The organism is Paenibacillus sp. 01T443, assembly GCF_056398325.1.
Genome location: NZ_JBFTPE010000011.1, coordinates 57,672 through 173,014 on the forward strand (window position 1 = coordinate 57,672; position 115,343 = coordinate 173,014).

The window sequence follows — 115,343 nt, forward strand, 5'->3', positions numbered from 1 at the left end:
TGTTTTTTCTTATCCATCGATTTATCCGATACGGTATTCGTTACCTCGCGGATGACCGACAACAAATCCTTGATCCCGAAACGGCGATCCAATCGGCGCCACAGCATATCCTCCTGCTCGCGCGAGAAAACGCCCATCTCCTTCATTTCCCGCATCAGATGCAGCACGAAGAAATGCAGAAGCGGCTTGACACGGTTAAGCGATGGCTCATTCATACGCTGCAAAAGCACCGTAATGCCTTGAAGTTCGATATCTACGCCAATCGAGTCACCGCGCTTAACCGCACCGATAATTTTCTCGGCGGTATCCCAAAACGCCTGATCCGCTTGCGATGATTTCTGCTGTTCAGACGGATATACCGCAATAATGTCATGAACAGGCGTTAGCTGCATGCCCTGCTGAACAAGCTTATAAGCCTGGGACAAATCAGCAACCGCTGCAAACTCCCGAAATATCCCTGCAAACAAGGATAGCTTGACATGGCTCTTTATGGCTGTCAGCAGCATTTCTGCCCATTCCTTAATCTTCGCAAAATCATAGGCTGCTGTTTTTTCTGTTTCGATCAGCACGCACCATTCCCCGTCACGGATCTGAATGACCGCATGATGCAGCCCATTTTGCTGCAGCCTCTCTCGCAGCACGTTGCAGACGGCAAAATTCCACAGCTTCCGCTCTTTATCCGACCAATCCCGCCAGTCCTTCGTTTTCTCGGAGCTTACATCGAGATCAAGCACGATTAAGACGAACTGCTGCTGCTTCAGCTGCTGTTCGTCTCCGGTCAGCAGGAAGTGGTCTGCCGTAACGTCGGTATAATCCATTATGATGTCATATAAAATTTTCTCGCTCGCCAAATCGATCATGCGGCCCAGCTTCTGCTTCTCTTCCTGCAGCTGTTTCTGCTTGCTCCGCTGACTGGACATGATTCTCGCAATGACGCCGGTCAGCTCATCATACGGAATCGGTTTCAATACGTAATCATTGACGCCGAATTGAATAGCCGTTCGCGTATAAGCAAAATCCTGATAGCCTGACAGCATAATGATATCGCATGGCATCGCCTTATCACGGATATGACGCACCAATTCCAAGCCGTCCATCACCGGCATCCGAATATCGCATAGTAATAAATCAAAGGCTTGCTGTTCCATAAGCTCCAGCGCTTCCACCCCGTTTTTGGCCGTGCCGCCAACGGTAAGCCCAAGCATTTCCCAGGGAATAACTTTTTCTAAGTTTCTCGTTATATGTGCCTCATCGTCAACTAAGAGCACTCTACCCGTCATGGCTGATCACCTCTGCTCTTCGGAATTACACAACGAATAACGGTACCGCTGCCCTCTTGACTACAAATCCATAAACCAAAAGCCGGACCGTAGTGAATACGTAAGCGATCTGCAACATTTCGCAGTCCAAGTCCCCTTCTTTCTCCAATCTCCGCCGCATTTGTCAGCTTACTGGAAGGGTCAGAGCCCGCAGCCAGCTTATTTAGCACACTCGCGCTCATGCCTAGTCCGTTATCACGAACCATAATAACGATTTGATACGGCTCCGTTATGACCTCTATTTCTATTTTCCCTTGCCCGTCTTCATAGCCGTCAAACCCGTGTTGAATGCTGTTTTCTACGAGCGGTTGAAGCGTAAGCTTCAATATCGTATAATCCAAAGCCTCTGCCGGAACATTCAGCTCATATGAGAATAGCTCCTCAAAACGATACTTTTGAATTTCCAAATAGCTTCGCACATGTTCAATTTCTTGATTAATTCTTATTTCTTCGGTATGGTGCATGCTTGTGCGGAGCAGAATGCTTAACCTGCGTACCATAAGCATGATTTTTGCGCCTTCGTTTTGTGCGGCAAGCGCATTAATCGACTCCAGCGTATTAAATAGAAAATGAGGCTTGATTTGAGCCTGCATCAGCATCATTTCCGCATGCTGCTTGCGGGCCTGCTCTCTTCTCACCTCGCTCAGGAGGTTGCCGATCCTCTCGACCATGCTGTTGAAGCTGTTGGCGAGTAATACCGTTTCATCCTTGCCTTGGGCGGTGACGCGAATATCGAGCAGCCCCTGCTCGACCAATCTCATTTTGCGAACAACCTTAATGATCGATTTGGCTACCCGATTGACAAAAAAGACGTTAAACAGCACCGCAGACAACAAACCAAGCACGGTAATCATGCCGATCCATTGCACAAACCTTACATTTTCATTCGTGAGTGAGTTCCATGGCTTTACCGATACGAGAATCCATTCGTTCCGGTCCAATTGATAGGAGGAGACTAAGCTGTCTACCCCCTCAAACTCCACTCTGGAGCTGTTATAATTATTCGTTTGCTGCGGCAGCGAGTCCGTCTGTTCATTAATGTTGTGTCCGTCAAACTGGCTTTTGCTGTCCAGCATGATGAGACCCGTTTTATTCACGATCAAATATCTGGTTTCAGCAGCATCCGCCTGCGGGTTTTGGAAAGCCTTGAGCATGGCAGAAATCTCTTCCGTTTTGTACTGCGTAATCATGACGCCAAGATCGTTGAACGTCTCGATATCCTTAACCACTCGCATTTGTGTGAATAGCGGCGGCTCAACGCCCGTAAGCTCCCGCTGCTCATAAGGACCGATCCAGAGCGGCCGTCCCCCAAGCTCCAGCACTTCCTTATAGGTGGAATGAGCCTTCAGCATGTCGAACGAAATCGGCTTGAACGTCGTCGGATCATTGCGGTACGATCGAAACATCGTGCCATCCTTCGCGTACAGCACAACGAAGCTTACCGCGGGATGCTGAAACAATATCCGCTTCATTTCTTTTTCAGCCTGGTTGATCGCAATCAGAGTACTGGCATCGTTTGATGTATAAGTGCTGTATTTAAGCGTATCCTGGACCTCTGAGCTCGTCAGGTTGCCGTCAGAAAGCTGATCCAGCTCACGGAAGAAATAACGGATGTTCCCGCCTACCGCCCTGAGGGAAATTTCCGTTTGCTCGCTATATTTTTTCTCGAGCAGCGTCTCTGAATTAATAAAGGAGAATATGCCGAGGCCGATCATCGGGATGACGATCAGGAATATAAAAGCAAGCATCAATTTCGGTCTCAGGTTCATCTAGCAGGCTCCTTCTTTCTTTACCCCTTTACGCTTCCAGCCGTCATGCCTTCAATAATTTGGCGCTGCAAGAAAACATACACGGCAAGAACCGGAATAATGCTTATAATTACAGCAGCCGAAAGCGATGCAAAGTTCGTGCGGTAACCGTCATTAAAGGTTGCCATACCCGTTGGGAGCGTTTTGAGAGATTCAGACGTTATAAAAAGCTGGGATAAAATATATTCGTTCCAATTAGAAATAAAATTCAAAATAAACACAGTAACAAGCGCCGGCAAAGAGATCGGAATAATGACCTTGAAAAACAGTCCCGCAGCGCCAAGCCCGTCCACGATGCCCGCTTCCTCCAGCTCATTCGGTATCGAGAGCATAAAGGCATAAATAATAAAGACGGTTATAGGCAGCGCATATGTGCAGTATACCAAAATTAATGACCAATGCGTATTGTACAATGGTTCTCCGAATACTTTAATGCCTTGCACTAAGCGATACAAAGGAATAAACAGCGCTCCCGGAGGGACGATTAAGCCGAGAAGTATAAATTGATAGATTGCTTTATTCGTTTTCTTGTATTTCATCCGGGCAATCGCAAACGAGGTCATGGCGGCGAACAGCAGCGTAAGAACACATGCACCAATCGTTACAATTCCGCTATTCAGAGCGTATTTTCCGATATTCGCGGTTTGCCAAGCAGCAACATAGTTATCGAAATTGAAGCTTTTTGGCAGAGCCCATGTATTCATTGTAATTTCGCGATTCGTTTTGAATGATGACATGAACAGCCACAGCAAAGGGAAAAGCAATACGATGACATAACCAAATAAAAAGGTATGCATCCACCATTGAGAATTACGGGAACGTTCCATCAGTATTGCACCTCCTCGCTTTTCGTGATGCGTTGCAAAATACCGGTCAGCACTAAAATAATAATGAACATCGCGACCCCGATCGCGCTGCCGTAACCAAGCTCCAGCGAACGGAAGCCTACCTTAAGCATATAAGTGGACATAACCTCCGTGGATTGAAACGGACCGCCGTTTGTCATAATCTGCACGATATCAAGCACCTTCATCGTTCCCGAAACCGTGAGAAGCAGCATCACGAACAGGATCGGCCTAACGAGCGGCAAAGTAATGGACCATGTCTCCTGCCAGCCATTTACGCCGTCCAGCTTTGAGGCTTCGACAATCTCTTTCGGAATGTTTAGTATCGCTGCCAAACAAAGGACAATGAAGAAGCCGATATTTTGCCAGGCGTTTGCAATCAGAATCGAAAGCATGGCAAGCTTTGGATCTGACAACCACTCACGTGCCCAGTCTTCTGGCGCAACGAGGCGGATAAACTGGTTGATCAAGCCCGAATCATAGTTGTACAGCACCCCGAACAAAATCGCTACCGTTGCTGTCGATATAACAACCGGCACGAATACGGCCGATTTGTAAAAGTCACGCATCCGTCTAACTTTGCTGATAATAATCGAAATCAGGAAGACGAGAGGAATGTTCACGATTAAGGAAAACGCCATAAAGTAAAAATTATTTACAAGTGCTTTTCTAAAAACCTCATCCTGCCAAAGTCTCGTAAAGTTATCGAAACCGATAAACACCTTCTCGGTAATGCCGTCCCAACGAAAGAAGCCGTAGAAAAAGGAAACGATGACGGGGTATACGAAAAATAAAGCGTATAAAGCAAGCGTCGGAATAATGAACGCCACGTAAGTAATCGGATTTTTGAGTGCTCTGTTCATAATGTCCTCCTTTTATCCTGGCGTGAAAAAAGGGTGTCCTCCTGGAAGGAAGGACACCCTCTCGCCCATCAGGATCGATTGTAATGTCTCGCAATTACTTCGCTGCGTTAGCTTTATCTTGCGACGCTTGAATTTTTTCCGCTACTTTTTCAGGTGTGCTTACTTTACCGATAAGCTCTTGGATACCAACGTTTACATCAGCGCCAACTGCTGGTTGAACGATTGCATCATACGCTTTCCAAGAGGAAGATGCATTCGCCATTACCGTCAAAATTTCAGTAGTAAGCGGGTCTACGCCGGAAAGGTCGCTAAGCTTCATGGAAGGTAGCAATTTGTCTTCAACCAACGTACGTTTTTGAACCTCTTCCGTGAAGAAGTTAGCGATAAATTTCTTAGCTGCTGCTACTTGATCTTCATTTAGGTTTGCAGAGAAACCAAAGCCGTTCGAGTACGAAGCATTGATTGAAGTTTGGTCGCCTGCTCCGCCATCGATGGACGGGAATGCGAAGTATCCGATTTGACCTTTCAGATCGCCAGCTTCGTCGCCGGAAAAGCGGTTAGCATCCCAAGTTCCTGTAAATACCATTGCTGCTTTACCCGATAGCAATTGTGCACCTTGGTCAGCATAAGCAAGACCTAGAGCGCCTTTTGTGAAATAATCTTTGTTAACAAGCTCTGCATAAGAAGCAAAACCTTTTACGAAGTTTTCATCTGTCCATTTCGCTTCGCCGGATACGACTTTGCTGAATGCATCGATACCTACGTTGCGTTCCATAACCGTATTCCACAACATGCCGTTAACCCAGCCGTCTTTGGCTGCCAAACCGAACGGCGTGTAGCCCGCTGCTTTGATTTTTTCAGATACGTCAAGCAGCTGCGCCCATGTCGTAGGAATTTCCAAGCCCAGCTCGGAGAAAATTTTCTTATTGTAGAAAATCGCTTCGCTATAGCCGCCGAAAGGAAGCCCGTATACTTTGCCGTCTATTGTGAACTCATCCAAGCTTGCGAACTTGTCTTTAAGGCCAAGCTCGTCAATAATGGGAGTCAAGTCCAGCATGCGGTTTGCTTTTACATAAAGATTGAGATCCGCACCGCCGAATACTTCAAAAATATCAGGAGGATTGCCGGCTGCCATTTCAGCTTTCAGCTTTTGATCGCGGTTAACGATTTCATCAATGCCTTCAAGCTTGAAGGTTAGGCCTTTGTTTTCTTCCTGGGTTTTTGCAACGACATCTTCAAGAATTTTCAAACGAGTTTTACTCGTTTCTTTAATTTGAGTATGGCGGAGAGACAAGGTTACATCCTTAGCTTCTGCAGGCGGTTCAGTTGCTTCGGCAGGAGTATTAGTGCTGTTGTTTGTGCCTGTGTTTTTGTTCGTTTCCGCGTTGCCGTTAGAGCCGCATGCGGATACAACGAGCATAATAGATACTAACATTGTGGCAAGAAGTGTAGATCTCTTTTTCATTGGGAAGACCTCCTCGTTTATGGTGTTGCTTGTTTGCCTCGCACCTTTATTATAGTCGGCCCTGCTCCTAAGTAAGGAGGTCCAAAAAACGACGAGTTAGGGATACAATTCTCTTTTTTTTGAAAAGAGGGATAAAATTAAATAGCCCGCCGGGTTATTATTCCCGACAGGCTATGTTCATTTACATTGCGTATTAATAACGCAAATCCTTTGTTATTCCCCTGATGACCTCGTAAAACCGCTGCCACTCTGGATTCGCTCCTTCATCCTTGCGGTTTTCACCCAGGCTTTCCTCTACAGCAGGTGAAGTTTGCTCTGCATGAAGCATTTTTTTGCTTTCAAGCTGCAATTTTTCCTGCTTCGCTCGCAAGCTGCCATCTGACATTTATACCCCTCATCCCTTCAACCAGCCTTTTCGCAATGCAAAAAGCTCCCTCAGATCCTCGGTAGACATTTCCGTAATCCATTGATCCGACTGGCCGACTACTTGATCATTGAGCGACTGCTTCCGCTCGATCATCTCGTCAATCTTCTCCTCGAGCGTGCCAAGCGTGATGAACTTGTGCACATGTACCTTCTTCGTCTGCCCGATTCGAAATGCCCGGTCAGTCGCTTGGTTTTCCACTGCCGGATTCCACCAGCGGTCGAAATGAAACACATGGTTCGCTGCCGTCAGGTTAAGACCGGTTCCGCCCGCTTTAAGCGAAAGCACAAACGCGCAGCAAGGCTCTTCGACATTCTGGAACTGTTCAATCATTTGATCCCGCTTCGCCTTCGGTACGCCTCCGTGCAAATAAGGCACAGGCAGGCCTAGCTTCTCCTCAAGCAATTGCTTCAGCTGATGTCCCATATCAATATACTGAGTAAAGATGAGACAGCGTTCGCCTTCTGCAGCTATTTCCTCGCACATTTCTAGCAAGCGGGCTACTTTATTGGAACGTTCGACTTCCCATAATGCCGTTTTATCTTCATTTCCAAGCAGAGACGGATGGTCGCATAATTGCTTTAGCTTCGTTAACGCGGCAAGAATAAGTCCCCTGCGCTGCATCGGACCCAGCTTATCGAGACTTTCAAGAAGGTCAGCAACAAAATTCTCATACATCACGCCTTGCTCTGCAGTTAAAGTCATATAGGTTTTCGTCTCATTCTTATCCGGAAGCGAAAGCTGGATGGAAGGATCCTTCTTGATTCGGCGGAGCATAAACGGCTTCACCCAGCGCTGTAACCCTGCAATCATTTTCTCATCGCGGGTTTTCTCGATCGGCGTAACAACTTCCTTCCGGAATTCGTTAATGTTGCCTAAGTACCCTGGGTTTATAAAATCATAGATCGACCACAGCTCCGTCAGCCTATTCTCCATCGGCGTTCCTGTCAGCGCAATGCGATGCTCCGCAGGCAGGCGCCTTATCGCGGTCGATTGCTTCGTATACACGTTTTTGATGTTTTGCGCTTCGTCAAGGCACAGTGCATCCCAATCGACTAAGCATAAATCCTCTTCGTCCAGCTGGGCGAGTGAATAGGACGTAATCACCAAATCGGCGCCTGCGACCGAATCACGGAATTGCTCTCCCTTTTCCCGCTTATTCCCGTAATGCAGCATAACGCGCAGCGACGGCGCAAACCGTTCAAGCTCCTTCTCCCAGTTTCCGATGACCGACGTTGGGCAAATGAGCAATGAAGGGCCGCTTTGCTGCAGCTTATGCTCCTTGATATAAACGAGGTACGCCATAAATTGAATGGTTTTGCCTAGTCCCATATCATCAGCAAGCACCCCGCCAAGCCCGAATTTCCTTAGAAACAAAAGCCATGATACGCCTTCCTGCTGATAAGGGCGAAGCTCGCCCAAAAACGTAGACGGAATTTCGGCAGACGGAATTTGCGAAATTTGCTGCAGCTGCGTAAGCCATGACGTTAAATGCTCATTCAGCTCGACCTCTGCTTCTAGTTCCGAGTCCAGCTCACCGCTGTCATCCAGCGGAATGCCTCCTCTTAGATGCATCTCCAGCACGTCGCGGAAAGATAGTCCTTTTCGCTTGCCCATCCGCTTCAGCCATTGCTTGATTTGCGTGACATCCTGCGGGTCCAAGTGAACCCATTCTCCGCCAATATGGAAGAGGCGCCGGTTCTGCTCGGCAAGTTGAAGAAATTCGGCCTCCGATAAATTGACATCCCCGAGCGCAAGCTTCCAATCGAATTGAACGATTTGGTCCAGCCCAAACATCGGCTGCGCCGCCGAGCCTACGGACGACTTCATTTTCGCCTTCAATCGAAGCTTGCGCGTACGAACCGCTTCCCACCAGCTAGGCAGCAGCACAGGACAACCGGCCTCCAGGAGTCGAACGCTGGCATGCTCCAAAAAATTCCACGCTTCGTTATCCGTCAGCTTATCGCGAAGCCTGACTTCTTCCGAAGCTTCCTTTAGCTCCGGCAGCGCCGTTGTCCATTTCAGATGTTCTTTAGCAAGCTTCCCGTCTAGCAGCGGCAGCCACTCTTCCGGAATCGACCGTTCATCCTCCGTATCTGCCTCCCAGCTTTCCTCCCGCATATCTGGGCGGATCGGAAGCCATGGTCCTCCATCACGATCCTGCAGCGCAGGACGAAGCCGCCAAACCGATGACTCTGCAGGCTCAACAAGCTGAAGCGCGATCCGGAATGGAAGAACGTCCTTCCGAAGTCCGATGGCGATGAACCAGTCTTCCTCGTCTGCTGACTTTCTTCTGAGCACAGCCTCACCGGACGCGGAACCAATATCTCTCCACGCCCCTGCAGCCTGGTCGTTTTCCGTTATCATTTGTTCAATGGCACCGCTAATCCAATATTCGATACCCTTATCGCCGTTACGATGCGCTGCTGCTACACTACTTTCCCATTGGAGTCCAAAAGCCATCTCCTGCTCAGGGATTGCCATTCGCCAGCAGCGCTGGTCATCGCTCCAGCGCTCCCAATCAGGCTCAAACCAGCCGGAAAGGAGCGCCGTTCTTACTTGCTCAGCCAGCTGCATAATAACGGATAACCGATCCGTCCACTCTAATTGAAGCAATCGCACGGGCTGCGGGGAGGATAAATAATCGATGGCTAGCATCGGCGGGATCCTCAGCAGCTTTCGTTCGCCAACGCTAATTTCTTCGACATCCGCTCCGTACCAGGATGCTTTATGCCAGGCGAACAATAAGGGACGCAGCTTTCCGTCCGCGGCATCCTTCCGATCGACTGCGCTTAATAAAACGGAGGTTCCGCCTTCGTCTTCGTTCCAAAATCCGTCTATCGTCAACTTGCGCGCGCCAATGTATGTTCTCATGTAACAATTTTCCCTTTCCACAGCTCTTCCTGAAACGCTCTGAGGCGCTGATGCTTACGCACGAGTCCGTCTATATATTGATCCCATCTACTCGGATCCTTGTCTGCTTTATATAACCGCTCCAACTTTTTCAGCTGCTTTACAGCCACCCGGTAGCCTTGACGGTTTCGTGTCTGAATCGATGCTTCGACCGACTGGTGATACATAGGCATTAATGCGCGTGGCGCAAGCTTAGCAATTTCCCGCAGCGCATGGGCGCCGACATCCTCCGGACGAGCACCTACGAGCATTTGCAAATCTGCCCACTCGTCATAACGCTTCTGATCGAGCCAATGATCAGATAATTCTGAATAGGAATGAGGCAGCAACTGCGTCATGTAATCGGTCCAAGTCGGTATTTCTGGACGATCAAGATCCGCTCTGCGGCATAATGTCACAAACGGTCCGACCGATCGGCCATTCTTCACCTTATTCACCCGTTCAAACAAGAAGCTCATCCATAGCTCCACAAGCTCCCATTTCCCTTCTTCCATTCGCTGTGCCGCGCAAGGATACATTACCTTTTGCGCGCGCTCAAAGGTCGCCAAGGAAAAATGCTCGATTGCCTGTATATCCTGCTTATCCAAGAAATACATTATGCCGATTGCGGTGTGCAAAAAAGCCTGATTGACGCTTTCCGCTTCTTCGCTGTTCGCCTGCCGGACCATTGCAGCCAGCTCGCCTTCAAACCAACCCCGGTTTTCCGCAAGCTTCTCGCAAAATGCCAAGTACATGTACTCCCAATCGAAGAGCTGTCGCTCCGTGCTCGAAGCCCATAGCTTTACTCGCGCTATTAATGCATCCGCCCAAGCTTCTTCCCGTGGCTCCATCGCTGCGGGAGTTAATTCGGACACGAGCGTATATAAATGCTCAACCCATGGCTCAGCCATTCGGATGAACGACATTTCGTGATAATATCTGCTAAACGAATCTACCGTATTAATAGCACGCTCCGCTTGCTCAAGAACAAAGATAATAGCCGTTGACCAATGCAAACGCTGCATAGGCTTCTCCCAATCCTTGGACAATCCCTTTAGCGAGGACAATAACGGCTGGAGCGCATGGAGAGAATGCCGGCATTTCCGCCATACTTCGCCATGCGTCGCTTCCATCCACTCCATCCACTCTGCCGCTGATCCGGATTCACTAGGATCGCGGGGGGGAGCCGGTAATTCGGCTGCTTGCGGCGTTTCCGGCTCAAGCGGCTTATTCTTAAGCAGCGTGCTGGCAGACGACAGTCCCAACAAGCGAAAATAAGAACGTTCCGCCAGTGTATGTCCGCCCTCCTGCTGGCTGCAATATTGAAAATAAACCGCGGCCATATGCTTGCAAAATCCTGTATAGGAACAGGTACACGAGCTGTACCGCAAATTACCGGCATCAAGGATAACGGCGTATAGATCCGATCCTTGGACAACGCCATAAAGATGATCCTGACTGCCTTCATTAGCACTGTTTACTTTGCCTTCCATGTAGTATTGCCAGCCCCGCTTCATGATCGTCGTCTCGACATGGACGTTAAGCTGTTGTTCAATCAGCGCGTGCAGCTTTTCATTGAGGTGCATAACAGACATTCACCCGCTTCCTTTCCGTTCACTTGCATTCTTACTATTATACCAAGCGGATAAGGCTGGTGCCATCATTTGGAGGTAAAAGCTCGATATCCATTGAAATGCCATTTAGCGCGCGCAAAAAAACGCCTTACCGAATGAATAACATCATCCGGTAAGGCGCAAAAGCTTTTATAATGGCATTTTAACGATAAAGGTCAATTTACCTGCAGGCTCCGCGGTGACATACACATCGCCTTTGTACTGTTTGGCAATCGATTTCACGATCGAGAGCCCTAAACCTTGATGATCCTGCTGCTTGGTCGAATAGCCGGACTCAAATATCGGCATCGCTACGGCTTCCTCCGCATTTTCACAAGTATTCGTAACTGTAAATTCCAATAAATCGCTAGTCTGCTTACCCACCAGCGTCACATGGCGCCGATCCTCGGCATATTTCATAACCTCATCAAAGGCATTATCGATCAGGTTGCCGAGCATACGATTAACATCCAGTGTCTTAATGCCCATCTCTTGCATGTTGAGCCCTGTAAAGGAACAGCTGAATTGAATCTTATGGATCTCTGCCTGCGAAATCTTCGAGCGGACCAATGCTGCTATTGCCGGATTACCGATATTAATAATATCGTTCATCAACCGGATATCGCCGGTCAGCTCTTTCGTATAAGCAACAAGCTCCTGCGATTTATTCAGCTCCGCCAAGGAGTGAATGGTCTGCACATGATTCAAGAAGTCATGCCTTTGCGCTCTAATCGACTGGAACATTTGATTAATTTCGTCCACATAGGTTTCTTGCGTTACGCGCACGACCTTGTCGCGCGACTGTCTGTAATAGCGCATAGCCACGACCGCAACGAGCAAGCTGAAACCCGTGACGATTAAAATAATGATTCCTAAATTCAGAAACTGCGAATCCAGCTTTTCTTGAATGACATGATAGTCGGAGGTTAGCATCAGCACATAGCTTTTCATCGGCTGACCGTCCCGATCCGTGATATTGATGCCTTTTTCATTGACGAAGATCGGGATATACATTTTGTAAATTTCTTGACCGTTAATATTTTCGCGGAGTGTGACGGTTTTTTTGGAAAAATAGGCTTCACGCACCAGCTCCGTATCCTTCGCCGACTTTATCGTGTAGGAGCCGTAAAAGATAGGCTCTTGCACTTTATGTCCTTGAACATGGCCCTCGGTATTGATCGTCTCTTTCCCGTCTGGGAAAGTTTCCGGATTAATGAAGGCAATCTCTTTCAGTGAATCGCTGCTTTGCACGGAATTTTCGATCATGCGGTGAACACCCGTCGCAATCTCGTATTGCTCCTGGCGCTCGTAATTCACATAAGGGTCAATCATATAATTTGTCGCGCCGTCATAGTAATAGCCCCATTTGTTAATTTGGTCTACATTCGTAGACGATACCTCGAACGGTCCGCTCCAGAAGTTAGGCAGCGACTGGCCAAGCCAATCCACTGATGCATTTTTGTTGTCGAACAACTGATTGAACACCTCGTACCAAGGCTTCCATGTCTTCGTGCTCTTGTTCACCTGATTAGGGTTCGATGATTTGTACAGCACAATGTCGTCGGGCAGTTTCTTGAGAAGGGTTATGTGGCTGAGTCCCAGCTTATCCCGCAGCTCTATTAATTGCTCGGTCGTTACATTCTCGACATCGGGATCTAGTGCATATTGTATAGCAATGGAGGCGGCTCGCAGCTCCCGTCCGATTTGATTTTGGAACTGCTCAGATCCTTCGCGAGATTGCTCTAATGAAATCTGCAGCCGATTGGCGGCATTCAGCAGCTCTTCATCAAAGGAATCTTCTAGTGTTTTTTTCGTGAGGAAGTAATAGGCCGTGTTATTMAATAAAACCAAAACGACGATAACACCGATAGCCGCCATCCAAATGTTGCGTTGCATCTCATGCATCTTGCCCTTCTGTCTATTATAGCTTTCATTATGGAACATCCGGATCTAAACGACAATACAGAAAACACTAACAAAAGATTACAAATCAGTGTAATCAGAGCAAGTGAAGCTCTTCATCTAACCCATCAGTTTCTTAAAAAATAACCGCACCGCCCACTTGCGCTCCTGCCGTTTCTTATAGCGCGGAAGCATACGGAAAATACGCAGCCCTTCTTCGGCCCACCGCCGCGCTTCTTGTGCGTTGCCAAGCTTCTTATAGATTGCCGCTTGTTGATCGTATGCTTCACAGGACGAAGAGTTTATCTCTTGGAAGGCCTGCAAATACGCCAGCGCTTGATCTGCCTGGCCCTTTGCGAAATGAGCCGCAAGGCGTAAATAAGGAGCACCATATTTCACGCGCGGATTAAGCTCTAACGCACGAAGAGTGCTTGCTACGCCTTTTTCCTCATCTCCGCTGTTCAAATGACTGATCCCCAAATCATCCCAATATTCAGCAGAATCCTCAAGCATTTGCTGCATAGGTACAAGCCAGCGAAGAGCTTCGCTGTATTTTTTCCGTTCGATTAACAGACGGGCCAGTTCATGCTTGGACGATACATCATTCGGCGAAAGATTTATATGCTGTCTCAGTTTTCTTATTCTCGACATTCTTTTAAACGGTTTGAATACACTCGGCGTTAACCCCACAAAACGCCGATCCAGTACATAAAGCAGGATAAGCATAATAAGAATTGCAATAAAAGGATTTCCGATCAACCAAAACAAAAATACGAAAAGACTAAATTTTAACATCTTATCCTCCTGGAATATTAGTGCACAACGATACTATTCGTAAATAGATATGCGATTTATTGTACAAATATGGTTCTATTATACCATAATTCTAACGATTTTTTATCAAAACTAGCAATTCGTTACTATATCTATTATATGAATAACAAAAATCATACTGAGGCAAACTACGCGCTGGAAATAAAAATTTACATAAAATTTGGAGGCTTCAGCATCATGTCATCAAATGAAACGGATAATCAGACACTCACTGATCGACAAGGTCACCCCATCTCGGACAATCAAAACATCCGGACAATCGGCAACCGCGGTCCTTCGACCCTGGAGAATTATCATTTTATCGAGAAAATCTCTCATTTTGATCGTGAACGTGTTCCTGAGCGCGTTGTTCACGGCCGCGGCGCGGGAGCCCACGGCTACTTTGAAGCCTACGGCAAGCTGGGTGATGAACCGATCGCGAAATATACAAGAGCCAAGCTCTTTCAGGAGCCTGGTAAGCAAACACCCGTTTTCGTGCGCTTCTCGAGCGTTATCCATGGCGGGCATTCGCCGGAGACGCTGCGCGATCCGCGCGGCTTTGCTACAAAGTTTTACACGGAGGACGGCAATTGGGATTTGGTAGGCAATAATTTAAAAATCTTTTTTATCCGCGATGCTATGAAATTCCCTGATATGGTGCATGCGTTCAAGCCTGACCCCGTTACGAATGTACAGAGCATGGAGCGCTTCTTTGATTTCGTCTCCCAAACGCCTGAGGCTACTCATATGATTACGTTTCTGTTCTCTCCCTGGGGAATTCCCGCAAATTACAGACAAATGCAAGGTTCCGGCGTCAATACATATAAATGGGTCAATGCCGAAGGAAAAGGGATACTCGTCAAATACCATTGGGAGCCGCTGCAAGGCATAAAAAACCTGAAGCAGCAGGAAGCGGAGCAAATTCAAGGAAAAAACTTCAATCACGCTACCCAGGATCTATATGAAGCGATTGAACGCGGAGACTATCCGGCATGGGAGCTTCAGGTGCAGTGGATGAGCGATGATCGGCATGATGAGCTCGATTTCGACCCGCTGGACGATACAAAGCTGTGGGACACCGAACTGTTTCCGATGCTTCCGGTGGGAAAAATGATTTTGAACAAAAATCCAGAAAACTACTTCGCAGAGGTGGAGCAAGCGGCGTTTGGCACCGGCGTGTTAGTCGATGGACTTGATTTCTCCGACGATAAAATGCTGCAAGGACGCACCTTCTCCTACTCGGACACGCAGCGTCACCGCGTGGGTACGAACTATCTTCAACTGCCGATCAATGCGCCAAAAAAGAAAGTTGCCACCAATCAACGCGACGGTCAAATGGCTTTTTATATTGATATTGCGCCTGGTCAAAATCCCCATATCAATTATGAACCTTCCACAATGGGCGGGTTGAAGGAAGCCGAACGTTCGGGCGAGCCGCATGAACCCTCCTACTCAGCCAAGCTGATTAAGGAACCGATAGATCGCCAGAACAACTTTAAGCAGGCTGGTGAAACCTATCGGAAGTTTGAGCAATGGGAGCGTGATGAGCTCATCGAAAATTTAGTCGGGGCACTTAGCACCTGCAGCACTGTCATCCGCGACCAAATGATTCGGCATTTCACGGAAGCTGACCGTGATTACGGCAAGCGTGTAGCAGATGGTTTGGTCCTTGCTGATCAGCGGACGAAGGATCCTGACCATGTAGGCACGAATCCTGCTAACGAAGGCATGGAGCTTGCTAGCGAGCTTGGCCAGTCTACCGACGGATATTAAAAATCGGGAGTGTGTAATTTTTCAAGTGAATATCCCCTTGACGAAAGCGCTTTAAATTAATATGATGTTAATATTCATTTGGATGATTTAATTGGTCATTTAAATGATTCCAACGATCACTCATATTACAGGCGTGTTACTCATTGTTTGAGGYATGAGCCAAGAAAAGATTACCTTCTAATTTACATTAGAACGGCGGTCTCTTCTTGGCTCTTTTTTTTGCCAAATGGGTATCTTAGTGACAAAGGAGGGATTTCAAGTATGGCTCGCGCATTTCGGGTAGAACGCGCCATCGGCAACAATGTTTTATTGACGGTCGATTTGCAAACCGAGAGAGAATACGTCATTTTGGGCAAAGGTCTAGGGTTCTCGTTCAAAGCGGGTCAAACCATCGAAAGTACGGACACCCGAATCGAGAAACGTTTCCGGTTAGACGATACCGAGCAGATGAAGCAATACCATTCATACCTAGAAGAAATTGATCCTGCCATCATTGAAATGACAGAACGGATTGCCGATTATATCAAGCAAAAAACAGGTGCCGAAGTTACTCCGAAGTTTTATTTTGCATTGCCGAGCCACATCCAATTCGCTGTTTACCGGCTCCGTAACGGCATGGATATTGTAAATCCCTTACTAAATGAGACGAAAAAGAACTTTCCTATGGAGTATGGGATTGCCGCGCGTTTGGCTGAATGGATCAAGGGGCATTTCGAGGTTGAGATCCCGGAGGATGAAATCGGATTTTTATCTTTCCATGTGTACTCCGGCATTCACAATGTGCCAGTAGGGCAACTTATTAAACAAGCAGACTAACAACAGTAGGAGGACATCATGATGCTATCCAAACTTTTCGGAAAATCAAAACAAAAAACGATCGAAATTACAGCTCCCTTGTCAGGAAAGGTCGTTCCTTTAAGCGCTGTTCCGGACGAGGCTTTTGCTGGCAAGCATATGGGTGACGGACTTGCAATCGAACCGGTTGAAGGCAAAGTTACGGCTCCGTTTGACGGAACGGTAGCCCATCTCATCCATACTAATCACGCCATTATTATTGAGCATGCTTCAGGTTTGCAGCTGCTCATTCATATCGGCATTAATACGGTAGCGATGAACGGTGACGGCTTTACCGCTCATGTCGGCTCAGGTGACAGCTTTAAAGCAGGCGATACACTCATTTCGTTCGACATCGCCAAAATTACTGCCGCCGGCTATCCGACAATAACGCCAATTGTTGTAGCAAATGAGGATGATGTGAAGCAGCTTGAGCATATCATCACGAGCGGAGACGTAACCGCAGGAAATGAAATCATACTTAAAGCTGAGATGAACGGCTAAGGCCGCATCCATTACTTTTGATAAGAAGAGAGGACGATTAATTATGCTGGCCTTCCTGCAAAAAATAGGTAAAGCATTAATGCTTCCGGTTGCCGCGCTTCCCGCCGCTTCCATCCTGCTTCGTTTTGGGAATATCGATTATGTGAAGGACTTCCATATGGGAAGCGCAGGCGAGTTTATTAACCAGTACATCGCGCCATTTCTTGCTGCTGGCGGATCTGCTATTTTCGATCATTTGCCGCTTATCTTTGCGGTCGGCGTTGCCATTGGCCTTGCAGGCGATGCGGTCGCTGCACTTGCTGCCGTCATTGCATACCAAGTGCTCGTTACGGTTCAATTGAAAGTGCCTCTAGTCTTCACCGGGATCGTCGGCAAGGACGTCGTCCTTAACATGGGTGTGCTAGGCGGTATTATCGCGGGTCTTATCTCCGCTTACTTATATAAACGGTTCCATAAAATAAAACTGCCGGATTGGCTAGGGTTCTTCAGCGGCAAACGGTTTGTACCGATAATTACCTCTTTGATTATGGTGATTGTCGCTCTTTTGCTGGGCCTTGTTTGGGGACCCGTACAGGCTGCTTTGGATACATTCGGACGCTGGGTCGTCGGCTTTGGCGGCATCGGTTCCTTCGTTTTCCTCACGGCAAACCGATTGCTTATCCCTACCGGCTTGCATCATGTTATCAATTCCATCGCTTGGTTCCAGATCGGCGATTATACGGATGCAGCCGGTAAGGTCGTCCATGGCGATTTGACACGTTTCTTCGCCGGCGACAAAACGGCAGGCATGTTCATGACCGGATTTTTCCCGATAATGATGTTCGCTTTGCCAGCTGGGGCACTTGCGATTATCCATACGGCCCGTAAGGAAAAGAGAAAGTTGGTTGCCTCTATCTTTATCGGAACTGCTTTTGCTTCATTCCTGACCGGTATTACCGAGCCGCTTGAATTTGCTTTTATGTTCGCGGCGCCGTTTTTGTTTGTCATTCACGCATTGCTAACCGGCCTATCCGGTTTGATCCTTTACCAAATGGACGTTAAGCACGGATTCGGATTCTCAGCAGGCTTTATTGATTATGCAGTCAACTATCAGCTCGCTACAAATCCGCTGCTTATCATACCCGTGGGGCTTGCGTTTGCAGTCGTGTACTATTTCTTGTTCCGCTTTATGATCTTAAAATTCAACATCAAGACACCTGGCCGCGAGGACGATGTTGTCGATGATGAAAGCTCTGATACCGTTAAATCGGATGGAAAAACCGGAAGCAAAGCAGAAAACGTCCTGCAGGCACTCGGCGGTTCATCTAATATCGTAGGTTTGGACGCTTGTATCACACGGCTTCGTTTAGTCGTCAAGGATGAAGCGATCGTCAACGACACTAAGCTTAAGGGTATGGGCGCTGCCGGTATTATCCGTTTAGGCAAAGGCGCCGTTCAGGTAATCTTCGGAACACAGTCCGAGCAGCTAAAAGACGAAATCAAAAAAATACTGTAAACAAACAGAAAATAGGAGTGGAAATCCGATGCAAAACAACTTTGTGATACAAAACCCATTCGGCATACACGCTAGACCTGCCCGTAAAATCGTTGAAGCTGCAAAAGCTTTCCCCGGAGCCGTTACGCTTGAGAAAGAAGGCAAAAGCTTTAACGCCAAAAGCCTCGTTCACGTTATTTCAGCTGGGGCAAAGCTTGGTGACAGCATTACCGTCAGCGCTGAAGGCGAACAAGCCGATGAAGTCGTTGCAGCTATTGGGGAGATCCTTGTTTCGGTAGAACAGCATACGGAAAAGGGGCAATAAATGATGCTGCTTCAAGGAATTGCCGCTTCGCCCGGCTATGTGATCGGAGTGGCAAAGGTATTAACGGCGAAGACTGCTCCTATCGAGAAAATTCAGCTTGCGAACGAGCAATTGGATAACGAAATCAACCGCTTTGATGCTGCGATAGCCGCGACCCGCCTTGAGCTCGAGGCGATCCATGCCCAACTGCTGGAGCAGAAAAAAGAGCATGAGTCTGAGATTTTCGAAGCGCATCTCATGCTGCTGGAGGATGAGGAGCTCATCGATCGTTCCAAGGAGCTCGTTCAATCGGAGCAGGTGAATGTCGAGTTCGCTTTCCACACCGTCTCCGAGGAAATCGCAGAGATGATCGGCGGGCTCGATGATCCTTATCTCAAGGAGCGCGCAGCCGACATTCGCGATGTGAGCAGACGCGTTTTAAATAAGCTGCTGGGCATTTCTGACGAAGCTCTAAACGATGATTCAGGTCCAATCATCCTGTTTGCAGAAGATTTGACGCCATCGGATACCGCGCAGCTGGATCCTGCAAAGGTGATTGGTTTTGTTACGCAAGCCGGTGGACGCACCTCTCATTCTGCCATTATTGCCCGATCCATAGGCATTCCCGCGGTAGTCGGCATTGGCAGTAACATGGAAAATGCTGTGAAAAACGGCCAGTACGTTATTATTGACGGAACGGACGGGAAAATTTATATCAACCCGGATGAAGCTATGGTTGCCCGGTATTCACAGTTACAACAGCAGCAGCTTGAAATTCGGAAATTGCATCAAACCTATTTGAATCAGCCCTCCATTAGCAGCGACGGCGTACAGGTTGAGCTGGTTGCAAATATCGGACTCGTAAAAGATGCGGAGCTTGCAGCTTCTGCGGGGGCGGAGGGCATCGGATTATTTCGCACTGAATTTCTTTATATGGATGCGGACCAGCTTCCCTCCGAGGACGTGCAATTCGAGGCTTACCGCAAAGCCGCGGAGGCGTTCGGGGACAATTCTCCTATCGTTATTCGAACGATTGATATTGGCGGAGATAAAGAAATCCCTTACCTTAAGCTTCCGAAGGAGGACAACCCCTTCCTTGGCTACCGCGCAATCCGTATTTGCCTGGATCGGCCGGAAATGTTTAAGACGCAGCTTCGCGCGATTTTGCGAGCCAGCGCCTTTGGTAATTTGAAAATCATGTTTCCGATGATTGCGACGCTTGGTGAGTGGCGTCAAGCTAAGGCGATGCTCGAGGAAACGAAGCAAGAGCTAAGCGCGGCTGGGATTGCCTATAATCCCCGTATTGAAACCGGCATTATGATTGAGATTCCTGCAGCCGCGCTGCTTGCCGATAAATTCGCGAAGGAAGTAGATTTTTTCAGCATCGGAACGAATGATTTAGTACAGTACACGCTTGCTGCCGACCGCATGAATCCGAAGCTCGGTTATTTGAATGACCCGCTCCACCCTGCTGTCTTACTGCTTATTGAGCGTGTGATAACTGCTGCTCATGCCAATGGCAAATGGGCGGGCATGTGCGGGGAAATGGCTGGACAGAAGCATGCCCTCCCCATTCTTCTTGGTCTAGGGCTCGATGAATTCAGCATGAGCGCGAGCGCAGTTCTTCCGGCGCGCGCCTTGCTGGCCAAGCTGTCGCAGCAGGATATGAAGCAGGTCGCGCAGGCCGTACTCGAGCTAAGCTCGGCAGAAGAAGTTCGCGTGTATATAGAGGAGCATGTTCCTGCAATAAAGTAACATGTTTAAAAGCCCGGATCAGGATCCGGGCTTTTTTGATATGTCTGCGGGTAATTTCAATTTATTTTCCAGAACAAAAAAATGATTAAACATACCCAAAACACGGATCTTGTTATTTTCGTCATAAGAAATGTTTGTTTCTGCTGTCATGTAGATCGGCAGATGACGGATGTACTCCGACGAAATAACATTATCCGAGAGCCCATGCTCATTTTTTAGATAGTCATGATAATCCATTGCGCTTGGCGTCGAGAACTTTGTGACAAGCAGAAACAACGCGATAACGATAAATATGTACCTTTTCTTTTGGATATCAACCGACCCCTTAATACTTGCGTGTCGCGATAAAATTTGGGCCCCTTCTTTGCTCGCTGTAAACGAGTCCTTCCAGCGCAATTGGTTTATCTGTACTCTCAGTCTAATGATCCACTCTCGTAATATGAATAGCATAACTCATCTGGTATAATCCCCTCTTACTAACCGTTATATTCAAAACCATTTATAACATGAAGTCGGGCTGCCTATGGTTAGGCAGCCCGACTCTTTCTTTGAATATCATCTCGCAAAAAAACAGGTGTCAGATCACAATTTGCATCAGGAGCTTGCCATCCTCATAACGGTAGACCATATCTCCCTTATATTTCTCAACGGTTCTCTTCACGATCGAGAGCCCGTTCCCATGTACCCCCTGACCATCATGCTTGGTCGTGAAGCCGGTTTGAAAGAACTCGCCAAGTTCAAGATCCGTAATCACTGCCGGATTCAAAACAGCAAATTGGTAGCTGCCATTAATCGCTTTGCAGCTTACATGAATGTCTCGTGGATGCTCACCTTCATAAGTTTCTACAGCCTCAATCGCGTTATCCAACAGATTCGAGAAGAGCTTAACCAAATCCATCGATGCCAGCCGGTCAAACTCATTGTAATCCGTGTCGAAGCTGATCCTAATATTTTTAGAATGTGCCAGCTCCCATTTACTCTTAAAGAGTACCAGAAGCATCGGATTTTTGACGCTCAAGGATAAATGCAGCGTTTTGGATTCCTCTGTCAGCTGCTTCAAATAATCATGCGCTTGATCGTGCTTTCCGATGTCCATTAATCCATTCAGCACCTGAAAATGATTCATCAAATCATGCCGGCTTGATTTGATCGTGTCTACTACCTTTCCCAGCTCCGAGATATACATCTTCTCTGATTCCTGTAAATCCCGGTTAAGACGAGCCCTGTACCATTTGTTCAAGAAAAGGACCACGGCTACCAATACGAGTGCAAATAAGATATCCATTCCAAAAATAAACATATTGTTTCGGATGACCTGATGGCTGATGATCTCTATTTCCTCGGTAGAAATATCTATCCCTAGAACACCCAGTACGTCCCCGTTATCGTCAAAAATCGGAACTCCTACGGATAGATACGACCCTGCAAGATCATCTTGAATAATAGCAGTAGAGTATTTAGATCCTTGCTTAGCAAGACGCACCTGGTCAGCAGGAACTGTGCACGGGAAACCAATTGGCATATCCTTTACCGTCGGTGGCAATGCGGAAACCATCACCTTTGACACATCAGTGTCATCGAGAAGCAAAATATACACAAAGAGGGCATTGATTCGTTTATGATATTCCTCCAAGTACAACTTTAGCTTCTTACGGTTCTCATCATCCGTTTTCGTGTGGAGAAACTGCTTATAGGTCTCTTTATCAAGCCCCTCTGCGATATCTTCAGCTATTTCCGTATATTGCTTCGCTAACGTAATCTCAGCAGATTTGCTCGTGGAATGATATGAAAAATATAATTTAATTCCTGTCAGTAAACTCAATACCGTTATAGATAAAATGGTAAAACAAATCATTCTTTTCTTAGTGGATAATTGTATTTTCATCTTTTAAATTTTCTCTTTTCCTCATAGTGTTGAAAGTTAATTATCGGATCAATTGTTTAATATAATGAGATAATAAACGAAAAAATCAGACAGCATATCGATATGCCGCCTGAATATAATACTACAACAGATTTGTTATTTAACAAGCTAAATAAGCAAACCTTTTTCTATCATTCTTCTGTATGTCTATTAATTCCACTATAATCAACAAGGGAATTAATGGAAATATGCTCTTCTGAATTATTATCGATTGCCTTCATACTGAGGCAGTCGATTTTTTTATGCTTGCGTATAATAAATTGAAAACGTCTACGAAAACAAAAATAAGACAGCATATCGCTATGCTGTCCGATCATATTGCTATGTTAGATTTGTAATTCACCAAGCTTGATTAGCTCGACAACCGCTTGTGAACGACCTTTGACGTTCAGCTTTTGCATGACATTCATGATGTGTTTTCAAGCACGCAATTAAAGTTGCCCTAAAACACTGTATACTTTCACAATGCCTTCATTATCTATTTCTATTTTCTCAATTAGCTTAAGCAAATGAATCCGCGTCTCTTCCACTTCATTGGTTGTATCCATTTGAGACAAATGGATTAATGATTGCTTCATATCAATAATAAATTGTTCTTTATTCTTGTGGTCATCTGATTTCTTACTTAGTTTCTTCATCTTCCTCTCAGCATCAGCGATTTCATTCTCATAATGACTTTTTTCATAATCATACTGGCCATTTTCAATTTCACCAGCCATATTCGCACGCCTGATCTCAAACAGGAACCTCCGGTTGTCTGAGATTTGCTTTTCCAATTTCTTTATATCCTTTTCAAAATCTTTAATGACAAATTCGGCTTCCTCTAGTGCTCCATCGGGTATGGTGCTTAATTCCATCTTTCTATTCAATCTAATAATAACTTGTTCAATTATCCCGTCCCTGGTCTCTTCATAAGGTATCCACGTTGAATTGGAACAGCCTTTAACTCCTTGTCTCCTACGTTTGCTGCACATTAAATATCTGTATCGTTTCGTTTCATCAGATTTGCTCAGCTTTTTTTCACTGCTCATTGTGACCATGGCCGTACCACATTCTTTACAGAAAACCATTTTGGCAAATACATTGACGAAAGCTTTTCTCCCCCCGCGTTTTCCGCCTCCACGAAGATCCCGCATTTGTTGAGCTTTTTCATACAGCTCCGGAGATATAATTGCTTCATGAGTTTGAAACTCTGTTCTCTCCCATAATGTATTATCGCGCTGAACGAGCTTTTTGCGTCTATTCTGCATGTCATTCAAGTCCTCATAAACCTTCTGAGTCTCCAGCTTGCAGAACGTTAAGTAACCAGTATAATTTTCATTCTGTAAAATGCGTTGTACTGATGAAAGACCCCATATTCCACCTTTGGGGCTCGGAAGCTCAAGAACGTCATTCAGATAATTAGTGACTGATTTTTCGCCCATGTTTTTATTGGCATACAGATCAAATATTTCACGAACAACCTTCGCTTCCTCAGGAACAACCTCCAGCGTTTTTCGTCTATCGACATTTACTTTCTTATAACCGTAGGGAGCTATGCTACCTGTAAAATTACCTTTTTTTGCGGATTGCCGAATTCCGCGTTTAACTGAAGTACTGGTTGTTTCAGATTGCTTCTGGTTCACAGAGGATATTATTGTGAAAATCATTTCATTATCTTCTTTAGCTGAATCGTACATGTCTTCAATTGATACCAATCGGATACCTAATGCATTAACCAGAATTCTTTTAAGCGAGATCGCATCAAGGGTGTCGCGACTGAACCGGGAGAGAGAGGCAAAATAAATTGTATTAAACTCTCCATTCTTGGCGTCAGACACCATCTGCTGCACATCTTCACGATCGGTTATGTTTGTAGCAGTTCCTCTATCGAGATATACCTTATGAATTACCACACCTTCACCAGCTGCGTTCTCACGAATCAAACCCTCTTGATGCTCAGGGCTGTCCTTTTGTGATTCTTTAAGAGTAGAGACGCGGACATATGCCCGCGCCTCTTCTTTAGCATTTTTATTTTTCAGCATAAGTACACGTCACTCCTTAGCATGGTTACGCAAAAACTCTTTAACGCCTATTTTAATGCTTGCGCCATGCTTTGCCAACACAGAACTGATGTTTGGTTCTATTGCATTTATGATTGCCTCTAATGGATMACCTGCTACGGGAACGAATATTATCTGTACTTTTGTTTTTTTCTTACTTCCCTTTTCCATCAGCATCACCTAGTTTATGTTATGAGATAAGGCATGGCCTTTTTCCATACTTTTCGACACAATTAAAGTCTCCTAGAAAAAAGTCCCTTGCCATCCTCGACTTACTTTTTCGTGAGCTCTCTTTATATAAGTTGCAACACTGCCCTCTGACAGGTTAAGCATCCGGGCGATCTGTTGTTGGGGAATACAATGACCGTGAGCCATGACGTAACACTCTCGCTCCTGTGGACTAAGGATCTCAAGCACTTCCCGCAACGCCCTCTTCTCATCCTCGGTCAATGAGCTGCCGCTTCTGCTATTGCTCGGGTTAGCATAATTGGCCATAATCATTGGATCTAGAAGGACTGTGTTTTGATAAACGCTGCGCCGCTCAATACCGCGCTTGGCGCCAGGCTGCTTGCCGGTGTGCAGCCACTCGATCGCGAAGTTAACGTCCGACAACATGCCCTCGATCAAACCGATCTCTGCGAACGCCTCGTTTAAATCGATTTTTAATTCCTGGTATAATGGCCGATGTTTCCTTTTGGATAATTCATCAAAAGGTATCTTACCTTGATGCTCAATTATCGTCTCGAGCTGCCGTCGCCTATCTGAGAGCTTTTTATGTGTAGTACGGTATGCTCGCTTTAAATCCATAAGATCAACCATAAACCCGCGCTCGTCCAGCTCTGGAAAAAACTCTTTCTTCTCCGTGCCCACCTCGCTCACCCCTTATTGTGGAGAGTGCCCCAGCCGGTAAGCCGGGGCTTTATGTTTAATTAATTAGTGCGTCTAGAAGTAATAAAACGCCTGCCCAAAATATCGCAACGAATACCGCGGTCAATCCCCAAAACCGTCTAAACGACCAATACCGGATATTCTTCATTCGAGATTGTCCTCTTCTTGATCATCTCCCACACCTGCCATCGGATCATTTTCAATAACTGACTCTTGTTCAGAAAACTCTTTATTTGTCTCAGCTATAGGTTTAACTGTAGGTTGAGATTGTTTGATGACTTTATCGACTGCTTTCACATTACCTTGTCTCCACTCGTCCCACTTAGCAGCCAATGGCGCAATACGACGACTGTACTCTTCTAAAATCTCAGCCAATTTACCGCTTGATAATTCAAGCTCGGAAGCAATACGGAGATAGCTTTCTCCTTCGCTGTTCCGTTTAAGGATTTCAGGGAATTCATATTCCAAGTCCTCATAGGTTTGCGCCAGACCCGCGATGATAAATTCATTAACGACTGAACGAGATATTTCGAGATCTTCCTCAACGATCTGCGGCTTAGGCACCGGTATACCAAGATCCATTTCTGCTTGAGAACCTTCTGGTTTGTATTCTGTAACCACTCCTGAATCATCCACTTTATAGCTGACGATACTTTCGTTTGTTTCGGCATTCTTACGGATGCGGTAACTTATCACCTGAGCATCTAAACCTATCACAACATCTTGATCAATCATTTCAGCGATTGCATCAAGTTCACCCGCGCTCATGCGAACTGAAGTCTCAAAAACAAATACCTTCTTACCACCTTTTCTCAAATCAACCTTTAGTAATTTAGCCTTAATGTTTGCGAACATATATATATCTCTCCTCGAAATAATATTTGGAATAATTTCAGCGTTATTTCCTGCCTATGCCCAACTGCAGTAGCGCGTGGTTTACTTCGAGCTTCGTTAACCCTAGCTTGCTTGCCAGCTCCCGCCTTGCAAGATGTTTGTGTTTCTGTAAAAACTGACGCTGATCTTCAGACGGTCGGAAAGTTTTAAGGTGATTCGCAATCTTGTCAGGTTCTTCCGCAGCAGCCTTCAATTCGCGGTCTGTAACAACGACAAACTCCACGTCTGTCCTTGAATAGCGATATTGTCGAGTGACACCCTCTTTATTGATCAAGCCTTTATCAACCAGCCATTGCAGCGATCCAACCAGATATCCGTTTTCAACTTCCAATCGGCTTATAATTTCACCGTATTTGACGCCTTCACCGAATGGTATTACTTTGATGATCGACTCTAGTCTTTCGCTAATCGCAATCATGTCTTGATCGCCCCCTATCTTTGCCATTTACAAACGTATGTTCTATTTCAAGGCAGCAGTTGGCCGCCAGATCGCCGGAAACGTCTGTTTTCGTAGTTAGAATCAATACCATTAACTAGGTATTGATTTAAAATATTAGAAGCACAATAAGATGTCTTGCCAAACAAAACCAAAGGAGTGTTGTATATGCGCGAAGGCTTGTTTCCCACCGTTCTTGGAGCTGTAGTTTCTGCTTCTGGTGCTACATTGCTAAAAAGCAAGTATAAACTTGTTGGTACCGGTGTCCTTGGCTTTGGGCTCGCCCATGTTATTCTTGGAGCGATCGATTTAGTTGAACATCGATAAGTTTGGTTAGATAAACGGGGAGGTTTTTCTTGCCTCCCTCCATGCATTTCAGTTTTCATATACATCCCTTGCAAGTACTCCTTAATGACAGTTGGAATTGGTCATTTGCCTCCTCGTTAAACACACAATCACTTAATAACACCAGTACATAACTTAAAGTGTACTCAAAACGTAGGAGGTGCATGATTGATGTCTGGATTTGTTGGTGGTGCTAATAATAATATTGGTTTTATTCTGGTACTGTTCATTTTGTTGGTGATTATAGCGTGTAGTTGTGGTATTGGAAGCTTCGGCTGTGGTAAAGGCTACTAAATAAACGTTACAACCTCATGCCTCCATGGATGCAAATTATAAGCAATTCCTCCAAATAGCTCCTCCCAAAAGGCCCATTCTATGGGTCTTTTGCGTTCTAATAAACCTCCCATGTTCTTCCGTATTCAAACGAAACAATGGATACAGGAACATGGATTGCCATTATCGTAGCTGTTGCTGTGGCGCTTGGTATTTTTAGCAGAAAAAAGAAGAAATAATCCAATATTCATTGAGATACTTAATAGTCGTTCTCTTAATTCGTTGAAGCTCTTGCTTTGGTTTGATCTTGTTTTTAAGGATCGCGCCATCGTTTATCACACCTCGATAATTAAAATGAAAAAATATCTGCTCTATTAACTTCTTCCGAGAAATCAATTTCCAAAAGCGGAACCAACCGTTCACCAATTGCTCTTATCACATTGACCGTCACCGCATTCCCAGCCTGCTTGTACCGTTGTGAATCCGAAATCCCCGCTGCTCTCACTGTCTCATGTGCTTCGTCCGAGAATCCTTGCAGACGCCAGCATTCGAGTGGTGTTAGTTTGCGGATGCGGTAGAGTGGATCGGGAGTAAGGACTGGTCGAACTTCCTCCGCAATATAATCGCAGTTGTGTTTGCAATCGAGTGATGATTTTCCGCTAGTTCGTATAGTTCGATTGATGTCATCGGGTCCAGGAATCCAATCTGGCTTTTCTACGAGCATCGGAACTTTATCGACGCGGGCAGCTTGTAAGGTTCCGGTAATATCCTCTGTAACTCCGTATTGACCGGCGAATTGTCTCTGTAAGACCATTGTTCTCTGTCCATGGTTGTCCATTCCCTTGACGTAGTTGGCGTCAATTGTGTTGGCTATTCCTTCGGAGTTTACGCGGATGTTCCCACGATCATTGACGCAAGGCTCCACTATCTTAGTAACCACGTTTCCGTGCTGGTTCAGACATGTCGGAGCATTCCCGTCCGTCCCATATACTGCACCCGTTTGTCCGCTGTCTGACGGCAAATGTCCAACCTTTTCGATGATCGGTTCCGCAATCTTCGCTTCTCTGCCGCCGCCGCTTACCGCAATTATTGTTGGCGCAATGCCATCAACGCTGTATACTCGATTCATTTGATCGTTGCAATAGTGTTCGAGTGATCCCGCGACGATCGTACTAGGTTCGACTACCCTCGGTTCATTTCCATGCATCTCTCTTCGTAACGTTGGTGATACTTGCAACGGAGTGAGCAGCTTAGTCGTTCGCCCTTGATCGTCAATGAGGAATTGTTCTGTTATTCCCTCATGTGTCCCGTTAAGCTGCGCAATAAGCTTCGCTGTCTTTTCCTCCGATAGATAATATCGCTCGTCCACATTCAACTCTAAAATATCCCGCAGTCGATTCATCACCGTGTCATTCGTCGGCCAATCAAAGTTAAAGGTCCGAATGCCGAGGTCTTGCGCACGCCGCTTCGCCTTCGCTTCCACTCCATTGCCACTAACGTTCCAGTCCGCATGCTCCGCATCACGATTACAAACAATGAATATCCGTTCACGATTCTGCGGTACTCCGTAATGCTTCGAATTGAGAACGTGGAAGTCGATCGCATAGCCAATGTCGTTAAGCACGACGCACATCGTTTCGAATGTGTTGCCGCCATCGTGCGACAGAAGCCCTTTAACGTTCTCGAGCAACATCAGACGCGGTTGCTTTGCGCTGGCAATACGCGCAATCTCGAAGAACAAAGTACCGCGAGCTTCCTCAAATCCTTTGCGCTGCCCTGCGACACTAAACGCTTGGCATGGGAAGCCGCCTACTAAAACGTCATGGTCTGGAACGTCGTGCGCTTCAATCTTCGTTATGTCACCTTGCAATTCCAAAGCTCCGTTATATAAAGCCTTGTATGCTTTGACTGCATGGGGATCAATCTCGGAAGAAAAGACGCATTCGCCACCCAACTCGTCCAGTGCTTGACGGAATCCGCCAACGCCCGAGAATAATTCAATAAATGTAAACTGTTTCAATCTCCCACCTCTTTCCGTCTATTCGGCTTCCAAGTCATGAAATCTCGATCCCGCGGTTTTGCTGCAGCCTGACGCTCGTGCTCCTCCGCCGACATACTCCGAACAGTAACATCGCTATTAGCTGTGCGATCGATCTCAAGCTTGCGCTGCGGCAGTGGTTGTAAGCGGCGACTCATCGCTTGGACCCCGGGTGCTTATTCGGCTTTCCACTTCGCCGCTTCTCTCGGCGCTTCAGCTTGTTTTCTGCGTCCGTCCTATCTGATATGCTGGCAAGCGGATCATGGTATTGGATAATGACCAGCTGCGCCCGCGTTGCATTACTCATATCCACAAAAGCACCCCCTTATTTAGAACATATGTTCGGTTTTTAGGCAGCAGTTAGCCCTTCACCGAGCGATTGCGCGGTTATTCCGTTTTTGCCAGTATTGCTTGTATAACTTCCTGCTGATAAGGCAGAAGATCGACCAACGGCTTATATTCGCGGAGTTGGTGAAGTTGCCACGCAGCTCGAGCAATAATATAAGCATCAATCACGTTATCGCTTTTGTGGGTGTAATTGAAATGCTCGGACACAGCTGCTTTCACCGCTTCTTTCTTCTCTTTGTCCTTCAGTCGGACTTTGCTGCCAACCTCGCCTTTCCAACCGGTCACGCCGACATACTTCTTCGTATGCAACGGGTTGATTTCGTTATAACTGAGCCCTCTTCTACAGATCATCCCACGCAGGCCGCCATGAATCATTCCGGTCGTGATCCCTTTCTGAGTTCCCGCCGCCGCCTGCTCTATCATGATTTCGTCGCTAGGTTGAAGTAGCTTGTACAAATGATTCTCCAAATCTACCAGCTGTGGGATCGTAATGCCGCCCTTCTCTGACTTACCTTCGCCTTTCAACTCCACTTCGACCAGCACCTCACCGCGCTCATCGAGAGCAACAAATCCCGTCTTAGTCGCCGGATCGATTCCCACAAAGCGCATCCGCTCCAACCTCCCTCTTACCTGTTATCTGCAAACTCCTAGGCCTGCCGCCAGCTGCATTACGTTTGATATAACCTTTCTTCTCTAGCCGTTCCAAATGGCCGTGAACGGTCGAACTGGATGCAAGTCCTACTCCCTCGCCAATTTCGCGTACTGAAGGCGGGTATCCGTTTTTACTTATGAAAGCATTAATGAAATCGAATGTATCGGATTGACGCTTGTTCAGTGGAGTGAGCCCTCTTGCCAGCTGCTGTTGATCAGCCTGCATCTTATCAATCAGATCCCGTTGCACCTGCAACCCACGCTGCATGAGCGATATGTTCATGGCTGTTCCAGTATCAAGGCACTCAGCGACTTGCTGCAGCACTTCATCGTCGGTCATTGTGTCGTAAATCATTTCTCTTTACACTCCTCTGAACTATCCCTTGGTTGAGATAAATGGCCGGCAGCAGGATCACTTCAGCGATCACCTCGCCGCTCGAATCTCTGTAGATTTCGCTAGGTGCCTCTTGATAGTGAGGGTCGAGATTAGCGAGCAGTTGATATCGCCTTCTTATTGCTGCTTTACTCATACCATTTCCTCATGATCATCAACCGTCGTTTGTCGATCAAGGTTAACCATCTTGCCATAGTTTTTCATGAACGCCAGCTCTACCGTCCCGGTCGGGCCGTTCCGCTGTTTTGCGATTATTACCTCGATGATGTTCTTCTTTTCTGATTGCTTGTCATAGTAATCATCCCGATAAAGGAATCCTACGATATCTGCATCTTGCTCAATCGATCCTGATTCCCTGAGATCAGACATCATCGGTCTTTTATCCTGTCGCTGTTCTACACCACGGCTGAGCTGCGAAAGCGCGATAATTGGCACCTCCAACTCCCTGGCAATCTCCTTAAGCGTCCGAGATATTTCCGAAACCTCTTGCTGCCTGTTATCTCCGCCACGACCATTCCCACGGATAAGCTGAAGGTAGTCGATTAAGATCATACCAAGGCCTTTCTCTTTCTTGAGCTCCCGGCATTTCGTGCGGATCTCGCCTACCGTGATGCCTGGCGTATCATCGATCATAATGTTTGCTTCTGCAAGAATTCCGATAGCTCGGGTCATCTTTTCCCAATCGTCTGTTTCGAAATATCCTGTCTTAAGCTTTTCACCGTCAATGTTTCCTTCAGCCGAAATCATCCTTTGTACAAGCTGAGCTGCCGACATTTCAAGGCTAAAGATTGCAACAGTCTCTTTGGCTCTCACTCCAACATGCTGGGCGATGTTAAGAGCGAATGCCGTTTTACCGACGGAAGGGCGGGCAGCAATGATAATAAGGTCACTTCTTTGGAATCCAGCAGTCATCTTGTCCAGGTCTGTCAATCCGCTCGGCAGTCCAGTTATTCCTCGTTTGGTATGACGATTGTTATATTTATCCTCAGTCTGATCGAATACCTGATAGAGCGCGTCCTTGATCGCGACAAATGCTTTAGCTGGCTTGTTCTCTGCAGTTAGCTTTGATATACGCTTCTCAGCCAATGCGACGAACCCGGCTACATTCTGCTCCAACCTTGCATGTTTCTCAAGCTCCTTAGCTATGAGCAGCGATTCCCTCCTCAAGGCCATGTCTATGACGATGTTAGCATAGTAGGTAATGTTTGATGCAGTAGGTACTGAACTGGTCAGTCGCGCAAGATACGAAACGCCCCCAGTTGATTCGAGTTTATCGTCATCTTGCAGAGCAGCACTTACGGTTACAATGTCGATCGGTGCTTTCGTTTCATAGACATCGCACATGGCCTTGTAGATCGTCCGATGTGTTTTGTCATAAAACTTTCGATTGGTAATACGATCCTTCACCTTTTCGAAAGCTTCAGTGCTAAGTAGGATCGAACCGATAATAGCTTGTTCGGCTTCAAGGTTGTAGGGCTCTGCGTCTGGCAATCCTAGATAGCTGCCCTCATAGTCAACAGGAGCTTCATTTGGATAGCTCATGTTCGATCACCCCATATCTTCTTGCGTGTATTCTCCCAATACCCTTCTGGCGCGGGTGCATCACTGCGGATCCAATGCTCCAGGAGGGCGAACTGTTGGCTTGCTTCCAGCCGCAATGATTCATTATTTATTACCGGCTGTAGATCGTATCTTGTGATATTCGCGATTTTTGGAAAGAAATCGTTTGTATCGATATGAAAATCTAAATTAGCTAAGCCCCATTCAAAAGGAACGTTTTTAAGCCTTTCAATCCACACCGCAACCGTTTCTTCTTCTAACTCAAGTTGATTCGGGTAAGCTGCCGATGCTTTGAACAGAAGAAATTCTGCTTGCTCCGGTAACATTGGCGTTCGCCCTCCCCCGCTGCAGGAGCTCTTTGTTTTTACTAAGCTTTGTTTGTTTTTGAGGAACTAGATCAATTGCGACCTTGGGGTAAAAGGTATAAGGGTCCCTATCCGGTAGGAACTTTTCGAAATGTCCCTTCTCTAGAAAATCTAGCAATCCCCATCTAGTATTAAGTTTGTAATTCGGATTATTTAAAATGGCATCATAAGTGCTGATGGACTGAATCATTTCCTCCTCAGAATAGTGATTCAGCTTGTACTTGATTTGCAGATTGATCTGTGGGGTTAAGACCCTATGCTTTACCAAATCTTTGCTCATCCAATGGTCAAAAATACAAGATATAAGATCTTTTAAGTTCTTTTCTTTCTTTACATTCTTATTATTGTTTCGCTTCTGTTTCGTCTCTGTTCCAAGTTGTGTTCCAAGTTCCATATTCCGATACCCTCCAAACCCTTGATATTGCTCATAATTTAGCACTGTAAACACTGTTCCAAGTTCATGTTCTTTCGTGCATATCCTCTGCAACCTAACTAACCGATGAATCATGCGATTTATTGTAGCTGTAGAGTACATTTTTACCTGTCTATTTTCGATATATTTCAGGTCTTCCTGCAGCTTTCGAGTTGATCGGAGCCACTCACCGCGCTGGAGGATGAGGTCGTCAGCGACCTTAACACCCTCCTCCGCAAATACCGCTTTTCCGTAGATTAAAAAGAACAATCTAAATTCAACGATGTTTTGCCAGATCGGATTTTCGAATAGCTCCCTGCTTGTTTGAAAAGCACCGCCTGCCATTCCACCTCACCCGTTCAATTAATTTCAGCTTGCTGCAGCATCATTTCATAAACTGCAACGGAAAGTTCACGCTGTCGGCCATTCCAGCCCTCAATCAACTTCTTAACAGCAAGCCGGTTATGATGGTCCCGGTCAATTGGCTGCTTCGGCTCCTCGATCCTGTAGCCATTTACAAGCGCGGAAGCGATTAATTCAGGGTTATCAATTGAAAACTCTCCTAGCCTTCTACGATGATCGCAATGTGAAAGTCTATAAGTCGTTAAAGAGAGTCGAATTATTTCACCGTTATTGATACCAAGGGATTTTAAAAAACCAATTGCTCCTGCCACCTCTTTCGGCAATAAGGCCTTTTTAGGTTCGTTCACTTCTTTTAGCTTCATTGCAAGCTGTCCGCAATTTTCTATAAGGCGAACAATGTTTAGCTCTGCTTCGCCATGTTTCCGAACCGCTTCTTCCTCGTCCTCTTTGGCTATTTTCAACTCAAGATCGAGTGCATCGATATGATTTAATAGCGAGTCAACTACAGGTCCGTTAACATATCCAACACGATTCTGCTGAATCCTAATGGAATCCAATTGAAATTTCAGAAGCTTTTGCATTTAAACCACCGCCTTTTTTTCATATTGCAATTTCACCTCGACCAGTTCGGCATGCTGCGGCGCCCAAGGTGGCGGGCCGAATTTCTTTAGATAACCAAGTTTGTTCAGCCATTCATCAATCGGTTGCTCCGCATGCATTGCTTTCAATACAGCAAGCGTACCCTCTACGTCCGCCAACGCGCGGTGAGCTCCGTTGAGTTCAATGCCATATTTGCCACACATGTCTGTGAGCTTATGAGGAAATGTTGTTCGGTCCCGAGCAATCGTCAGCGTATCAAGGAAGGGATTTGCGAATGTTTTGCTGGCGATCCGGAACATAGCATGGTGTAGGAACTGAAGATCAAACGCTGCATTATGAGCGACAAGCAAGCTGCTAGGACCCATGATGTGACGCAAGCATAGGAATGCTGTCTTTTCCTCCATGCCTCCGACCAGGTCAGCGTCCGTGATTCCCGTCAGCTCTGTAATCTTTGGTTCCAGAACGCCGTCGTATTTTACGAATGTGCTGAAAACAGAAACGGTAATTCCGTTCACGACCCGGATCGCAGCCATTTCGATGACGCGTTCTTTAACCGGATCCAATCCGCTCGTTTCGAAATCAAAAACTGTTATATCATCCGTGACATCAGGCAATTTGGTTCACTCCTTATCTGCCGGCGACATATACAGGCCGTCCGGTCAGTTCTTGTATTTCTCGCTTGAATAACGCTTCATCGCTGTTTGTGTCGCTTAAATGGATAAGACATATTTCCTGAACAGAGTTCATATCGTTGGAACGAATGAATTCCTTCATGTTCTCCAGGCTAAAATGTGAACGGATAAGGCGAGACTTCATCGCCGTCGGCACGCGCCCGGCAATGATGTTCTCGTCCAGAATGTCCAAGCTATAATTGCATTCGATGAGTAGATGAGTGAGGCCGCTGAATTTGTACTTTATATAGAAGGTATCTGTGGCGAATAGTAGCTTGTCTCCATTCCGATTAGCAAGCAGGAAGCCTAGCGGCTCGGCTACGTCATGCTGAACATCGAAAGGTAAAATGGTCCATGATCCGATATTGAATTGCATATGTGCCTCAACGATATTAATGCGGTGCCCGATCAGTCCGGCGGCGCCCGCCGTCCCAGCAGAACAATATATTTCGATCCCGGCTTTCATTACATCCTTTGCACCTTTAACGTGGTCACCATGTTCATGCGTGATAAGACAGCCGGCTAGCTCGCTTGTTCGGTAATTCATAGCGCGCTGTATGTTCTTGAATTGAAGCCCCGCCTCCAGCAGCAAGGCGGTTTCTCCATCCGTAATGTGATAAGCGTTCCCGGCGCTGCTGGAGCCGAGTGGGGTTATATTAATCATTAGAAGTTAGGTCCGCCACTGGTTGCGGGAGTTGTACTGTTAGTATTTGGTGATTCGGATTCAGCATTTGATGAGGGTTCCTCTGAAATGATCTCGGTACCTGCAACAGGATTACCGACCATCTCGTCATCATCATCAATAGGCACGGTTCTAGCTACGAATTCTACGTCGATTGGCTGGCTATTAGCCTGTTCAGAGATTTCATGTCGCGCGGCGGAGTAACCTTCATCAGTAGCTTCACTGTGGACCATTTCCACAAATGCATTTCCGAAGTCTTTAGGGATTTTTTTCACCACGTTGTTTCTCATTTTTCGAATAAGCATCGATTCACGGCTGTGAAACTCTGACCATGCCGGACTAATCCATTGTTGAAGCTCGTTATCGTCCAGGGCTTCCAATCCGAGTTCTGCTGCCTTCTTAAGCACTTCCGTTTTCTTAGCAGCAATTTTTTTCTTCTGATCGGCTGAAGCATCGTATCGACTCGCACAAATCCCGAAAGTTTCGTTCATTAAGCCATTGTTGATGTGAGCGAATAAGTTTTTCGCAACATCTTCACGTTCAGAAATGTAGTATTCAATAATGTCGTTATCTCGAATGATCGGGTAGACTACGCGGATAACATCACCTTTACCTTTGGGCGTCCATTTCGGTGGAGTCATTTCAAGCCCATTGAAAGACGGATATTCGAAATCATCACAGGATCGGACCAACCAGTATTGTCGAACCTCTTTCACGTTCCGACCGAAGCGAGAAAGGATAGCATCGTTTCCATCCCCCTCGACCCCCATTTCGATTACCTTTTTATAAACATCACGGCTGCCTTCTTTCTTTCCAGTCTTCACGTTCCGGACAGTAAAGTACACTTCACGCGGGCTGGCAGCCGCATTGAGCTTTAATGAGGCAATCTGCAGCAAAATGGTCGTTACGTTGCTTTTGTCTAACTGATCGTCCGCGAATGTAAGCTGCTTCGCATCTAGTGCGGAATTAATGGCCGAGAGAGCATTCATAACGCATTGCTTAGCATACTGGTCCATGTTAAGGCCATTGCCCACCAGTTGGCTTTCAATCATCGGGAGAAAAGTGTCATTCACTTTGGTTAATGCTGTGGAATATACCTGTTTGTTCATAATTCTAAATCCTCCATATTTTCATATTCGAATTTGACTTTCTTACCCTTGTGCTCGATCAGGAAACTTTTCAACAAGTAAGCAAAATCTGAGGGCCCGAGCAGATCACGCTCAAGTATTGCGTCCTCCGGGCATTCACTCAGGGGAGCTGCACTCATTGCATGCTGACCATCTATTACAAGGACTTCCTTCCGGAAGCCCTCCCAGCCGGTGCCAGTCAAGACTTTTACAATAACGGTATCACTCATGCGAGAACCTCATTGTCCACGATAATCGGGTTATCCGCTCCGTTAACCGCTGGTTGCGCTACGGTTGGCGTCTCCACTCGCAATTGTGCATTTTTTTTCTTCCATGCCTCTTTGGCTTCAAAATAAGCTGAGTCCCCATCGTATTGAGATATGAGATGTTTCTGCACTTCCAACGGTAAGTTGTCAAAAGCAGGTGGAACGATCAGTCGGATCTGCTGACCTGTCGTTTTCACTGGCTCAGTGACTGCTTCCGCGTTATCGATAAAAATCGGTGCCGAAATTTTGTAGTGCTGGGAAAGCGTCTCTATAATTTCAAGCCCTGAATTAAACTGGGCTGCGCGGTTAAGGCCGCCATTATAAGGAACCAAGTTAGGACCGTAAAGCGTTTCGCATGTATCAGTGACCGCTCCGTTGACCTGAGTTTCAAACAGCTTAAAGCGGACATTACGAAACATCGCATTAATCTTAGACTCGAGGAGATTGGCCTTTGTACGGGTAAACTCTTCGGTTAGGAACAGCTGCCGCTCGAGCTCCTCATACTGCTTTGCAAGAAGCTTCTCTTCTTCCTTAAGTGTTGCAATTCGATTACGCCCGTTCTCGGTAGCAGCGAAAGCGCCGCGCTCACGCTCAAGCTTCTCCGCTTCGTTACGTATGTTTGAGAGCTCAAGGCGAGCAGTTTCAAGAGCCCCGATGCTGGCCGAACGAAGGCTGACAATTTCACGATCGATAGAAGCGATCTCTTGCATCTTGGTAATGTAAGTCGGATCCGCATCTACGTCCTGAATGCCTGCTTCCAGAGTCTCGAGAGCGTTCTTTGCCGCAGCGAGCTCATTTGTAGCAGTCGTCATTTCGTTATTCAGCTGGCTAATCCTGACGTTAAACTTCTCGTTTTCTGCAGCCAGGCGCTCCATTTCTTCTCTTGCCGATACACCTGATTTACCGATAGATTCCAGCTGCTCAGATTTTGATTTATTGAATGACTCCAATGCTTTTAGGTGCGCTGCATCAACTTTCTCGGATGGTAGTGCCTGTCCGCATGATGGGCAATCATCGCTGCCAGTATGTTCAAATTGCTTCCCATTCACATCGTTCCAACGTGCCCGCAGTCGGTCCCGCTCGGCGTTCTTTTCAGAGATGATCTGTGAATTCGTGGATACTTGACGGGTTAACTTATTGAGTTCTGATTCAATATCAGCCTGACGGCTTTGGACCTTGGATACCGCCTGCCGCTGTACGTTCACTTTATCAAGCGAGCCGGATTGGATGCTGTTCTTTAATAGAAGCAACTCACCCGCAACCTCGCGTTTACGATTTTCTTTGACTTCGATCTCTCCGCCTGACTGAATGCGACTGAGCTCTTCTTCCTTGCTTGCGATGCGGCCGCGAATAGCCTCAAGCTGAGCGACTACCGTTTTCTCATCCGCTCCGTTGATTGCTGGCATAGTCTGCTGTATCTCTGAAATGCGTACCGGAATCTCTTTAATTCGATCGTTGATACGCTTCTGATCGCCTTTGATCTTATCGCGGTGCCGGTCAAGCGATCGTCCCTCCATAACCTCCAGCAGCGCCGATAGATCAGGATTGCTGGCAATAACGTCCGCGTCAGAGAGATCACCACAAACGTCCAGCAACAGCTTCCGCCGTTCGTTCTTGTCATACTGCTCATTAAAGTAGGTAGGATTGGTCAGAAGCTTGAAGGTCTTTTCATCAATGAAGGAAGCAATCTCCGCCTCGTATTCATTTTTCTTGAGCGGAGCTCCATCTATAAAATACTCCGTAGAATGTCCGGTAAACTCCGATGTTGTTGTTCCGCGTTTCTTAGTCCACTTCTCCGAAAAGACCTTCCGTAGCGTCCGGCGCTGGCCGTTAACGATTAAAACACCTTCGACTTCATGCTCGAGTTGATGAATGACCTGACCGCTTGCATCGAGCGTCTTGATCCACTTCTCCGGCTGTGCTTTGTCGCGGCTGTCCTTGTCGAACAAGAGATATGAGAAACCATCGAACAAAGTGGTTTTTCCTGCAGCGTTGTCGCCGTACACGTCAAGGTCCTTGCCGTCAGCCTCAAGCTTGTAGTTGACCAGCCCTTTGAAATAACTGAATGCTAATGAAATAAGTACGATTAGATCCAACTTGTCCTACCCCCTCGCTCCGGAATATTTCGAAGGCTTGACGATATGCTCAACACGTATCGGGCTCTCACCGTTAAAAAATCTTTTGAGCTTGGTGATTGGGGAAACAGCCTTCGCGATCATCTTGCGATACCTGCGGTTACACAGAACGCCATAATCCTTGATAATGGCTTCCGATACCGCCGACACGCCAAGTACCGACTTACCTGGAATGTATGGCTGCTTGTCCGATTTCTCCGGTTTAAAACGACGGTTGGCTTTCATTTGAGCCCATTGCTTGGCTGCGCCGGCTTGCTTTGCTGCATTGAAGAAAGATTGCTTAGTATTATGATTCATGAATGATTCCTCCGATAAATGTTTTTTTATTAAGCCGTAACGTCTTCCAGTAAATCAGCTTTGTATTCAAGCTCTTCGCCGCATACACAAGCTTTGAATCGGTTGTAATCTTCTTCTGAGGCGATCTTATTGATCTTCATTGCGGATCCGCATTTGCATTCCCATAAGAACCATTTATCTTTACCGCTCACGATTCCACCCCTTATAATTCTGCTAGTTCTTGCTCCAGCAAAGATATTTCTTCAACGATAAGTTGTTGAAGAGAAGCAGCGATTTTATCAATTAGACGGGGATGATTGTACTGGCCTCGGTTAGCCGATAGTAAGAATAGATTTGAATTGTTTCGATCAACAATTTGCATCGAACAAGTCGCTCCAACTTTCTCAGATTGCTTGAGCAGTGATTCAATCTTGTCAACGATCAGACGAGCTTTGTTTGCTCGTTCCTCCATGTATTCCAAAGTCTTGCGATCCATTTAAGGTCCTCCTTATTTGGCGACTGCAGTTGCACATGCGCCGCAGATTAACTTGCCTTGATGAGTTTTCAAAGCGTCCAAATCTCCGCAAAAGATGCAGCCCGGTTCATATTTCTTGAGCAAGATGTGCTCGCCATCAACAAAGATTTCAAGAGGATCTTTTTCACCAATTCCCAAGCCGCGACGCAATTCCATTGGAATGACGATCCTTCCCAGCTCGTCCACTTTCCTAACAACACCTGTTGCCTTCCTCATTTTCGATGACCTCCTAATAGAATTTGTGTTACACTATCAGTGAATTGTTACGAACGGACCTGACGCGGCTCCTACCCCGCTGTTAGGTCTCTTTCATTAAAATGGCAAGTCGTCGGGCACTTCGCAATTGAATGATTCATCTTCATCGACTACGATCGTTTTCCAACCCACTACGACGGGCATGTACTCAACATGAACAATTGCTTCCCCATCTTCACCCAAGATGTGATATTCACTACCGTGACGACTAACATATTTCTCGATGCGATTTACGACTTGGCTGTTTATTTCCTCACCTACCGTGAAGGTATGCTGCAGGTTTTGGCCCACTGTGATCGATTGGATAATCGTTTCTTTTGGCATTGATTTCACCCCCTCTCAGGCTTCAAAGTCGCTCAAAATCCCGTTTTTGGCAAAAAAATAATAGGGTTAGCTGATATTAGCTATTCACCCGGCCATGGTCTATGCTGCCATCCAACATCAGCGACCGTCACCATTTTCCTTTTCGCCAACTCACGTTTTAACCACTCATCAAACGGAGTTTGAAGAATATGAGGTTGGTTGTGTTTGACATAATCTGAATGATAGAAGAATGAAAGGCGTTCTATAAGTTCACTATCTCCGCCTGCCTCAGCTTCATTGATGATCCGATCGTTCATAGCATGAATCGTTTCTTGCGCCTTGCAATCAGCTACCATGCGAGCTGCTTCATGCCCCTTCATTAGGCTGGTTACAAATACAGGTCCAGCGGTCAGTCCCCGATTTTTAAGCATTTGAGCAAATTGCATATTGTATATCTCCTTCCTTTGACTAATCATTGTATTAACTAAGTGACCTGCAACAATAAGAAAACAATCAAGATATTTTAAGGTGTTTCTAATTAATGTATAAAAGAACATATGTTCCGTTGCGTTAATAATATGGACGCACTATAATGATGCTAATGTGCATTATATGCACACTATAGACACAGTTAATTAGCCCGCAAGGTCGTTGAATAAATCATCAACTGTTGTTCCGAGATAAGAAGCAATTTTGAATGCAAAATGCAATTCTGGATTGGAACGCCCATTCTCAATACTACGAATAAAACTTTCACTAACATGAAGTTCAAGCGATAAACCGCGCTGAGATTTGCCCATCGCTTCGCGGAGTTCTTTAAAGCGTAGCCGCTTTTGAATGATGCGGGGGTCAGACTTACGTTTTCCCATTTGTTCACCCCTTTCGCATAAAAGTGATAACTATTGACTATAATTACAGTGGCGTGCATTTACTGCACATGCAAATAATAGCATGTGCAAATTATGCACGTCAACATATATTTTCCGAGGTGACGATATGAACGAAAAAAGGAATAATGTTGTCGGTGAACGTATCAGAGAAATGCGTAATGGACTAGGATATACACAAGTACAATTAGGCGAAAAAATCGGAGTAGACAGATCAAGTATTGCAAACTACGAAACAGGTAAAGCATCCCCCCCCATGGATATTGCGCTTAAAATGGCTGATGTGTTTAACTGCACAACAGATTATTTAATTGGCAGGATAGAATATAATAATTTTATTGATGATAAAGCTCATACAGATTATAACGTTACCAAAAACTCACTAGTTCCTAAGTCAGCTCCAACTATTGAGATGGTACAAATCCCTATTTACGGTGATATACGTGCCGGATACGATTCATTAGCTGAGCAGCGTATTATCGGCTATGAAGTAGTATCAAAAGACACTGTTAAAGACGGGGAATACTTTTACTTAATTGTAAAAGGAGATTCCATGATTGAAGAGGGCATTCATGAAGGTATGCGTGTGCTTGTTAAAAGCCAAAGTCATTGCGAACATGGAAAGATTGGTGTAGTAATAGTCAATGGTGATGAGGGGACTTTGAAAAGAGTTTATTACGAAGGTGATACAGTCGTTTTACAGGCAGCTAACAGGGACATCCCTCCTCGCATCCTTCCGATCTATGATGTCCGAATTCAAGGACAAGTGAAGAAAGTGGAGTTTGACGTGTGAAAGCGAAATTATCCGTTTACTTTGATTACTTAGAAGCTGAACTAGTTCCTATTTGGATGATTATTAAATTCAAGCTCGGCGGTATAGATTGGAACCAGGAGTGTTTATATATACCTGTTCATTTGCCTTTTCATCGTTATTTGGCAGAAGACTTTGATGATCAAATCATAAGCTTATCTATTGCTCAAACTGAACTTGTCGTAAGTGCGGAACGGACACAACATTTTGGTATCCACTTACCGACAGTAAAGAAGAAAACAAATAAACTGAGAGGCGAAAAGTATGCCCCTCAGTTCCTTTTGTCTGATATTCAACAGTTTGTAATTCAGATCTGTGATATTGAAGAAGTATTACAAATGAACATCAATGATATAATTAATTGGAGATAGAAATGTAGAATTTAATATCATTAATTAAATTGTTAAATATTATAATCGGAGATGTCTTCTGGATTTTCTCCTTTTTTATTTTTTGAATCATTAAGCTCTCTACGTATGAATAATGCTTCTTTACTTACATTCTTCGGAAGTTTACTTCTTCCAAGTTTTATAACAATTACATTTAAAATCACTACTGACAATAACTCTATAACTATAATTTCAATAGCGTGGCCTTCAAATATTCTAAATAAAACATCGAATATAATGTATAACCAAACAAAACTTACTACCATACTTAACAATTGATTTATTTTTGATACTGAAAATGGATATTCTTCTAACAGATTCAAAAACTTTTTGGTAGAAGGATTCAATACTGTCTTATATAAAGGGCCCATTATATCATCTTCTAGATGATCAACATGACTTTCCCAGTTTTTCTGCCAAAACTTACTTCCTCGATTAACTAAATACCAAAAATAAGAAAATATAAAACCTAATATGCTAACTAAAAGAATATCTTTATCCTTAGCCGTCACCCTAGATATGAGCAAAAAATATCCAGCAAAAATTGCAGCGATAAATGCAAAAAAATACGTTGCTCTTTTCCAATATAAATCAATTTCAAATTTTCTTATGTCTAGTGCATTTTTAAGTGCTTCTGACTGTTTAGCAAAAGTTTCTCCAGATTGACCATCATTAGGTACATCTTGAAAACCGCTTAAATACTGATCGTGATTCATAATAGTTGTTGTGCTATTTTTTTTCTCTTCAGTTGACTTATCATTTGAGTACAAAATAAATTTTTTGAATAATCTTGTTAGTAAGAATTTTTCATTACTATTTAGTAATTTGTAAATCAAGGATCTAGTGATCTTATGATCCTTGTTTTCATTAGTTACACTAACATAATTCTTATCAATATTATCAAAACCTCTTACCATTATATAAATAGCTGCTAAAACTGAAAAAACTATAAAGCTTTTATCCTGAACAAAGAAAATACTAAGTAAAGTATATAATCCAACATTAACTTCTAAAGCCCCATATATCCCTACTGTTACATTTGTTTTTCTAAGAGAGAAGAACTCTAGACTTACATAGAAAACTAATAATATGCCAATAAAAAGTAAGCTCACCCTCAAATAAAACGGTTCTACTAATTCCAAGTTATTAAAAAGGAAAATAGGCAGTACAACAGAACCAAAGAAAACAATAAGTATAAAAATTGCAAGTATAATTTGTATCAGTTTATTTTTCAATATTGTTCCACCTTCTTTATTATTGTCCTTACTGCTTTCATTATCCTAAAAATCTAAATTAGGAATAATTGCCCATATGAAGTATAATTCATAATTTTCTAAATTAATAGATCTAAAAAGCAGCAATCATTTCAAACTAGTGCCTCACTCGAGATATATACGATTTAATAAAGTAACGAATGACTTTTAGCGTGGATCAATCACTTTTGGACGAATCGATTGATTTTTTTTACCATCTCTCCTACACTCCCTTGAAACATTCTAAAAGACCTGTTCCCGATATTGTACTTTCCTGCTCCAACAATCCAAACATTAGGAAACATTTTCTTAGCTAAGATCTGCCAGTTCGCATTCTCCCACTCCCCACCCTCATACCTATTCAACTTTTCATTCATCTGTTTCTCCGTATAAACACTCCGTTGAATCTCTATATACCATGGCGCACCCTTCCATATCACAAAGGCGTCCGGCTCCGGCAGCCCTTTTCCGCCGAGCTTTGGATCCACTTCAAACGTTCGTGGATGCTCGATCCTTCTCAGTTGTTTATAGAAATCCATTAGCTAAGAAATGTTTTTTTAAGTATTAAAAATTAAAAGAGGGTACCCTTAAAGCCCATGGCTTTTGGGACACCCCTTGAAGAAAGTTAATTAATTGAGCTTAAATTAGATTTGTGCAATAAATTTTCGCTGTTTAACTTACTATAATATTCGTCCGTATATATTTTCAATTGGTCTTCGAGCGCCCTTATTTGTATCTGAGCACTTCTAGCTGTTTGGAGATCAGTGATTTCCTTTTCTTTTGCATTAAGTTTTCCTTGCAGTTCTTTTCTTTGGCTTTCAGCTTCACGAGAATTATCCATCGAAAGAACTGCTATTTTGTTATTCAATGTCTGTGCCTCATTTTGTAATGAAGTTAATTTATTTGTATATTCATAATCACTCAAATATCCCACAGGACTCTCTCTTCTAATCTGAGTAATTTTTTCATTAATAATGTCTTTTACTTTTTTGTAGTCCGCTTCTATTTTTTGGACAGCTAAGTTGTGCCTTTCTGATTCCGCTTTAATTTTCACGTATGTGTCATTAGTATTGCTGGTTGATGTAGGTTTTACGGTTGCAATTGGCGTTGGTGTTGGAGTTAAAGTCGGCTGCGGAGTTGGTGTAGCTTCAATTATATTAGTTGCCGCAATTGTCACCGTTCCATTATTAAATCCTACATTAAGACCTAAAGATTCTGCTATTGAACGCAAAGGAAGGTACGTTGAGCCATTTACAATAATAGGGCTATTGCTAAATTTCTGAACTTCGCCATTAACGACTATCTTATAGTCTACCACCCTTACATTTAACTCACTTGCAGCATAACCTACGGAACTAAAAAATATTGCACCACACAAAAAAGCTGTTACTAATTTAAATTTCTGCTTCATTTTCCACAATCCCCCAAAATATAATTTCATTCATTTTATCATTATTAAAAATATAGTTCTATAGTATCAGAAAAAATATTTCATCAATAAAAGAGAAACAAAATAAAGCTGATCTTTTTTATCTGGGTCCCGGCAACTTCGTTATAAAACGACTATAACCATCCTTATTCTTAATCAGGTTCAGCGAATGATATCTAGGTAGCTTTAATAAATCTTCCTCTGTATACGGGTACAGTTCACTTTTTAACTCTTCGTAGTTCTTTTTATCGCAGCCGGATATGAGCATGTAGGATGCATTCGCTGAGCGCAGCTCATCTCGAATATGTTTGATTTGATTTAGATAATGCGCCGAGATGATCGGTTTAAGACCAAACTTAGCGTATTGGCTCAGTTTATCCCTCATAAACTGCTCTGTATGTTTGACCTGATAAAGCTCATCAACAACGAGATTAACCTTGACGAATTTACTCCGATCTCCTGCCAAACGTTTAGATCGCATCTGCAAGGTGAGCCATATCTTTGTGCTCCAATAAGTGGTGTATACGTCACGCTCTGAATCAGTCGAGAACATATCGGACGGCATCCGGATGCAAATCAATTGATTTTTTTGCATTTCCTTTACGAGATCAACATTCCCCGAGATTCCCTTATCAAGCATCTTCTCCATATATGCGTTCTGCTCTAGCTGATTCAGACGGTCAATGATACCGACGACATATGTTTCTTTCGTCCCGATCACATTGCCTACCTTATCGCAATCATCGAGCTCCCCCAACCATCGGATATATTTTTTCAGGTTCTCTTTCTGTGCCGTCGGTACTGTTTGTATCAGACGCGCGCGTGTCTCATGGTCCTGCAAGCAGTAAAACATATCCCGAATGCTGCCGCCGCTGATAAACGTCACCAAGGCGGCACTGACTAGATAACGTTGCATTTTAGCTGACAACTTCGTTTCCTCCGCATTAATGGAGTTTACCAGCGTCAGCAGCTGCGTCGTCTGCTTTTTCGCATTATCATAGGCTTCGAACGGATCTGGACTTTTACCAACTTCGTTGTACCCCAAACCCTGTAGCCTGCGAAAGTCGTTGCACTCAATAACAAGAGTCTTATCTGGAGGGATTGCCGCTGCCACTTCTCTGCTCAACTCACACTGTCCGACAAAATCAAAAATAATTGCACATTCTCCAGCCGAAATCGCATCCCGGCACATATTTCCGATYAGCGTTGATTTACCCGCCCGCGTCGGTCCAATTAAGACGTAGGTAAGATTTTGATATTCTCGATCGGTTGACGCATATGCTCGCTGCGCGTTTCCTCGGTACACATTTTCACCAATGCACATGACTCCAGTTTTCAAATCATCAGGAACCTCCGTCTCCTGTGTCTCGACTCGATCAATAAAGTTGTAACGCTCCAATACATCGCGGCCGGCCAGAGCAATGAAATTCTGAGCTTCCAGCTCCCCGATCATATTGCGGTCCGCCCGAATATCCCGATCTGTAAAGTGGAGTTGGCTGCGGTATGGCTTATAAATTAAGCGGTTATCTTCCGTGATCGTATCGAAAGATTGAGCCAATCCGCGGGCAGCGTTTCGTTGCCTTAGTGCATCCGGACTTTCGGCTATGACAACGATTTGTGTATCAATAATTGTGCTGGCCGATTTTTTCGATGTGCTTTCACTAATTTTTCGAGAACCATTCAAACGTTCAATTATGCTCTCAATGACATTGCTATCGCTCATACCTTTCTTCTCTCCGCCAAGGACTTCAGCTACTTCACGGAAAACAAGATCGAGAAATGACAGAGCATATTTAAAAGCGTAGCTGGCGCCGAACTTATTGCGCTCAACAGGAAGCCGGCGGTTCACCTTTGTGATTGTGGCTTTATATATATGCCGCCAGCTGATTTGGCTAACTGGAATAAAGTTGTAAAAGATCCCGAGCCGATCTCCCTCTTCCAGCAGCTCGACAGTGTTCAAGTTACTATTCAGCAATTCATTACTCCTGCGGTCCGTAGCGACGCTCAGCGCATCTTCCTTTTCATAGGTAAGTTGATACTTTGCCGCATGCGCTCCGAACTGCGGCAGCTCCACAACTTCCTCGATCGTTACCGCTCCCCAAACATCCGACATCTTTTCACGCATATAGCTAAGGTGCTGCCTGGGTACGATGAAATAGAATTCTACTTTCTTCTGCTCCATATAAACGAAATAGGCAATCTTGCCAGGCAGTGTATAACGGTACTTTGTGCCGAGAACGAAATCCCGGCCAAATGCCTTAATTAATCGGTGCTCTTCTATTTTCATATTTGTAATCGCCGCTTTGTAAAGCGCGGCAATTGCCCGGGCGATCTTATATGATCCTTGATTGCGGACTGAGTTGTTTGGCTTGATCCGCAAATAAACATATTCAGGACGAACGACTTGAAGGAATTTGCCAAACAACATGGTTTTCATGATGATCCTCCCAACAATAACCTAATGAGTGCGCATGCCCCGAATGTCAGCCCCGACCAGCGGTATCCATCTTTCAAACCCATCGCACCAAGGATGATTAATGTTGCGCAGCCTATCAGCCCTATGGCATAGCTCAGTTCAAACAAAACTTCTCCGGCATCCACTAAGAAGGCTTGGATGTGCTCCTGAATATTTGATTTAACATGTTCTTTCAATGATCCGTCGATTGCTTTCTCAGCTATCCATGTAGCCGGCCCTTTGACTTTGAAAATTCCAGGTCCTGCAATTTCCCCTGAATAGTGTTGTACTGCATCAACCAGTGAAGAAGGATCGGTAAAATGTCCGTCTTTGATTAACCCAAAATGGAGGTGCGGACCTGAGCTGTGGCCGGTGCTTCCGCTTAGACCCAACAGTTCGCCAGCATCAACATGATCCCCGCGATGAACAATTACTTGATCTAAATGACCATATACATGAATGCCCCCGTCCTCACTCAGTATGAAAACCCCATTACCAAGATTCTCCGATCCGTAATTAACCACGCGCTCAACAGTGCCTTCCGCTATGCTGTGCAATTCTGTACCACGCGGCATCGCCAAGTCTATGCCATGATGTACGCGGCCGTTACGGATTTCTTCCAAAACTCCGTACTCTGATGTGACGCGGAATTTCATTGGCACTGAAATCACGTCCCTTCCATTCCATCAAAGAGTATTTCTACCTGACCAAATGCCCAAGGTAATCCAAGAAGGATAATGTACACAAGGAGATATGATAAAAATGATTTTCGAGCCTGAATAAAATCACCTTGAACTGTTGAATTGATTGTGTCGAAGCCGCCTTTAATAATGATCACCCATTTACCGACGCTGATCAGCTTTTTATAAATCTTGCGCGCTCCTTCATCGATGCCGGCTGTTGACGGATCGACGGCATCCGCAGCATGCGCAATCATATCGAATCCCCCTGCGAACAAAACGACTAATGTAGCGGCTCCTATCTGATATGCAATCTTATTCCGCTCTATGTGTTCGACAATAACCTTAGCTCCGGATTTAAGACGGTCAATTAACGAGAGCCGAATCGTCTCAATACATACGGATGGAGCCACTACCTCAAGCATGCCTATCGGCGTTAATCGAAATGTCATCGTGCTCACCGTGAAAAACCTCCTGTGTACTAGCATTTTTTTCGCTCGCCCTGCATATGCTGAGGGTAAACCGCCCGCAGCGCCTTAGTCTATCTGCACCCTAGGCGGTTTTCGTTTTTTTAACGCAATATCTCAAAAGCATTGATGACGTCACCCGCCCCGAAATCAATAGGTAAGCCGGCAATGAAGTAAAGTACACCAGGTAAGCAAACGATAACGAGAGCCCCAACGATAAAATAAACCGCTTGTTTAATAACCTCGAAATATTACTTCTCTCTTTCTCAAAGATTTTCAGTCCTTTCAGCTAAATTTCGACCGTTAATTATTACTTTCATTGTAATCCTCCATTTCTGAAATTAAATAAACCCATCTATGTTAAAATCATCTATAATAGGCACGGATGCCATGGTAGGCATTTGAACAGCTCCAGCCATTCCATGCTCAACATCCCGCTGTACAAGCCGCTTAATATAACCTGACCGGTTTGGGTGGCTTTTCACACGTTCGAATAGTTGCTTCTGGAAAGGATCGAGTACATTAAAACAAACCTGTATAATTGCAATATCCTTAGCCATATAACTTCCTCGCAATCATATAAAATGCACGGACGTTCGCAGTTACCGGCTCAGCACTGATTAACTGAGCTGTACTGAAATACTCCCGAACCGATTCGATTACTGCGCCCGCACCACCACCGCAAAGATAAACCGCATCCTCCTTCTTCCATCCACCAGCAAACGCCTTGAGTGAAATTTGACGAGCAAAAGCATCTGGATCCTTTGAACGAATCGTTTCCATTCCATTACTTAGTGTAAAGCTGCCTTTATCATTAAATCTCCGATCGATCAGCGTACCGAAGTTCACCGTTCCGCTTCCTATATCGATAACGCGTACCATCCCAGCTCCGGGAGCCAGTATGCCCGCTGTGACTCCTTCTGCAGCCACTTCGCAGCGAGTAATTAACAAATTCTTAGTTCGGCCATTCACTGTAACCTCATGCCTGCCAATTACCATTTCTTTGATGAGTTCTTTTTCCTCCTTGGTATGCGTCTTGATCGGCTGACCAACCACGATTTTATGCTCGATACCATCAGTGAATTGGTGCAATGCAATTAAGATCCGGAGAAGTGCATCAGGATGCGCCTTGCTATCCCCCTTACGGCTTTCTGCGCACTCACTCTCATAAATAGCTAGTGTTCCAGCAAAACCGCGCTGCCCTCTATACTCCCATTCAAAATCGTGTTCACCTTGCTGTTCATTTAGATTCCGATCCCGCCAGTCATAACCGATAACCGAAGGGAAACGGTGAAGCTTTTGCCCATCGTAAATCTTCGTTGTGTCTCCACCCGCATCAATTGCCACTATAGTCATGTTGTCGAATCACCCCTTCTATAACCGGTTATGGAAGTAGACTGGCGCCGAAGTCTGTCGTTCTGTATCTGGTTATGGAAGTATTCTATGGGCGCAGCTCGGTCATGTTTCCTAACTCTTTTATATGGGCTTGTATCATTTTTAATAGATTTGTCCAAACTTAAGAGAGCTAGGAATAACGGACGAGGTGATTAGATATGTTTGGATTAGGTAAGGAAAGAAGTAAATTCGGGAGATTTGTTGATAAGCATGGAATATCACATGGAGAATTGGTGAAGAAAAGTGGTGTAAGCAAAGACACAGTCACTAAAGCATGCAATGACGATGAGTGTGCATTAAGGGAAATAAGTAAGAAGGCGTTGGTTGCAGCAGTGAATAATCAGACCGGACAGACGAAAAGCATTAAGGATTTTTGGGGGTGATTGATGAAACAAATAGGCAACGGAGGAAGTATATAGTAAGATGATAGGAAAATCGTGGAAAAGGGGAATTACCTTGGAAGCCAATAAAAAGAAGCCGTTATATAGGAAATGGTGGTTTATATCCATTTCAGCAATCTTCGTTCTATGCGTCTATTCATATCTTGCGATGAGCCCGGAAGAGCGAGCAACATTAGGTACGGAAGATGAAGCAAAGGTTGCTCAAAAAGAAGCCGATATACAAGCTGAACAGGATAAGGTGCAAGCTGCTGAAGCAGAAGCCGCGAAACCCGAGAACGTAGCTCGAGTTGCTCTCCATAAACATTTTGGTAAAACAAACGACTTTGACGAAACCAAGGATAGTATCGCTAAGCTTCAAGACGATGGAACAGGCTCTTTATATATTGAGGTATTCGCGAATGACGCTGTGTTTTCTGAGAAATCAGCAAAAAGGTTGATATGGAAAGATGTCACAGGAGTATTAGAGGATATGAAAGACAATGCAAATATTAAAACCATCAAGTTCGGGATCGTGACACCATTAAGCGATGATCTTGGTAACTCGAAAGTTTACGTTGTTATGAAATTGACATTCAGTCCAGAATTGCGGAGTAAAATTAATTGGGACGGTTTCGATTACTTGAAGATCCCTGACATAGCAGAAGATTATTGGGAACATCCAACTTTCAAAAATTAAAAACTAAAAAGAAGCCCTCGACCAAAAGGTCAAGGGCTTTTTTTCGGTATATATTCCCGTCGATTGCGAAATCCTACAATAAATGAGGTGGGAAAAATGACCATTATGACACTGCCGGCAATCCCTATGGCCCCGGTCACTTCGCCGGATATCCCAACTGGACCTGATTGGGGATACCAAATAAAATGGGACGGCGTACGCACGCTGGTTAGGCTTGACGGTAAAGGTGGCGTGGAGATATTTTCGAAGCGTGTTGAGCCTCGGAACGATAGGTTTCCCGAAATAGTCGAGTTGCTAAGCCCTCTTCGGATAGGAGCTTGTGTACTGGATGGCGAGATCGCATACTTTGACGGCAGCCGGCCAAACTTTCAACGAGTCCTTGTTGGTGTGAACCGCAAGAAGTATGATGACAATCTTATATTTGTCGCATTCGATATGCTATACGATAATGGTCAGGATATCCGTCCTCTCCCTTTCAAAGAGCGATACGGACGGCTTGCTGCAAAGTTTCCAGAAAAGCTGCCACGCGTATTTGTTACTGACTTGGTATTCGATGGCCCTGCGCTTTGGGATTGGGTAAACACTCGGGAGTGGGAAGGAGTTATTTCGAAGAAGCTGGATAGCCCCTACGTGGAAGCTAAAAAGCATAGGTATTGGTTCAAGAAGCGTAAAGAGGTTCGGATCGTTGCGGAAGTGGTCGGAATTAAGCTTAAGGCCGGATATGTTTCAAGCCTTGTTCTAAGATACGAAGATCGCTATATCGGCCATGTGTCGGGTATTGATGCAGAATCTAAGAAGGTGCTACAGCAATTCATGAAGCAGCATCCAGGCGAATGTCCATTTACCAGCAAAAAAAAATGGATTGATGTCGTTTGGCTTGCCGTACCTTTTCCGTGCCGGGTGACGGCTCTGGAGTTTTCAGATGGCGGCATACTGCGGCAGCCTAAACTGATTGGTTTTGGAGAAAAATAATGTTGGAGGTATGATTCATGTGCGGCCGATATACCATTACATCTGAGCTAGATGAGATAATTAACACTTTCTCCGTTGAGGAAACGAACTACGATTACTCCAAACGTTATAATGTAGCCCCAGCACAATTAGTGCCAGGAATAATCAACCGCGACGGTAAACGTGTGTTAGAAGGATTTAAATGGGGGCTTATTCCTTTTTGGAGTAAAGATCCGAAGATTGCCTACAAAATGATAAATGCGCGTGCTGAAGGTATAGAAAAGAAGCCAGCATTCCGTAGTTTAATAAAACGAAATAGAATTCTGATCCCCAGCAATGGATTTTACGAATGGCGTCAGCAAGATGACGGAAAGCAGCCTTATCGGTTCCAATTGAAATCAAAAGGTGTATTTGCTTTCGCTGGCCTTTATGATACTTGGGAGGATCCGAACGGTGAAATCATTCAAAGCTGTACAATAATAACAACAACCCCTAATGAGCTGGTCTCGGATGTTCATAATCGAATGCCTGTAATATTAACCGCGACGGATGCTTGGATGAATCCGGATACCGAAGATGTCTTGAGTTTACTTACAACCTACTCTGCAGATCAAATGATTAAATATCCCGTCTCTAAGGATGTAGGCAACGTAAAAAATTCTAAAGCTTCATTGATTGAGGAAGTCACTTTGAACTCCAAATAAAACTTCTAATGGATTAAAATCATCCCATCGACCGAACATGCCAGTGGTCTTTTATTAAAAAATACCGACCGCACATAGTTAAGTCCTTCCTTACAGTAATCCAAGTTAATTTAATCTGAGACGACCTGAGACACACTTCCGTATAATGGATGATATATAAGAAGGTTCATTCTGCGGCAATTGCCAAACGCGTGGGTCATTCCAACATAAAGATGCTCGAGATTTATATATTTGCATCAGTGGATCATGCTACCGCTGCCGCTTTTGATGATATTAAAAACTGAATATAACCGTTCCTAAAAAATATAGTATTAGACATATTAGAAAAAGCAAGAACCAGTCAGAACACTCAAATAGTGTTAAACTGGTTCTCTTTTTTTCACTACTACATATTAACTCGTGAAAACTGTGGATAATGTCGGTAGAATCTTATGTAACTATCAATTTGCTTTTTAGATTTATTTTCATTTTTATCATAAAAAAATACGAGTTCGTTTTGAATTCTTCTAGAATCAGAGTTAGGTAGAAGTGAATCTATGAATACTCTTTCTTTATGAGTTAGCGTAGGCATTGCTATTTCGATAGGCTCTATTTTATCGCCAATGTAATATTCCCACTGACTTAGACCGCTATCTGCTAAGAAGCCTTCTAAGTTTGCTTTGTTTATTACAATACCAGTAAATGTAATCATTTGATGAATCGTGTCTGTATAGTAAAATGAAGTAATAGGATGGAAGTGCTTATCTATTACAGGAGCTAATGCGGATCCATAGGCAAGTTTTATCGCTTCAAATATAATTCTGCTTAGTGGTTTGTTTGTCATCATATCGGCAGTTATATCCATCTCTTCATCAGGAAAGTTTTCATTGAGACGATCACTTAAAACTTCCAGTCGTGTTTCATACAGTTCTTTTTTGTTATTAGTCATATTTTCATGAAATAAACTATTTGCGTTTGCATTCAAGGTAATCTTTATTACATCATATTCGGTAGATTTTAGAAGTAATTGTTGAAATTCTCTTAATTGTTGTCCTATTTGACTCGGTTCTGTATAATCCAACCAAAAAATCGAGTTTTCCCCTTGTTCARAATCTGTAATGAACTGTCCACTTGTAGTTTTAATTAAATCAATACAACCTACAGGTCTGTTAAACTCCTGTCTTAAGTGGACATCATTGTCGTATTCGATACATGTTAAATTATTCATAGAAAATAATGAATGCATAATCTTGAAATCTTCCATATGAGGAGCTCCAAAACCTATATAGCGGTAATCATTTAATTTTTTTGTCACATTAAATTTCATTAAGAATTCCATGAAAATTGATCTATCTATAAATTTATTTGCCCTAAGATGATAGGGTACAGATCCTCCACTCATTCCTCAATACCCCTTAACATTTGTTCAAAACATTCATTACCAACTTGAGAGGCCGATTTATCTGGACGTTTAAAGAGAAAATTAGAAAGAGTATGGACCTCTGAAATATCCCGACTGAAGTTAATTTGAACTTTAGTACTAGTTACTATTGGTTTTGGCAAAATAGGTTTAAATATTTTTTCTGTTTGCTCTGGTTTATTTACTACTACATTCCATTTGTTTTCAGGAATCGCAGCTTTTACATGATCGATACTAAGGGAGACTACATTCTGCCTTTTTTCTTTCTCCTCATTTCTGAATTTTTTCCAAGTATTAGTATAATCAGTAAATATTTTTATTCCAATCCTCATTTGATTTTTTACATTTAAGTATAATGGGGATGAATGTTCAATACCTCTTTTAGTAGTAGTAAGGGGGAGTTTCTCTGGCGAATTTGATCTAAAGATAACTATTCCATTAATTCCATTGAACTGACCATGAAAATTAGGAACACCGGCTTCTCCCCAACCAGTTAGCATTGTCTTATCTCTGTATAGTACAACTCTATCGTTGCAAACAATTGTGATTCCAGATTCATCTTTAGATTGTTTTGATATTAGATCCTGTTCAATTTCTTCCTCCGATGGCAATTCTCTACTGAAACCAATTTCCAGTAAAACATGTACATCACTAAAAGTTGCTTCGTAAATATAGGGAGCAATGCCCGATTTCTCGTCTATTAACAATGTAAGTGGTACTGGTTCAATAATTTTACCATTTACTTTAATTTGGAATCCTTTAGAAATAATATAGCTGAAATTTTGAGCTACAGATTTTCTGAAATTACTAATAAATGATTTATCTGAAAACCAATCTCGAATCGAATCATAAAGCTCTGTAACCTCGATAGTAGTACCGACCTTATGCTCTGTATTCGAAATTAAAGTAATGGGTATTTTCCACAGTTTATCATTTGATATCCACTCACTATCAATATGTACTTCAAATGCTTCTCTATCCGTATGTGATGTAACTATTGAATTTCTACCCATTTTAAAAAGTGCTCTCTTCATTCCAATTCCGTACATGCCTACAGTAGGTAAATTCTTGTCATCTGTGGCATCCTCACTTCTACCCATCATAAAAGCATATGTTTGTGCTACTTGTAAGGGGATACCACCACAGTTATCCTTTATAGAAAAGCCATCACTGTTCATTTCTATGTCGGCATAAAAACCTTGATATGGTTTCTTTTCTGATATCGGAACACCACCACGCCATTTGGTACGGATAATTCCGTCTACGCAGTTGTCGAGTAGATCAAGGATAGCATCCGGTAGTTCAATGTCTCTAGTAAGCATCTTTACAAAAAAGGTCTTCGCAGGAAACGCATCCGCGAAAAACTCTGATTGATTAAAACCCTCCATATTTGCACCTCATCGAGTTATATTTTCATAGATCTTTTTCATTACATGTTCTGCAACAATGGGTGATACACTATTACCAATTTGCCTAAAACTATGCCATTTAGTTTTGTGAAATTGAAACCAATCTGGAAACCCTTGTAGCCTAGCTGCCTCACGAGGTGTGATTACCCTGTGCTCTGTAGGATGAATTGGCCTTACGGCTTGGTAAGAGCCTTTATCGCTCCCTGTACCAGCTCTTAAAGTAGGACAATATCCGTCTAATCTTAATCTTGGAAATCGTGATATTGTTTCAACACTTCCCTGCTCAACTTTACTAAAACGTAAAACCACTTCATCTTTATGTTTAGTTCCGATCATTCCATTAATTTCAGAATTAATGAGCAGTTTTTCGATTGCCAGACTATCACCCACATTTAGCGGTATATTCTTTGATAGGGCATCAATATAAGTTCCTTCAATCCCTTTTTTGATTTGAACCCATCCATTGACTACATTATCCACGGCTTCAGGCAATCCAAAAAGAGCGTCTTGAACTTTATTTTCAATACACTTTTGTGATGAAAATATTGGATATGATGACATTTGTGAAGATTTTTTTTTATTAAAACCGATAAAAAATACTCTTTTCCTCGATGTAGGCGCACCTACATCTTTTGCATTAATAATCACATGAGGAAGCAGATCAAAATTTTTCTCAACTAATGTGAAGGCTTTATTTCTAACTTCGTCATACTTTTTGTCTAATAAACCTGGTACATTTTCAGCAACAAAAAAATCTGGTTGTAATTCATTAACTAATCTAAAATAATGTAAAAATAACGAGTTTCTGGGATCGTTAACGTCCTGTTTCCCCATAGAACTAAACCCTTGGCATGGAGGTCCGCCAATTACGCCAGTCAACTCACCTTTGGAAAGTTTGAAAGCTTGGTTTAAATCCTCGCCCTTTAATGATGAAATATCATATTGTAAATGTTGTGTATTGGGGAAATTAATCTTATGTGAATTTATCGCAATAGAATCTAACTCGACAGCACCAGCTATAGAAAATCCCGCTTTCGCAGCACCTAAGCTCATGCCACCAACCCCAGCAAATAGATCAATGACTTTCAAATTCTATACCACCTTATCTATTGAAGCAAAATAACATTAGGTCGTTCGCTTGTTTTTTGTAGAAACTGCATAAATCTCCTTAAAAAACATTTAAGGAATATATAAATCAAAACAATCAAATAGCTACGTAAATCGACAACATCCAACAAGAATTCCTTTCGAGCATTATCTAAACAAAAATTATTCGCTATTACATGCTATATTCCTGCTCATTTCGGCTCTATAATGAAAATAATGTTTATTATATAAAAAATGATTAATACTGATATTTCTTTTTACATCTTTATTATAGACATTGGTAATAACCTTATCAAAAACCATCTTTAACTACGATCACACTTATACAAAAATTTCTCCATGTAGAAGATACACCTTACATTATACACAATATGATTTAGGTAAATCAGTTGTTTTTTCTTTGGCAAACTTTTTTCTTCAACTAATTACCTTTCCCAAGTTCCATATTTAAACCATCCGGCTCACACATGTTAGAGATTAATACGCACCTTTGGGGTCAATTAGCAATGTCAATGGGCTTTGTTTTTTATTTTCTTGAGATTGCAATTGTGTTCATCCAAGTCAATTCCGAAATGGTGAGCTGCTTCGTCTTTGCCTTATCCAGCCACGACTGATCCGAAATAACCTTCTCCTTCAGAAGCCTCTCAACACAATCCTCAAGCGTAATCCACTGATAATTTGTAAGATTCAATTTGTCGTCCTCCTCAAGTACATCATATTGGGTCAATTCATTTGAACGGATCAGTGCGATCAGCTTCCCTGCATAAGCCGAATCTGTAGCGTATCCGCAGTCATATAGCATGGCAGCTTGTTGCTTTGGAGTCTTAGCCGCCCGCACCCGGTAGTAACGTGGCAGCAGAAACAGTAAGTCCTGGTCTTTATAAAAATCGTACAGGCTATCGTAGACACGGAAGTTTGCAGTCGTATTAACCTTATGCCCGCCGTACTCTTCCCAAGTCCCTTTATTAATGCTGCGACCTTTCCAGAATCCGTTTGGCTTGCCGCTTCCGACCTTAATTCCGCCGAGATTGTACCAAGGATGAATAACACAACCTGTCTCTAAGATGTTTTGAGCAAGTCGAACGGATGGCAGCAGAGAAGACCCCTCCCCGCGAACACGCTGCACGATTGGCGCAAGCTTAGCAATAAAATCGGCCCTATCAAGCTTGGTCATCTTCCTCAGCCCTCTCCTTGGCCTGCTTAACGATCTGATGTCCGAATACAGCAAATGCCCCAGCAAGAACGCCCTGAATAACCGCCTCAGGGCCCCAACCAATCAGCCACACTGTAAGTCCCAAAGCAGCAGCAGTGACCATATAAACTATGCTCCAGTTCGGTACGCGAGGCGTTTGCTTTAATACATAGCCAAATACCCAACATGCGGCAACAACGATTAATAATTTCGGATCAATTAATTGATAAATAGCGTTCCATTCCATAAAAGAATCATCCTCTCAAATTTAGTTTTGTTTATCTGACCGGTCAAGCCGGTGATGCGCCTGCTTTGCAGACTCCTCAACCCTTGTAACGCGCTCTGCCAATGCATCGAAGCGTTGTCCTTGTACACGCTGCTCGAGTCGCATATCATCAACTCCACGCTTTATATAATCGACATCCGTTTTTAATGCAGCATCACTGCCGGCATCGTTCCGAGTACTTTGTCGAACCATTCGATTTTGACCGATCCACCCGAGGATAATCGCACTAATTATTCCGGCAGATGACAACAGCATCATGATTGATGATTTATCCATGTATTCCTCCTACTCCCGCTCACGTGTCATTGTAATTTTCTTTTGAACGTTATCCCATTGAACAGCCCATCCAGTTAGCTCCGCAACGTCCCGCAGTCCGATCATGTTTCTGCCTGCTAAAAGCTTAGGTGCGGTATAAAGCATGTGCGCTTCGCCGTTCACTGTAGCTATCGCTTTACCGGACCACATTTCAATAACATCACACTTCAGCTCAATTGGGAGCTCGGGCAACCTCAGTACGCCATGGCCTGTCTTTTGATCATAGCCGGCAGCTTCAATGTCCTGAGCATTTGCTATGACGAATTTATAGGTTTCGGAGAACGTGGGCTTCCTCTTGTTATCCTCAATGAATTTCTGCTTCCACAAGGCAATCAAGCCAACAACCCACGGAGCTGCAAAGCTCGTTCCTGTAATACCCATCCAGCCATCGGAAAAACCAGCAGACTGAATGCGAAGGCCATCCGAAAAGCCCATGACATCCAAATCATCGCCGCTGCGGTCCCAGGACGAATATGCTTTACGGTACGGACCGACAACTCCCTCCCACTCTCCCCACTGCACCGAGCCAACGCTTAACCAGGTTTTCTTTCGGCTGAACCCCGTAAGGCTGTCGGTCGCATTCAATCCGTCATTTCCTGCGCAGCAAACAAAAAAGACACCCGCGTCGAGTGCCTTCTGTTCCAATGCATTAAATTCGTCTGTACTGTAATTTCCGGTACCAGAGTAGTTGAAAACATCGATTCCGTTATCAATGCAGTATTGCAAGCTTTCCAGCCAGTTATCGCTCATTAGATGAATTTCGGCAGCTTCGGGAGCGATCAACGATACATCGATAACGCATTGTTGATGAGTATCTAAATTTTCAGAGAATCGAATCCCGAACGGGTCCAGGACGCGCCCACCATAACGCGCCCAATTTTTGCTTGAAACGCCTGCCACCTCTTGGATGGCTATCTTTATACCATGGCCTTTGTAACCGGCAGCGTGCCACTTATCAATGTGACAATAAGCGAGCTCATTTTCGTTCACTATATACACCTCCTATATGATTTTCCCCAGCACGACGCCGCCATGACCGACAACAGCCACAATAACCCGATCGTTTGCTGTTGGCGTATATGATGAAATGTAGGGATATAACCGCGTCCCCGCGACCGTCTCCCCATCGAAAAGAACCGCAGGTCTGCCGCTTGTATAATTCGCCGGTATCTTCCCGAGCAGTAAAGATGCTACAGCTTCGCCTTTATTGATAATTCGCAAAAAGTCCTCTGGCATCATATAAGGACCACTCTCCTTATTTTGTGCTTCATCTTCGATCCTGGACGCAGTTCGAACTCCCATGAAACCTCGCTATACTTCGCGTTCAGACCTAAAGACGAATATTGTAGCGTATAAACATCGCTATCACTATGCATCGGCATGATGGCTGTATCGAAGTCAACCGTTTCATAAACCTGGGATGCTTCGAAAGCTATCCTTTGCGCCAGCGCGTCGATCGTTGATTGATCGGCAGCTTCTTGTTGCTCGCGGTAATCCACAATCGTTCGACCGCGGCTGATAGTACTTGTCAAGCTCGAGCTATTGTTGTTTGTATAGCTGCCGATTAGTGGAGCCCTGTCTGGTTCGGATACGACAAGCACCCATTTATTAGCCACACCGAAGAGATCAAGCGCATGCTCGGCATCCGGAAATATTACGCTCTCTTCATTATCCGCATAAACATATTCACTCGCTCGATCGGCCGGCGACACATAAGGTTGAGCGACCGCAGCTCCATCCTCTGAAAAGAAAAGGGAGCGAAAATTTATCGCTCCAAGCAAATCGTTTATAATTTGCAGCTTCGTCTTTCCAGGATTCCAATCCCGCGCTGCCGGTAACGTTTTGGTCGTACTCGTCAGGTTTGCATCCAGAATACCGGCGCCGGTCAATAAGCTTCTAACCGCAGTAATATAATTCGTTCCGGACGATACCGTATAACGATCCACGACCTTATCATCAACAAGCAACTGCAACAGGTCATACGCTTCAATTTCACGCGTTATCGACCCAACATCGTTCACCTTCCGCGGTGGCGTTGACAAGAGGAACACACCCAGCGGCCACTCGGCCCAGCCGCCGTCAGGCATCCGCAAACGAGCATAAGGCTTGATGTGATCGCTTAAGTAGTTAATGCCGCCATCATCAACCAGTGTGAAACGAGCGGTCCGTTTGATTTGAGCCAGCGCGTTATTTGCGACCGAAGCCTTTAACACGTTCCCTAGTAACCGCTTGACCCGATTTTGATTATCCAACAGCTCATAACGAAAATCCATCGTCCGATTAACGGCATGCAATGCTTTTTTTACGGCATCCGCATCAAAGCCGTTTCTGTCTAATCGCATCATTCCAACATCTCACCTCCTATATTGGTCGAGATACTTTTTTTACTCTCGTATTTTTTCTTCTGTAGAGGAGAAATATTGATCATTATCAAATCAAATGGACTTTTTAAAGCAAAAGGTATTACTCAAAGATTGCTGGCACTGTTAACAGGAATCAGGCACCCAACAATCAGCGAAATGAGATTGAACAAACCAAGTCGTTTCTTGTTGTAAACTTGGACAAAATTTGCAACGATTTGTAAAGCACCATTTCAGAAACTGCCGAATATAAGAAAGAGCCAACGGAGTAATCCGAAGGCTCTTTTTATTCGACTTCATTTTCAGTGCTGGTTCCTTTTCTCAATATCTTTATGTCGTTCCAGAAAACCGAGCGTACTTAATAATACCAATTCGAATTGTTTTTCAGTTCCACAGTACAAATACAAAGATGTGATCGCTTCGTCACTAAGGCGAAAATTAACCATATTACCCAATGTCTTTTTATGGTCTTCTCCGATTGTGGCATCATTTATAAAGTTCAGTGTATAGAACACCGTCTTAAAATATCTATCCAATAACGAATGATGTTCGCGTGTTTCATAAATCCTATTAAAGTTTTGAAGAGGAGTATTTCCCAAATTATTTAGAGTAACTTTAACTACAAGCCATCTAAAATACTTTTCTCCTCTGCCAATTTCTTGATAGTGGTATTCTGATAATTCTTCATTCAAATCGTCTAAGTATTTAACTAGCTGCATTACAGTACCTTCAACCCTTTGCAAATTGAGCAGCTTTCGTTGTTCGTCATGAATATTACCTTGCCGCTCGCTCTCCAGTCTACCAAGTGTTATTTCTTCTTTCTGCTCTTCAAGTAACTTTCTTTGAATGCTTATGTCTTCACGTTGCAGTAAAATTGTAATAATTAACCCTGCGAAGGCAAGCCCAGAAAATAAGGCATTAATTGCACCAAACATATCGCCAAATGTCCCCGCTTGATCTGGTACATCCCACAGAGAAATCATTAACCACGACAGCCCCCATAGGGCAACAACACTGACACCAGCCAAAACAATATGCTTCTTTTTTATCATAAATCCACCATCCCCTTTTTATAAAGAGAAATTCGCCAAATATATCAATATTCCTTTTGTTTCCATTGTCCGTCTGCGACGTTATTCGTTATTTGCTGATTATGCTCCTCTAGTTCTTCATTCAGAGCATTGAGATTGTTTTCAATATTAGGCAATGCTTCACGCAACGTCTGTGCTCCAGTTAAATCCTCTAGGTTAGCTACCAGTTAAACCTCCTCGGTATAATCCAGTTGAATTATTTTAAGTTTAGTCGAGTAACCATAACGTTCGTCCGTTTCAGGTAAATCGGTTATAACACCGAAAACCTTTCTCCCACGTCCATCGCGGTAACAGATTGTTGATCGGCTTCTGGCTAGATTGCGGAGTACTTCAATACTTCCATCGTTCCGCATCAAATCGAGATCAACCGAAACGCTCCCCTCTTCTCCAATACCGAATTCAGCGACCGGCATAGCTCGACCGGCAAACTTCATCAGCTCGAGCTCCGGCTTCCAGGATGCTGACCGCCCTCTCCCATCAAGCGCAAACTTTCGGATTGTGCCGGCAGGATTGCCTAAATCATGCAACCATACACCGCTATCAAGGGTTATACCAAAGCTAGTTATGCTGCTTTGGCTGAAGGATCCATCGCTCGCCAGGGTACGCACGAAATAATTGTAAACGACGCCGGAAGCAACGGTATAATCCGCATACGAACCTCCTAAGAGCAGATTCGTTGCAATGCGAATAAAGTTTATATCGCCTTGCGCTCTACGGTGTATTTCGTTATACGCCACAGCTGGCTGTCCTCCGGTTGGTGCAGGGTTAGTAATATTTAGTTGAACATAACCTCGACAAGCAGTTTTTGAAAGGGAAGACACCGCAGGCGGCGTATAGCTTGTTGAGAATGAACGCGATTTCTGCAGGCTCTGAATGTTCTTCGCATCCCAAACCGTTACTTTTATTTTGTAATTGGAATTATTCGCAAGTGGAAAATCAATCGAACGGCTTCTTGCCACAACGCTCGAAACAACGCCGCTAGTCCATAGGACCTCGTCTCCGACGTTTGTCAGCCAAACTTGATAAGCAGACTGCCCTTCGCCTTCCGCGTCCGTAACGGTCCATTGAGCCGTTAGCGCAGCGGAAATAATAACTGTTTCATCGGTAGCTGGAGTTGTAATCGTAGCAACCGGCGTCGCGCTCGTATAAAACGAAGCATACTGGCTCCAAGGACCGGCTTCATTAGATACATCCCATGTCCGCACGCGCCATTGATATTGCTGCCCATTGACTAGATAGTTAGCAGACAGCGTTCGGCTTGATGTATAAGAAGTTATTTTGCCGGTATCGGTAACAGCGCTATTCGATACCCGCAAAAATTCGATTTGATAGGCCGTTTGTACATCGCCGGGATTAACATCAACAAAAGACCACGAACATAATGCGGTTTGCGTTGCATCAAAATTTGTACGCGCCAAGTTTATCGGTGCTTCCGGTGGATGGTTCACATAAGTCGATGATGCCTTTAAGGTATTTGTCGAAACCGAATCAATAAACAACAATAAAACCGTATCGTTTACATAGGTCGGCGCGTCATAAGCACCACTCGAACCGAAAAAAATCAGAACCGCGGATGACCACGACCCGCCGGATGGAAGCTGCTTCATGTAAAGATTAGTTTTTTTATAATAGACCGATATTCTATCAGCGTAGTCAACAACCGGAAGAGCGATCCCCATCGAGCTGGCATCGCTATCAAATAGCGAAAGTGATATCGCATCATTGAAATTGTTTGTTGATTTGCCGTAAAGGATATGGAGAGAAAAACCGCCAGATTGTGCGTTTATCAACAAATGGATTACTCCAGAGCTATCAATTACACACCTACCTGATCGGACAGCAGTCGCACCGGTCGCTCCTGCAGCTTGCAAAACAGTTGGAGTAATCACGATATTAAATCCCCAGCCCGTATTTCCCCCGGCATAGTTTATATTAGATGCGATCAACGGTGATGTTATAAGTAACTTATCTTTCGAAACACTGACAGTGATCAAGATCGGGCTATTTCCTTTTGCGTCTACCCACCAATCCTCGGTTTCCACATTTGAGGATGAAATGTTATACGCAGTTTTGTACGCGCTCCAAGTTGCACCACTGTCAGTGCTGGAATGATAAGCAATAATAGCCTGACTAGTTGAATGGGATGCATAAAACAGGTGATAAACGCCGTCAGCTGTTTTGCACACACGAATAGATGTATGACGCAGATTACCCGAATCGGCGCCAACCAAAAAGATTTGTCCACTTAAAGCTATATTACTTCGACGGTTAGCGATTTGATCCACATTAGAAACGGTTGTACAATCAATGCGATAAAACCACATGCCACTATCAGACGAAGTGCCGATGTACTTTGCGAAAATAATATAATTTCCATCAGCCCAAATCGAAGCATGCGGAGTGTGAAAATACCCATCATTAGGATGAGTTATAAAGAACAGTTGCGACCAGGTGACGCCATTGTCCATCGATTTATAAAAGTAATTTGTCCCGCTAGTCATATAAATTCCCGTATGGAAACTGGCGATAATCCATCCGTTTGCTAGCCTGGCAGTTGATTGAGGAACAACTTCGTTTATACCTGTTGTCACGGTAACAGTCGGGTCAATAACAATCGGATAATGACGCTCCACATCAGAGATCCACAAATTATTAACCGCGATATTGAATTCAAGTACTCCGTTATCATTCGCCGTTATAATGTACTTCCCACCGGTTGAAGCGCGCTCCGGTATCTTCGAATCAAAAACAACAATCGGTGGAAGAAAGAAAATCATATTCCCAGCGGCGTCAAATAGTTCAATGCTTCCTCCCGTTTCGAAAGGACCAGTTAAAGTTAAGCCATTCGCAACAACAGATAAATCATCATCGAACTCCATCCGGCCACCAAATACAAAGTCGATATTTCCAGACAGCCAGGGCATAGGATCGCGCTGGAATCCCTGCACCAATATTTGATGCTTAATGCGGTTGTTTTCAACAATAAACCAATCATCCACATCCGGCATTGATCGGTTATAACGCGCATAGTTCGCTTTCACTTCCAATGGCGCATCCTCGACCGTATACAAAAGGTCTTCCACACCGGATTCATCAACATACTTCATGTTTAAAGGTTGCCAGGCGAACGATCTCCCCTCGGACATAAAAACGACGCGGTTTCCTGATTGATAAAACTCAGCGGAAGCAAAACCGTTATCGGCTTTGTATTCTCCATCAGCAAGCTCATTTATTGTATTATCCAGTTGTTGATTTTCGATCTCAAAAACATCTGAAGACACAAGCCACACCCCCCAACAATAAAAAAGCGCGACCCTTCAGAGAGTCGCGCCTTCTTTTTAGACTTCGGTTTGTAATACTTCCAGGATTTCACCTGTATAATCAACTGTTAAAACAGAACCATCCTGCAGGGTATATTCAACGATTGGAGGTCTAATCGTCCAAGGCTTCCCGTTCTTATACCAAACGCCTGTCGGTACAAATAAAGTATCTGAGTAGGTATTATGCGAGATAGTAAACACCTTAACCTGATCGAGCGGGACCGCGCTCACGTTTGCATCGCTGACAAAAAAATTAGTTTGACCTCCACGAAGCTTTGAACCGTCCGATAATTGAGCCTGCCACATTGTCGCTATTGCTTGCATAAATATCACCCTCTCGCTCGCGCAGTTTGTTGGAACCTTGCAAAAAAATCATTTATCGATTTCATTTGAGCGATATCCGCGGCCGGGATAATTACCGAGCCAGGCGCGAATTCATAATTGTTTATTATATTAGGAGCAGAAGCTGCAGATATCGAAGCAGAGTCTATTCCTTTCAAATCCGGAACTTGTAACCCTTTCATCACAGGAACAGCGAGCTCGGCCATTGCGACAGCTTGACGTTGAATGTTTTTCAATGAGTTCTCTAAACCTTCAGCTAACCCCATGCCGGCGAAATCTCCGAGTTCCATCTTTACGCGGGAAGGTGAATGGATATCTAAAGCCTTCTGAATCGTTTTACTGACCGCATTGGCGATTTCGCGAGCCTTGGACATTACATCGTTCTTCATACCATCCATGCCATCAATAAGCCCCTGCATGGCCTGTTTGCCGATATCCGGCAGTTCAGCGGTCATGATATTAAACCCGCCGACAGTTCCGGTTCTAATTTCGCGAACCTTGTCTTCGAAAACTTTCTTCAAGCCATCGAGCTGCTTCGATGCTTCCTTTTTCAGCAGTACGATCTGAGCATCCGTATCAGTCCGCAAACCGGTCATTTGATCGAGCGCAGCAAACCGAGCGAGTTCCGTTTTTTCTTTCCATAACGACTGAAAGGTGAATAATTCCGAATCCGTCATGCTGTTTAAAGCAGAAATCTCCGCGTAAGCGTTCGGGCCCATTAAGCGAAGTTCTTCCACAAGGCCTTCATCAATGCCACGCGCGGCCAGTTCATGCAGGTTAACAGCCCATGTTTCTAAATAGCTGATCTGATTCTCCAGATTTGAAATGAGTTGCGAGCCAGCGACGTCAGCCTTCCTCGTCACTTCATCAAATAACCCTGAGAATGAATAGATCGACTTCGCTCTTTCATCCACCGCTTGCGCGTAAACTTCATTGAGCCGGAGTTCTTCGGCTTCAACATTGGCGTTAATTTCTTTAGTCTTCGTTAGAAACTCTTCGCCGGCTTGAGTAAGCGCATTGTATATTTCTTTGCGGACGTTGATTATATTCCTTTCAGCGTCCTCGTGCTCTTTGGTGCCGGCTTTATATCTTTCCTGGACCCGCTCCCAGGCAGCGAGCTCCTGGATCAAAGACAATTGATTGAACTCTTTTTTGTCTTCAACCCACTTTTTAGATGCGTCGAAACTTTTCTTTTGAGCGGCTTCTTCGGCCTTCAGCAGTTCTTGCTTCACGCGGAATATTTCGCGGTCAACAGATTTCCGTTGTTCTGAACCAGCCTTGTACTTGGTAGCTGCGCTGTTCCAAACCTTTAATTCCTCTTCCAAGGTAATCTTGTTGTAATATTTGCGCTCGTCGATCCAATCTTTTGTCGCATCATATGACGCCTTAGCGACCTTCTCTGCTGCTTTGGCAACATCCTTCTCGCCACTCTCAATACCTTTTGCCAATCCTTTAGCGGTGTAATAGCCGAGATCTGTCGTTACCTTCGAAGGAGAATGGATGCCCAAGAAATCACGAATGCCTTCAGGAATAACCTTGGCAATCTTCTCGACTTGTTTCTCAACCGCGCCAACCATCGAATCAATGCCTTTTAGAAGACCATCGATGATGTTCTTACCAATTTCCAATAGATTAATTCCGTGAAACCACCTCTCGGCGTTCCCCCAAATCTTCTTCATGGTATCGAAAGCAGCATCGAACGCGCCCTTCCAATCCCCTTGGAATAGCTTCGCAAACACTCGCACACCGCCAATGATGACATCGAGAGCCGTAGATATAACGAGCTTGATTGTTTCCCATGCAATGCGAATAACGCCTTCAATTACAGCCCAAACCACTCTAATGATCGTTTCTACGGCTGCCATTTGAATTTTTATATAACCGAATATGATGCCGAAAGTAGACTTAACCACAGCCATAATTGCAGCCCCGTGCTCATCCCATACAGCCTTCAGTTCTCCAAGCTGCTCCTGAACAAACGTCATGACTTCGTTAATGATCGGAAGCATGTATGCTTTAATCGCTTCCCAGGTATCTACAAATTTCTTTTTGATTTGATCCCAGGTCCGATCGATGAATTTCCGGAAATCTTCATTCTTGTTATATAGAATGACGATGCCGGCGATGATCGCCGCAATCGCAGCAATGGCAATGCCGATCGGTCCGGTTATCGCAGCAAAGGCTGCACCTAATCCAGCAGCTCCGGTGCCGGCTGCTGCCCCCGCGCCCGCGGCTGCACCGAATGACGCCACCAATCCGCCGATTGCGCTCACGACCGGAGCGAGAATGACAAGCAACGGCCCCAATGCCGCGAGGAACATGCCACCGAATACCACAGTTTGTTGCATGGCCGATCCTAGGCTATCGAACCAGGTCGCCGCGTCCGCGATCGCTGCGCTGATCTTAGGCAGCCATTCATCTGCAAGCTTTAACAGGATCACCCCGACCGCTTCCATATCAGCTTGGAACGTTTGCCAGGTTGACTTTAACCTCGACGCGAAATTATTGTTAAAGTCTTCACCGGCCTTTTGAGTGGAGCGCGTAAATTCAGTTAAACCGCCTTGGATATCGGTAAAGAAGGTTCTGAACTCCGGACCCAAATCCTCCAGCGGTGTACCAAATAGAGCAATTGAATTTTGCGCCCTTGCAGCTGGGTCTTTCACTGAAGCGAGCGCCGCTGTGACTGCAGCAAAGGCACTGTTTGCTGCTTCGCCCCCGCTATTGATGTTTTGTTCAATCTTAGTGAAATCTAACCCCAGCGCCCCGAGAGCCCCGCGCGAAGACTTAGATCCGTCACCAATTCGAATGAAACTTTCTTTTGCTACATCGCCCAATTTATCCAAATTGAAAGCTCCTGCTTTGGCGCCTTTAATGAGGATATCTGCGAACTCTTGCGCCGTATATCCTAATGCATCGAATTGCGGCGCATATTCGCGAAGCGTATCCAGAAGCTCTTCACTGAAATCGCCACCTTGCTGAAACCCGACCGTCATAATATCAAAAGCTTCAATATTAGATATTCCGAAGTTCTTCATCAGTACGCTTGCCGTTGCGATCGTAGCGTTATAATCAGCTTCGAAAACACTTTCTAAAACCTTCGCAGCACGTACCGTCTCATTCACACCCGCGGCCGAATCTTCCCCTAAAACTTGAAAAGCAGTCGAAACAGCTGCAGCGGCATCCTGAGCAGAATCAGCGATGCCATCTCGAAATAAACCTTCAAGAACAGGTTTCAAATCTTCGATGTTATCCCGTGCATAACCGGTCCGAGCTGATATTAAACTCATCGCTCCATCAAAGTCGGTCGCGGCGTTTACAGCGAGCCCACCAAGGGCAGCGAGCGGTGCCGATATGCCAACAGACATCTTACTCCCCACATTATCCATTGCATCTTCGGCTTTTTTAAAGCCGCCACTCGTTGCATCAAGCGTCCGCTGCAGACGTTCCCAAGCGTTCTCGGCCTGGTTTGCCGATGTACGTTGTTCTTCCAGTTCATTTGTCGTTGTTGATAGACGTTGATTTAACTGGTTATATTCGGTTTGCGCTCGAGCCAGCTGTATCGCGAGCCGTTGCGTTTCAGCAGCGTCTTCGCCTTTTTCACGCACAGATTCCTGAAAGGCAGCGTTCAAAACATTTACTCGCTGCTGCTGCAATTGAATCTGACGGTTAAGGTTTGTTGACAGAGCTTCTAGCCGTTCTTCTTCCGAAGAATATGCTCCGAGCGCCGAAGAAGCACTGTCAAATTCCGCTCTTACGAGCTGCATCGAGCGGTTGATTGCTGCCATTGAACTATTCAAGCCAGTATCATCAAAACTAATCCTGGCGACTAGATCGCCAACTTCTATATCGTCTGCCAAATCCTCACCCCCTACAAAAAGCCAATTTCATCAATAAGCGTTAATTTCTCGGCTTTTTCTTTGCCTTCTTTTCCGGCATGGCCGATCACTTCGAAATACCACATAATGTCCATTTCATCGATTTCCTTCAGAGATGACCCATTCTTCATTAGGCTTAAATATAATTCCCTCACGAAGTCGAGCGGGTCCGCTTCAGGATCTATTTCCCGTTTGGGTCCGGTTTAGAGCCAACCGCTTGAGTTGCTTTCTTGACGACCTTATTCAAGCAATCTGAAACGGCGTTGATTACGTTTTCCGCATCGATCCCGTTGTAATATTCATCTCGGGTGAATTGTTTGCCGAATAAATCAACGATATAATCGACCATTAAATCCAAATGATCGTCCTGAGAGCCTTCGGAAAGTGTCTTTTTCATCGCTACTGTTTTTCTAAATGCCATACCGCTGACGAAGTTCTGACGATAAGTTTTCTCTACCAAAACAGGGCCATCCTCATTCACTTCACCTGTTGGCACTTGTAGTTTAAGTTCTAACATTCTCATTACCTCCGAGTTTTTTTTTAAAAATACAAAAAAAGGGCAGCGATTAGCTACCCCGTTTTTGTTGTTTCTACGCTGTTGTAAATTTAGTTACGCTAGGAGCAACAAGAGCATTTCCGGCTTTGTCTCTTACGCCGACCGTTGCGATTGCCATATATTGCGTGGCAGCTGTAAGGGTCGCAGTCGGATCGAAGGTAACGATTTTCATCGTAGCATCAAGCACAAGCGATCCTGCCACTTGGGCGGTACCGTCTGCTTTTTGAACGATAAAGTTCGCTTGAGTAACATCGCTCGGACGAATAACCTCGTTGAACGTCCAAACGATATTAGCACCAACAGCAACAGCAGTCGCGTTGTTAGCCGGCACGATTGTAACTGTAGGAGCAGCAACGTCCACAGCGGAAGTGTAAACAGCATTAAACCAGTTCGTGATTACGGCAGCTGGAACATCAGCATCATCGCTATCAACGCGAGCGCGCCATTGTCCGTCCGTTTGACGCGGCAGGAACGTAGCGGAGATCGTCGGAGTTTGGAACGTAGGTGAATCTTCCTTCGTAGCGAACTCTTCCTCTGCCGGCGAGAATTTGCCTTTATAAAGCCATACATAACGGTATTGTCCGTTTGCTTTCTTGCTGCGGAAACCAAGCGCCACATAAGGTGCGTTGTCGTTTTTGTTATCAACCAGAACTCCATTTGAATCGATGGAAGCTCCGAGCAATGCCGCATGAACCGATTTCGGCAAGTCTTTAACATTCAATTCAACTTCTACCGCGCCCAGTGATGTGGCAACCGTGTCCGCTTGATCATCGGCATACAGCGTCTCGCTGTTAACTTCCGGAGAGATGCTTGCATTAATAGCACCCCAAATGCGTTGTGGTGCGCTGTAGACCTCCAAGACCTCGTCGGTCATAATTGCATAATGCGTCATATCTAATCCTACTCTTGGCACATCTATTCCCCCTCGAATTGCCCACGATAACGCAGGGCTTTGTGATAAATCTTTGTGTCCTGCTCGTAAAAATCAGGTCCACTTGTGCGCGCAAACCCTAATTCCTTCATCGTTTTGTCAACTTCATTTGCAATTGCAAAAGTGCTTGCTCTGCTCCAAACATCAATTTGAACGCTGATGGATGATGCATAAGCTTCATCGTCGGCAAAAGCAGCATCGGCATTATCAATTTCAAAGAAAGTGATTCGCGGGAATTCATCCGCTTGTTTGGCGACCAATTGATAAATCCGATCACCACCGAGCAGAGCAATCAGCTCCGCGTTGTTAAGCAGAGCCGTTCTAATTATTTCTTTTGCATTTATCATCAAGAGCGCAGCCCCTTCCTCAGTTCGTCAGTTATAATCTCCATGGCTTCCTGCTTTTTAGCGTGGAAAGCCGGTTCAATAAAAGGCGACGCTTGCTGATTGGAAGTTCCGAACTCCGAAAAGTGAGAGCGCCATTTGACGCGTTTCTTTGGGCCGACTAAAACAAACTTCTTCCCATCTACCCTTTTGACGCCACTTACGCCAATATTATCCTTGATGTGGATCTTATTTAATTCGGAGATTGGAGCACGAATGATCATATCGTCTGCCATCACTTGACCAGCTGCTTTCAGAGCCTTATTCTCAACGCGTTTAACGGCATTCTCGCCGCGCCTGCGGAGCTCGGCCAGTAACCCATCTATTCCATTAAGGTCTAGTCTGTTAGCCATTTAGAAGCACTTCCTGTGTCATAACATGCAGAATATGATCGCCATAAACGTCTTCCGGTGGAGCAATGATCGAATATATCCGGCCGCCGTCCACCAAGCGCATGCTTGAGTGGACGTCTGAGCGGTACCGGATTTTATATCGAACCGTATTCTCCGCATTCGCCGCGGCAGCAGCGAAGAACTCCCGTCCCTTTAGAGGTTCGCGAGCAGCCCAAACCGTAACGTAATTAGTCCACGATTCAGATACAATCCCTTCGTCGTCCGTATCAGAGGTTTTATTCTGAAACGTTATCCTTCGATCCAGCTTCGCCGGGTTCATCAGCTCCACCGCCCGCCTGTAGTTCCGCTATGGCTTTGATTGCTTTTGCCTTGCCCTTTACTCGAACACCATTCGGGAGCTCGAACACACCGCCTAGATGCGTAATTAGACCCGATTCGTCGGCAACAGGGTCATCATCGCGTTCGCCTTCCACTTCTTCACCTAGGAAGCCGAGATCAAGCAACAGCTTTGCCCTCGCTTCGTTGTGTGGAGTGTGGACGGATCCGACCGCGCAATAATTATGGTTGTCGTATTTATCAAGGAATTCATTAATGACAACATAAGATTTCAAGATTTCACCACCTCACAGAACTATATTTTCAGCTGCATAATGATGCTTTCCAGCGAAGCATTGAAGCCGTCGATCTTAATCGATGGATCGCGGTTCTCGTAATAGAGAGTACAGTACAGCATGATAGCCAGCTTATATCGAGCTTTGTCAGATTCGACCACTCCGGCATCAGTCATATACTCTTTGGCTGCGTCAATTAAAAGAGCCAAGACAAAATCATCCTGGCTCCCATCAATACGAAGATATTCCTTTAATTCTCCAAGCGTTAAATCGAGCATTCACAACCCCCCTATGCGGTCGTATTAGCTGTTACTTGAGAGCTAAACGCCGATTCGATRCCACCTTTAACAGATACAGCGGACACCTTGTATTGGTACGCTGTCGAAGCCGTTAGTCCGGTATTCGTAAAGGTTGTTGTTGCAGACGTTCCGACTTGGACTCCATTCCTGTAAATACGGTATTCCTGAATGCCCCCATCAGCGGTTACAGCACCCCAGCTAAGGGACGCTGTTGTTGCTGTTGTTCCAGTAACCGCTAAATTTTGGGGCGCATTAGGGTGTAACGACAACGTTCGCGATCCGGAATGCCGATTTAAGCTTGATTTTGTGGTCAAGCCAAGATGTAAGTACGAATAATTCGATGCCAGTCTTAACATCTTTATCGCGGTCGTAAAGTTGTTCCGGATCATAGTTGATGTGGGAGTAACGGAAATCACCGATGATCGGTTTAACAGCAGAATCACTGAATTCTACAGGCTTACCAAGAACTTGTTCAGGCTGCGCGCTGTAAAGCGAAGCGTTGCCGTTTGCAAGCGTCTCGATAATTTCCATGTAATCCGAGTATCTCATCATGATCGACGCGTTTTCGCGGTAGTCCTCATGCAGAGCAGCAATCGAGTTTTTGATCGCTTTGTACAGATCAGGGCCGTTAACTTGAGTGATAGCGTTTTGTGTGGAATAGAAAGACATCAATTCCTCGCCAGTAGCCGGAGATGTTGCGAACGCGACTTTCTTTTCTTTGGCTGCAAGGCCGCTTTGCAACGCTTGTTCAACAACTTGAACCAAGTTTGTGTCAGTTGCAGAAAGGATCGTTTCAGAAATCGGAACAAAAACCTTGAATTTGAAGCGGCCGAACGTTACAACATCGCCGTCAGCTTTCAGCTCTTTAGCTGTAGCAGTATCAGCAATGAAATCATCGTTCGTATCGAGAGTGAATCCGATTTTCGGAATTTCCAGGTTCGCAACGTTCGTCACAGTAGAAACGTTACGCAATGGGTTTTTAACAAACGGCTCATGCAACAATTCGTTTGTCATTGTTTTTGGAAGGATTTTCTCGCCGCCAGTGCTGTTTTTGTCACCAAGAGCTGCCTTAATCTCTTGTGGAACACTTTTTCCAGCCATAACCGCACGAACTAGACCTGCTTTTGCTGAATTAACAACATCTTTAGGGTCAATTGTGATCGCAGAAGGTTGCTTATGAAGGTTTTTCAATTGCTCAGCTTCCATTTCGTCATGCTCACGTTGCAAAATTTCGAAGCGAGCTTGCAAACCTTGCTCTTTCGTTTCCAGTGCTTTGATGTTTTCAATCAAAGCATCAGGCTTAGAAGCTTCAACCAGTTTGTCTTGCTTAGCTGCAGCCAGAGCTTTACCAATTGTGATCAAATCATTTTTAACATCGAATAGTGTTTTCATTTAAACGCCCCCAAGGTATGATTTTAGATTTTGTAATTCCAGACTTGCATTTGTAAGGATTTCCAGCCGTTTTTCCTCCGTCAACCCCTTATTTTCGGGTTGAACCGGCTCATCTTTTGGCGCTATGGCTTCAGGGACATTGCGATATTTTGCTAAAATGCCGTCGTTTGCTAAAGCTGCGATCTGCTTCGATTCTCCAACCACGTCAGCAAGGCCTAAATCAAACGCTTCTTGTGCGGTCAACCAGGTTTCAGCTTCCATGAGAGCAATGAGATTGCTTTCATCGAGCGCATCGCCGGCTTTATCGATGTAAGATTGCCGGATAGATGTATCAACCTTTTCGAGCATGTCGGCAGCTTCGCGAAGGTCCGTCGCATTACCGGCAGTAAACATCCAAGCGTTATGGATCATCATCATTGCATTGCTTGGCATGATGATTGTGTCACCCGCCATCGCAATAACTGAAGCGATTGATGCAGCTAGGCCGTCAATATGCACATTTACGTGCGCTTTATTGCGTTTCAGCATGTTATAAATAGCCACACCCTCGAAAACATCGCCGCCAGGAGAATTAATAAAAACATTCAGCGTTGACAACGTGCCCAGCGCGTCCAGTTCCCCTTTAAAGCTCTTAGCGGAATGCGCGGAGTAACCGCCACCCCATGACGCTATCTCCAGGTAAAGGTAAAGGTCGGCTTCATTAGCAGTTTGGTTTTTAAATTCCCAAAATTTCGTATTACTCATTTTTTGTACTCACCCCCTTTCGTTGCTCGACTGGCGTTTCTATAGGGTACAAATCACCGCTAATATACAACTTTTCTCCGCCTGGCATAGGTGGATGATCCTCAAAAGCGCGCGCTTCGTTCGGTGTCATTCCGCCGGATCGAATCATCTTAAAGTAAAAGTCACCGCGCGTTTGTGTGTCCCCACGCAAAAGAGCACCAACATTGAACTTGTAATAAAGTCCAGCGCGGCGCTCCTGTGTAGTAAGCAGCTTTCTATTAAATTCCTGTTCATATTGACGAACGATGGCAAGCAGCGTGTAGGTTACATACTCAAGGCTCATTTGCTCCATGCTTGAATAACTTGCGCCATCCGTCTCACCAAGCATGCTGACAGGCATGTTCAAGACGCTCGCCACGCGTGATCGGGTTATTTTTTCGACCTCAAACACCTTTGTATCGATGAAATTACGTGTTATTGGCTCGATATCAATTCCCGATTCCTGGATCAGCACGCCGCCATTGTCTTTATAGAAGTCCTTGAAGTTAGCAATTACTTCTGCTTTCTTCTCTTTGCTGATATGCGCAGCGTACTTCAGGATGAATGATGCATGAATAGCACCTTCCATCTGACTTAGGCTAAACTGCCGAACCTCTCGATCGAAGTCTATTGTGTTAATCAGGACGTCAATCGGACTGATTCCTTTATAACCATTTTGGAACGTATGGATATGCTTAACGTGGATAATATCGAGATTATGAACGTAATAACGCCCTTTATCACCTTCGACTTCATACCATAGCTCGCCGGAATCAGCTTCAATGATCGGTTCAACGCGGCTTGGATCGAGCACAACCAACTGGTCGAGCTGATGCATGCGGTTGTACATCTTCAGCGCGTAGCCGTTGCCATGAACGTTCCTATGTGTCTCAAGGATCCTGATAAAGTCGAAGCTCGTCATATTGTTATTCGGAGCATTCGAAATCTTATCGCCTTCATCAGTCTCAAACGGTCTGAATTCCTTATATAGCTTCAACGGCAGCGTCGCCATCGAGTTCGACAGCCGAGAAAGGGCTGCAAATATCGTTTCATTGCTTGCTAACTTCCCGCTTGAGCCCCATTGGAAGACGGAACGTCCGCCACGAAACCAGCGCGTAAAATCACCGCTCGTTACTCCGTCGTATTTGTTCCGTACCATTTTCCAAGCTGCTTTAGTTCTCTGCCAAATATTCAATTTTTCATCACCTCCTTAGCAGATCTTTGACTGATACGAAATCCACATCGCCGCTTGCTTGCGGGAGGTCCAATCGTTTCATAATATCGACGTGAGCATTTAAAAAAGCCGCAAAACCGTCAATTTTTCGGTAGCGGCCTTGTTTCGTAGGTAGTCTGTTGCGGTTTCGATCCTCTACCATCTTGACATTGTTCACATACCATCGGAACAAACGGTTATTGTTGAACACGACCTTTCCATCGAGGAAACGTTCCTTCACATCATCCACAGCCGGGCCAAGAGTGACGTAACCTTGCCTCACAATCTCACATTCGAAACCATGTAACTTCAACGATTCGACAAGCCCATATGCCTTAGCAGGGTCATACATAATCTTTTCAATACTGAAACGCTCGGATTGTTCGATAAACCAGTCGAAAATGTACTCTTTCTTCACGTATTCTCCCGGAATGGTCGTCAGCAAGCCAGCTTTCTTATATTCCTCATAGGGTATTTTCTCGTTGTCTTGTTGGACCTTAGTTTCAGGGAGCCAAGAATGCGATAATACAGCTACCCTGCCGTCATCAAGCGGAAACTCTAAGCAAGCCGACGTAAAGTCTTCACTATCAGAAAGGTCGAATGCACCAATACAGCCTTTGCCTTCTAGTTCATTGAAATCTACGTTTCCTGTGTTTCGCTTCAGTACCTCAAACGTCAAGAATGACTGCTCGCTATTGTTAACGAAAAGGTTGAACTGCTTTGTCACCCAGTCGTTATACTCTTGCGGAACATGACGGTCTGTATTAAAATCCTGTACCAACTCAGGGAGGTTGAGCGTGACTCCGATGTTTGGATTCGCCTTGATCCACATTGCCGGATTTTCGATTTCTTTCACATCATCGAGCTCAGCCATGAAATAGAACTTTCGTTCTTGCTCAATAACACCTTCAAGTACATCTTCAGCAATGTCGTAGTATTCCATCAGCGGTCCGTCGAGCTGATATCCGGCTGTTGTAATATAAACGACCATTGGTTGCTTACGTGCCGACCACGACCGCTTAATAACGTTGATGAGCTTGAATCCCTTAAACTCATGGATCTCATCGAAAATGCCAAGGTGCGTATTTAATCCATCTAACTTCTGACTATCAGAAGCCCGCGCTTCGATCGAGCTGAAGGCTTTGTCGAAATAGATGCCCTTTTGATTCTCTCTGATGCGTTTCCTTAGAGCCGGTGACTTCTGTACCATTGCCCGGCTCTCACCAAATAACTCACCGGCCTGCTGCTTGGTGTTAGCCAGTACGTAGACCTTTGCCCCTTGTTCCTTATCTTTTGATAAAGAGAATAGGCTCAGTCCACTGATCTTTGTCGTTTTTCCGTTTTTCCGAGCAATAAAAATAAGCCCTTCGCGAAAGCGACGGACTCCAGTATCTTTATGCACCCAGCCGTAAAGCGAACCGATCGTAAAGTGTTGCCACGGTTGCAAAACAAGTTTTTGAAAATCACCCTTTGATGGTTTACAAAACTTCTCGATAAAGGTGATCGGTCGATGAGCTGCTGCTTCGTTGAAAATGTAAGGAAAGTCATCTGTGCCCTGGCGTTTGAGGTCATTCAGATGTCGCCAGCAGGCTTGAACAACTTTCTTGCTGGCAACTATATCACCTTTGACAACACGCTCGGCATACCAGGTTGTAAGCAGTATTGGTGAGAAATCATCTAGTATATGACGCTTTTCAATCTGTTCACTGCGCCATTTTGCATACCATTTCTCGATTTCAGTTGGACTAGAATGAATCGAAATCGTCATCGTCATCTCCGCCACCTACTCCCGCTTTCTTGCGTTGAGCCGGTGTGAGCCCTAGGGACTTTAGAAGATTGTTTAACGTTTGGACCGTCTTTGTCACCTCGATTGCTAGAGGGTTCTTAATCGTGTTCGTGGCCCCTGCTTTGTTGGTGTGCTCTAGCATCAGCGGCTTTTTCTCGACCTCTTTTTTCAGGCGGCGATAGTATTTATTCGTTTCAATGTAAAGTTGAATAACTTCTTCGTCCGACTCGCGATAGTTATCGCCCAAATACTCACGAATCTTCTTTGCAGTGGGCACCGCCATCATCCATCACCCCTTTCCCTAGGGCACCCCCCTTAATCTAAAATCTATCCGCGGTGCGCACGATGGACCACGCCGGTCCTTAAAGACTTCTAGTTTAAAATTTGAGGGAGGGGGGCTTTCCATGAGTCCGCGTCCCTCCTAAAACGTTAAAAGAAAAACTGATCTTATGTTAGGGATCATTGTGTTCGTTGACACTTATTGGTAACACGAGTTAAAATTTATCATATTTATAAAATCACATTACATTAGGATGGTGGAACAGTGACAACCCCGGATATAAATCTATTCCTTGATACAACTGTATTATTTAACGATCCATTCTTTAAAAAAACTTACAATAGACAATTATTGAAGTTTGCAGATGTATACGGAACACCTCTTATTTTGTCTAAGGTTGTATTTGAGGAAGCCCGAAATAAATTTCTTATAAATGTTCATAAGAGAATGGGTGATTTGGAAAAATCTCTTCAGTCTCTAAGAGACTACTACCCTGAAGAACTTTCAACAGAAAAATTACAGGTCTCTTCATCTGACTTCGAAAGCCAATTTGATGTTTTCTTTAATAATCTGATCGAACAAAAATTGATTCAAGTTGTAGATTATGATAATGCTTTGTTACCTGAGCTTGTTCGCCGTTCAATTAATCGAATTAAACCATTTACCGATAGTAAACAAGAATTCCGTGATGCTATAACATGGCTAACTTATACAAAAAAAGCCGAGGATGAAAATCATGAATATTGCTTCTTTATCACCAATAATAAAAATGACTTCTTAGATTCAAACGGTGATGTGCATCCTCAGTTAAAGGAAGACTCTGATAAATTTAAAGTATATCCTACTAGTAAAGATCTCTTTTTAAATGAGGAAATATTAAAACCACTTATTAGAACAGTTGAACTTGTACAATGGTTAGAAGATAACCCTATTGAACATGATCAAATACTCGTGCTGCTTGAACTCAACTTTGATAATATATATGATCATGCTAACGCCTACATATATGGCAATAATCTCACTAATGAAGAAGATGCTTTTTGCGAACCCTACGCACTAACTATAAATGATATAACTGACTATAAAATTGAAATCATAAATGATGAAATAATTATTTCAGGTTCTTTTACAGCTACTGTCGGTGTTGAGGTATACATCTATAATCCTTATAGAGAGCGAGAAGACGACCATTATATGCACGTAGGAGGTTCAGATGTAGAACTAGAGATACAATTTTCAACTTCATATGATAAGGACAAAGAAGAAATCCACCATCTACAGTTTGAAAAAACCCTTGTCGAAAAAAATGCAAATATCAATCTCCGCAATAATTATGACGAAGAGTAAGCCAATGTTGGTTTCGTTCACAAAACAAGGGGTGGAGATATACCCCTTGTCTTCATACATATTTCAAAATAAACCCGCTACCACCTCTCTCGGTTAGCCTTCGATACAGTGATTATCGCCTTTCTCTTCTTTCTCAGTACCTCTTTCTTCTTCCCTCCGCCCTTCTCCGGATGCACTTTGTTGTGGCAGCTGGGACAGATACTCTCAAGATTCTCGGGATCCAATGCAAGCTCAGGATACTCTTCGAGCGATTTAATATGATGGACAGTATTAGCTCTCTTGAGCTCCTCATCTTGCAAGCACGGCTGACAAAGGTAAGCATCCCGATTAAGAACAAACGCTCTGCACTCTAACCAGGCTTTACTCTTGTAGAATGGGTTGGTAATTTTCAATAGCAATCACCGCAATTCACATTATTTCGAATCCAGCTGAGCGTATACGAAGTGCCGATATATGAGGATAAACAATCACGCGTCGCTGGCCCTCATGACCGCACTTAAACACCACATCGATCGTCTGCACTTCTGGCCTGCTGGTTGGCGTGCTCTTTGGTTTTGCCATGAGCAGCAGCTCCTTTTAGGCAATAAAAAAAGCCGCTCCATTTGGAACGACCTTGTTCTATATAATCTAATACGACGCAGATCAATAGCATGCGGTACGCTGCGCTTCGCATTTTACCGCTAAAGCGGTTATTAATTAACGCACTTTGTAACTTGAGAGTAAGAACAAGGTCATTATAACGATGGTACATTTTTGCGTCAAACTTTCGATTGACCATTTTCGCCACAAAAAACACCTAACACACGTTCGCATTCAATTATACGAGTCCTCAGATTCTTTTTCACAATTCGTTACAAAAGAGTTATGCCTTCGTAACTAAGATGTAATTTATCGAATCCGATCCGTTTGTATAAACGCCCGTCTTTGTCGATGTTGCGAAAACAGAATCAGCAATGGCTTCATCGTACACCACTCGACCGTTCAAATAAGCCTTTAAGCGGCCAACTGCAACAGTCGCACCGACTACCTTCAGACCTGTTGCCGGGAAAGGGAACGTCGCTAATGTAGTCACTACGCCGGCGACCGTTTTGCGAACGCGGACCGTATTGGCCGAGTAATCTACATGCAGATAATTATTTACATCCACATACCGCATCACCACGCCGCCGTTCACATTCGTCGAGATTTCAGCGCTGCAGTCTAGCCAGCCAGTATCAGCGAAAATAGCGCCTGGTGGAGTAGAGGACGATTTCAGCTTGTTACTTTCAATGGCATAGGTCCCGACTGCGACGGTCCAGGCTGTGCCGTCGAGCATAGTGCCAACAGCACCATTTGCCCTTTTAAAATTATCACCTTTGTAATCGTCGCCTTTACTCGCAAGTAGCTTCATTTGAGATTCGACCGCTATAGTCGCCGGCTCCTTGTAATCAATGGCATATACGCTTATATCCTGAAGCGCGAACCGACCAGTGAATCCGGTACTCGCAGCATTGAAGCCTATTCGAGTATTTCTCGGAAGCATCACATCATCAGCGTTCGTATAATTGAATTTCAAATATCCGTTTATAAACACTTTGATGTATTTATTCGTATAACTGACTTCAAAAGTAATAACATCACCTTTTTGCAGCACTTGCCGAATATACAATTTGTTAATCGTATTGGCATTTTTGCGGATCATGCAAATAAGTTTATTTCGTTCGTACCCAAATTGCATCCCTTCCCAATCATTATCAGGTTGGGAATTGACATAAAAAATAGTGCCGAATGTCTTTGACTCATGCGCGATTTCCTCGACTGTCATATTCACTATGTAGTCGTTTACTGGCAGGACCTTATAAACCTTTCCCGTACCTGGCGCGCCGATATTAGAAGCAACACCATCAGCGACAACCAGCAGAGGTGAACCTGTTTGAAGCGACCACTTCGCAAGCGTAGGATCATCGAATGTATCTTGGAAGATCAGTTTCTTGCCTGTAACATTATATTCTGCCTTCCGCTTTGGTTGGATTTTAAGTTCCAAATATCCTAACCAAAACTTACCCGCGCCTTCCGTTACGTTATGCCACAATTTGAATTTAACTCCGTCACCGTCAATCGATGGCAGAAAAGAAGATTTATAAGATGCAGCTCCCCAAGTATCGAACAATGACGATACAGCCGTCGTACATGGGTCCCAAGTGTTTCCGTCAAGCGAACGCGCAAAGTAGGTTTGCCCTGCTGCGCCGGACTGCACCAAATCGCATGTTTGATAAAACATGTAATAAAAACTCGCGATCTTTCGAACCTCGAGATGCCAAATCCGTTCATTAGGCAGCAGTTTAGGCATGAACACAGTGCGTACCTTTGTCCAAGGACCTCTCGCGTCTGTCGCCTTATAGATATCAATCTCGTCTTTGATTGCTAATGGCCCGATCTGGCGAGTAAGGTCCACGGTCCACATCGTATATGTTCCGTCTTCCTCCAGCAATATCGAAGGAGAGAGGAAATCGAAGCTCGCATCCAAGCTTTCCAAGATTACCTGGCGACTGGTCCAGTTAACGCCGTTCGTAGATGAATAAATATACAACTTTCTAAAAGTATCGAAATAATGACGGTTCAATGCGTGTAATGTTTTCCCGTCCTTGTCCAAGAATAAATTTATATCCGATCCATAGCCCCCGCCTGGCGGTATGCCATCGATTGGATTAGTAAGGCCAGGCGGTGGAAACCAAGTAAGACCGTCATGCGAAACAAAGATCGCAGGATTCTCGAAGTTAATGCCGGCATAAGGGTTAATCCCCATCCAGTAATGATAGCCATTCCACTTGCTCTCGAAATAAAGCACGCTTGGATGCACTACCGATCGGCTGCCTGCATTGTACGCTTCAACAGGAATGTGAAGCATTGGCTGCTCATCAGATACTGTGAAGTTTTGAATATCAAATTCAAAAGCAATTTCCTGTCTCGGAACACCACTGCCGCCGGCAACCTTCCCAGGCTTCCATTGACCATTACCGAAAACCAAAGCATCTCCCGCCGCTGGAGCAATTGTTGTAACATCAACATCAGTCAAGCCATCGAGGTTCGTCGCTCCTGAACCCGATCCAGCAGGAAGAGGTTTAAGCTTGACCTCTCCCGATGCTGAATCATACGTCAAGACGTTGCCGCTCACCTTTGCCGAATCATCAACATCATCGATTTGTGACAATGTATGGCGATGGGTTGATGGCGCTTTTTCAGCAATCGAAGCTTTCATCGCAGTATCGTCATAAACTGTCATCTCTTGACCATCCACTATGATCTTTCCGTTTGTTGCCGAATCGGTGACGTTCGTTTTACCGCCGTCGCCCCCTGGATTCCAGGTCATATATACACCCCCTTTATTTAAGCGCGTTGTAGTTCTGCGTCAATTCTAAAGCCGTAAGTGCACGGTTATAATACGCTACATTCTTGAAGGTGATGGTTTTCCCAGCAGCACCAAGGTACATTGGAAGCGTAGAAGCGTTAGTCGAAAGGTTATCTCCGGCTTGATTCACGCCTTCACCCACCTTCACATCATCCACATAAATTTGTAGTAACGGGTTATTTCTCACTATTACTATATGATGTAAAACTGCGTCTGTGTAGTTCGTAACCCCGGTGTCAACAGCTGGGACCGCGCTAGAACTATTGGAGGTATTGATGCCGTATAGCTTAAATGCCAGTTGCCCAGATGTAGCTTTTGTTAGGTTTACTCTGCTATTCGCGTCTTGTCCAAACAACCACCGAGTAAGCAACGCTGTATTTACTGGAGTGTTTACAGTAAAGACCAGTGTGAACTTCTCATTGCTATTAAAGAACCTGTTTGGATTAAAGAATGAAGCAAGGTTTATCGGCCCCTCAGTAAGAAGCAAAAGGCTGGCATCGTTCACGTAACCAGTTGCAGTAAACGCAGAAGTAATCGTCGAATCAGTGACAGTAACCACAGTCGATAAGTTTTGCGCCGCATCTCTTGCTTTTAGCTTGAATGTGTATTCTGTATTCTCAACAAGGCCAATCACTTCAAAAGTCGTTCCCGTCACAGTACCAAGCAGGAAATCATTCGAATCATAAATCAAATATGCATTTGCATCAGGAGAGGCAGAAGCTGTCCAAGACAGCACCATGCTAGTCCCGCGCTTGGTCGTTGCCGCAAAGTTCGTCGGCGCTATTGGTGTTGATTTATCGATTGTAAATGTTTTACTAAGCACTGCAGATTGATTGCCAGAAGCATCAATTGCAATGAAACTATATGATTGTGATGCATTCACGTTTATAGGACCTGTATATTTCGTACTCGCGGCCGTTGGCGTTGGCGGCGTTGTAGCGTGACTCGTATAGTAAATAATTGCAGGCTCATTAGCCGTTACAGTTAACACTTGATCAGTGTTGTATGTCCCATTTGCTGGTGTAGCTGTTAAGGTCGGAATAACTGCATCTGTTACCGTTCCGACAATATACCGGTCTTGATAGATCGGACTTTTGTTGCCGGCAGCATCTTCCGCGAAATATTTGATAATGGTTGGAACAGAAATCGCAATAGCCTCGCTGTAAATCGGACTAGATCCATTTGGTAATGAACCATCGATAGTAAATCGTATTGTTGCGGTTTCACTCGGCGTTAAAGTAACGCTTTGCGCCGATCCATACGTTCCAGCAACAGGCGAAGCAGTAACCGTTGGTGCAATAACATCCGCAACATCAGCGATCGTTGATGCTGTTATTGTAGCAGCGGTCGAACGATTGCCAGCTCCATCGATCGCAACAACGCGAAGCGTATAATTCGTGCTTGCTGTTAAGCCAGTCACTGTATAAGAATATGACGAAGTATTAACTGCTCCGCTCGCAATGGTGAAATTTGTTCCATCTATCGAATAGGCGACCTCTTGCGTCGCAACATCCCCGGCAGGAGAAAGAACCCACGAAAGCGGGATCGTCGATGCCGTTGCTGTTCCTGCTGCCAAGGAAGTGACCGCGCCGGGCGCCGTCGTATCCGGAGCCGCTGTCGTTGCCGTTGTTGTTGCAGTAGTGGAGCGATTATCGGACGTGTCAATCACGACTACTCGCAATGTATAAGCTGTTCCAGGTGTCAGTCCGGTTATGCTGTAAGATGTAGCTCCAGCGGCGACCGCTGCGCTTGCAACCGTGAAGTTCGTCCCATCTGTTGAAAAAGCTACTTCATGCTTCGCCTTATCCGTAGAGCCCGAAGCGGTCCACGATAATGAAATACCGTTAGATGATGGAGTGCCAGCAGTTAATCCAGTAACAGGGTCAGGAGCCGTGCTATCCGGAAGGTTAATAGTGAAATTCACTGTTTGCACCGCGCTCACATTGCCAGCCAAGTCTTTACCGAAGAACTTCAAAGCCCCCGTTGCCGGAATGGGAATAGGAGTCGAATAGGTCGAGCTCGATACATTCGGAGTGCTTCCGTTCGTTGTATAGAAAATCGTTGTATTCGATTCATTGGATGATAGCGTCACCGATTGTGCTGATGTGAATGTACCGCCATTTGGTGTAGCTGTAATAATCGGAGCAGTAACATCGGAAGGCGCCACAGTCGTAATATCTACAGAGACACCGCTCGCTTCGTTATTTGACGTATCGCGAGCTTTAACGATAAGGGAATATGCTGTGCTCGCCATAAGGCCAGTCACACCATACGTCAAGTCTGTGACCGTAGCAAGTAACGTCGATCCGTTATAAATCCGGTAATCTTTGATATCGCCGGAGCTGCTTGCGAGCCAGGTCAATGTAACACCGGACGATGTAGGATTGCTCGACGTTAAGCCAGTTACATTCGCCGGTGGCGTTGTATCGGCAGGCTGCGCGGCAGTTGTGACGACTCTGCTCACACCGGTCGAAACATTGCCCGTTGCGTCCTTCGCCTTGACCGTGAAGGTGTATTGCGTCGCTGCGGACATTCCGGTTGCATCATAGGTCGTTCCAGTTACCGTTGCGAGCAGAGAGCCCGYGCGCCAAACTTCATAAGAAGCAACGTCCTGAGATGTTGAAGCACTCCAGGAAAGTGTCACGCTCGTTTGAGTAACATTTGACTCTGCCAGGTTCGTTACCTCATTCGGCACCGTTGTATCAACCGGAGGAACCACAACAACCGGCATCGATGCTCCAAGCTGTTGCAGCAGATCGATGAAATATTCACCGGTAGCCACGATAATAATTTCTGTGAAAGTCTTTTTAAATATTGCGGTGTATGAAGCTTTCGGCAGAACGGGCCGAGTTTCATCGTTCACCGTAAAGGTCATCATATCCGTTCCGTTATTGAAAATGGAAATCCCATTCATTTCTTCATCGAGCACTTTTGTAATGCTCGTTAATCCGGTGAAGAAGCCAGCAACAACCGTTTGAATTGCTTGTGCATTATAGGCACCGTCAGCCCCCTCAAGCGCTTCGTAATTCCCCATGTCTCCGTCGCCGTTTTCATAGTTCGGATTCCACACTTGCGGTATGATAACCCCGCGCGCATCTCTAAGCATTTCTTTATCATTAGGACTAGACATCTTGCACCCCCACTATTCGAATTTAATAATGATGTAATCTTCGTTAGGAAACGTTTCTCTTCTAGCATCTGGATAAGAAACGATGAACCAAGCCCGCATGCTGCCGGTAAGATCCGTTTCTCCATCTTCAAAGTAATAAGCGACCCGACCATTTTCTTCATCGACGATTGTTGCTTCCTTATCGATCAGAGCCATTAAACCTTTCATCATCACAAACCGCACAGTCGCGCCATGCAAATTAACAGCGTTCCCCGCAGGAGTTAAAAGGTCAGCATCAGGAGCGGTCCGGGTGTCGCCGCGCTTTATCATAACTACCTCCATCACTTGACCTCCTTGTTCTCTGTAACGATTTGATATGGATTAACGAAAGACATTAACGTCTCGACCTTCGTTGCTCGAGCGATAACCGAATTCTTTGTTGGTCGTAACTTAATCGATTTATCCAAAACGGTCCCCCCTTTGTACAATAAAAAAAGCCGCTCATTTGAGCGACTTCAAAATAAAATGCTTATTGAATTATTCTCGAATAAATCCAATTGTTTTTTTCGGTTGCTCAGGTTCTTGTTTAGGCAAGGACACAAGCAAAAAATTGATTTGGCTTACATGCTGCAAAAGCTCAACTGGCGATCCACTATCTGCCAAGTGACCTTTGAATTTTATAAGCTTTTCGCCTTGATATCCAATTCCTGTAATGTTAACAGTAATTGTTTGACCAAATGAAGCGAGCATTACACCTACTTCATGTTGGTCATCAAGGTTACTATTGTAATCATTAGCTGCTTGAATCAGATGTTCAGCAATTGTATCAGCATCATCTTTAAACTTCATTTGCATATTCATAGCACCTATTGCTTCAACATTCTTTCTGATATCCGGAAAATTAAAGTTCATATTTTTTCCACCTCCTTCATAATCAAAATTCGCGATTAGGAAGGAATTTCCTCTTTGTGTGTCGAAAGCACTAGGTATATAGGAGGTGTTACCAATGAGATTCTTAGACGTACTTGGAGATTTTACTTTTAAAAAGATAATACTCCCCGTTGTATTGATAGCAGCAATTTTAACTATACTCAGTGTATTCGCTAAATTATTGGACAATGTTTAAATCCGGCTTCACCCTAACCACCGATGCCCATCTCTCCGCCGCAATGTTTAACCAAACCCCTGTCGTTGCATGGCAGGATGGTGAGATCATTGATTACGGTGGAGTGATCGAGAAGCAAGATGAGCACACCGTAACGATCAATAACATGCATTATATAAAAGCCGCTTGCGAATTCAAGGTTCGCTAACGGCTTTTATTCTAAATGTCCTAAATCGTCGTAGACTTCTTTAAATCTAAATGTGTATCTACAATAACTTTTTTCTTACTATTTCTGATTTTATTGATTATAAATTTTCCTAATGAAATTGACGGTCTCTCGATTAAATAATACATAATTGACGCTACAACAAATGAAAGTACTAATGATATTCCTGAAACTAAAACCATAGATACTTTCCCGCTTAAATAATTTGATACTGAGAGTGCAACGATCAAATGATACAAATATAAGCTGTAAGAGATTTTACCTACAAAACTAATGGGTCTAAGTGTTACCAGTTGTTTAACTACACTTGAGTTTAGGCAGAACAAAATAAAAATAGTTGCGCCAATTGAAATAACCCAATCATTTATAATTACGATGTGAAAAAGTGATACGTCATTAAAAAACCACCAATTATAAGTGTATGCTAGTACTCCAACAAGCAATATTGAAAGCTTTAAAAGCTTGCCCATTTTTGCGTATAAGTTGCTAAAATATTGCCTATTTTTTGCTAATAAAGCACCAATAATAAAAAATGCAATGTAATGCAGAGTATATAAGTAAGACCCTTGCAGTTTCGTCGCATCATAACTAAAAAACTTAAGACAAAATACATATAAAACATAAAATAATATCGATCCTGAAATAGACAATAACAAATTGCGTTTCCAACTGAATTTAATTATTAAAAACATAATAAGCGGGAAAATTATTGAGATTCTCATTTCATGTACGAGTGACCAGATAACCATATTAAATCTATAGCTATCAAACTCGGTGAGCAGTATAGCGTGATTTAACAACAATTGAATCGATATTGGTTTATCGGAAGTATTGAACCAGCCACCTAACATGAAAAAGTCAATTGAGTAAAATAACTTCATGCACAAAATGGCGATAATCACGCTGATCGCGTATGGTAAATAAATTCTACATACTCGCCTTATTAAGTAGTCTTTATAACCTGATCTTTTACCATCGGTGAAAAAAGGAAGCGATAAAACAAAACCACTTAAAATAAAGAATAAGATAACTGCCTCATGTCCAGCCCATAGTAAATGAAATGGTGTTTTGTCTAATTTATTAATTAGCGCGAAATTCGCTAACGGTAATAAATGACACAATACAACAGTCGCGGCTGCTATACCTCTTAACGAGTCTAGTTCTTCATAACGTTTAATCATTCCAATTACCCACCTCAAATTCGTTATAAAGAACATTCTACACACACTTTCATGTTCTATCAACAAGAATTTATAGTTCTTTGGTATGGTAATGATTCGTTATTGTAAGTTTATAGGCCTAAGACACTTAAATAAAAAAGCCGCTCATTTGAGCAGCCTCCTTATCAATCATGATTTATCTTTCATGCCTTCATTGTAAGCCTTCAAAGTCGTTGTAGCCATTTTTAATCCGTCCACAATTCCCTGAAGGTAGAGAGCTGATGGATCGTTTAAGATCTTAGCCAATTCTAATTCTTTCTCATACTTCAATTGGACAGCCTCGTAACTCGCCACAATCTGACCGAGATGGTTGTCTTTTTGTTCATGCAATTTTACAACTGCTTCTTTAAACTCATTTGAAATATCATTCGATCCCATTCTGAACACCTCCCTCGTCACCATTATTCGGCAATAGGAAGGAAATTCCTCTTAAAAGACGAATTATGGTATGAAAGGAGATGTGATAACATGGATGATCGAGATGAAATAGTAAACATCATAAAAGATAATTCAATAATAACCTTTCGACAAGGTGACATCACATATGCTGTTGGAGTTTCGAGGTTCTACGTTATTAATTTGAATAACCATAAAGCACAGACTTACCTTTACAATGAAATTGAATCAATTTCTGCATCATCAAATGGTCCTGCTTATACTGATTTGAAAGCGCCTCAGCCCATCAATACCATTAATATCAGTCTTAAAACAGGCGAAAAAATAGTTATTGAATCTTCTCAAAAAGATTTGACAGACTTTAATGACGCTCTAATTACTTCTCGATATAACGCAGCTGTTAATCATAAGTATGTTTAAATCCGGGTTCATCCTTACCACCGATGCTCATCTATCCGCCGCAATTTTTAACCAAACACCTGTTGTCGCCTGGCAGGATGGCGAGATCATTGATTACGGTGGAGTAATCGAGAAGCAAGATGAGCACACCGTTACAATCAATAACATGCATTATGTAAAAGCCGCTTGCGAATTCAAGGTTCGCTAAGCGGCTTTTTTTCTTCGTTAAATTTCCCGTTATACAAATCGTCCAGCAAATGAGTGAKCATGATCTTCTTAGCAACCCACATCAATATCATTCCGCTGTCGATGCTTTTTGCTTCGTCATAACCATCGATCTTCATGCGCAGCTGCTCAGCATTTGCTTCAAGATGCTCAATTAACTTTTGACGATCAATGCTCAATCTCAGCACCCTCGATATCTCGGATTAAAAACCATTCACCGTCAACCATGAACCGACTTTGATGCTGATCCACTCGATCGACGATTCCATTAATCTCTAGATCCTCAAGTTCATGATACATTTTTAGTTTAATTGGCACGCGGAGTTGCAGTGATTCTGCAACAAAGCGCGATACATCTTCCCATTCCTGCTCATCCAAATAAATTCTTGGACGTTTGTGCTGATCTCTTGACCAGTTATTTAGTGCGACCTTATGTTCAGGCAGCATCATTCGACTGCTTTCCCATATTCCGTTTCCTTCAAGTTTCTTGCGTGATCCTGTCGCCATTTAGAACACCGTCCCTCATATTTGATGTTCTTATTATATGCGAACAAATGTTCTATATTCAAGAGTGAAGAAATGACATCTAATCCGGCATGTCATAGCCGCTGCGAGCACAATCCTTACACCTGCAGTCAATGACCAGGAGGATGAGTCAGCAAACAAGGCAGTTGGGAAATGACAAAACCATACTGTCTTGCAGGATCGGCGTATCCAAATTCGTTCTTTATACAGAATGTGATATTCTAGTAATAATTAATTCTACTTACAAGGAGCGTTAATATGAAAAGTATTTTACAAATTATTATTGGACTCATAATTGCAATTCTACTTTTCTCGCCTCTTATAATGTTGGCACCAGAGAAAAACAATCAATCAGAAATCAAGGTTAATTGGTTCAGTAAAAAAATATACTTATTTAATGATTCAAAAGGATGGCAGGAATATTAGTATCAATATTACTCCGCAGGCTGTGTTACTAGGACGAAGGCGTTCCCCCTCGTCTCGATCTCGGTAGCCAACCGAACCTGCAGAGCTGGCTGAGACGTCGCCGAATCCACGCTGGAGGGTTCGGCAACAAAGTTGGTGACTCTTTACGAAGATTTCAAAACACCGCCAGACGCCCGAGAATCGATTATGAGAAATTTTGGTTTTTGGTGTCCACTTACAAGCAGATAGACCAAACGTTCGTTCTCGTCGTGTTTCTGAGCGCCTGCCGTTAGATAAAGGATCACCTCCTGATAACTTTGCATCGGCTACATTGTTATCGATTAGTGCTTTCATATATTGGTGGCATTCACATGACAAGAAATAGCACTTTTTACTTTAAATTTCCATTTGTGCACCATTACTAACAAATCATTGAAATTATCAAAGAAAAAGAGCAGGAGGAGTAATCCCTCGCTGCTCTTTTTGGTGATTTGCATCAAATTTGCATCAAAATATATTTTGTGTGCTTCAAATTACATCACATTAGAAATATGGTTGCGGACGGTCTTCTCGCTGATGAATAGTTGCTGTGCAATATCTCTTGTTGTCTTATCCTGTACCAACAGCTCGAATACCTCGCGTTCACGATGCGTCAATAAAAACTTGCTCTTATGGTCGCTACCTTTCAATGTTTGTCACCCCTCCTTGCGCGGGTTTTTATGGTTTAACAAGGTTAAGGGATACAGTCAACTTATACTATGAAGGGGCGGTACCATTGGTGCTGTTAAGCGGAGAAAATGGGCTCTATCACTTACATTTTTGCGTGGATGATTAAACGATGCGTTGGGTTCACGATCGGATCGCAAGTGATTAAGGTAAGCAGCTTGTCTTTGTTGTTGTAATTAAGCACGGATACGTCCGTTGGTTTTACAATCGATACTTTATAGACCGTGTAGGTATAGGATTTTTCCTTTGTATCCACGACGATTTTATCACCGACCTCTACCTCGCCAAGCCGGTTAAACAACCTTCCCTTCGACCGCATGCGATGACCTGCGATTGCCGCGTTGCCGATCTGGCCTATCGCGCTTGTTTCCTTTAAATGGGCGGCGGCGGATTTCATGTTTTTCTGGGTAGCTCCTTCGAGGACAGGCAGCTTTAGCTTTATTTTGTCAATCTTAATGGTTGCGATCGGTGTGAGCTTCTGCGCTGCCGGAGCAGCTGATGGGGCATCCGTGGCGGGATCCGTAGGTACAATCGTCGGTTCAGGTTCAGCATCCACAGCCGCGGCTGCCGATTCCTCGTTAAACAGATCCGTCAAATCCTCATACTGCTGCTGTGCCTGCTGCTCTGCCGTTTCATCGAAGCTAGCTTCTTCCCAATCCGCCATCAGCTTATCCTGTTGGCGGTTGTCGTACCATTCGTTCGCTTTTGGATAAAGTAAAATAAGAAGACCCACGATTACTAATGTATAAGATAATATTTTTTTCATTTTTCCCGCCTTTCGTTAGCTGCTCTTTGCTCTCGACCCGCTCACTGCGAAAACCCATTTCTTGCTTCCATAAAAATTCAGCGCCACGGTAATCACCGTTACGATGACCTTGGATACGACCTCGTTCATTCCCCACCACTCTGTAAAGGCGGCAAGAAGCAGCAGTGTAATTCCAAGTAAGAGGGCATTCCACAGGGCGAACCTAAATCCTCTATTGATCTGCTGCGGTTTTGAGACGAGGCCGTCTCTCTTATGAAAGGTATATCGGCTGTTAAGCACGAAGCTGTTAATCATTCCCGCTCCGTAAGCAATGATCTGCGCGATTAAATAATAGGTTCCTAACCATAGAAGAAGGGTGAAAAGCAGAAAATCGATTGCAGTGTTGAGCAGCCCCACTAGATTAAAGGCCAAGAATTGAAAGAAAACCTTTTTGGAAGCCATTTTAGCCATACTCTTTAACCCGTTCCGAGACGTTTGCATTCTCTGGTTGATTCGCATCTTTCTCAGAGTAGCCCTGTACCTCGCGAACGATATAAAGCGGCCTGTTTTTGGATTCATCATAAATCCGGCCAATATATTCGCCGATAATGCCAAGGAGCATCAAAATAATGCCATTAAACAAAAGGTTAACCGCTACGATGGAGGCCCAGCCCGCAATCGTGCTGCCAGTGAACAGCTTCTGAAAAATGACGACCAGCAGGTACAAGAAACTTGTAAACGACAAGGTAAAGCCGATATAGCTTGCAATTTTTAGCGGCTTATAGGAGAACGAGGTAATCCCGTCGATGGCAAAAGCGATCATCTTCTTTAACGGATATTTGGTTTCCCCTGCAAAACGTTCCTCCCGCTCATACTCAACCATCGTCTGGCGGAAGCCGATCCAACTGACCAAGCCACGCACAAAGCGATTTTTCTCCTTTAAGCCACGCAGCACATCGCATACCTTACGGTCAATTAATCGAAAGTCACCCGTATCCACAGGAATTTCAACGTTGGTTAAGCTGCGCAGCGTACGATAGAAAATTTTCGCAGTCAGCTTCTTGAATGCCGTCTCGCCCTTGCGCTTAAGCCGTTTGCCATAAACGACCTCATAGCCTTCCTTCCACTTGGCGATCATATCTAGAATGACCTCAGGCGGATCCTGAAGATCCGCATCAATCACGACGATGGCATCCCCCTGCGCATAGTCCATACCGGCGGAGATCGCGATCTGATGGCCGAAATTGCGGGAGAAATTGATCAGCCGGACGTTCGGATCGAAATCGCAAATCATTGACACTAGTTCAATTGTACGGTCTTTGCTTCCGTCATTGACGAATATCAGCTCATACGGCTCATCAGCATGATCCATAACCATCTTCAGCCGCTCATACGTATGCTCGATAACCTCTTCTTCGTTGAACATCGGGACGATAACACTGTATTTTACAGCTGATTGCTTCATCTATATGCCCCTTTCTCAAGCGTAGACGACTGTCGCCGTCCTTCTGGCAACGCAGTATTTAAAATAACCAGCTCGGAAACCAGCGCAGCACATGCTCTACATACCAGCTTTTCACCGTCATACCGGAGAGCGCAGGATAATAGGTAATAAACAACAGAATGACCGCAGCCAGAAAAATGTTGCGCGCGAGCCTAAAGCTTGGCTGCTTCTCTTCAATCACCTTGAATATATAAACCAAGCTCAAGATAATAAACGGCACCATCGCAAAATAATGATAGAGGAACGTGAGCCGTGTGACCAGCATCCAAGGTACGTACTGTGCCAAGAATGCAATCCATATCGTATACATAGCTTTGTCTTTCCGTTTGATACTGATCCAGATCGTCGCAGCCATTGCGAAGATTCCCGTCCACCAAATAAGCGGATTACCCATCGCAACGATTGTAGACTTTAAGCCTTCGGCCATATTGTCGCCGGAATAATACCATACCGGTCTCTTCATAAATGGCCACTCCCACCAGGATGATGAGAACGGATGTGTCGATACGAGCTGGCTATGATAGCTGAACATATGCTTCTGATAATCGATAAGGCTCTTCAAGGTATAACCGTCATCCATGACGGTCAGTACCGGGATGTAGGACAAGGCATAGATCACAAGCGGTATCGCAATATAGAATACGAGACAAACAGCAAGCGTAATCAGGGTATAGCGCGGAAACACATGAACGATTTGCTGCAGCTTCTCTGAGCTGAAGGTTGCATTTGATGTCATCCCGCCCCGCAGAACCCGCTTCGCGGCTGCATACTCTTTGTATCGTTCAAATAACGAAATTCCGAGCATGATGGCTAAACCCGCGCCGCCATATAACACAATCCATTTGGACGCCACGCCTATTCCGAAGAACAATCCCGCCAAGAACAGCGGCATAAGGGTAACCCCAAGCTTGACTCTGTAAAAGCTGAGAGAATAATATTTGTGCATGAAATAAAACATCAACATAATGAAAAACACGCCGTAAACATCTATTGTCGCAATTCTAGTTTGCGTAAAGTGCATGAAATCAGCGGTAAACAGCGCTGTGGCAAGTCCGGCGTAAACGCTGGTTTTGAACAGCCTTCTAGCGAAAACATACATTAACGGAAGCATCGCTATGCCGAAGAGCGTGCCCGCTATGCGCCAGCCAAACGGATTAAGCCCAAACAGCTTGATGCCGAGCGCAATAATCAGTTTGCCAAGCGGTGGATGCGTATTCTCGTAAGCCACAATATGCTCCAAATGCTCATAAGCCGTACGTGCATGGTAAATTTCATCGAAATACGAGCCATTCATGAAGGTAGCGTCATACTCTGCCAGCTGTTGTTCGTCAAAGAGCAGCGGTACGCTGCCTCTCTTGGCATCCTTCGCCAGCTCATCGTTTATTCCGACGATCTGCAGCGGTATTTTGTTGCTCTGCTCGTAGATCGCAAGCTCATGCATCGAAAAGCCCGTTTGAACGGTAGTGACCTTTACATAACGTGCTGGAAGCGCTGCGGGCTGCGTTGTCCAAGTAAATACGGCAACATGGCTGCTGTCTATTTCCATCACATTGTCCCAATCGGTCCCGTTTTGACTAAATTCATATTTGAATTTCCCGGTTCCGACACCGCCAAAGCTGTTGATTCGGTCAAGCTGTTTGACAGCGCCCAAATCGACATAAAAGCTTTGGCCTGCCGCCGCAGGCTGCCATGCCGTTTGCGGCCCCTTCATATCGCCGAGCTGGAACAAGGCAACAATCGCATATAGGAGTGTGATTGAGCCCATAACGATCCAATCCTTGCGATTGAAACGATTTGCGTTTTGCCTCGCCCGCGAGATGGATTTGGTCTTGAAAGCGGATAGCGTCTCATGATCCCTATCCGTAAGCTCTTTCTCCAATAACGGCTCTACCAGCTTTACCCTTCCGCGTATATATTTATCATATCCGATATAAAGCAAGTAAAGCATTAACCCAATATTTGCTAGCGAGCACAATAAAACAATGCCGTTAAAAGGGACGTTTGTCGTTGTTTTGCTGTAATCCAATACATAAGCAATATTAATGAAGCTGGTCAAGCTAAATCCGTAGAAAATAATAAGCATTCTCCGGTCAAGCGATTGCAAGAATGCAAAGATGCCAAGTAACAGCACCGGAAATAAATAGCGCTCATGCATTTTGGTTACGCCCATAAATACGACAACGATGAGCACCATAGCTATAAAATAAACCCGATTGGAGGAATCGCTGTCCTTCTTGCGCAAGGCGAAAAATGCAGCTAAAGCAACGGCAGCCAAAATAAAGATCGTACCCCAGGTTTGGAAGGAGAACAGCAGCCAGGTTTCGGCGATCGGCTTCCAATTATCATTGCTTAGCGCATAAAGGTTAAATGCATTCAAAGTGGCGTAAGGATAGGAAGATAAGGTTCCTTTGTACAGCTGAAATAGACCCGATAATCCGCCATTCCCCCAAAAGAAAGGAAGAGCGAGTAAAATAAACGCCGCAAAGCCATAAGCGGCACTAACCGCGACCTTCCTCCAGTCTTTGCGATAAACAAACCATAGCAGCAGCACCGGCATGAATATGAACGCCTGCGGCTTAATAAGCGCCGCTATGGCGTACCAAACGGAAGCGCGCTCGATCTTATTTTCAGCAAGTCCATGGATGGACAGCACGAGCGCCAAAGCAAAAATGGAGTCGACTTGGCCCCAAACGGCAGAATCCACAATAACTGCAGGATTGAATAAATAGAACAATGCAAGTCCCAATGATACGGAAAAGCCTGCTTTTCTTTTACCCGTGTGTAAAATAAAATAAGCAGCCGCAAGATCAGCTAAAATTGCTGGCAGCTTGAACAAAAGAAGCGCTGCCTTCGATGCTCCGTCTAAAGAGAGCATGTCCTTGATTAAACCTAAGACATACAGAATATAAATATAGCCGGGCGGGTAATCTACAAACATGCCGGAATGGTAAAACCCGGAAAGGCCTTCCTTTGCAGCATGGTCAGCCCAGGCCATAAATAACGCAATATCATTGGCATAGCCCGTATTCGTAACTGCAAGCCAAAGCCGCGCCGCAAGAGCGCCAATACATACAAATACGAGTATGATTTTATGTATATGCGGTTTCCCGTCCAATAAGCTTCTCTCTCTTAGAAGCTTCTTATAAATTAAGGCAAACAACAGACTGAACAACGCCGCGAACAAAATCAAGGGCAGCACGGACCCGCCTTTAGTGGCAGCATCGGATGCCTGTCCGGTCTCCGTTGGCGTTAAGCTGAATACCTCAACGCCCGCAGGGGCTTTCGATACTTTCTCTACACTAACATCGTCAAAATAAGCTTTCCCGGTGTTAATTGCCCCGTAACCGCCAAGGCTTGCTCCAAACGTAATGCTATTCTGATCCTTACCCGTTTTTGCATAAAAATGTACATAAGCCCATTTCCCGTTCGTATCCTTCATTTCAGGATAGGCAACAGCAATGCCGTCCACAAAAAAATGAGCACCGGTCGCATCCGCGCCGACTTGTTCCGCTTTTATGTAACCAGATAGCTTATAGGTTGTTTTCGGTTTTACTTTAATCGTCTGCGTCCAGCGCGAATGATTGGCTTCCTTATTCTCGAGCACCGCAGAATACGTACCCGTATGGGCCTCTTTATCCGAAATCGTATACGTGGTAATATGCTCTTCTTTCAAATAGGCGTCATGCTGCCATTCAGTCGGAGCGTTCTCCGTAACGTTCTCAAAACCAGCATTCGTTAATAGATTGCTTGCCGCATGCAAGGTAACAACAGGAACAAAAAGAGTCAAGAAAAGGATAACTGCAAATGCACGGAAAGACAGTTTAATCATCGTTCTATTATTCACCTCATATCGGCATTTGTAAGAGCTTTACATTAAAATTAACTCTATAAGATAATAATACGACGGTCAATGCAATTAACAAAAAAAAGACGCCTATTCGGCGCATGGTTAATCTTTTGGAATAGCCCGGTTTACGATAGGCCGATATTGGCTGGTTCGCGCTACGGTCTTCGCTCTAAGGATCCGAAACGTTCGGGCTGTAACCTTCCACGTATGCTTTTTTTGGTTCCCTCTCCTGAGGGCGGTGAAATTGTACCGGCTGGTGGATCCGATCTTATACCCTTTTTTCAAGCAGTCGTTAAGAAACCTCATATCCGAGCCCTTGCGCAGGTTAGAAAAAACAACCCCGGGATATATCCTTTTCTCGAACATAATGGTCGCGCCGGCTACGAGCCTCTTAGTCGGCATGCTTGCGTGCATAAGCTTATTGCCGCTGTGGAAGTACATATAAAACTTATTTTTCCCGATAATGTTTGCGCCCGTTCGTTCAAATTCCGTCATGGCTTCAGTCAAATAATGCGGAGAGTAATAATCGTCATCATCAAATTTAGCAATAATCTCGTATTTCGCTTTGCTGATGCCGTAGTTTAGACATTTTCCGAGAGAGTATTTCTGAGGCAGCCGATAGACGGACACTTGATCAAAATGCTTGGCATATTTTCTATAACTGTCGATGCTCATGCGATCATTGTTCAATAGAATGATAAGCTCTTTCGCTTTCCAGCGCTGGCGGCTGTAGTTCGTGAACAATTGCTTCATAAATTCCGGTTTATTGGTTGCCGTAATGATGGATACTCCCTTCGGGAGAAGCTTCGTTATTTGGCTCCCTGCTTCTGTCGAATCTATCGTTTCCATCATCTCCTGTGAGTCCGATTGTTCCGGCGAAACCGGTAAAGCCGTTGATTCTAACGTTTCCTGTATCATTGCCTTCTCATCCATATCCGGCTTCTCAAGCATCGTACAACACCTCATTAATTGAAATCTACATTTGCATTGTACGTAATGGCACTTGAACTAGGAACGGCTGTCGTCACGGCACGCAAAAAGTGAATCGCGATTACTTTACATAATTTTTCATAATCTTATTTACCTTCCACTGCTTCGCTACGAAGTTCGTCTTGGACAATAATCTTTGGTTTAATGTGTTTCGTTCATGAACAACAACCATATAGTTTCGTTTTCCGTTTTTGGTCAGTATTTCATGCTTAAGCTTAATAACGGAAGTATGCCCTTTCGGTGTTTTATACCTAAGTCCTTTAAAATAAGCGGAAGTCCTATAGATAAACGTATAGAAAGGCGGGGAAGGCTTCTTAACTGTAGCGACGCGATGGCGCAGGCTGTCATACACGTATCCCGTTTGGTTAATGAGCGCGCGGGTTTTCTGCTTGGGCTTATAATTATGCAATTGTTTGATAAAGGTTTTATGGTACATATCATCACAGTCCAAGCGTACAAGATACAGATACTTATAGCCGCGTGTCAGCTCTTTTTGAACCTTGAGATATTGTCCGTCCGGTACAAATCGAACGTTGCCGGGAAGTGCTTCGTACTTGCTCAATGTCTGCAAGATCGTAGACTCTGAAGAGATTGCATACCGGACAAGGACCGTAAAATTCTGATTGGTTTGATTTTTAAGACTTTGTAAGGTGTATTTCATAAAGATAGACATTCTGTACTCAATCCATTGTCTAGTCAAACCCACCTTCCAGCGATTATTGGGCTTTGACCGGTTATTAAATTCAATTCCAATAATAATTTTTTTATTAGGCATCACTAGTTCCTCCTTGCATTCTTTTCAATCGTCCAAAAAAAAGTAAATCGCCAGGAGAACCTGTTATTGCGTGGATCATGTCCTCTTCGTTCCTTATAAGTCGCTGCGGCTCTTGCTCGATAACGGGTGCTGTCTCTTTGCAAAAGTTTTTGAGAATATGATCCAGTTTGACTCGATTCGATCTGAACACGGCTTTGCGCAGCAAGTTTTGATTTAACGTGTTGCGCTTATGAACAACGATCATATAGTTGCGGTTTCCTTTTCTAGTTAAGATTTCATGCTTTAATTTAATGACGAATCGATGCCCGCCGGGAGTAACATATCTCTTTCCGTTCAGGTAATCCTCAGTCTTGTAGATAAAAATATAGAATGGCGGAGATTGATGGTGAACCGCTGTGAACCGCTGCCTGACGGCATCATATATATATCCCTTTTGATTAATTAATGCTTGAGTGCTAGATTTAGGGCGGTAATCTCTTAACTGCTGCACGATAGATTTATGGTACATATCGTCGCAATCCAAACGAACCAGATATAAGCGGTCGAATCCGGTGATCCATTGCGAAATATGTTCTTGGTATTTGCTTGCCGGAACAAATTGAATGTTTTCCGGAAGCGGATCATATTTGCCGAGTTCAATCTTTATCAAAGACTCCGTGCAATCCGCATATTGAATAAGGGCTACAAAATCTTGATTAGTCTGCTTCTTTAAGCTTTTCATTGTATATTTCATAAATACGGACATTCTGTATTGAATCCAGCCTGCAGTTAATCCGACTCTCCAAGCGGGCTTCGTCGATCTCGAATTGAATTCGATACCGAAGATGATCCTTTTGTTTAACAACTCCCATCACTCCCGTATACGCTGACACACTTCAAATTTAACTCACCTTGATTACGTTTCACCTTTAAAATCCTTCATCATCACATTAGCTTCGTGAAGCGATTCGAAGGTGCCCGCATCAATCCACCAGCCGTTCATGATGTTGAAAGTAAGCGTTCCTTCAGAGGCATAGACGTTGTTAACATCAGTAATTTCCAGTTCCCCGCGATTCGAAGGCTTAATACGCTTGATGACCTCAAATACGCTTCCATGGTACATGTAAATACCAGTAACCGAGTAGGATGATTTGGGATCAGACGGTTTTTCTTCAATTTGAATGATTTTGTTTCCATCAATCACCGGAACCCCATACCTGCGAGGATCGGCAACGTGCTTGAGAAACACTTTAGCGCCTTTTTCCTGATTGCTAAAATCGCTAACCATCTTTATAAGCGATTCGTCGAACAAGTTATCTCCGAGCAGAACGATAAACTTTTCATGCGGTTGAACAAAATCCTCTGCGGTCATCAAGGCTTGGGCGATTCCGCCGGCTTCCTCCTGTATCTTATAGGTGATTTTCACTCCCCATTCTTTGCCGCTTCCCAGTAAGTCGGTAAATAACCCAGCCGATTGTTTTCCCGTCACGATTAAGATGTCTACGATTCCCGCACTTCGCATTTTGTCTATTGCGTAGTAGATCATGGGATATTTTCCGACAGGTATCAAATGCTTGTTTAAGATCTTCGTTAATGGCCAAAGGCGCGTTCCGGTACCTCCAGCAAGTATCACACCCTTCAAAAAAATACCTCCTAACAAAACCAAGTATCCAGCAGAACCTATTAAGACCAAATAATTTACATAAGTAGTGTATGTCTATCATTTAGATTCTGTATGGACGATATACCTTTGCGATCAAAATAGTCTTCAACTTTTTCTCCGTTAAGAGTTTCAGAGCCATTCTCGGATAAGCTTTTCATATCTTCCCCGGACAGACAATCCTTGGCCTCCATGGCATCATTAGAGAGTAAAATGAGTCTATTCATAAGACTATCGCTGCTCTTCTCTACCAGAGTCCTCGGCTTGTTGAAAACGACTTTAGGCCCTTTTCCAAAATCAATTGCCACTTTCCCGGTTAACCGAGCTACTTCAGGCGCCATAACGACAGCATTTACACCGCAGGATATGAGGGCAATATCAAACTGGTCTTTCATTCCCTTCACTTTGTTCAACGTTTTGCTCATTTGCTTAAAATGCGTAAAAATAATGGTTCCAGCTATCACCATTCGATAGGGATCGCTTTGAAGTACTTCTTTTAATTTTTTGGCATGCTCCGTGATGATCAGAATCCTTTTGCCTCTCAGCACTTCCCAAAATTCCGGTTTGCTTGCAAACTCACGATTGATAAAGGCATCGCAAGTAAACCGCGGCCTCAGCTTGTAATAACGAAATATTTTATTCGTTAAGGGGCGTCTTACTCTTTTCGGCGCCTTTATCTTGTCTTTGATTGGCAAAATGCCTACAATATCGGCTTTCCGTATCGAACGAACCATTTGATTTCTTAGCTTTAGGTTGGGAAGCGTCACTCCTTTTTCTTTATGTCCGAGGCGTGCGCTTCGCGTTCTGACCGGATGGTTTGCCCGTTTGGCCCATGGTGTCCTTAATACTTCCCTCAGGCTCCAAACCGATTTTTGGGCCATGATCACATTTTCTCCATCACCGATTCGGATGAGTGAGAAAGGCCGTTGATGATCCAATGCCTCTTTAATCCTTGCGAGCACCTGATCAGAATTTAGCTTTACCATGCTGTTCATTCACCCCTCTATCTGGATTTGCGTTTTTTCAATTTCTTTACGATCAGGTAGCCGCTGCTTGTATGGCCAAATACAGGCTGATGCTTGTTCCCCCATTTTTTCAAATACAGGAGTACGAGTCTTTTTCGGAGTACATTGCGTTTTTTGATGTTTGCCGCGTTTGTAAGCTGACGGCCATGCTTTAACGCGTTATAAAGGTTCCGGTTTACAAAGCGGTGCGGAAAACGATCGATAAGCTTCATGCACATGCGCCGGTCCTCCATGATCCGCCCTTCGTATGGATCATTCACTTCCCACCCGCCCGCAGCTTTAAGAGCAGAAGTTTTATAGCATCTCGGGGTTAACATGAAATCGAAAGTAATAAGAAATTTCATCTTGCTGTATTGCCTATGTCTTATTATTTTCTTCAGCCGCAATTTTCCTTTGTTCTCGAGCCACAGCTTAGAATTCCCGTAGATTAACGCCGCTTCCGGATGTTTGACGCAGGTTTTCGCCAAAATTTCGAGCGCGCGCGGTTCAAGCCAATCATCCGAATCCAATTGGACAAAATAGGGGGTTGTTACATGCTTCAAAGCCATGTTCAGCACTTTCGAAATGCCTACATTCGTATCTAAACTAATAAGGCTTATCGCCTCTTCCGATGTAAAGGCCGAAGCAATGGATGCGGATTTGTCTGTAGATGCGTCATTAATGATCAGTATTTTCCAACCCTTATACGTTTGACGAATGACGCTTTTAATCGCTTTTGCAATATAGGCTTGACGATTATATAAAGGAATAACAACCGTAAATTGAGGTTTTGACTCTGCACTCAAAAATAACCGCTCCTTTTTCTGAAGATGGTTTGGATGAATCAATCATTTTAGCCGTGAAGCAGGTCATACCTTTCCTCGAAGCTGCCAATTTGGAGGGCTAAATCATGATGAAACATAATACAAAGATCACGCAAGGCATCCGCATGATGACCCTGTCGATTATAAATTTCAGATAAATACGCAGAAAAATCGTCCATCTCTTGCATGGTTTCATACGGAATGATTTCTACCTTATGACTGCCATCCGCTGCATTTTTCCGGACACCGACTATTCCGATAGTCGGATCTGCTCGCAGCCACCAGAGCATGCCGTGCAGCCAATTTTTTTTTACTACCGTATTCTCATTTAGCAGGACGATATATTCTCCACTTGCTGCGATTACACCTTGATTCATCGCTTCGAAGCGTTCTTTAGTTACCTCATTCTTAATGACCGTAGACCCTGGAATGGTTTGGATATACTCTGCCGTTCCGTCGGTTGAGCCGTTATCAACCAGAACGAGCTGGGTATTTATCGGTGAGTGCTGCCGGATACTATCGATGCATTCTTTCGTGGATTTCAGGCTGTTTTGATTCAATACGACAACGGAAACCTTTCCGGGAATATACTGCGAGGTGAGCATCTTTAGGTTGTTCTCGGCTGCATTGTTTATTTTCTGATCGCTAAATTTAGAGCTGCCTTTAATCGTCTTTTTTCTGAACACGACATGATGTCCTTTACCGAAATCCATCGCCACTTTTCCGGTTAAACGGGCGATTTCAGGGGCCAAAACCACCGTATTAACCCCACAGGAGATTAGAGCAATATCAAATTTGTCTTTCATCGCATAGGCTTTTTTTAACGCGCTGCCCATTTGCTTATTATTCGAAAATGCGATCGTACCGACAATGTTCATTCTATACGGATCTCGTTGAAGGCTTCTCTTAAGTCTCTCAGYATGCCGCGTGATGATCAGGACTCTTCGGCCCCTCAGCATATCCCAAAATTCCTTTCGTCCTGCCAAAAAACGGTTAACGACGGCATCGCAAGTATAGCGGGGCTTTAGCTTATAATATCGAAATATTTTATTGGTTAGCGGACGCTTCAATCTTCTCGGAGCATAGGTTCTTCTATCTCCCGGTGGAAGAATGCCCACAATGTCAGCCATCTTTATCGATCGGATCATTTGGTCCCGCAGCGTAAGATTCGGAAGCCTCACTCCCTTTTGTCCGCGGTTGGCCCTTTTAGCCCAAGGCTCCCTGAGTACGGAGCTCATTCTCCAAACAGATCTTTGTGCCATGACAATATTCTCTCCGTCTCCTATTCTCACGATGGAAAACGGCTGACGATGGTCCAAAGCATGTTTAATCATAAGCAGTACTTTCTCCCAATTTAAATTCATTCCACCATTTCCCCTCCAGAAAATGTTCTCACTACGACATTATATGAATGATAGTGTTGATGCTCTTGTGCAGGTTTACTCCCATGCGTATGCTCTAGCCCAATTTTGCGCACATTTCGCTTGCGGGAAAATAAAAAAACGACAGCCTCGTTCGCTGCCGTTTACTTTTTTTTCTTTTTAAGTGGAACAAAATGTCGTTTCAGATTAAAAGGCTTCTCTCATTGAGCCACTTTATAATAAATGATGCCCTTCGTGATCTTCCATTTTTTTATAAACCGTTCCTTGTTTTTTGTTTGAATGCTTGTAGGATCCACGCCATTCATCTTTGATGTTATGCGCCCATGATGATGAATAAAAACATCGTCGGCAATCCACAGCTTTTTTCCTGAAATCATCGCACGAATGCATAGATCGCTATCCTCCCCATACGCAGTTTGGACGTTCATCGAAACCGCCTATTTCTTTAAATAAATGGAGTCGAACCACAATACATAAACCGCCCCTTAAATAAGCTGCAAGGAAACCTTTTGATCATCTATTTTTGCATTTTCCTTTTTTTGTGATTTCAGTATATTTATATGAATAACTCACAGGAATTATTGTGCAATACACTAGATCTGCGATCAAAGTCTAATAAAGAAAAATGAAAATGGACGATCTCCGGCATAAAGAAAGGGGAGTGGCACAAGAACTACTGCTGCATCTTTCATATAGTGGAGTAGTGAAAAAACAAATAAGGAGAGGGAATGATTGTGACGAATTTAAAATGGAAGCAGGTATTGAGAAGCATCAAGAATGCTTTAGATAATCATCAGCCTTTCTCCATGGTAAGAATAGGTGACGGTGAAAATATTGTAATGGCGCAAAAATCGGTGTGGAGCATCAAAACCGTACTCAGGGAGCTATGGGCAAAGAAAGCCAATAGAGGAAAAAAGGGCGTAAGGCTTCCAAATTTAAAGCTGAGAAATGAAATGGTCCGATCGATTAAGAAAGCAAATATTGTCGGGATACTTATTCCCGGGGATAAAAGGACGATTGCACATCCCAGAGTGAAGCGGCCGCTTACTAATAAAATATTCCGATATTATAAGCTAAAGCCTCGCTATACTTGCGATGCCGTCGTTAACCGTTTTTTAGCGGGGCGGAAGGAGTTTTGGGAAGTGCTGAGGGGCCGAAGAGTCCTGATCATCACGCGGGAAGCCGAGAGACTCAAAAAAATCCTTCAAAAGGACCCTTATGGGATGGACATTGCCGGAACGATTGTCTTTTCTGATTACACGCAAATGAATAGAACGTTAACGCAGGTAGAAGCAATGAAAACTCAATTTGATATTGCTTTAATCTCCTGTGGCGTTAATTCCGTTGTTTTGGCACCCGCAATTGCCAGTTTAACAGGAAAAGTGGCTATTGATTTCGGAAAAGGACATCTAGTCGTTTTCAAGAAAGGAAAGCGGAAACGAAAACGGAAATGGAAACGCAAAAGCAGAAGATAAGTAACAATTAATTCTAATAAATATAAAGAAAGATAGGGCGTAAAATTTAATACGGATCAAATACAAAAACGACAGCGAGATTGACTATTCCTAAATAGTCAATCTCGCTGTCGTTTTTGGTGAATTCTTAAGATAGAAGATAGCTTCCTTAGTTTGAACCAACAATTTGTGTTATAGAATCTTTCTAACTTCCGCTACAAATTGCTTTGCACGAACTTGAATCGTATGATATTTGCGAATAAAGTTGTAACCTTTTCGTGTAATTCGTGCTCTTGCACGTTTGTTTTTTTGAAAATACAATGCTTTTCTATAAAAATTCTTTCTATTACATGCTACATAGTTCACTTTATCCTTAAAGCCCAAATCCTTCAAATCACGATTCGGCTCCGCCAACATTAAGGTTTTGCACCCTGGAAGTTCAAAAAATTTAGCAACAGGAATCTTTAGGTCACTTCCACAAGTAAATGATATTTTTGATCGGTTGATAACCTTGGCATAATTACTATTAATAAGAAGACCTCGTCTGGCTCGAGCCTTGTGCCCCGGATGCTTAAAGTTAATGAATCCTTTTACTCTCCTCATTCTTCTCAGAACCGCTTTTCTGAATTTATATCGTGGTTGAATCAAGCCTAACAGGGAGAACTTAATATTTTTCCTCAGCTTATAGTCTTTGATTACTTTGGTATTGACCGCAAACGGCGACCATCTAAATTTGGGTTTACATTCAGGAAAAACCTTAAGAAACGGATATTTGCTTGCCGAGAAGATTAAATCCGGTTTCGCGGTTTTATGAAAGTAAGCTCTTCTGAATTTCTTATTCCAGTGAATGTCCAACACATAACAACCTTTTGGTATATTCACCTTATCAAGGTTTGTAATATTTGGAGCAAACGCATAGTTATAAGCAATATCATAATGGAATATAAAATCCGGTTTCATCTTTATTTTCTTTAAAATGTCTAGAATATCTCCATTCCTATGCCAATATTGAACATCCGCAACCTTTTCAATGGCTTTGATAAAATCATATTTGTGCTGATGCTTGGGCATTTTCTTGTTAAATGGCTTTATAAGGATCAGTACCTTTGTTTTTCTTTGCGGAGGTACAGCGGCTTTCTTATCATTCATTTTTTGCAATTGCGCTATGGTAGTATTTTGAATAAGCTGTTCTATATATGAAATGATTTGTTGTGCCTTTGCATTGGATTCAGTCATAGCAGGAGGCAGCAGTCTGACTTTTCCTTCATACTCAGGAAGGCTCATTGCGAAGGAATTATGATTTTCGGTGAAAAAAAGATCGATTTTACGATTTTGGATGTATGTTATTTGGTCCATTTCACTTACATGATCATTAACCGCATAATACCCTGTTGGAATCCCCCCTTCTTCCACTTCGTTAATAACAGAAACAAAATTCACATCTTCCAAATCATAATATAGAATAAAGTCCGGTTTCATATCGATCTGTTTCAATACTTCCAGCATACTTCCGCCTTCGGTCCAATAGCGTATTTCTGCAAAGTGTTCCATAGTCTTCATCGTGTCAAGATTATAATCCAATTCCATGGTATCGTTAGGTTTTGTCATGACTAGAATCTTCAGTTTTCTCTCATTCATAATAGGAGCTTTTACAATCTGTGCTTTTCTTTTTGTTAACTCATTTCTGTGCACGGTTTTTTGAATTCTTCTTTTCGGTTTTCTTACTATTTTCGCTCCTGTTTTTTTCGCTTTTTTAGGATTGCGAGCCTTCAGTGTCCGATTGCGCTTTACTCTCACTCTTTCACCCTCTTCTCCGAAGAAATGTATACCTTATCCTCATTTTTCTATTGGTTTTCCAACCATTGTTCCGGTGGTACATCCCTAATCTTCCGGGCTGGTGAACCCGCAACAATCTCTTTAGATTTCACATTTTTCGTAACGATGCTTCCGGCTGCAACAACGCCGTCTTCCTCAATGGTTTTGCCTGGTAGAATTGTGGCATTTGCGCCTATTCTCCCTCCTTTATTGACCGTAACTCCTTTAAACTTGCCAAAGCGTTCCTTCGTCCGGGCCAAATAATTATCATTTGTCGTAACGACGCAGGGAGCAACGAATACATGATCTTCCAAGGTCGAGAATGCGCAAATATAACAATTCGTTTCAAGCTTGCAGTTTGCTCCGATCGTACAATCATTCTCTACTGCCACCCCTCTACCGATGATCGTTTTCTCTCTGATGACGACCCGTTCCCGAATGGTCGCCAAATCCGCAACAAAAACATCGTTCTCCAAGAAGGCATTCGCATAAATAATAGCAGAGGTTCCAATAATGCATCCATCCCCGATAATTGTCGGGAGCAGATAAACCTGATTGTTTGTCGTCGCGGAATTGTGTGCTTTCATCGGTTTTTTGCCGATTACCGCATGATCGTGAATGACTACCTGGTTGCCGATGACAGTCCCGTCGTATATGACAACATGATGGCCGATCACTGCATCCTCACCAATCGTTACGTTTTCACCAATCACAACATGCTGTCCCATCCTTAGATTTTGATTCATCATACACCTCAACCTTTAGTAAATTGTTGGACTTTCTCGATGATATAGGCTTGTTGGTCTTCCGTTAGGTGTGGAGACATCGGCAATGCCAAGGAGCGTTCACAAACTCTCTCCGTTATCTTGAAATCCCCTGGCTTATATCCCAAATAGGCAAGCGCCTTTTGGAGATGCAGCGGGCAAGGGTAGTAGTGCCCGGTAGAAATGCCGACCTGCTGTAGTTGGTCAGCTAATTGTTCGCGTTTATCACATTCAATAGCATACAAATGAAAGACGTGATCTACATTGGCATCTACAATTGGAATTCTGAGTGTGGTATGTTCTAGGTGCTTGGCATAAAAGGCTGCTTTCTGTTGACGTTTGGCATTCCACTCCTGCAGCTTGCCGAGTTTCACCCGAAGGATGGCGGCCTGCAGAGGATCCAGTCTGCTGTTATAACCGACCACATCGTGATAATATTTGCGTTTACTTCCGTGGTGACTAAGAAGCCTAATCCGATCTGCCAATTCCTCGTCATTCGTAACAACAATGCCTCCGTCTCCATAACCGCCCAAATTTTTCGTTGGGAAAAAGGAAACGCATCCGATCGTTCCAAGAGCGCCAATCGGTTTGCCTTTATATCCGGCGCCCAATGCTTGGCAAGCATCCTCGATAATCGCAAGATTGTGACGTTCAGCCATATCGTTAAAGGCATCCATATCTGCCGGTTGACCGAAAATATGAACCGGAATGATGGCCTTCGTTTTTGATGTGATTTTCTTTTCCGTCTCCTCGGGAGACAGGTTATACGTTCGTTCGTCTATATCCGCGAATACGGGAATTGCACCACGCCGTACGATGGCCTCTGCTGTTGCAAAAAAAGTATATGGCGTTGTTATGACCTCATCACCCAGTCCGACTCCGCATGCTTCCAAAGCCAAAACCAAGGCATCGGTACCGTTTGCGTTGGAAACCGCATATTGGGATTGTGTAATAAATGCTATGTCTTTCTCCAAAGCTTCCACTTCCGGCCCGGATATATAAACCCCGCTATCGAATACCCGCTCTGCCGCCTTTAATATCTCCTTCTTAAGCTCCAGGTACTGGGCATGCAAATCGATTAAAGGAACAATCAACAAATTACCCTCCTTTATTTTTCAATACCATATTTTTCATGTCAAAATGACCGATCGGCATTTGAACCGACTCTCCTTCCGAAATGGACTTGTATATGGCCAGCACAACCTCCAATGAGTCCAACGATGTTTCTACAGAAACCAAGGGAGAGGTTCCTGTTCTGATCGCATGTATAAGGTCTTTATACAATGGGGTGTGGGATATTTCATCCGTTCGTATGAGTACACTTCCACCCTCCAACTGATCATCAGCAAATTTCCAGTTTTTCAATTCGTTTAATCTTCCGCCTTCGAGTGAAACCGATCCCTTATCGCCGAACAAGCTAAGCGAGGTCAACAGGCTTTGAGAATAGACAACGGATGAAGCTTCGATAAGACCGGTAGCTCCGTTTGCGAACTTCAAGACCGCAACTCCCATATTTTCTACATGCAATGGTTGCGCGTACGTTCCTGCTTCCCCGTATACCGAAACAACAGGCCCCATTAACCATTGAAGAAGATCGATGTAATGTATACATTGATTCATGAACAACCCGCCCCCTTTGGTCCATGAATCCCGCCAAGGACTTGCGTTATAATAATCCATATCCCGGTTCCAGCGCATCGAAACGACACCATGAATCAAACTACCAAAGCGCCCCTCGTCGACGGCCTTTTTTATCGCTTGCATTTGTGATAAATATCTGGTTTGCAACGAAACAGCAAGAATAAGACCACGCTGCTTCGCTTCGGCCGCCGCTGTTCGGGCATCTTGAATCGATAAAGCCAGAGGTTTCTCGACGAGAACGTGTTTTCCCGCTTGAAGAGCTGCAATGGTGAGGAGTGCATGGGTGTGACTGCTGGTTGTAATGGCAATCAGATCAACATGATCTCTACTTAGGCAATCTTCAATAGTAGTATAGAGTCGTAGATTCGGATAATGAGGCTTGCATACATCTCTATCAAAACGTTCTAACTGTTGTTTATCTGTATCGCACAGTGCTACCAATTCGGCTTCCTCTCTTATTTCTAATAAAGAACGTACATGCTTTTGTGCGATATAACCGCAACCTATCAATGCAATTCTTACAGGTTGCATAAGGTACCCCCTTTCGCTTAAGCGAAGTCTGACCATCTGCTATTCTCTCAAATTAGTATATGGAAGAACGTTCTTCTTGGTATAGACGATATACAAATATTTGTAATTTAGGTGTATCAATCCAAAAAAATCACAGCTCGCCTTTACAAGTACATTTGCGGGAACTTTATCGAAGGGGAATTATAAATAGCGGTTACTGGAATTTGAGGGTATCTTTTCTCATGCGTCATAAGACTGTCTGAGATGATCGATATCTTGTATGAGGTGATTCATCAGAGGCAATCGGATTAATCAAATTAAATATTTCAACTTCTCATCCACTTCTTATATCCTCTTTTTTCTTCTCAATAAATCCTCTATGGTAGCAACAATTTGCTGTGCCCTTACATTATTTGTGTGATAGGTATGAATAAATTCGTACCCATTTTGTGAAATAYGCTCTCGTTCCTTATGATTCTTTTGGTAATACAATGCTTTTTGTTTGATTTGATCTGCATGGCAAGAGACAAAATTATGTCCGTCTATAAACCCTATTTCTATAATATCCCTGTTAGGTTCCGCCATAAGCATAGAATTACAGCCAGGTCCCTCAAAATATTTTGCAACCGGTATCTCTAAGTTGCTCCCGCAAGTAAAAAAGATTTTTGACCGATTTATTTCTTTGGCGTACCTATCGTTAATTAGAGTATTTCGATTATCGCGTGCACGGTGTCCTGGATGAATATAGTGTTCAAACCCTATCACATCATTCATATGTTTTAATACCTCTTCCCTAAATGGATAGCGGCCGGGAGGACGCAAAAGACCCATTAACGAAAAATCAATTTCTTTATTTCCGTGATAATCTTTTATAATATCCGTATTTACGGCAAAGGGTGACCACACGAATCTTTCTTCACATTCCGGAAAAACTTTTAAAAATGGGTACTTACTGGCAGAGAAAATGAGATCCGGTTTTCCCCCTTTGTCAAAGTAATATTTTCGCTCATGCGGTTTCCAATGAACATCTAGCACATAACACCCTTTCGGGATATCAATTTTTGGTAAGTCAGTTATCAGTGGCGCAAATGAATAATCCCATGAAAAATCATAATGAAAAATGAAATCAGGTTTCATATCTATTTTTTTCAGAATATCCAATATACTTCCGTTTGCAGACCAATATCGGACGTTTGCATATTGTCCAATGGCTCGTATAGTATCAAATTTATGCTTGTGTTTTGGCATCCTTACGTCAAATGCTCTAATCAGTATCAATATATTTAGTTTTCTCTTTTTTACTGCCAGAACGGTATCCTGAATGGACAGATCATCCAAAGATTTCGGCTTTAAGGATGTTATTGGCTTTTTGATAATTGCTTGAGATGAACTGGTACTTCTCCCGGTCGCCCTTGTACCTGCCGCTTTCATACGTATTGGTGTTCTAGTCTTCTTTTTTTTTGATTTTAGAGTGCTACTCTTTACTTTCTTTTTTCGTAAAGATGTATTTATAGTTGGTTTGTTTTTTTTCCTTACTACGATTCTTTTGGTACTTGCCGGTTTGCGTTTTTTCATTAGCCTATCATCTCATCCCTTCTCGAACTTAAAACGTTCAAAGTATTTTCGAGTGACTGGTGAAAAAAAATATTCTACCGCCGTCTTGAACGCGGTACGTTTCAGAGGCGCTGCTACTGACTTGTGAAGACAAGATGGATGCTGATTGACGCTTACTTATTAATCGATTATCGCTTTCGATAATATACAGGAAAGTCATTGAGGGAAAATTCGGCAATTGCCGGAACCTTATGATAATTGGTCGAACTATAAAATACACGCTTGTCTAACAAGGCTGAAGCAATCATAACATGCGCACGGTCTGTATAAATGGTATCATGCATTGCGATAATTTTTAGCCACTGATCTAGACTCTTGCAAGTTTTGGAAATATCATTATTGTTTTTTGGAATGACACCGGACACTTTCTCAGTATCCGTGCGATAAGCATGCAGAGTACCTTTTCCCGAAGTTTTATATGGAGCAACATTAAAGAAAAATGCGCAATCGTAAGCATAATCTGCATTACATAGATCTTTAATTAGTTTAAATGAACTTAATTCCCTGGCAAAAACACGAGCTTTAGTTTGGGACAGAGCACTTTTGACTGAAACTTCTGAAGGATCAAAAGAACTCGGTAAAATAACGACACGTTCAAAATTTTTTTTCTATGATAGGAAGATATGCCCCTACGGTATGAAACGGCTTGCACCAACCTCCACTACCTGTGATGAGTGCTGTATGGCCCTTAAGATCTTTAACGTCCTTTATCARTACTGTTTTGAATTTCTTGTCTACCAAAAGATGTTTGGTTCCTTCCCAGATAAGGTGATCACCAATGTTGCCGCCTGCGATAATGAAAGTTATATCGCTTGAATCCTCGATTGTGCCTAAAATCTTCCTCCTGCTTGTATCTAAACCTATTTTATAATTCGAGAAATCTCCAAAAAAATTGATCATATTTTATTGTGCTCCTCTTCGTTTTTTTTAATAACATACCTCTATTGATGCTTAATGAGCCCTCTAAGAATATCTTTATACTCATGTATAACAAGTGCTCTTTCTTTATCCAGCACGTTCTTTAATCGCTTGGAAATCATATTGCCGTGTATTCGATACTTATACAATGGTGCATTTAAATAATGGATATGGTATTTCATTAATATACGGCACCACATATCATAATCTTGGGCACAGCGGAGATTCTCATTAAAAAAACCGACCTCATCGAATACTTTTTTATTTAACATTACGGTTGCGCCGTTAATCACATTTCCTTTCATCATCGCCGCTAATAATTGATTTTTTGTAAAAGCTTTTATTAAAAATTGATCGATTATTTTTTTTTTAACGTCCATTCGGTAAAAGGCGGTGTGACTCGCCACAGCTCCTTTGGTTTGCATGAAGGATATTTGCTTGGCAACTTTATGGGGATCAATGAGATCATCCGAGCACATCCAAGCAAAAAACTGTCCACGGGAAAGCTTGATACCCGTATTTAACGCACTCGCTATTCCCCCGTTTTTTTTCTCAATGTATCGTATTCTGTCGTAATAGGGTTTGATTTTTTCTTTATGTTTTGTAGATCCGTCGTTGACTACTATTATTTCTTTTCTTAGGTAACTCTGTGCTAGGGCGCTTTCTATGGCATTTGCAATATAGGGACAATTATAAGTGGGAATGACTATGGAAACTAAAGGACATTCTCTCAAAATGTTTCACCTCTCTCCAGGAATTCAATATTCTTCTTGGCATTATATGTTCCATGGACATAAATGGAAATGGACATGTTAACTGAAAATTGAGAAGGTTATGAAAAATCCTCTTTAGGTGGATGTGCCCTTTTCGCYAATGATCTCACTTGCTGCGTAGACTTTTACGTCAAGGAGTATTTGACGCTCACCTATCTACTTCACGTTTCCCTTTGCCCTGCCGAAACTAGCAACCTATGCATATACTAATCGGAGCAAAACAACATTCATTATGGGAGGTAAAAGATGAAGATCTGTTATAGCTGGGAGTCATATTTTCCATTAGATAAGGGGGGAAAAGGAGATATTACACAAATGAAAGAACTGGTTAAAAGCATTGCTGATCAAGGCCATAACGTTTACCTTGTTTGCTTTAAACCGGGGAAAATCAAAAAAATCGGAAAAGCGATTGTGCTTAAAGCACCGATCTACCAAAAAACCGGAAAATTATTTAAAGGAAAAGGAAATAGTAAGGCTTATCAATTAATTCGTTATATTATCAAGTTAAACAGTAAGCACAATTTCGATGCATTTCATTTCCGGTCCCAAGGTTTAGTGTTGGAGGCCAAAAAATATTTACCAAACAAACCGATCTTCTACACCATGGTTCCTTCCTATTTCTCAACTAAAAACAAAGCCGATTTTAAGATGGAACAAAGAGTCCTTCAGGCTTGCGACAAACTCTTTGTCTTTACGGAAGGTTGGAAGGCCTATTATACTGCTACCTATGCAGTACCCTCAAACAAAATTGAACTTATAAGCGTGGGAGTCAATTCACAATTATTTAAACCCCAAACAACCTTGAGAGCATCTACCGGCCAAGTAACTCTCGGATATTTTGGCTCAATTAGAGAAAATTATGGAATTGAGCCCATTATACAAGCTTTATCACTATTGAATAAAAGAGAAAAAAATAATTATCGTCTCTTGATCGCTGGTACGGGCATAGATCTATATATCAAAAAACTAAAAAGTTTAATTAACCATTTGAATATGAATAAACACGTTCATTTTTTGGGTTCACTTGACCGCACAAAGATACCCCATTATTTGGAAAAGTGCGATATTGCGGTAAATCTTCGCTTCAACAGCAGCAGTAACAAAAGTAAGGATTTCAACCTTTCTATTCCTATCAAGATAGTCGAATATATGATGGCAGGTGTGCCGGTTCTCGCGTCAAGAGATGGAGGTATTATGGAGTTATTAGGAAAGAGCTATCCTTTTTTGGTTAATCCGCATAACCCGGAGGAGATCGCAGCGATGGTAAAAAATATAATACAGAACGGGGATTTAAGCAGAAAAGTAATGKAGGACAACTTTTTTCGTGCCATGGACTTCTCTAGCGATACCATTGCCAAGAAGTATATTTCCCAATACGAATCAGTACTCAAAAAAAAAACACCAGCAAGTAATCTAAAACTTAAACGTATTCGCTAATTAATCATTCTCAAAGACTAACTTAGTTTTTCATTTATATTTGGAGAGGTTGAAGCCATGAAGAGCATTCGAAAACGAGCAAGGGCAGTCGTAAAGAAAAAACCTATCAAAACAAAAAAGGTAGTTAGGAGAATTAAAAGAACTTCACCTAAGCGCAAAAAAACGATCAAAACAAAAAAGGTAGTTAGGAGAATTAAAAGAACATCAACTAAGCGCAAAAAACTAGTCAAAAGGACCGTATCTCCCGCAAAACCCGTAAAAAAAAGAAAAAAAAAGCCTTCAACCAAAATGATTCCCCTGCGGTCCCGAATTCGCAGGCTAAATAAACGAACAATATTGATCGAACCTGATCCGGCCGAGAACGGTTTGCTGCTGCCAAATAAAAAAATATTGCATTTGCCGAATGATCCTGCAGGACAAATGAGCACACAAGCAAGCACGTTACGGAGGTTAGGAGTTGCAACTAATTTCTGTTCTTACGTTCAAAGCAAATACCGGTATGCAA

At 43.8% G+C, this 115,343-nt stretch carries 122 protein-coding genes and 3 pseudogenes (2 of these 125 cut by a window edge); 21 read left to right on the top strand and 104 right to left on the bottom strand.

The genetic code is table 11. The annotated features are described in order from the left end of the window. From AC1DLI_RS21410 to AC1DLI_RS21455, 10 genes are all read right to left on the bottom strand, one after another. Window positions 1-1,280: the 5' portion of a response regulator transcription factor gene (locus AC1DLI_RS21410; protein ID WP_477606220.1), read on the bottom strand. The gene continues 364 nt to the left of window position 1, outside the view; only the first 1,280 of its 1,644 coding nucleotides appear in the window; the start codon lies at window positions 1,278-1,280; the stop codon falls past the left edge of the window. Next, a complete protein-coding gene (locus AC1DLI_RS21415; RefSeq protein ID WP_477606222.1) occupies window positions 1,277-3,088 on the bottom strand; it encodes a cache domain-containing sensor histidine kinase in 1,812 nt (603 codons plus the stop codon). The genes AC1DLI_RS21410 and AC1DLI_RS21415 overlap by 4 nt, the downstream gene beginning before the upstream one ends. 20 nt (window positions 3,089-3,108) lie before the next feature. Then, complete coding sequence (locus AC1DLI_RS21420) at window positions 3,109-3,954, bottom strand: carbohydrate ABC transporter permease (protein ID WP_477606224.1); 846 nt, start codon at window positions 3,952-3,954, stop codon at window positions 3,109-3,111. After that, the gene (locus tag AC1DLI_RS21425) at window positions 3,954-4,835 is read right to left on the bottom strand and encodes a carbohydrate ABC transporter permease (protein WP_308996950.1); all 882 of its coding nucleotides are present in this window, start codon (window positions 4,833-4,835) and stop codon (window positions 3,954-3,956) included. The genes AC1DLI_RS21420 and AC1DLI_RS21425 overlap by 1 nt, the downstream gene beginning before the upstream one ends. 94 nt (window positions 4,836-4,929) lie before the next feature. Further along, window positions 4,930-6,300, bottom strand: coding sequence for an extracellular solute-binding protein (locus AC1DLI_RS21430; RefSeq protein WP_477606227.1), 1,371 nt, complete (start codon window positions 6,298-6,300; stop codon window positions 4,930-4,932). A 193-nt stretch (window positions 6,301-6,493) separates the two neighbouring features. Then, window positions 6,494-6,685, bottom strand: a complete 192-nt coding sequence (locus tag AC1DLI_RS21435) for a hypothetical protein (protein WP_477606229.1) — start codon at window positions 6,683-6,685, stop codon at window positions 6,494-6,496. Window positions 6,686-6,694: 9 nt separating this feature from the next. Next, window positions 6,695-9,598 carry a DEAD/DEAH box helicase gene (locus AC1DLI_RS21440; protein WP_477606231.1) on the bottom strand — a complete coding sequence of 968 codons (2,904 nt, stop codon included), beginning with the start codon at window positions 9,596-9,598 and terminating at the stop codon, window positions 6,695-6,697. Beyond that, window positions 9,595-11,211, bottom strand: a complete 1,617-nt coding sequence (locus AC1DLI_RS21445; protein WP_477606233.1) for an SWIM zinc finger family protein — start codon at window positions 11,209-11,211, stop codon at window positions 9,595-9,597. Before AC1DLI_RS21445 ends, AC1DLI_RS21440 begins: the two co-directional genes overlap by 4 nt. Before the next feature lie 168 nt (window positions 11,212-11,379). Further along, window positions 11,380-13,134: a sensor histidine kinase gene (locus AC1DLI_RS21450; protein ID WP_477606235.1), complete on the bottom strand. Its 1,755-nt coding sequence runs from the start codon at window positions 13,132-13,134 to the stop codon at window positions 11,380-11,382. A gap of 117 nt (window positions 13,135-13,251) precedes the next feature. Continuing rightward, window positions 13,252-13,926 carry a tetratricopeptide repeat protein gene (locus AC1DLI_RS21455; RefSeq protein WP_477606237.1) on the bottom strand — a complete coding sequence of 225 codons (675 nt, stop codon included), beginning with the start codon at window positions 13,924-13,926 and terminating at the stop codon, window positions 13,252-13,254. A gap of 216 nt (window positions 13,927-14,142) precedes the next feature. Between AC1DLI_RS21455 and AC1DLI_RS21460 the strand changes: the two genes are divergently transcribed. From AC1DLI_RS21460 to ptsP, 6 genes are all read left to right on the top strand, one after another. After that, window positions 14,143-15,717, top strand: a complete 1,575-nt coding sequence (locus tag AC1DLI_RS21460; RefSeq protein ID WP_477606239.1) for a catalase — start codon at window positions 14,143-14,145, stop codon at window positions 15,715-15,717. Between the two features lie 261 nt (window positions 15,718-15,978). Continuing rightward, on the top strand, window positions 15,979-16,533 hold the full coding sequence (locus tag AC1DLI_RS21465) for a PRD domain-containing protein (protein WP_477606241.1): 555 nt from the start codon (window positions 15,979-15,981) through the stop codon (window positions 16,531-16,533). Between the two features lie 21 nt (window positions 16,534-16,554). Further along, window positions 16,555-17,055 carry a PTS sugar transporter subunit IIA gene (locus AC1DLI_RS21470; protein ID WP_477606572.1) on the top strand — a complete coding sequence of 167 codons (501 nt, stop codon included), beginning with the start codon at window positions 16,555-16,557 and terminating at the stop codon, window positions 17,053-17,055. A gap of 43 nt (window positions 17,056-17,098) precedes the next feature. Beyond that, a complete protein-coding gene (gene nagE, locus AC1DLI_RS21475; RefSeq protein WP_477606243.1) occupies window positions 17,099-18,550 on the top strand; it encodes an N-acetylglucosamine-specific PTS transporter subunit IIBC in 1,452 nt (483 codons plus the stop codon). Window positions 18,551-18,578: 28 nt separating this feature from the next. After that, complete coding sequence (locus AC1DLI_RS21480) at window positions 18,579-18,854, top strand: HPr family phosphocarrier protein (protein WP_477606245.1); 276 nt, start codon at window positions 18,579-18,581, stop codon at window positions 18,852-18,854. Window positions 18,855-18,857: 3 nt separating this feature from the next. Then, a complete protein-coding gene (ptsP, locus tag AC1DLI_RS21485) occupies window positions 18,858-20,588 on the top strand; it encodes a phosphoenolpyruvate--protein phosphotransferase (RefSeq protein ID WP_477606574.1) in 1,731 nt (576 codons plus the stop codon). 577 nt (window positions 20,589-21,165) lie between these two features. On the opposite strand, the gene AC1DLI_RS21490 is transcribed toward ptsP, so the two are convergent. From AC1DLI_RS21490 to AC1DLI_RS21520, 7 genes and pseudogenes are all read right to left on the bottom strand, one after another. Continuing rightward, window positions 21,166-22,473: a GHKL domain-containing protein gene (locus AC1DLI_RS21490; protein ID WP_477606247.1), complete on the bottom strand. Its 1,308-nt coding sequence runs from the start codon at window positions 22,471-22,473 to the stop codon at window positions 21,166-21,168. A gap of 365 nt (window positions 22,474-22,838) precedes the next feature. Next, window positions 22,839-22,928 (bottom strand): annotated as a pseudogene (locus tag AC1DLI_RS21495) (helix-turn-helix domain-containing protein); the annotation flags it as partial. A 15-nt stretch (window positions 22,929-22,943) separates the two neighbouring features. After that, window positions 22,944-24,536 carry a recombinase family protein gene (locus AC1DLI_RS21500; protein ID WP_477606249.1) on the bottom strand — a complete coding sequence of 531 codons (1,593 nt, stop codon included), beginning with the start codon at window positions 24,534-24,536 and terminating at the stop codon, window positions 22,944-22,946. 9 nt (window positions 24,537-24,545) lie between these two features. Beyond that, on the bottom strand, window positions 24,546-24,725 hold the full coding sequence (locus AC1DLI_RS21505) for a hypothetical protein (protein ID WP_477606251.1): 180 nt from the start codon (window positions 24,723-24,725) through the stop codon (window positions 24,546-24,548). A 72-nt stretch (window positions 24,726-24,797) separates the two neighbouring features. Next, window positions 24,798-25,424, bottom strand: a complete 627-nt coding sequence (locus AC1DLI_RS21510; RefSeq protein ID WP_477606253.1) for a sigma factor-like helix-turn-helix DNA-binding protein — start codon at window positions 25,422-25,424, stop codon at window positions 24,798-24,800. A 162-nt stretch (window positions 25,425-25,586) separates the two neighbouring features. Next, a complete protein-coding gene (locus AC1DLI_RS21515; protein ID WP_477606255.1) occupies window positions 25,587-26,297 on the bottom strand; it encodes a 2-methylcitrate dehydratase in 711 nt (236 codons plus the stop codon). Between the two features lie 43 nt (window positions 26,298-26,340). Beyond that, window positions 26,341-26,754, bottom strand: coding sequence for a hypothetical protein (locus AC1DLI_RS21520; protein ID WP_477606257.1), 414 nt, complete (start codon window positions 26,752-26,754; stop codon window positions 26,341-26,343). Between the two features lie 186 nt (window positions 26,755-26,940). Here AC1DLI_RS21520 and AC1DLI_RS21525 point away from each other — a divergent pair, with 186 nt between their 5' ends. Together AC1DLI_RS21525 and AC1DLI_RS21530 are read left to right on the top strand one after the other, a co-directional pair. Continuing rightward, complete coding sequence (locus AC1DLI_RS21525) at window positions 26,941-27,099, top strand: asparagine synthase (protein ID WP_477606259.1); 159 nt, start codon at window positions 26,941-26,943, stop codon at window positions 27,097-27,099. 189 nt (window positions 27,100-27,288) lie between these two features. Beyond that, the gene (locus AC1DLI_RS21530) at window positions 27,289-27,411 is read left to right on the top strand and encodes a YjcZ family sporulation protein (protein WP_477606261.1); all 123 of its coding nucleotides are present in this window, start codon (window positions 27,289-27,291) and stop codon (window positions 27,409-27,411) included. A gap of 328 nt (window positions 27,412-27,739) precedes the next feature. Here the strand turns inward: AC1DLI_RS21530 and dcm are convergent, their stop codons facing one another. The 21 genes and pseudogenes from dcm to AC1DLI_RS21635 all read right to left on the bottom strand — a co-directional run bounded on the left by dcm (window position 27,740) and on the right by AC1DLI_RS21635 (window position 41,240). Further along, entirely contained in the window at window positions 27,740-29,410 is a 1,671-nt protein-coding gene (dcm, locus tag AC1DLI_RS21535; RefSeq protein ID WP_477606263.1) for a DNA (cytosine-5-)-methyltransferase, read from the bottom strand. After that, window positions 29,407-29,586, bottom strand: a complete 180-nt coding sequence (locus tag AC1DLI_RS21540) for a hypothetical protein (protein WP_477606265.1) — start codon at window positions 29,584-29,586, stop codon at window positions 29,407-29,409. Before AC1DLI_RS21540 ends, dcm begins: the two co-directional genes overlap by 4 nt. Continuing rightward, a complete protein-coding gene (locus AC1DLI_RS21545; protein ID WP_477606267.1) occupies window positions 29,583-29,741 on the bottom strand; it encodes a hypothetical protein in 159 nt (52 codons plus the stop codon). Before AC1DLI_RS21545 ends, AC1DLI_RS21540 begins: the two co-directional genes overlap by 4 nt. A gap of 74 nt (window positions 29,742-29,815) precedes the next feature. After that, window positions 29,816-30,385 carry a hypothetical protein gene (locus AC1DLI_RS21550; RefSeq protein WP_477606269.1) on the bottom strand — a complete coding sequence of 190 codons (570 nt, stop codon included), beginning with the start codon at window positions 30,383-30,385 and terminating at the stop codon, window positions 29,816-29,818. 13 nt (window positions 30,386-30,398) lie between these two features. Further along, window positions 30,399-30,653, bottom strand: a pseudogene (locus AC1DLI_RS21555) (LexA family protein); the annotation flags it as partial. A gap of 300 nt (window positions 30,654-30,953) precedes the next feature. Then, on the bottom strand, window positions 30,954-32,363 hold the full coding sequence (gene dnaB, locus AC1DLI_RS21560) for a replicative DNA helicase (protein WP_477606271.1): 1,410 nt from the start codon (window positions 32,361-32,363) through the stop codon (window positions 30,954-30,956). Continuing rightward, entirely contained in the window at window positions 32,360-32,707 is a 348-nt protein-coding gene (locus AC1DLI_RS21565) for a hypothetical protein (protein ID WP_477606273.1), read from the bottom strand. Before AC1DLI_RS21565 ends, dnaB begins: the two co-directional genes overlap by 4 nt. Then, on the bottom strand, window positions 32,643-33,503 hold the full coding sequence (locus AC1DLI_RS21570; protein WP_477606275.1) for a hypothetical protein: 861 nt from the start codon (window positions 33,501-33,503) through the stop codon (window positions 32,643-32,645). The genes AC1DLI_RS21565 and AC1DLI_RS21570 overlap by 65 nt, the downstream gene beginning before the upstream one ends. 14 nt (window positions 33,504-33,517) lie before the next feature. Then, window positions 33,518-34,102 (bottom strand): hypothetical protein, encoded by a 585-nt coding sequence (locus AC1DLI_RS21575; RefSeq protein WP_477606277.1) that lies wholly within the window; start codon window positions 34,100-34,102, stop codon window positions 33,518-33,520. Continuing rightward, window positions 34,103-34,735, bottom strand: a complete 633-nt coding sequence (locus AC1DLI_RS21580) for a 3'-5' exonuclease (RefSeq protein ID WP_477606279.1) — start codon at window positions 34,733-34,735, stop codon at window positions 34,103-34,105. It lies immediately after the preceding gene. Window positions 34,736-34,748: 13 nt separating this feature from the next. Then, entirely contained in the window at window positions 34,749-35,456 is a 708-nt protein-coding gene (locus AC1DLI_RS21585) for an MBL fold metallo-hydrolase (protein WP_477606281.1), read from the bottom strand. Further along, window positions 35,456-36,583 (bottom strand): hypothetical protein, encoded by a 1,128-nt coding sequence (locus AC1DLI_RS21590; protein WP_477606283.1) that lies wholly within the window; start codon window positions 36,581-36,583, stop codon window positions 35,456-35,458. Before AC1DLI_RS21590 ends, AC1DLI_RS21585 begins: the two co-directional genes overlap by 1 nt. After that, window positions 36,580-36,831: a hypothetical protein gene (locus AC1DLI_RS21595; RefSeq protein WP_477606285.1), complete on the bottom strand. Its 252-nt coding sequence runs from the start codon at window positions 36,829-36,831 to the stop codon at window positions 36,580-36,582. The genes AC1DLI_RS21590 and AC1DLI_RS21595 overlap by 4 nt, the downstream gene beginning before the upstream one ends. Next, window positions 36,828-38,963: an ATP-binding protein gene (locus AC1DLI_RS21600; RefSeq protein WP_477606287.1), complete on the bottom strand. Its 2,136-nt coding sequence runs from the start codon at window positions 38,961-38,963 to the stop codon at window positions 36,828-36,830. Before AC1DLI_RS21600 ends, AC1DLI_RS21595 begins: the two co-directional genes overlap by 4 nt. Before the next feature lie 6 nt (window positions 38,964-38,969). Beyond that, on the bottom strand, window positions 38,970-39,299 hold the full coding sequence (locus AC1DLI_RS21605) for a hypothetical protein (RefSeq protein ID WP_477606289.1): 330 nt from the start codon (window positions 39,297-39,299) through the stop codon (window positions 38,970-38,972). Window positions 39,300-39,328: 29 nt separating this feature from the next. Then, window positions 39,329-39,490 (bottom strand): hypothetical protein, encoded by a 162-nt coding sequence (locus AC1DLI_RS21610; protein WP_477606291.1) that lies wholly within the window; start codon window positions 39,488-39,490, stop codon window positions 39,329-39,331. A gap of 11 nt (window positions 39,491-39,501) precedes the next feature. Next, entirely contained in the window at window positions 39,502-39,774 is a 273-nt protein-coding gene (locus AC1DLI_RS21615) for a hypothetical protein (protein ID WP_477606293.1), read from the bottom strand. Window positions 39,775-39,786: 12 nt separating this feature from the next. After that, a complete protein-coding gene (locus AC1DLI_RS21620) occupies window positions 39,787-40,029 on the bottom strand; it encodes an AbrB/MazE/SpoVT family DNA-binding domain-containing protein (protein ID WP_477606295.1) in 243 nt (80 codons plus the stop codon). Between the two features lie 96 nt (window positions 40,030-40,125). Beyond that, window positions 40,126-40,401 (bottom strand): hypothetical protein, encoded by a 276-nt coding sequence (locus tag AC1DLI_RS21625; protein WP_477606297.1) that lies wholly within the window; start codon window positions 40,399-40,401, stop codon window positions 40,126-40,128. Window positions 40,402-40,472: 71 nt separating this feature from the next. Then, on the bottom strand, window positions 40,473-40,817 hold the full coding sequence (locus tag AC1DLI_RS21630; protein ID WP_477606299.1) for a hypothetical protein: 345 nt from the start codon (window positions 40,815-40,817) through the stop codon (window positions 40,473-40,475). Window positions 40,818-41,006: 189 nt separating this feature from the next. After that, a complete protein-coding gene (locus tag AC1DLI_RS21635) occupies window positions 41,007-41,240 on the bottom strand; it encodes a helix-turn-helix transcriptional regulator (RefSeq protein ID WP_430061379.1) in 234 nt (77 codons plus the stop codon). Between the two features lie 127 nt (window positions 41,241-41,367). Between AC1DLI_RS21635 and AC1DLI_RS21640 the strand changes: the two genes are divergently transcribed. Together AC1DLI_RS21640 and AC1DLI_RS21645 are read left to right on the top strand one after the other, a co-directional pair. After that, window positions 41,368-42,051, top strand: coding sequence for a LexA family protein (locus AC1DLI_RS21640; RefSeq protein WP_477606301.1), 684 nt, complete (start codon window positions 41,368-41,370; stop codon window positions 42,049-42,051). Then, window positions 42,048-42,440, top strand: a complete 393-nt coding sequence (locus tag AC1DLI_RS21645) for a hypothetical protein (protein WP_477606303.1) — start codon at window positions 42,048-42,050, stop codon at window positions 42,438-42,440. The genes AC1DLI_RS21640 and AC1DLI_RS21645 overlap by 4 nt, the downstream gene beginning before the upstream one ends. Before the next feature lie 32 nt (window positions 42,441-42,472). Here AC1DLI_RS21645 and AC1DLI_RS21650 read toward each other — a convergent pair whose 3' ends face one another. The 7 genes from AC1DLI_RS21650 to AC1DLI_RS21680 all read right to left on the bottom strand — a co-directional run bounded on the left by AC1DLI_RS21650 (window position 42,473) and on the right by AC1DLI_RS21680 (window position 50,098). Continuing rightward, entirely contained in the window at window positions 42,473-43,693 is a 1,221-nt protein-coding gene (locus AC1DLI_RS21650; protein ID WP_477606305.1) for a RipA family octameric membrane protein, read from the bottom strand. A 643-nt stretch (window positions 43,694-44,336) separates the two neighbouring features. Then, a complete protein-coding gene (locus AC1DLI_RS21655) occupies window positions 44,337-45,122 on the bottom strand; it encodes a stalk domain-containing protein (protein ID WP_477606307.1) in 786 nt (261 codons plus the stop codon). A gap of 118 nt (window positions 45,123-45,240) precedes the next feature. Then, the gene (locus tag AC1DLI_RS21660; protein ID WP_477606309.1) at window positions 45,241-47,577 is read right to left on the bottom strand and encodes a hypothetical protein; all 2,337 of its coding nucleotides are present in this window, start codon (window positions 47,575-47,577) and stop codon (window positions 45,241-45,243) included. After that, complete coding sequence (locus AC1DLI_RS21665; RefSeq protein WP_477606576.1) at window positions 47,574-48,251, bottom strand: M23 family metallopeptidase; 678 nt, start codon at window positions 48,249-48,251, stop codon at window positions 47,574-47,576. Before AC1DLI_RS21665 ends, AC1DLI_RS21660 begins: the two co-directional genes overlap by 4 nt. Window positions 48,252-48,262: 11 nt before the next feature. Next, on the bottom strand, window positions 48,263-48,736 hold the full coding sequence (locus AC1DLI_RS21670; RefSeq protein WP_477606311.1) for a hypothetical protein: 474 nt from the start codon (window positions 48,734-48,736) through the stop codon (window positions 48,263-48,265). Window positions 48,737-49,083: 347 nt separating this feature from the next. Further along, complete coding sequence (locus AC1DLI_RS21675) at window positions 49,084-49,302, bottom strand: hypothetical protein (protein WP_477606313.1); 219 nt, start codon at window positions 49,300-49,302, stop codon at window positions 49,084-49,086. Continuing rightward, window positions 49,295-50,098 (bottom strand): ParM/StbA family protein, encoded by an 804-nt coding sequence (locus AC1DLI_RS21680; protein WP_477606315.1) that lies wholly within the window; start codon window positions 50,096-50,098, stop codon window positions 49,295-49,297. Before AC1DLI_RS21680 ends, AC1DLI_RS21675 begins: the two co-directional genes overlap by 8 nt. Window positions 50,099-50,295: 197 nt before the next feature. Between AC1DLI_RS21680 and AC1DLI_RS21685 the strand changes: the two genes are divergently transcribed. The 4 genes from AC1DLI_RS21685 to AC1DLI_RS21700 all read left to right on the top strand — a co-directional run bounded on the left by AC1DLI_RS21685 (window position 50,296) and on the right by AC1DLI_RS21700 (window position 52,869). Beyond that, window positions 50,296-50,520 (top strand): transcriptional regulator, encoded by a 225-nt coding sequence (locus AC1DLI_RS21685; RefSeq protein WP_477606317.1) that lies wholly within the window; start codon window positions 50,296-50,298, stop codon window positions 50,518-50,520. A 73-nt stretch (window positions 50,521-50,593) separates the two neighbouring features. Next, window positions 50,594-51,214, top strand: coding sequence for a hypothetical protein (locus AC1DLI_RS21690; RefSeq protein ID WP_477606319.1), 621 nt, complete (start codon window positions 50,594-50,596; stop codon window positions 51,212-51,214). Window positions 51,215-51,310: 96 nt separating this feature from the next. Beyond that, a complete protein-coding gene (locus AC1DLI_RS21695) occupies window positions 51,311-52,186 on the top strand; it encodes an ATP-dependent DNA ligase (RefSeq protein WP_477606321.1) in 876 nt (291 codons plus the stop codon). A gap of 17 nt (window positions 52,187-52,203) precedes the next feature. Continuing rightward, window positions 52,204-52,869 carry an SOS response-associated peptidase gene (locus tag AC1DLI_RS21700; RefSeq protein WP_477606323.1) on the top strand — a complete coding sequence of 222 codons (666 nt, stop codon included), beginning with the start codon at window positions 52,204-52,206 and terminating at the stop codon, window positions 52,867-52,869. A 385-nt stretch (window positions 52,870-53,254) separates the two neighbouring features. Here the strand turns inward: AC1DLI_RS21700 and AC1DLI_RS21705 are convergent, their stop codons facing one another. From AC1DLI_RS21705 to AC1DLI_RS21835, 27 genes are all read right to left on the bottom strand, one after another. Then, entirely contained in the window at window positions 53,255-54,250 is a 996-nt protein-coding gene (locus AC1DLI_RS21705) for an O-methyltransferase (protein WP_477606325.1), read from the bottom strand. Next, window positions 54,247-55,656 (bottom strand): ATP-binding protein, encoded by a 1,410-nt coding sequence (locus tag AC1DLI_RS21710; RefSeq protein ID WP_477606327.1) that lies wholly within the window; start codon window positions 55,654-55,656, stop codon window positions 54,247-54,249. Before AC1DLI_RS21710 ends, AC1DLI_RS21705 begins: the two co-directional genes overlap by 4 nt. A gap of 9 nt (window positions 55,657-55,665) precedes the next feature. Further along, entirely contained in the window at window positions 55,666-56,766 is a 1,101-nt protein-coding gene (locus AC1DLI_RS21715; RefSeq protein ID WP_477606329.1) for a DNA cytosine methyltransferase, read from the bottom strand. A 544-nt stretch (window positions 56,767-57,310) separates the two neighbouring features. Further along, window positions 57,311-57,958: a glycoside hydrolase family 73 protein gene (locus AC1DLI_RS21720; RefSeq protein WP_477606331.1), complete on the bottom strand. Its 648-nt coding sequence runs from the start codon at window positions 57,956-57,958 to the stop codon at window positions 57,311-57,313. Next, complete coding sequence (locus AC1DLI_RS21725; RefSeq protein WP_477606333.1) at window positions 57,945-58,223, bottom strand: phage holin family protein; 279 nt, start codon at window positions 58,221-58,223, stop codon at window positions 57,945-57,947. The genes AC1DLI_RS21720 and AC1DLI_RS21725 overlap by 14 nt, the downstream gene beginning before the upstream one ends. 21 nt (window positions 58,224-58,244) lie before the next feature. Continuing rightward, window positions 58,245-58,538 (bottom strand): hypothetical protein, encoded by a 294-nt coding sequence (locus AC1DLI_RS21730; protein WP_477606335.1) that lies wholly within the window; start codon window positions 58,536-58,538, stop codon window positions 58,245-58,247. Window positions 58,539-58,547: 9 nt separating this feature from the next. Then, the gene (locus AC1DLI_RS21735) at window positions 58,548-59,567 is read right to left on the bottom strand and encodes a S8 family serine peptidase (RefSeq protein ID WP_477606337.1); all 1,020 of its coding nucleotides are present in this window, start codon (window positions 59,565-59,567) and stop codon (window positions 58,548-58,550) included. A gap of 12 nt (window positions 59,568-59,579) precedes the next feature. Further along, entirely contained in the window at window positions 59,580-59,816 is a 237-nt protein-coding gene (locus tag AC1DLI_RS21740) for a hypothetical protein (RefSeq protein ID WP_477606339.1), read from the bottom strand. Further along, window positions 59,813-60,922 carry a hypothetical protein gene (locus tag AC1DLI_RS21745; protein WP_477606341.1) on the bottom strand — a complete coding sequence of 370 codons (1,110 nt, stop codon included), beginning with the start codon at window positions 60,920-60,922 and terminating at the stop codon, window positions 59,813-59,815. Before AC1DLI_RS21745 ends, AC1DLI_RS21740 begins: the two co-directional genes overlap by 4 nt. Window positions 60,923-61,239: 317 nt before the next feature. Continuing rightward, a complete protein-coding gene (locus AC1DLI_RS21750) occupies window positions 61,240-61,989 on the bottom strand; it encodes a putative phage abortive infection protein (RefSeq protein ID WP_477606343.1) in 750 nt (249 codons plus the stop codon). 44 nt (window positions 61,990-62,033) lie between these two features. Further along, window positions 62,034-62,156 carry a hypothetical protein gene (locus AC1DLI_RS21755; RefSeq protein ID WP_477606345.1) on the bottom strand — a complete coding sequence of 41 codons (123 nt, stop codon included), beginning with the start codon at window positions 62,154-62,156 and terminating at the stop codon, window positions 62,034-62,036. Between the two features lie 39 nt (window positions 62,157-62,195). Next, window positions 62,196-65,309, bottom strand: a complete 3,114-nt coding sequence (locus tag AC1DLI_RS21760) for a glycoside hydrolase family 78 protein (protein WP_477606347.1) — start codon at window positions 65,307-65,309, stop codon at window positions 62,196-62,198. A 57-nt stretch (window positions 65,310-65,366) separates the two neighbouring features. Then, window positions 65,367-65,672: a hypothetical protein gene (locus AC1DLI_RS21765; RefSeq protein WP_477606349.1), complete on the bottom strand. Its 306-nt coding sequence runs from the start codon at window positions 65,670-65,672 to the stop codon at window positions 65,367-65,369. A 5-nt stretch (window positions 65,673-65,677) separates the two neighbouring features. Next, window positions 65,678-69,547: a phage tail tape measure protein gene (locus AC1DLI_RS21770; protein WP_477606351.1), complete on the bottom strand. Its 3,870-nt coding sequence runs from the start codon at window positions 69,545-69,547 to the stop codon at window positions 65,678-65,680. A gap of 199 nt (window positions 69,548-69,746) precedes the next feature. Beyond that, window positions 69,747-70,082, bottom strand: coding sequence for a phage tail assembly chaperone G (gene gpG / locus AC1DLI_RS21775; RefSeq protein ID WP_477606353.1), 336 nt, complete (start codon window positions 70,080-70,082; stop codon window positions 69,747-69,749). Between the two features lie 73 nt (window positions 70,083-70,155). Continuing rightward, window positions 70,156-71,034 carry a major tail protein gene (locus AC1DLI_RS21780; protein ID WP_477606355.1) on the bottom strand — a complete coding sequence of 293 codons (879 nt, stop codon included), beginning with the start codon at window positions 71,032-71,034 and terminating at the stop codon, window positions 70,156-70,158. Between the two features lie 2 nt (window positions 71,035-71,036). Continuing rightward, window positions 71,037-71,399, bottom strand: a complete 363-nt coding sequence (gp17, locus tag AC1DLI_RS21785; protein WP_477606357.1) for a tail completion protein gp17 — start codon at window positions 71,397-71,399, stop codon at window positions 71,037-71,039. Then, window positions 71,399-71,788 carry an HK97-gp10 family putative phage morphogenesis protein gene (locus AC1DLI_RS21790; RefSeq protein WP_477606359.1) on the bottom strand — a complete coding sequence of 130 codons (390 nt, stop codon included), beginning with the start codon at window positions 71,786-71,788 and terminating at the stop codon, window positions 71,399-71,401. The genes gp17 and AC1DLI_RS21790 overlap by 1 nt, the downstream gene beginning before the upstream one ends. Next, the gene (locus tag AC1DLI_RS21795) at window positions 71,781-72,107 is read right to left on the bottom strand and encodes a phage head closure protein (RefSeq protein ID WP_477606361.1); all 327 of its coding nucleotides are present in this window, start codon (window positions 72,105-72,107) and stop codon (window positions 71,781-71,783) included. The genes AC1DLI_RS21790 and AC1DLI_RS21795 overlap by 8 nt, the downstream gene beginning before the upstream one ends. Further along, window positions 72,064-72,399: a hypothetical protein gene (locus AC1DLI_RS21800; protein ID WP_477606363.1), complete on the bottom strand. Its 336-nt coding sequence runs from the start codon at window positions 72,397-72,399 to the stop codon at window positions 72,064-72,066. The genes AC1DLI_RS21795 and AC1DLI_RS21800 overlap by 44 nt, the downstream gene beginning before the upstream one ends. A 20-nt stretch (window positions 72,400-72,419) precedes the next feature. Next, entirely contained in the window at window positions 72,420-72,677 is a 258-nt protein-coding gene (locus tag AC1DLI_RS21805) for a head-tail connector protein (RefSeq protein ID WP_477606365.1), read from the bottom strand. 11 nt (window positions 72,678-72,688) lie between these two features. Continuing rightward, window positions 72,689-73,054, bottom strand: a complete 366-nt coding sequence (locus AC1DLI_RS21810; protein ID WP_477606367.1) for a fibronectin type III domain-containing protein — start codon at window positions 73,052-73,054, stop codon at window positions 72,689-72,691. Then, window positions 72,951-74,090 carry a phage major capsid protein gene (locus AC1DLI_RS21815; RefSeq protein ID WP_477606369.1) on the bottom strand — a complete coding sequence of 380 codons (1,140 nt, stop codon included), beginning with the start codon at window positions 74,088-74,090 and terminating at the stop codon, window positions 72,951-72,953. Before AC1DLI_RS21815 ends, AC1DLI_RS21810 begins: the two co-directional genes overlap by 104 nt. Continuing rightward, entirely contained in the window at window positions 74,091-74,834 is a 744-nt protein-coding gene (locus tag AC1DLI_RS21820; RefSeq protein ID WP_477606371.1) for a head maturation protease, ClpP-related, read from the bottom strand. It abuts the gene before it with no gap. Continuing rightward, window positions 74,827-76,047, bottom strand: coding sequence for a phage portal protein (locus AC1DLI_RS21825; RefSeq protein WP_477606373.1), 1,221 nt, complete (start codon window positions 76,045-76,047; stop codon window positions 74,827-74,829). The genes AC1DLI_RS21820 and AC1DLI_RS21825 overlap by 8 nt, the downstream gene beginning before the upstream one ends. A gap of 7 nt (window positions 76,048-76,054) precedes the next feature. Further along, window positions 76,055-77,839 (bottom strand): terminase large subunit, encoded by a 1,785-nt coding sequence (locus tag AC1DLI_RS21830; protein WP_477606375.1) that lies wholly within the window; start codon window positions 77,837-77,839, stop codon window positions 76,055-76,057. Further along, the gene (locus tag AC1DLI_RS21835; protein WP_477606578.1) at window positions 77,811-78,134 is read right to left on the bottom strand and encodes a phage terminase small subunit P27 family; all 324 of its coding nucleotides are present in this window, start codon (window positions 78,132-78,134) and stop codon (window positions 77,811-77,813) included. The genes AC1DLI_RS21830 and AC1DLI_RS21835 overlap by 29 nt, the downstream gene beginning before the upstream one ends. A gap of 261 nt (window positions 78,135-78,395) precedes the next feature. On the opposite strand from AC1DLI_RS21835, the gene AC1DLI_RS21840 reads away from it, so the two are divergent. After that, a complete protein-coding gene (locus tag AC1DLI_RS21840) occupies window positions 78,396-79,478 on the top strand; it encodes a PIN domain-containing protein (protein ID WP_477606377.1) in 1,083 nt (360 codons plus the stop codon). A gap of 77 nt (window positions 79,479-79,555) precedes the next feature. On the opposite strand, the gene AC1DLI_RS21845 is transcribed toward AC1DLI_RS21840, so the two are convergent. The 6 genes from AC1DLI_RS21845 to AC1DLI_RS21870 form a co-directional block, all read right to left on the bottom strand. Continuing rightward, window positions 79,556-79,876: an HNH endonuclease signature motif containing protein gene (locus AC1DLI_RS21845; protein WP_477606379.1), complete on the bottom strand. Its 321-nt coding sequence runs from the start codon at window positions 79,874-79,876 to the stop codon at window positions 79,556-79,558. Between the two features lie 98 nt (window positions 79,877-79,974). Beyond that, the gene (locus AC1DLI_RS21850) at window positions 79,975-80,265 is read right to left on the bottom strand and encodes a hypothetical protein (protein WP_477606381.1); all 291 of its coding nucleotides are present in this window, start codon (window positions 80,263-80,265) and stop codon (window positions 79,975-79,977) included. Between the two features lie 75 nt (window positions 80,266-80,340). Next, a complete protein-coding gene (locus tag AC1DLI_RS21855; RefSeq protein WP_477606383.1) occupies window positions 80,341-82,827 on the bottom strand; it encodes a glycoside hydrolase family protein in 2,487 nt (828 codons plus the stop codon). A 13-nt stretch (window positions 82,828-82,840) separates the two neighbouring features. After that, window positions 82,841-85,996, bottom strand: coding sequence for a chitobiase/beta-hexosaminidase C-terminal domain-containing protein (locus tag AC1DLI_RS21860; RefSeq protein WP_477606385.1), 3,156 nt, complete (start codon window positions 85,994-85,996; stop codon window positions 82,841-82,843). Between the two features lie 12 nt (window positions 85,997-86,008). Beyond that, window positions 86,009-86,317 (bottom strand): BppU family phage baseplate upper protein, encoded by a 309-nt coding sequence (locus AC1DLI_RS21865; RefSeq protein ID WP_477606387.1) that lies wholly within the window; start codon window positions 86,315-86,317, stop codon window positions 86,009-86,011. Between the two features lie 195 nt (window positions 86,318-86,512). Further along, window positions 86,513-86,887 (bottom strand): DUF6173 family protein, encoded by a 375-nt coding sequence (locus AC1DLI_RS21870; protein ID WP_477606389.1) that lies wholly within the window; start codon window positions 86,885-86,887, stop codon window positions 86,513-86,515. Window positions 86,888-87,093: 206 nt separating this feature from the next. On the opposite strand from AC1DLI_RS21870, the gene AC1DLI_RS21875 reads away from it, so the two are divergent. Next, window positions 87,094-87,288, top strand: a complete 195-nt coding sequence (locus AC1DLI_RS21875) for a hypothetical protein (protein WP_477606391.1) — start codon at window positions 87,094-87,096, stop codon at window positions 87,286-87,288. A gap of 20 nt (window positions 87,289-87,308) precedes the next feature. Here AC1DLI_RS21875 and AC1DLI_RS21880 read toward each other — a convergent pair whose 3' ends face one another. Together AC1DLI_RS21880 and AC1DLI_RS21885 are read right to left on the bottom strand one after the other, a co-directional pair. Beyond that, window positions 87,309-88,487 carry an acyltransferase family protein gene (locus tag AC1DLI_RS21880; RefSeq protein WP_477606393.1) on the bottom strand — a complete coding sequence of 393 codons (1,179 nt, stop codon included), beginning with the start codon at window positions 88,485-88,487 and terminating at the stop codon, window positions 87,309-87,311. A gap of 168 nt (window positions 88,488-88,655) precedes the next feature. Further along, the gene (locus tag AC1DLI_RS21885) at window positions 88,656-88,904 is read right to left on the bottom strand and encodes a hypothetical protein (RefSeq protein WP_477606395.1); all 249 of its coding nucleotides are present in this window, start codon (window positions 88,902-88,904) and stop codon (window positions 88,656-88,658) included. A 90-nt stretch (window positions 88,905-88,994) separates the two neighbouring features. On the opposite strand from AC1DLI_RS21885, the gene AC1DLI_RS21890 reads away from it, so the two are divergent. Further along, entirely contained in the window at window positions 88,995-89,342 is a 348-nt protein-coding gene (locus AC1DLI_RS21890; protein WP_477606397.1) for a hypothetical protein, read from the top strand. Beyond that, on the top strand, window positions 89,335-89,529 hold the full coding sequence (locus AC1DLI_RS21895; RefSeq protein WP_477606399.1) for a hypothetical protein: 195 nt from the start codon (window positions 89,335-89,337) through the stop codon (window positions 89,527-89,529). Before AC1DLI_RS21890 ends, AC1DLI_RS21895 begins: the two co-directional genes overlap by 8 nt. Here AC1DLI_RS21895 and AC1DLI_RS21900 read toward each other — a convergent pair. The 15 genes and pseudogenes from AC1DLI_RS21900 to AC1DLI_RS21970 all read right to left on the bottom strand — a co-directional run bounded on the left by AC1DLI_RS21900 (window position 89,516) and on the right by AC1DLI_RS21970 (window position 104,340). Next, a complete protein-coding gene (locus tag AC1DLI_RS21900; protein WP_477606401.1) occupies window positions 89,516-89,725 on the bottom strand; it encodes a hypothetical protein in 210 nt (69 codons plus the stop codon). The two genes, AC1DLI_RS21895 and AC1DLI_RS21900, sit on opposite strands and share 14 nt — an antisense overlap. Continuing rightward, window positions 89,715-90,053: a YolD-like family protein gene (locus tag AC1DLI_RS21905; RefSeq protein WP_477606403.1), complete on the bottom strand. Its 339-nt coding sequence runs from the start codon at window positions 90,051-90,053 to the stop codon at window positions 89,715-89,717. The genes AC1DLI_RS21900 and AC1DLI_RS21905 overlap by 11 nt, the downstream gene beginning before the upstream one ends. A gap of 959 nt (window positions 90,054-91,012) precedes the next feature. Continuing rightward, window positions 91,013-91,165, bottom strand: a pseudogene (locus AC1DLI_RS21910) (LuxR C-terminal-related transcriptional regulator); the annotation flags it as partial. Between the two features lie 122 nt (window positions 91,166-91,287). Further along, window positions 91,288-91,968, bottom strand: a complete 681-nt coding sequence (locus AC1DLI_RS21915) for a class D sortase (protein WP_477606405.1) — start codon at window positions 91,966-91,968, stop codon at window positions 91,288-91,290. 15 nt (window positions 91,969-91,983) lie between these two features. Further along, window positions 91,984-92,409 (bottom strand): GtrA family protein, encoded by a 426-nt coding sequence (locus tag AC1DLI_RS21920; RefSeq protein WP_477606407.1) that lies wholly within the window; start codon window positions 92,407-92,409, stop codon window positions 91,984-91,986. Between the two features lies 1 nt (window position 92,410). After that, window positions 92,411-93,412 carry a glycosyltransferase family 2 protein gene (locus AC1DLI_RS21925; RefSeq protein WP_477606409.1) on the bottom strand — a complete coding sequence of 334 codons (1,002 nt, stop codon included), beginning with the start codon at window positions 93,410-93,412 and terminating at the stop codon, window positions 92,411-92,413. A 58-nt stretch (window positions 93,413-93,470) separates the two neighbouring features. Then, window positions 93,471-97,280, bottom strand: coding sequence for a phospholipid carrier-dependent glycosyltransferase (locus AC1DLI_RS21930; RefSeq protein ID WP_477606411.1), 3,810 nt, complete (start codon window positions 97,278-97,280; stop codon window positions 93,471-93,473). 120 nt (window positions 97,281-97,400) lie between these two features. Next, window positions 97,401-98,249: a glycosyltransferase family 2 protein gene (locus tag AC1DLI_RS21935; RefSeq protein WP_477606413.1), complete on the bottom strand. Its 849-nt coding sequence runs from the start codon at window positions 98,247-98,249 to the stop codon at window positions 97,401-97,403. 100 nt (window positions 98,250-98,349) lie between these two features. After that, on the bottom strand, window positions 98,350-99,063 hold the full coding sequence (locus tag AC1DLI_RS21940) for a glycosyltransferase family A protein (protein WP_308996928.1): 714 nt from the start codon (window positions 99,061-99,063) through the stop codon (window positions 98,350-98,352). Then, window positions 99,056-99,907: a hypothetical protein gene (locus AC1DLI_RS21945; protein ID WP_477606415.1), complete on the bottom strand. Its 852-nt coding sequence runs from the start codon at window positions 99,905-99,907 to the stop codon at window positions 99,056-99,058. Before AC1DLI_RS21945 ends, AC1DLI_RS21940 begins: the two co-directional genes overlap by 8 nt. 51 nt (window positions 99,908-99,958) lie before the next feature. Then, window positions 99,959-100,684: a sugar phosphate nucleotidyltransferase gene (locus AC1DLI_RS21950; protein ID WP_477606417.1), complete on the bottom strand. Its 726-nt coding sequence runs from the start codon at window positions 100,682-100,684 to the stop codon at window positions 99,959-99,961. 56 nt (window positions 100,685-100,740) lie between these two features. Beyond that, window positions 100,741-101,688, bottom strand: a complete 948-nt coding sequence (locus AC1DLI_RS21955) for a GT-D fold domain-containing glycosyltransferase (protein ID WP_477606419.1) — start codon at window positions 101,686-101,688, stop codon at window positions 100,741-100,743. A 17-nt stretch (window positions 101,689-101,705) separates the two neighbouring features. Continuing rightward, on the bottom strand, window positions 101,706-102,512 hold the full coding sequence (locus AC1DLI_RS21960) for a glycosyltransferase family 2 protein (RefSeq protein ID WP_477606421.1): 807 nt from the start codon (window positions 102,510-102,512) through the stop codon (window positions 101,706-101,708). Window positions 102,513-102,559: 47 nt separating this feature from the next. Next, the gene (locus tag AC1DLI_RS21965) at window positions 102,560-103,894 is read right to left on the bottom strand and encodes a GT-D fold domain-containing glycosyltransferase (protein ID WP_477606423.1); all 1,335 of its coding nucleotides are present in this window, start codon (window positions 103,892-103,894) and stop codon (window positions 102,560-102,562) included. A gap of 218 nt (window positions 103,895-104,112) precedes the next feature. Beyond that, window positions 104,113-104,340, bottom strand: coding sequence for a glycosyltransferase family 2 protein (locus AC1DLI_RS21970; RefSeq protein ID WP_477606425.1), 228 nt, complete (start codon window positions 104,338-104,340; stop codon window positions 104,113-104,115). A gap of 300 nt (window positions 104,341-104,640) precedes the next feature. Here AC1DLI_RS21970 and AC1DLI_RS21975 point away from each other — a divergent pair, with 300 nt between their 5' ends. Next, entirely contained in the window at window positions 104,641-105,387 is a 747-nt protein-coding gene (locus AC1DLI_RS21975) for a GT-D fold domain-containing glycosyltransferase (RefSeq protein ID WP_477606427.1), read from the top strand. A gap of 171 nt (window positions 105,388-105,558) precedes the next feature. Here the strand turns inward: AC1DLI_RS21975 and AC1DLI_RS21980 are convergent, their stop codons facing one another. The 8 genes from AC1DLI_RS21980 to AC1DLI_RS22015 all read right to left on the bottom strand — a co-directional run bounded on the left by AC1DLI_RS21980 (window position 105,559) and on the right by AC1DLI_RS22015 (window position 113,362). Continuing rightward, the gene (locus AC1DLI_RS21980) at window positions 105,559-107,163 is read right to left on the bottom strand and encodes a glycosyltransferase family protein (protein WP_477606429.1); all 1,605 of its coding nucleotides are present in this window, start codon (window positions 107,161-107,163) and stop codon (window positions 105,559-105,561) included. A gap of 47 nt (window positions 107,164-107,210) precedes the next feature. After that, window positions 107,211-107,927, bottom strand: a complete 717-nt coding sequence (locus tag AC1DLI_RS21985; RefSeq protein WP_477606580.1) for an acyltransferase — start codon at window positions 107,925-107,927, stop codon at window positions 107,211-107,213. A gap of 8 nt (window positions 107,928-107,935) precedes the next feature. Then, a complete protein-coding gene (locus AC1DLI_RS21990) occupies window positions 107,936-109,039 on the bottom strand; it encodes a DegT/DnrJ/EryC1/StrS family aminotransferase (RefSeq protein ID WP_477606431.1) in 1,104 nt (367 codons plus the stop codon). Between the two features lie 4 nt (window positions 109,040-109,043). Continuing rightward, entirely contained in the window at window positions 109,044-110,117 is a 1,074-nt protein-coding gene (locus AC1DLI_RS21995; protein ID WP_477606433.1) for a Gfo/Idh/MocA family protein, read from the bottom strand. A gap of 324 nt (window positions 110,118-110,441) precedes the next feature. Further along, entirely contained in the window at window positions 110,442-111,671 is a 1,230-nt protein-coding gene (locus tag AC1DLI_RS22000) for a glycosyltransferase family protein (RefSeq protein ID WP_477606435.1), read from the bottom strand. A 167-nt stretch (window positions 111,672-111,838) separates the two neighbouring features. Continuing rightward, window positions 111,839-112,294: a polysaccharide pyruvyl transferase family protein gene (locus AC1DLI_RS22005; RefSeq protein WP_477606582.1), complete on the bottom strand. Its 456-nt coding sequence runs from the start codon at window positions 112,292-112,294 to the stop codon at window positions 111,839-111,841. 10 nt (window positions 112,295-112,304) lie between these two features. After that, window positions 112,305-112,610 carry a hypothetical protein gene (locus tag AC1DLI_RS22010; protein WP_477606437.1) on the bottom strand — a complete coding sequence of 102 codons (306 nt, stop codon included), beginning with the start codon at window positions 112,608-112,610 and terminating at the stop codon, window positions 112,305-112,307. Window positions 112,611-112,651: 41 nt separating this feature from the next. Continuing rightward, a complete protein-coding gene (locus AC1DLI_RS22015) occupies window positions 112,652-113,362 on the bottom strand; it encodes a glycosyltransferase family 2 protein (RefSeq protein WP_477606439.1) in 711 nt (236 codons plus the stop codon). Window positions 113,363-113,716: 354 nt separating this feature from the next. Between AC1DLI_RS22015 and AC1DLI_RS22020 the strand changes: the two genes are divergently transcribed. Beyond that, a complete protein-coding gene (locus tag AC1DLI_RS22020; protein ID WP_477606441.1) occupies window positions 113,717-114,838 on the top strand; it encodes a glycosyltransferase family 4 protein in 1,122 nt (373 codons plus the stop codon). A 17-nt stretch (window positions 114,839-114,855) separates the two neighbouring features. Here the strand turns inward: AC1DLI_RS22020 and AC1DLI_RS22025 are convergent, their stop codons facing one another. Beyond that, window positions 114,856-115,125 (bottom strand): hypothetical protein, encoded by a 270-nt coding sequence (locus AC1DLI_RS22025; RefSeq protein WP_477606443.1) that lies wholly within the window; start codon window positions 115,123-115,125, stop codon window positions 114,856-114,858. A gap of 49 nt (window positions 115,126-115,174) precedes the next feature. Here AC1DLI_RS22025 and AC1DLI_RS22030 point away from each other — a divergent pair, with 49 nt between their 5' ends. Further along, window positions 115,175-115,343, top strand: partial view of a glycosyltransferase family protein gene (locus AC1DLI_RS22030; RefSeq protein ID WP_477606445.1) — the start only. 887 nt of this gene lie beyond the right edge of the window; 169 of the gene's 1,056 nt are visible here — the first part of the coding sequence; the start codon lies at window positions 115,175-115,177; the stop codon falls past the right edge of the window.

What these genes read in the sequence shown, in the direction of transcription:
- AC1DLI_RS21415 (WP_477606222.1), bottom strand. Translation starts at nt 3,088, where the DNA reads ATGAACCTGAGACCGAAATTGATGCTTGCTTTTATATTCCTGATCGTC.
- AC1DLI_RS21420 (WP_477606224.1), bottom strand. Translation starts at nt 3,954, where the DNA reads ATGGAACGTTCCCGTAATTCTCAATGGTGGATGCATACCTTTTTATTT.
- AC1DLI_RS21425 (WP_308996950.1), bottom strand. Translation starts at nt 4,835, where the DNA reads ATGAACAGAGCACTCAAAAATCCGATTACTTACGTGGCGTTCATTATT.
- AC1DLI_RS21430 (WP_477606227.1), bottom strand. Translation starts at nt 6,300, where the DNA reads ATGAAAAAGAGATCTACACTTCTTGCCACAATGTTAGTATCTATTATG.
- AC1DLI_RS21435 (WP_477606229.1), bottom strand. Translation starts at nt 6,685, where the DNA reads ATGTCAGATGGCAGCTTGCGAGCGAAGCAGGAAAAATTGCAGCTTGAA.
- AC1DLI_RS21440 (WP_477606231.1), bottom strand. Translation starts at nt 9,598, where the DNA reads ATGAGAACATACATTGGCGCGCGCAAGTTGACGATAGACGGATTTTGG.
- AC1DLI_RS21445 (WP_477606233.1), bottom strand. Translation starts at nt 11,211, where the DNA reads ATGTCTGTTATGCACCTCAATGAAAAGCTGCACGCGCTGATTGAACAA.
- AC1DLI_RS21455 (WP_477606237.1), bottom strand. Translation starts at nt 13,926, where the DNA reads ATGTTAAAATTTAGTCTTTTCGTATTTTTGTTTTGGTTGATCGGAAAT.
- AC1DLI_RS21460 (WP_477606239.1), top strand. Translation starts at nt 14,143, where the DNA reads ATGTCATCAAATGAAACGGATAATCAGACACTCACTGATCGACAAGGT.
- AC1DLI_RS21465 (WP_477606241.1), top strand. Translation starts at nt 15,979, where the DNA reads ATGGCTCGCGCATTTCGGGTAGAACGCGCCATCGGCAACAATGTTTTA.
- AC1DLI_RS21470 (WP_477606572.1), top strand. Translation starts at nt 16,555, where the DNA reads ATGCTATCCAAACTTTTCGGAAAATCAAAACAAAAAACGATCGAAATT.
- nagE (WP_477606243.1), top strand. Translation starts at nt 17,099, where the DNA reads ATGCTGGCCTTCCTGCAAAAAATAGGTAAAGCATTAATGCTTCCGGTT.
- AC1DLI_RS21480 (WP_477606245.1), top strand. Translation starts at nt 18,579, where the DNA reads ATGCAAAACAACTTTGTGATACAAAACCCATTCGGCATACACGCTAGA.
- ptsP (WP_477606574.1), top strand. Translation starts at nt 18,858, where the DNA reads ATGCTGCTTCAAGGAATTGCCGCTTCGCCCGGCTATGTGATCGGAGTG.
- AC1DLI_RS21490 (WP_477606247.1), bottom strand. Translation starts at nt 22,473, where the DNA reads ATGAAAATACAATTATCCACTAAGAAAAGAATGATTTGTTTTACCATT.
- AC1DLI_RS21500 (WP_477606249.1), bottom strand. Translation starts at nt 24,536, where the DNA reads ATGCTGAAAAATAAAAATGCTAAAGAAGAGGCGCGGGCATATGTCCGC.
- AC1DLI_RS21515 (WP_477606255.1), bottom strand. Translation starts at nt 26,297, where the DNA reads ATGTTCGCAAACATTAAGGCTAAATTACTAAAGGTTGATTTGAGAAAA.
- AC1DLI_RS21520 (WP_477606257.1), bottom strand. Translation starts at nt 26,754, where the DNA reads ATGATTGCGATTAGCGAAAGACTAGAGTCGATCATCAAAGTAATACCA.
- AC1DLI_RS21525 (WP_477606259.1), top strand. Translation starts at nt 26,941, where the DNA reads ATGCGCGAAGGCTTGTTTCCCACCGTTCTTGGAGCTGTAGTTTCTGCT.
- AC1DLI_RS21530 (WP_477606261.1), top strand. Translation starts at nt 27,289, where the DNA reads ATGTCTGGATTTGTTGGTGGTGCTAATAATAATATTGGTTTTATTCTG.
- AC1DLI_RS21540 (WP_477606265.1), bottom strand. Translation starts at nt 29,586, where the DNA reads ATGAGTCGCCGCTTACAACCACTGCCGCAGCGCAAGCTTGAGATCGAT.
- AC1DLI_RS21550 (WP_477606269.1), bottom strand. Translation starts at nt 30,385, where the DNA reads ATGCGCTTTGTGGGAATCGATCCGGCGACTAAGACGGGATTTGTTGCT.
- dnaB (WP_477606271.1), bottom strand. Translation starts at nt 32,363, where the DNA reads ATGAGCTATCCAAATGAAGCTCCTGTTGACTATGAGGGCAGCTATCTA.
- AC1DLI_RS21565 (WP_477606273.1), bottom strand. Translation starts at nt 32,707, where the DNA reads ATGTTACCGGAGCAAGCAGAATTTCTTCTGTTCAAAGCATCGGCAGCT.
- AC1DLI_RS21570 (WP_477606275.1), bottom strand. Translation starts at nt 33,503, where the DNA reads ATGGCAGGCGGTGCTTTTCAAACAAGCAGGGAGCTATTCGAAAATCCG.
- AC1DLI_RS21575 (WP_477606277.1), bottom strand. Translation starts at nt 34,102, where the DNA reads ATGCAAAAGCTTCTGAAATTTCAATTGGATTCCATTAGGATTCAGCAG.
- AC1DLI_RS21585 (WP_477606281.1), bottom strand. Translation starts at nt 35,456, where the DNA reads ATGATTAATATAACCCCACTCGGCTCCAGCAGCGCCGGGAACGCTTAT.
- AC1DLI_RS21590 (WP_477606283.1), bottom strand. Translation starts at nt 36,583, where the DNA reads ATGAACAAACAGGTATATTCCACAGCATTAACCAAAGTGAATGACACT.
- AC1DLI_RS21595 (WP_477606285.1), bottom strand. Translation starts at nt 36,831, where the DNA reads ATGAGTGATACCGTTATTGTAAAAGTCTTGACTGGCACCGGCTGGGAG.
- AC1DLI_RS21605 (WP_477606289.1), bottom strand. Translation starts at nt 39,299, where the DNA reads ATGAATCATAATACTAAGCAATCTTTCTTCAATGCAGCAAAGCAAGCC.
- AC1DLI_RS21615 (WP_477606293.1), bottom strand. Translation starts at nt 39,774, where the DNA reads ATGGATCGCAAGACTTTGGAATACATGGAGGAACGAGCAAACAAAGCT.
- AC1DLI_RS21620 (WP_477606295.1), bottom strand. Translation starts at nt 40,029, where the DNA reads ATGAGGAAGGCAACAGGTGTTGTTAGGAAAGTGGACGAGCTGGGAAGG.
- AC1DLI_RS21630 (WP_477606299.1), bottom strand. Translation starts at nt 40,817, where the DNA reads ATGCAATTTGCTCAAATGCTTAAAAATCGGGGACTGACCGCTGGACCT.
- AC1DLI_RS21635 (WP_430061379.1), bottom strand. Translation starts at nt 41,240, where the DNA reads ATGGGAAAACGTAAGTCTGACCCCCGCATCATTCAAAAGCGGCTACGC.
- AC1DLI_RS21640 (WP_477606301.1), top strand. Translation starts at nt 41,368, where the DNA reads ATGAACGAAAAAAGGAATAATGTTGTCGGTGAACGTATCAGAGAAATG.
- AC1DLI_RS21655 (WP_477606307.1), bottom strand. Translation starts at nt 45,122, where the DNA reads ATGAAGCAGAAATTTAAATTAGTAACAGCTTTTTTGTGTGGTGCAATA.
- AC1DLI_RS21665 (WP_477606576.1), bottom strand. Translation starts at nt 48,251, where the DNA reads ATGAAATTCCGCGTCACATCAGAGTACGGAGTTTTGGAAGAAATCCGT.
- AC1DLI_RS21675 (WP_477606313.1), bottom strand. Translation starts at nt 49,302, where the DNA reads ATGGCTAAGGATATTGCAATTATACAGGTTTGTTTTAATGTACTCGAT.
- AC1DLI_RS21680 (WP_477606315.1), bottom strand. Translation starts at nt 50,098, where the DNA reads ATGACTATAGTGGCAATTGATGCGGGTGGAGACACAACGAAGATTTAC.
- AC1DLI_RS21685 (WP_477606317.1), top strand. Translation starts at nt 50,296, where the DNA reads ATGTTTGGATTAGGTAAGGAAAGAAGTAAATTCGGGAGATTTGTTGAT.
- AC1DLI_RS21695 (WP_477606321.1), top strand. Translation starts at nt 51,311, where the DNA reads ATGACCATTATGACACTGCCGGCAATCCCTATGGCCCCGGTCACTTCG.
- AC1DLI_RS21700 (WP_477606323.1), top strand. Translation starts at nt 52,204, where the DNA reads ATGTGCGGCCGATATACCATTACATCTGAGCTAGATGAGATAATTAAC.
- AC1DLI_RS21710 (WP_477606327.1), bottom strand. Translation starts at nt 55,656, where the DNA reads ATGGAGGGTTTTAATCAATCAGAGTTTTTCGCGGATGCGTTTCCTGCG.
- AC1DLI_RS21720 (WP_477606331.1), bottom strand. Translation starts at nt 57,958, where the DNA reads ATGACCAAGCTTGATAGGGCCGATTTTATTGCTAAGCTTGCGCCAATC.
- AC1DLI_RS21725 (WP_477606333.1), bottom strand. Translation starts at nt 58,223, where the DNA reads ATGGAATGGAACGCTATTTATCAATTAATTGATCCGAAATTATTAATC.
- AC1DLI_RS21730 (WP_477606335.1), bottom strand. Translation starts at nt 58,538, where the DNA reads ATGGATAAATCATCAATCATGATGCTGTTGTCATCTGCCGGAATAATT.
- AC1DLI_RS21740 (WP_477606339.1), bottom strand. Translation starts at nt 59,816, where the DNA reads ATGATGCCAGAGGACTTTTTGCGAATTATCAATAAAGGCGAAGCTGTA.
- AC1DLI_RS21745 (WP_477606341.1), bottom strand. Translation starts at nt 60,922, where the DNA reads ATGATGCGATTAGACAGAAACGGCTTTGATGCGGATGCCGTAAAAAAA.
- AC1DLI_RS21750 (WP_477606343.1), bottom strand. Translation starts at nt 61,989, where the DNA reads ATGATAAAAAAGAAGCATATTGTTTTGGCTGGTGTCAGTGTTGTTGCC.
- AC1DLI_RS21765 (WP_477606349.1), bottom strand. Translation starts at nt 65,672, where the DNA reads ATGCAAGCAATAGCGACAATGTGGCAGGCTCAATTATCGGACGGTTCA.
- gpG (WP_477606353.1), bottom strand. Translation starts at nt 70,082, where the DNA reads ATGTTAGAACTTAAACTACAAGTGCCAACAGGTGAAGTGAATGAGGAT.
- gp17 (WP_477606357.1), bottom strand. Translation starts at nt 71,399, where the DNA reads ATGATAAATGCAAAAGAAATAATTAGAACGGCTCTGCTTAACAACGCG.
- AC1DLI_RS21790 (WP_477606359.1), bottom strand. Translation starts at nt 71,788, where the DNA reads ATGGCTAACAGACTAGACCTTAATGGAATAGATGGGTTACTGGCCGAG.
- AC1DLI_RS21795 (WP_477606361.1), bottom strand. Translation starts at nt 72,107, where the DNA reads ATGAACCCGGCGAAGCTGGATCGAAGGATAACGTTTCAGAATAAAACC.
- AC1DLI_RS21805 (WP_477606365.1), bottom strand. Translation starts at nt 72,677, where the DNA reads ATGCTCGATTTAACGCTTGGAGAATTAAAGGAATATCTTCGTATTGAT.
- AC1DLI_RS21815 (WP_477606369.1), bottom strand. Translation starts at nt 74,090, where the DNA reads ATGAAAACACTATTCGATGTTAAAAATGATTTGATCACAATTGGTAAA.
- AC1DLI_RS21820 (WP_477606371.1), bottom strand. Translation starts at nt 74,834, where the DNA reads ATGAGTAATACGAAATTTTGGGAATTTAAAAACCAAACTGCTAATGAA.
- AC1DLI_RS21830 (WP_477606375.1), bottom strand. Translation starts at nt 77,839, where the DNA reads ATGACGATGACGATTTCGATTCATTCTAGTCCAACTGAAATCGAGAAA.
- AC1DLI_RS21835 (WP_477606578.1), bottom strand. Translation starts at nt 78,134, where the DNA reads ATGGCGGTGCCCACTGCAAAGAAGATTCGTGAGTATTTGGGCGATAAC.
- AC1DLI_RS21855 (WP_477606383.1), bottom strand. Translation starts at nt 82,827, where the DNA reads ATGACCTGGAATCCAGGGGGCGACGGCGGTAAAACGAACGTCACCGAT.
- AC1DLI_RS21865 (WP_477606387.1), bottom strand. Translation starts at nt 86,317, where the DNA reads ATGGAGGTAGTTATGATAAAGCGCGGCGACACCCGGACCGCTCCTGAT.
- AC1DLI_RS21870 (WP_477606389.1), bottom strand. Translation starts at nt 86,887, where the DNA reads ATGAACTTTAATTTTCCGGATATCAGAAAGAATGTTGAAGCAATAGGT.
- AC1DLI_RS21875 (WP_477606391.1), top strand. Translation starts at nt 87,094, where the DNA reads ATGTTTAAATCCGGCTTCACCCTAACCACCGATGCCCATCTCTCCGCC.
- AC1DLI_RS21880 (WP_477606393.1), bottom strand. Translation starts at nt 88,487, where the DNA reads ATGATTAAACGTTATGAAGAACTAGACTCGTTAAGAGGTATAGCAGCC.
- AC1DLI_RS21885 (WP_477606395.1), bottom strand. Translation starts at nt 88,904, where the DNA reads ATGGGATCGAATGATATTTCAAATGAGTTTAAAGAAGCAGTTGTAAAA.
- AC1DLI_RS21890 (WP_477606397.1), top strand. Translation starts at nt 88,995, where the DNA reads ATGGATGATCGAGATGAAATAGTAAACATCATAAAAGATAATTCAATA.
- AC1DLI_RS21895 (WP_477606399.1), top strand. Translation starts at nt 89,335, where the DNA reads ATGTTTAAATCCGGGTTCATCCTTACCACCGATGCTCATCTATCCGCC.
- AC1DLI_RS21905 (WP_477606403.1), bottom strand. Translation starts at nt 90,053, where the DNA reads ATGGCGACAGGATCACGCAAGAAACTTGAAGGAAACGGAATATGGGAA.
- AC1DLI_RS21915 (WP_477606405.1), bottom strand. Translation starts at nt 91,968, where the DNA reads ATGAAAAAAATATTATCTTATACATTAGTAATCGTGGGTCTTCTTATT.
- AC1DLI_RS21920 (WP_477606407.1), bottom strand. Translation starts at nt 92,409, where the DNA reads ATGGCTTCCAAAAAGGTTTTCTTTCAATTCTTGGCCTTTAATCTAGTG.
- AC1DLI_RS21925 (WP_477606409.1), bottom strand. Translation starts at nt 93,412, where the DNA reads ATGAAGCAATCAGCTGTAAAATACAGTGTTATCGTCCCGATGTTCAAC.
- AC1DLI_RS21930 (WP_477606411.1), bottom strand. Translation starts at nt 97,280, where the DNA reads ATGATTAAACTGTCTTTCCGTGCATTTGCAGTTATCCTTTTCTTGACT.
- AC1DLI_RS21935 (WP_477606413.1), bottom strand. Translation starts at nt 98,249, where the DNA reads ATGCTTGAGAAGCCGGATATGGATGAGAAGGCAATGATACAGGAAACG.
- AC1DLI_RS21940 (WP_308996928.1), bottom strand. Translation starts at nt 99,063, where the DNA reads ATGCCTAATAAAAAAATTATTATTGGAATTGAATTTAATAACCGGTCA.
- AC1DLI_RS21955 (WP_477606419.1), bottom strand. Translation starts at nt 101,688, where the DNA reads ATGGTAAAGCTAAATTCTGATCAGGTGCTCGCAAGGATTAAAGAGGCA.
- AC1DLI_RS21970 (WP_477606425.1), bottom strand. Translation starts at nt 104,340, where the DNA reads ATGAACGTCCAAACTGCGTATGGGGAGGATAGCGATCTATGCATTCGT.
- AC1DLI_RS21975 (WP_477606427.1), top strand. Translation starts at nt 104,641, where the DNA reads ATGATTGTGACGAATTTAAAATGGAAGCAGGTATTGAGAAGCATCAAG.
- AC1DLI_RS21985 (WP_477606580.1), bottom strand. Translation starts at nt 107,927, where the DNA reads ATGAATCAAAATCTAAGGATGGGACAGCATGTTGTGATTGGTGAAAAC.
- AC1DLI_RS21995 (WP_477606433.1), bottom strand. Translation starts at nt 110,117, where the DNA reads ATGCAACCTGTAAGAATTGCATTGATAGGTTGCGGTTATATCGCACAA.